Raw genomic sequence first — 115,343 nt, 5'->3', positions numbered from 1 at the left:
GTCAGACACTGTTCCATTCTCATTTGAAATCGTATGTGTTAATGGGGCAAGAACAAAACGATTTTTTAACGTACTTCCATTGGCAAGAGCAAGTGGTTGAAACAGCGGTTGAAATGCTTCTTTCATGTTGAACATCCTCCTAAAATCATACGGTTAAAAATTCTAATTTTTGTACAAAAAAACTAAAAATTTTATCTATCAATCTGATTCCTTATACTAAATCACCCCTCTTTTTAAATCAAGTTTTCTACTCATAGCACAAAATAAAAACAGCTACTAAGTAAATGAATTTACCTAGTAGCCGAATTTAAATATATCGTGATATTATGCATTATCTTCCATCATTTGTTTAATGCGTTTCGCTTCTTTTTCACGTTGTCCTTTGTTCAAGATTTTTTTTCTTAAACGCACATTTTCAGGTGTTACTTCCACTAATTCGTCATCATTGATAAACTCAAGCGCTTCTTCAAGTGACATAATACGTGGTTTTTTCATTGTTTCCGTTTGATCTTTCGTTGCTGAACGGACGTTGGTTTGATGCTTTACTTTTGTAATATTCACAGTTAAGTCATTTTCACGGTTATTTTGACCGACAATCATACCTTCATACACTTCTGTACCTGGTTCCATGAAGTTGATACCACGGTCTTCTAAACCTAAAATAGCATACTCACTTGCACTACCTTGATCCATTGACACAAGTACACCATTACGACGACCACCTAAACGTCCTTTAATACGTGGACGGAACTCATCAAATGTATGGTTAATAATACCATAACCACGTGTCATTGACATGAATTCAGTTGTGTAACCGATTAAGCCACGTGCAGGTACATTGAAAATTAAGCGTGTCAATCCATTATCAGTCGTTACCATATCGACCATTTCACCTTTACGTTGACCTAACGACTCAATAATCGCACCCGCATATTCTTCAGGTACTTCTGCTTGTACGCGTTCAAATGGTTCATGCAATTCGCCATCGATGTCTTTCAAAATAACTTGTGGTTTCGATACTTGTAATTCGAAACCTTCACGACGCATATTTTCAATTAAAATTGATAAATGTAATTCTCCACGCCCTGCCACTGTCCATGCATCTGGAGAGTCTGTCGGCGTTACTTTTAATGACACATCTGTCTCAAGTTGCGTATCCAAACGCTCTTGAATTTGACGTGCTGTTACGAACTGACCTTCACGACCTGCAAATGGTGAGTTATTGACACGGAACGTCATTTCTAATGTTGGTTCATCAATGCGTAATACTGGCAATGGCTCTTGAGTATCTTGTGGCGTGATTGTTTCACCAACGTTAATATCTTCCATACCAGATACTGCAATTAAGTCCCCTGCATACGCTTCTTGAATTTCTTCACGTTTTAAGCCGAAGAAACCAAAGATTTTCGTCACACGGAAGTTTTTCACAGAACCATCTAACTTCAATAATGATACACTATCACCGACTTTAATTGTACCGCGGAATACACGTCCAATACCAATACGCCCCACATAGTCATTATAGTCTAACAAAGCAGGTTGAAACTGTAATGGTTCGTCACGGTTGTCAATCGGTGCTGGTACATAGTCTAAAATTGTTTCGTATAAACATTGCATGTTCTCATCTTGTTTGTCTGAGTCAAGGCTTGCTGTACCATTAACAGCTGATGCATATACCACTGGGAACTCTAATTGTTCATCATTGGCATCTAACTCGATAAATAGGTCTAATACTTCATCGACCACACCTTCTGGGCGAGCTGATGGCTTATCAATTTTATTCACTACTACAACTGGTTTTAAATCCTGTTCTAATGCCTTCTTTAATACAAAACGTGTTTGTGGCATCGTACCTTCATATGCGTCTACAACGAGTACAACACCGTCTACCATTTTCATAATACGTTCTACTTCGCCACCAAAATCAGCGTGTCCTGGTGTATCCAAGATGTTAATACGTGTTCCTTTATAATTGATCGCAGTATTTTTCGCTAGGATCGTAATACCACGTTCTCTTTCAATATCATTCGAGTCCATTGCACGTTCTTCAACATGCTCGTTCTCACGGAAAATACCTGATTGTTTTAATAATTCATCGACCAATGTTGTTTTACCATGGTCTACGTGAGCAATAATCGCAATGTTGCGCACATCTTCTCTTCTACTTGTCATACTGTAATTCCTTTCATGAGTAAATTGCCACTTTCTTTTGTAACTTGTTTATTATATCATATATATGCACAGATGAAACAATGAGGTGGGGTTAAGCATGCAAAAATCTAAAACTATTTTTCTTGTTTTGGCGATTATTGCCGTTTTCTTTTTAACAATGTTTAGTTTTGCCATTGCTGCTGGAAGTCTTTTATGGATGATCATTACTTTCGTGTTAATGATGGCAACGTTCGGATATGGTTTTAGTTTAAAGAAGAAATATCGTGAGAACGACTGGTTATAACACCACGCACCATATAACAATCAAGAGAGAAGTATGACAGAGTAACATCGCTCATACTTCTCTCTTTTGCTTTTCGATCATGATTAACCTTGATAATGCTCATGCCAAGGTGCTAAAAAGTCCTCATGTGGTTTCATATATTCTTGTAATATGGTCTTATGAATCTCTTTGTTTCCTACAATAACCGAATCCGGATGCGTAATCGCTAATGGCTGCCCAACAAAGTTCGTAGCGATTCCCCCCACTTCCTCAAGAATAATCATCCCACCGGCAAAGTCCCATGGTTGTAAGCGGGGCGTGATGTATGCTCCTAATTGCCCCGTTGCCACATGTACAATTTCTAACGCTGCAGAGCCATATGCGCGCGAACTTCTTGAATCACGAATAATTGGCATTAATACAGGCGTTATTTTTTTACCTGCTAACCAATTCGCATTCATACCAACCAAACTCTGTGCCAGTTGCGTATCAGGAATACGTTCAAGCAATGTTTCATTCCGATATGCACCAAATCCAGCTTTCGCATGATATAGCGTATCAGCCATAACATCATAAACAAAACCTGCATACGGCTCACCATTTTTGAAAACACCTACCGAAATAGCAAAATTCGCACCTTGATGAACAAAGTTTAATGTTCCATCAATGGGATCAATAACCCAAGTAATACCTTCTAATGTTGTCAGATTGTGTCCGTGACCTTCTTCACCTATTATTTGATGTTGCGGATATGTTTCTTTAATTTGGTCAACTAAAAATTGTTCTACCGCTTTATCAACATTCGTCACGAGATCATTAGGATTAGATTTCGTTTCTATATCTATGGCTTCAGTCATCCACTGACGTAAATGATTGCCAGCTTCTAATACCAATCCTTTGGCATAATCATATAAATGCATCACACTCACTCCTATCGCCTATATTATACATCAAAATGGTGTAAGATGAATGTGACAGGCTTTGAGATATGCTACAATAAAATCATTCTAATATACATATTGGGAGGGAGCCCTTTTGGTACGTTATACATTCAATAAGCAAGCTTTTAAAGTTTTTGAAGTCGATGGTTTAGCAGAACGTATGGCAGCACTTGATGCACACATCCGTCCACAACTCCGTGCACTCGGTACATACTTTGCTGACTATTTAGAAACACTTACTGGTGATAAGTTCTATCCACATGTCGCCAAACATGCTCGACGCACGGTTAATCCGCCTAAAGATACTTGGGTCGCTATCGCAACGAATGCACGAGGATACAAAATGATACCGCACTTTCAAATCGGCTTGTTTGAAGATCATCTGTTCGTCATGTACGGTATGATGCACGAAGATTCAAACAAAGCAAAAGATGTTGAAGTATTTGAGAAACATATAGACACATTAATGACTTTACCTCCAGATTTCCAAATCTCACTCGACCACACGAAACCAGATAAGTCTAAAATTAGTCATTTGGCACAGGAAGAGGTTGAAAAAGGGATTGCTCGTACAAAAAATGTTAAGAAAGGCGAATTTTTCGTAGCCCGCTCGCTTACACCAGATGCAGAAGTATTAAAAGATGATGATGCATTTCTTGCTTATTTAGAGGAAACCTTTGATTATTTATTGAAGTTTTATCGCTAAAAATATAAAAAAGCGTTACACGTTTTCAATGTGTACCGCTTTTTTTATGACTATCTAAACTTCAGACAAAGTTATTTAGTCATTATAGTATATTCTGTATTTTTAGGTTTGCGCACAAATAGCATGATTGCCGCGATGAACCATAATAAACCTGCAAGAAAGCTACCACTTAAAAATACGCCTGACACAGCTGCTAAAATCAACAAAATACCTGCCAAGACATTTTTGTGGAATAAAAACACAGCAATCAATGCTAAAATGAATGGTATTACCGCCATAATGGCCGTCATAACAATTGCTGCACCACCATTAGCTAGTTGGTTCGGATCATAACCTTGCTCAGCCAGTGACTGTTGTATTTCATAGTTCTGTTCTGCTAGTTTTGGTAAAAATGTCCCGGCACCGATGAGTAAAAGTCCCCAAATAACATGTAATACAATCCCTATCCATGATAAAACCTTCTCACCTGTTCTTTTAAAAGGTTTCATCGGTTGTTGCTGCATGTTTGGTTCTTGATGTGATTGATATGTGTAATTATCTGACATGTTGCCTTCCTCCTTTAGATTATTTCAATTTTTATTAAAACATAAAATGTTAAAAATGGCTAATCGTATTGATATATATGAGCAACTAAAACATATAAGCTAGAAATACGATAGTATATCTATCAATCTCTAGCTCATAAATGCTTTTATTTATCATCTGTTGTATGCGTGTCTACTGATTTTGCTTGTTCTGTGCGTTCTTGGTTCATCTTCATGCGATTTTGATAGTTTTGACGACGTTGTAATGACGCACTCGGTCTATTTTTGCGCTGTTCCTTTTCATAAGCTTTCTTTGCTTTACGTTCCGCTTTTTGTTGCGCTTTCTCTTCTTTTTTTAATTGCTTTAATGTATCTTTCGTCTGCAAATCATTTGCTTCTTGTGTGTTATACGTATAGGCATAATCACTTGTTTGTGAGTTATCTGCTTGTGCTGTTTGTTGTTGTGCGTTATCAACCTCTTCATATCGTACACTATCATCTAAAGTCACTGCATCATCTTCTGCCTGAGATGTTATATTCTCTTGAGGACTTGTCTGCTTATGATGATACTTCGCCGAACGAGATAATACTGTCGGCTCATCAGCTGATTCTGAAACTTCATTTTGTACGTCATGATGACTTTCAACTGCTACTGGTTGTGTTCTCACAGACTCTGGCTCTGGTGAATGCGTCGGTTCATAAATGGGACCGCGCTGATACTCAAAACTATCATACACTGGTACTGTTTCAAGTCGTTCTCTACGTCCAAACATCATCAATGCGATGATAAAGAAGAAAATTGGCACTAACATAAAAATAAGTGGTAGCGTTAAAATCGCTACACCTAGAAACAACAACCCGGAAATGATGCGATGATTCATTGAGATTAACGCTAAAAATGAGATAAGCAAGCAAACAATTAGGTAAACGATAAACGCCCACACACCATTTTGTAACTGTATCACTAACTCAGTCGCTGTCATATTATAATTCGTTAATAAATCTTGAACTGTCGCATTATTTGCAAGTTCAGCTTCTAAACTTTGAATCGAACTCTCATTGCTAAACAGCACTAAACCAAAAAACATCGCCACAATGGTCGTTCCTAGTAAAAAAATCCAGCTCAACCAGCCTAGAATCTTTTCGGCAAGTCGATTAACAGGACGTCGAACTTGCGTATATACATCTCCTGTCATAGTGTCACTCCTCGTTCTATTTCCTTATATTATATCTTAATTGATACTAATAGATGAAGCTATAACCCCATCTTAAAGTTCAAAAATCGTTCATTGTATTCACTCAATACATCTGTTCCCAAATCTTGATAAACTTCTAATCGTTTTTGCGTCTCTTCAGTTGGATAGACACGCGTGTCATTTTTTATATCATTCGGTAACATTTCTCGTGCACTTTTATTTGGCGTTCCGTATGCTACCCACTCTGTGTTTTGACGATTCACTTCTGGATCAAGAAGAAAATTGATAAACGCATGCGCCCCTTTAACATTTTGTGCCGTTTTAGGAATAACCATATTATCAAACCATAAATTGGAACCGTCTTGAGGAACGACATACTCGAAACGTTCATCAAATTGGAATAACTGTGCTGCAGACCCACTCCACATCACTGCAACATTTGCTTCGTGCTGTTCGAGCATCATGGTTACTTCATCTCCAACAACTCCCCGTATATTCGGCGCAAAAGTTTTCAAGTGTGCTTCTGCTTCCTGCAAGTGTTGTGTATCCACATCATTTAAACTATACCCCAAACTATTCAAACCTAACCCTATCACTTCACGTGCACCATCCACCAATATAACATCACCCGCTAAGCGAGGATCCTTCAAATCTGACCAATGTTCAAATGTCATATCAGGATATTTCTCTCGATCATATAAAATTCCGACCGTACCGAAAAAATATGGTATGGAATAGACATTCCCGCGATCAAATGGTTGATTCATGTAGTGCTGATCCAAATGTTTCATATTGGGAATCTGCTGATGATCGAGCGGTATAAGCAGATTCGATTTTTTCATTTTCTCTATCGTATAGTCACTGGGAAATGCTACATCATAATGCGTTCCACCATTTCTTATTTTAGCTTCCATCGCCTCATTAGAATCAAATGTCTCGTAAACGACCTTAATACCTGTTTGACGTTCAAACTGTTGAATCAGCGCTGGGTTGATATACTCGCCCCAGTTATAGACATAAAGCGTATCACGCTGTTCATCAACTCGATCATGTGTCACCCAATAACCAAGGGCAAGACTGATAAATCCTAGAAGCAAAGCACCACCAATTAATTGAACAAATTGCTTCATTACAACACCCCCTGCTTCTTAACTTGCTGTTTTCGCTGATAACGTTGTAGCAGTTGGTAACCAATCAAGCCAATCATAATTACCATAAAAAGCAATGTCGATATCGCATTGATTTCCATACTTACGCCGCGTCGTGCCATAGAATAGACTTCTACTGATAAAACACTGAAGCCATTACCCGTGACAAAAAAGCTCACGGTAAAGTCGTCTAATGAGTATGTCAAAGCCATAAAAAAACCACCCACAATACCTGGCATCAATTGTGGTATTAAAATTTTAGTTAACAACTGCCATTCCGTGGCACCCAAATCTCGTCCTGCTTGAATAATCGACTGATTCATCTCATATAACTTAGGTAAAATTACGATAACGACAATTGGAATACAAAAAGCAATATGCGATATCAAAACAGAAGTAAAGCCTAAGCTGAATCCCGTATAATGTCCAATAGCTGTAAACATGATGAGAAACGATGCGCCAATCACCACATCAGAAGATACCATTAATACATTGTTCAGCGTAAGCAGCGATACTTTAAGCATTTGCTGGCGTATTTGATATAGAACAAGTGCACCAAACAAGCCAATGACCGTTGAAATCGCTGCCGCAATTAACGCAACAGCAATCGTATTAAAGACAACTTGCAACAAACGTTTATTGGCAAATAACGCTTCATAATGTTCTAACGTAAAACCTTCAAAATGAATCATATTGCCTGCGCGATTAAAAGAATAGAGCATCAGGAAGAAAATCGGCACATATAAAACGATGAGCAAGCCATACAAATAAGCTTTTCCATACCACTTCATCGAGATGTCCCTCCTTGTTTTTTAGTGCGTGTCAAAATCAAAGTCAGCATCATAAACAATACTAGGAATAACGCAATGGTTGCACCCATACCGAAATTCTGAATCACTAAAAACTGTTCTTCAATCGCTGTTCCTATATTGATGACTTTGTTACCCGCAATTAAGCGCGTAATCATAAATAGGGACAAAGCTGGTATAAACGTCACTTGTATGCCTGTTTTGACGCCTTCAATCGTCAAAGGAAATAGCACCTTGTTCACCATTGTTAAAGTATCAGCTCCCAAATCACGTGCTGCAAAAAACATCTGATCTGGAATATCCTTCATACTGTTATAGATAGGCAGTAGCATAAATGGTAAATAAATATATGCCGCCACTGCTACAAACGCAGGCCCCGTAAATAAAAGCGACTGTGAGGGGATATGCAACAAGTTCAAAAATTGGTTGATAATACCATCATGACTGAAAATGCCAATAAATGCATATGTCTTAAGTAGTAGATTCATCCATGTAGGAATAATCATCACCAACAACCAAGTAGCCCCATGACTCGACTGGCGGATAAAAAAAGCGGCAGGATAGCTCACTAACAGACACACTACCGTAATAATCACTGCATAGACAATCGATTCAAATAACATACGCATATAACGCCATGTTAAAAACTGTGTGTAATTCGTCAGTGAAAAATGCCCTTGCATATCAGTGAATGAAAAATAAATAAGCAATGCAACTGGAATAATAATAAAACCTATCATCCACAGCCAATAAGGAATCGCTAACCATCGATTAAGATGTTTCATCATAACCATCTCCATATCCTTCAATACGTGCATCGAACTCTTCTTCTGTTTCGCCTGGTACCATTATATGGATGGCCTCAGGTTCAAAATCAAGCCCTACACGTGAACCAATCTCTGCATTCTTTGTAGATTGAATCGTCCATTCATAACCTTTATGATCCTCACAAATAATTTCGTAGTGAACCCCACGGAACAAAGTGGAAATTACAGTTGCTTGAAATAATCCTTTTTCTGTAGGCACAAGTGATATATCTTCTGGTCTAATCACCACGTCAACTGGCGTATTCGGGGCAATCGCCTGATCTACACAATCAAAGTCTTGACCATAGATATTAACGACAAAATCTTCAATCATTGTCCCTTCGATAATATTCGACTCCCCGATAAAATCTGCCACATAACGGTTGACTGGCTCATCATAAATGTCTAGTGGCGTACCAAACTGTTCGACCTTCCCTTTGCGCATAACAAAGATATAATCACTCAGTGCTAACGCCTCTTCCTGATCATGTGTTACAAATATGAAAGTAATGCCGAGTCTTGATTGTATTTCTCGCAACTCATACTGCATCTCTGTTCGCAGCTTAAGATCGAGTGCCGATAATGATTCATCTAACAACAAAATTTCAGGTTCGTTTACAATTGCACGTGCTATCGCAATACGTTGTTTCTGACCACCACTTAATGCTTGAATAGGACTGTTAATATATTGTTCCAGCTTGACCAACTTCAATGCTTCTTTGACCTTATCGTCAATTTTTTGTTTGTTAAGCTTTTTCAGTTTAAGCCCGAAAGCCACATTGTCATAAACATTGAGATGTGGAAATAATGCATAATCCTGAAATACTGTATTCACCTGTCGCTTATTCGCTGGTAACTGATTGATTGTTTCACCAAGATATACAATGTTACCCGCATCTGGTGTCTCAAACCCTGCAATCAACTTAAGTATCGTCGTTTTCCCACAACCAGATGGTCCTAGAATCGTATAAAAATAACCCGATTCAATCTCTATATCAATCCCGTCGAGTATCACCGTCCCATCAAAGGTTTTAGTCACTTGTTGAAATGTTAATAAAGGTGCCACATGTATACCTCCTATAAATAAGATGATGTTGCGACAAGCATCATGCGTGCTTCAACATCTCCATTATTTGATAATCTATGTTCTCTCGTAGCTTTAAAATACAAAGCATCCCCTTGCTGAGCATCAAATACTTCATCACCTAAAGTCAATGTAATCGTCCCTTCCAAACAATAAATAAATGTATCTGATGTGGAAGGTTCAAATGTTTTGTATGTTGATTTTGGCTGTAATGTTAACAGCAAAGGTTCCATCTCGAATTCATTAGATGTTTTAACAGGCCATTGTAAAAAATAGCCCTTGTCGTACTCATCATAAGTCAGTTGCTCTTCACAGGGGTAATGCACCTTTGTCACTTGCTGTTGTTCAAAAAAATCACGTGGCGATGTCCCAAGCACTTCTAGTATGTTCAGAAAAGTTTCCATGCTTGGCGAAGTTTTATTACTCTCAATTTGTGAGATGTATCCCTTAGATAAGTCCGTTCGTTCTCCCAACTCTTCTTGCGTCAGATTCTTAAGTTGCCTTAAATTCTTTATTTTTTGTCCTATTTCCATTGTCTCACCTTCATATGTACTTCAATAAAATACAAAAAAGCTGCATTAAGTTTACTTTTACTAAACATTTTGTTTAACGCTTAATAAAAATAACAAAATACAGCTTCAATTACAACCATTTTTTAAGGTTTTTTACTCACAACTCAATATTTTTTGTTCAGGTGCTTGTTTGGCTTGTTTCATGACTTGATAACTATCATAGCCACTCGCTTTTTTGAAGTCGTCAAATATATGCTTTTCATCTGCCTTTCCCGGTACGACACGTTTAAATGCACGATATTGGGTCATCAATGTGTCGCGCGCTACTGATGATTCATAATACGCCTCAATCGCATTAAAAAATGCAATCACATCAATCATTTCATCGTTTGACCAGTCTACATCAATGGGATATTGATATTCCATAGCATTACCTCCTTTATCATGTCTTATTGAAAGAGAAAAAGAGACCAAGCACAAGGGCTCAGTCTCTTGATATATCAACACATATTATTACATTGTGTGAATTGGTAAACCGATTGCTTTTTCAGCAGCTTCCATGCTCATTTCACCTAAAGTTGGGTGAGCGTGAACAGTTAATGCGATATCTTCTGCGTTCATGCCTGCTTCAATCGCAAGACCTAATTCAGAGATAACGTCTGAAGCACTTGTACCAACCACTTGTGCACCGATTAACGTATCGTCTTCTTTAAGGGTGATTAACTTAACGAAACCATCTGTATCGTTTAATGACAATGCACGACCGTTTGCTTGGTAAGGGAATTTAGAAGCTTTGTAAGCAATACCTTCTTCTTTTGCTTGTGCTTCAGTGTAACCCACTTGTGCAAGTTCAGGTTCTGTGAAACATACAGCAGGCATACCGATGTAATCAACCTCAGCATTTTGTCCTGCAATAGCTTCAGCAGCAACTTTTGCTTCGTAGCTTGCTTTATGTGCTAATGGAAGACCCGGAACAATGTCACCAATTGCAAAGATACTGTTAACTGAAGAGCGACCTTGTTTGTCAACTTCAACTAAACCACGATCTGTAAGTTTAACACCTGCTTCTGATAAACCTAATTCATCAGTATTTGGACGACGACCTACAGTAACTAATACGTAGTCAGCTTCGATTGTTTTTTCTTCGCCTTTAACTTCATACGTAACTTTTACGCCATTTTCTGTTTCTTCAGCTGATTTTGCTAAAGCTTCTGTTTCGATTGTCATGCCTTTAGCTTTCATTTTCTTCTTAACAGGTGCAACCATTTGTTTTTCAAATCCACCAAGAATTTCTTTTGCACCTTCAAGAATAGTCACTTCAGTACCAAAGTTTGCATACGCTGTACCTAATTCAGAACCGATGTAACCGCCACCGACAACAACTAATTTTTTAGGTACTTCTTGCAAGTTCAACGCACCAGTTGAATCTAATACACGACCGCCGAATTTGAAGTTAGGAATTTCGATTGGACGAGAACCAGTCGCAACAATTGCATTTTTGAAATTATAAGTTTGCGCGCTTGTTTCATCCATAACACGTAAACTATTACCATCAACAAAGTATGCTTCACCTTTGACGATTTCAACTTTGTTACCTTTAAGTAACGCTTCAACACCGCCTGTTAATTTGTTTACAACAGAACCTTTGAAGTCTTGTACTTTACCAAAGTCTAATGTTACGTTTTCAGCTTTAACACCTAGTTCTTCGCCGTGTTGTGCATGATCGTAACGGTGTGACACATTTAAAAGTGCTTTTGATGGAATACAACCAACGTTAAGACATACACCACCAAGGTTACCTTTCTCAACGATTGTTACTTTTTGACCTAGTTGTGCTGCACGAATTGCTGCAACATATCCACCAGGACCTGCACCTACGACAATAGTATCTGTTTCAATTGGAAAATCTCCGACTACCATATTTTACCCCTCCATTAATAATAGTTCTGGATTGTTTAATAAACGCTTGATATGGTTCATAGCGTTTTGACCAGTCGCACCATCAATTTGTCTGTGGTCAAAGCTTAATGATAATGATAATACTGGTGCTGCTATGATTTCACCATCTTTAACGATAGGTTTTTGAGCAATACGACCAATACCTAAGATTGCAACTTCTGGGTGGTTGATAACTGGCGTGAACCATTGACCACCAGCAGAACCGATGTTACTAATTGTACATGTTGCACCTTTCATTTCATCAGAAGTTAATTTACCATCACGTGCTTTAACAGCAAGTTCATTGATTTCGTCTGAAATTTGGAACATAGACTTGCGATCTGCATGTTTCACTACAGGTACTAAAAGACCTCTCTCTGTATCTGCAGCAATACCAATGTTCCAGTAATGTTTGTGTACCACTTCGCCTGCTTCTTCATTGAATGAAGTATTAAGCGCTGGGTATTTTTTCAATGCAGAAACTAATGCTTTTACAACGTATGGTAAGAATGTAAGCTTCGTACCTTGCTCAGCAGCAATCTCTTTGAATTTTTTACGGTGATCCCATAATGCTTGAACATCAATTTCATCCATTAATGTTACGTGAGGCGCAGTATGTTTAGAGTTAACCATTGCTTTCGCAATCGCCTTACGCATTGCAGGAATTTTTTCAGTTGTTTCAGGGAATTCACCTTCAACAGAAGCTGCTGGAGCCGCTGGTGCTGCTGATTCAGTAGTAGATTCAGCTGATACTGTTTCTGTTGCAGCTGCTTGACCGCCACCATTTAAGAATGCATCAACGTCCTCTTTTGTAATTCTACCATTTTTACCTGTACCATTAACAGCTTTAATATTCACATTGTTGTCACGTGCATATTTACGCACTGATGGCATTGCTTTAATCATACGGTTTTCGTCTACTTCTACATCTGCTTGAGGGGCTGCAGCAGGTGCAGTTGTTTCTTCTTTTACTTCTTCTTTTGGTGCTTCTTCTTTTGGCTCATCACCGTGATCACCTTTGAATTGAATGTCGCCTGCATCTGGTGCATCGATTTTTACAATTGTGTCACCAACAACAGCAACTGTACCTTCTTCTACTACAACTTCTTCAATTGTTCCTGTTACAGGAGATGGAATTTCAACTACTGATTTGTCGTTTTGCACTTCACATAGAATATCATCTTCTTCAATCGAGTCTCCAGCTTTAATGAACCATTTTACAATTTCACCTTCGTGGATACCTTCACCAATATCTGGTAATTTAAATTCAAATGCCACGTCGTTTCCTCCTAATTTAAATCAATATTTTTCTGTGCGTCTTCTTAGAAGTTGCTTACTTACTATAGAAAATCTTAAAAGCAGCTCGCTAAAAGTAAATCCCTCAACAACAGTGAATGGTTTTACACAGCGAGCTTACTTTTATGCATCATTACTCAAAAAGAGACAACTTACATAACAATCAATCTGTTATTAGAATTCTAATGTTTCTTTTACTTTTTCAATGATATCATTTTTATTTGGTAACCAAACATTCTCAGCTTGAGTGAATGGATAGATTGTATCAGGTGCTGCAACACGTCCGATTGGTGCTTCTAATGAAAGAATCGCACGCTCTGATAATTCAGCAACAACGTTTGCACCTACACCTGCTTGTTTTTGAGCTTCTTGAACAACAACAACACGTCCAGTTTTTTCTGTAGAAGCAACAAGTGTGTCAACATCTAAAGGTTGAACAGTACGTAAGTCAATCACTTCAATTGAGTGACCGTCTTTTTCAAGTTCTTCAGCAGCTTTCATTGCTTCTTGTACCATTGCACCGTATGTGATGATTGTTAAGTCAGTACCTTCACGTTTAACGTTCGCTTTACCGATTTCGATTGTGTACTCTTCTTCAGGTACTTCTTCACGGAATGAACGATACAATTTCATATGTTCAAGGTATGCAACTGGATCGTTGCTACGGATACTTTCAATTAATAAACCTTTTGCATCATAAGGGCCTGATGGAATAACCACTTTAAGACCTGGAGATTGCGCAAGGATACCTTCTAAGTTGTCAGCGTGAAGTTCTGGTGTGTGCACCCCACCACCAAAAGGTGTACGGATTGTTACAGGTGCAGCTTTTGAGTTACCAGTACGGAAACGATGACGTGCGATTTGACCCGCTACAGAGTCAAATACTTCAAATACGAAACCTAAGAATTGTACTTCCATGATTGGGCGGTAACCTTGAGTTGTAAGACCTAAGGCTAAACCACCAATACCAGACTCAGCTAAAGGTGTGTCGAATACTCGGTCTTCACCGAATTCTTTTTGTAAACCTTCAGTTACACGGAATACACCACCGTTAACACCAACGTCTTCACCAAAAATCAAAGTGTTTTCGTCGTTTTTAAGTTCAGTTGCTAGCGCATTGTTAATCGCTTGAACCATTGTCATTTGTGCCATGGCTTACTTCGACTCCTTCTCTTTGTAAATTTCATATTGCTCTGCAAGGTTTTGTGGCATGTCTTCATACATGATTTCCATTAATGAAGTCACTGTTTGTTTTGGCGTATTATCAGCTTCTTTGATTGCAGCTTTGATTTCTTCTTTAGCTTGATCAATCACTTCATTTTCTTTTTCTTCAGACCATAAACCTTTGTTTTCTAAGAACTTTCTGAAACGTACGAGTGGGTCTTTTTTCTCCCATTCTGCATCTTCATCAGAAGTTCTATAACGCGTTGGGTCGTCACCAGCCATAGTATGAGGTCCATAACGATAAGTCATTGTTTCAATCAATGTTGGACCTTCACCAGCGATTGCACGATCACGGGCTTCTTTTGTTGCTTGGTATACAGCCAACGCATCCATACCGTCAACTTGAATACCAGGAATACCTACAGATACCGCTTTTTGCGCTAATGTTTGCGCTGCAGTTTGTTTAGAACGCGGTGTAGAAATTGCGTAATTATTATTTTGGATTACAAAGATAGCTGGTACTTTGTAAGCTGAAGCGAAGTTAATACCTTCATAGAAGTCACCTTGTGATGAACCACCATCACCAGTGTAAGTAATTGCAACAGCTTTTTTACCACGTTTTTTAAGTCCAAATGCAACACCTGCTGTTTGAATGTATTGCGCACCAATAATAATTTGTGGGCTCAATGCATTTACATCGTCCATTTGGTTACCTACGAAATGTCCGCGTGAGAATAAGAAAGCTTTCGTTAATGGTAAGCCATGCCAGATTAATTGTGGTACATCACGATAACCCGGAAGAATAAAGTCTTCTTTTTCTAATGCAAATTGTGATGCAAGTTGTGATGCTTCTTGACCTGCTGTTGGCGCGTAGAAACCTAAGCGTCCTTGTCTATTTAAAGAAATTGAACGTTGGTCTAAAATACGCGTCCAAACCATTCTTCTCATTAATTCAACTAATTCTTCATCTGATAAATCTGGAAGCAAATCTTCGTTAATTACATTACCATCTGTATCTAAGATTTGAACCATTTCAAACTTCGATTCAGTATCTTTCAATACTTGTTCTGCATCGAATTGGGCTTTTAACTTAGCAGCCATGCAATTCACCATACCTTTCCCGTTGTATATATATTTCATCCTTATTAATTGTAACATACAACTGTGTAATTATTAAGTAGTTTGATGCAAGTTCTGTCATAGTTGATAACATTACAGTTGAGCGAACTGTTATAGTTTTTGTTTTAAACTGTTATAGTCTATTTATTAATAATTGGTTCGACGTCTGCGCGTTCTGTTTGTGCTTTGCGAATTGATTTAGAATACGCTTTCACTTTATCGCTCATTTCTTTTTGTGCAGATTGCAATGCTTTTGATCGTTCATCTACACCTTCTTGGCTACCTGATGCATCTTGGAAATAACTGAATAAGTCTTTTTCCTTAGCAATCACATCTTTATAACCTTTAATGAAAGCTTCGTGCTTAGCATATTTATCTTCTAATGCTTTGTTCAATTCATCCAATTCTTTTTTATCATCTTTGTCTTCTACTTTTGCTGCAGATTGTTGCAATGTTTCAAATGCTTTTTTAGATTTGGTCATTGCCTCTTCTTCTTTTTTAAGTTGTTCTTCACGCTTTTGTGCATTATCTAGAAATGATTTAACTTTATCTTGTACAGTGGATATGTCTTTACCACTTACTTCTTTAGAAAGACTTTCTTTTTCTTTTTCTAGTTTGTTCATTTCTTTATTCACTTGTTGGATGGGTGCCTCTGCTTTTTGAAGCTTTGTTAATCCATCACTATACTTCTCGAATTGTTCGTTGTCTTTGTTACACCCTGCAAGTAATACGGTTGCTGCCAATGCTAGACCTACTGTTTTTTTCATTTTCATAAAATTTTTAGCCTCCTTTACTGTCACTCGTCATTTTAGTGAAAAGCGCACAATAAAGCAAACAATATTCTATTGTGCACCAGAGATATAGTCGCAAATGATGAAGTAATAATCCTATTCCATTCGCCTAATTTTTGATATATTGATAATTAAGGAAGGTGTCAATATGTTAACAATGAAAGATATTATTCGTGACGGGCATCCAACGCTTCGCCAAAAAGCTGAAACGTTGACATTCCCTCTCACAGATGAAGAAAGACAAACTTTATTGGATATGCAAGAATTCTTGCATAATAGCCAAGACCCTGAAATTGCTGAGAAATACCAACTTAGAAGTGGTGTGGGTTTAGCCGCTCCACAAATCAACGTACCTAAGCGCATGTTTGCTGTTTATCTTCCGGATGATGGTAACGGCAAATCCTATGACCTTGCTATCGTTAACCCAAAAATCGTGAGCCATAGTGTTCAAGATGCTTATTTACCAATGGGTGAAGGGTGTCTAAGCGTCGATGAAGACATTCCAGGATTAGTACACCGTCATCATCGCGTAACAATTAAAGGGTTCGACATTGATGGTAATGAAGTGAGTTATCGCCTTAAAGGATATGCTGCAATTGTCTTTCAACATGAACTTGATCATCTCAATGGTGTGATGTTCTATGATCATATAGACAAAGACAATCCACTTACACCTAAAAATGGTGCGATTGAATTGTAATCAAATATTCATATGTTTTTCGAACCATCAGAAACTGTTATTTCTGGTGGTTTTTTGTTTGCACTAGTTTTGTATTTTTAATAATCCTTTATTAAATTTATGCAGTTGTTCAAAAACTTCCTTCCCCCCTTTTTGGGTATAAAATTAGCGTTTCTTTCACTATCACTTCCTATTTATCACATTCCGCTTTATTTATTAGTTAAGTTCATGTAAAATATACATACCTGAGTTCGAGTAAAATGATAAACTATTGGGATTTAGAGAAACTGTTTATCAACTTCTCAGCAGCGCTTTATTTTAGATGACACATATCATTATACTGGGCACCTCAAGTTCCAGATATTTGTGTCCCATTCTCGAACATCAAGTACGGAATTGAACTATCGACACCATACTATAACTGTATGATTTCAGAAGATGAATTGAATTCTGTTAAACACCTGTTTGACATTCATTCGATTCATATTTTTATTTATAGTCTATACAAGTAGATATTGCGCAGTATAACGTGGTTGTCACAAATATAAACAAGGTAATTTATTTAGGAGGCATTTATTAATGGCAATTTTTAAAGTATTTTATCAACATAACCGCGATGAAGTAATCGTTCGTGAAAATACACAATCTACTTATGTTGAAGCACAAACAGAAGAACAAGTACGCCGTTTCTTAAAAGAGCGTAACTACAACATTGAATTCATAACTAAATTAGAGGGCGCACATTTAGAATATGAACAACAATCAGAACACTTTAGTGTGGAGCGCGCAGAATAATGAAACAACTTCAAAAAAATGAGGTTGGCGTATATGCGCTTGGCGGTCTAGGTGAAGTCGGTAAAAACACTTACGCCGTTGAATATAAAGATGAAATTCTAATTATTGACGCAGGTATTAAGTTCCCTGATGATAATCTACTCGGTATTGACTATGTCATTCCAGATTATACGTATCTTGAACAGAATCAAGATAAAATCGTGGGACTCGTTATCACGCATGGTCACGAAGATCATATCGGTGGTGTGCCCTACCTGTTAAAAAAGATTAACGTTCCAATCTATAGCGGTCCATTAGCTTTAGGATTGATTCGTAATAAATTAGAAGAACATAAATTATTGCGCACAGCTTCATTGAATGAAATTACAGAAGACAGCGTCATCGAGTCGAAACACTTCAAAGTCAGCTTCTACTTAACCACACACAGTATTCCTGAAGCATACGGTGTCGTGGTCGATACACCTGAAGGTAAAATCGTGCATACAGGTGATTTTAAGTTCGACTTCACACCTGTTGGCGCACCAGCAAACATGGCACGCATGGCTCAACTTGGTGATGAAGGTGTTCTGTGCTTATTATCAGATTCGACAAATGCACTCGTTCCCGATTTCACACTGAGTGAACGTGAAGTAGGACAGAACGTGGACAAAATCTTTCGTAACTGTACAGGACGTATTATTTTTGCGACATTTGCGTCTAATATTTATCGTGTACAACAAGCTGTTGAAGCAGCAGTCAAATATAATCGTAAAATTGTAACATTCGGTCGTTCAATGGAGAACAATATCAAGATTGGTACAGAGCTCGGTTATATTAAAGCCCCACCTGAAACATTTGTTGAACCTAGCAAAATCAATAGTATTCCAAAACATGAATTGTTGATTTTATGTACAGGCTCGCAAGGTGAACCGATGGCAGCACTATCTCGTATCGCAAATGGTACACACAAACAAATTAAAATCATCCCTGAAGATACAGTTGTATTTAGTTCGTCACCGATTCCGGGTAACACGAAAAGTATTAACCGTACAATTAATGCACTGTATCAAGCAGGTGCTGAAGTCATTCACAGCAAAATTTCAAATATCCATACATCTGGACACGGTTCTCAAGGCGATCAACAATTAATGTTGCGTTTAATTCGTCCAAAATTCTTCTTACCAATCCACGGTGAGTATCGTATGCTCGTTGCACATGGTCAAACAGGTGTTGATTGTGGTGTGAAAGAAGAAAACGTCTTTATCCATGATATTGGTGATGTACTCGCATTAACGCGTGATTCTGCACGCACTGCTGGTCGCATTCCATCAGGTAATGTATTAGTCGATGGTAGTGGTATTGGCGATATCGGTAATGTCGTCATTCGTGACCGTAAACTCCTTTCTGAAGAAGGCTTAGTTATTGTCGTTGTGAGTATCGACTTCAATACGAATAAGCTATTATCAGGTCCAGACATTATTTCACGTGGCTTTGTGTACATGCGTGAATCAGGTCAATTGATTTATGATGCACAGAAGAAAATTAAGCAAGAAGTCATTCAGAAGTTGAACAATCAACCTCAAATTCAATGGCATCAAGTAAAATCTTCAATCATTGAAACGTTGCAACCTTATTTATATGAACAAACAGCACGTAAACCAATGATTTTACCTGTGATTATGAAAGTTAACGAAAAAAATTAACAATAAATGAACGAGGTCATGCCCCCTATTTTGGGAACATGACCTCGTTTTAGTCTATTTTGTTTTTATTATTCATGCGCAATCTTCTTCTCATAGCGCGTTAAATCATTGTCATGCCCTATCATGATTAAAATGTCATCAAACTCCAATGCCATATCTGGAGCTGGTGACACGATAATTTCTTTACGGCGTTTAATCGCAATAATATTAATTCCAAATTGTGCACGAATATCTAAATCAATCAATGTCTGACCTGCCATGGCTTCTGTCGCTTTCATTTCAACAATTGAATGCTCATCAGAAAGCTCTAAATAGTCCAATACTGTTGCACTTGCTACATTATGTGCAATACGGCGTCCCATATCACGCTCTGGATGTACAACTGTATCAGCACCAATTTTATTCAGTATTTTGGCGTGATAGTCATTTTGTGCTTTAGCTGTTACCTTTTTTACACCTAACTCTTTTAAAATAAGTGTTGTCAATGTACTCGCTTGAATATTTTCACCAATTGAGACGATAACGTGATCAAAGTTACGAATGCCAAGGCTTTTCATAACCGCTTCATCTGTTGTATCCGCTACAACGGCATGCGTTGCAATATCACTATATTCATCTACACGATGTTCATCCTTATCAATAGCCATAACATCCATATCCAATGCATTCAGTTCGCGTACAATACTTCCACCAAAGCGCCCTAAACCGATGACTACATATTCCTTATCCATATTTGAACCTCCACAATCATTTGCGCTTTCATTTATAAGTGACTATTCAAATGATGACAGCCCCAATGTCGCGCGAGTCTTATAGAACATACTTATTTTCTACCTTGAATGGCTTCTTGTCAAATAGATGTGTGTACTTTGAACTACTATTATTGACGTTATTTTACTTGTTATGTTAAATTAACATCATTATTTTATGATGAAATGAGGCATATCATGACACAAGTAACCATTTATACACAAAATAATTGTCCTCCGTGTACATTTGTTAAAAATTATTTAACAGCCCATCACATTGCGTTTGAAGAACGCAATATTGCAAATCCAACATACCGTAATGAAATGATTGCACATGATGCATTTGCAACCCCATTTATTTTGTTAAATGATGAACCGATGTATCAAGTCGATATGGACAAACTCAATCAAACACTTGGTTTATAACGAAAAACCTGAGGCGCAATGTCTCAGGTTTTTGTATACTTTATGATAAAGTTTTTGAAGTTGCATCTTTAACGAGTGCTACGACTTCATCAACAGTCGCAAAGTTCATCGCACGATCAGCCAACTGTGTCATTTCAGTTGTGCTTAATCCTTTGATTTGACGACGTGCTTTTAAGATAGATGTCGCACTCATTGAGAATTCATCTAATCCTAAACCAAGTAATAATGGAATTGCTGTTTCGTCTCCGGCCATTTCTCCACACATACCTGTCCATTTACCTTCTTTGTGAGACGCATCAATGACTTGTTTCACTAAGCGTAAAATAGCTGGGTTATATGGTTGGTAAAGATATGATACACGCTCAGACATACGGTCAGCCGCCATTGTGTATTGGATTAAGTCGTTCGTACCGATACTGAAGAAATCAACTTCTTTCGCAAATACGTCAGCTAATGCCGCTGTTGATGGAATTTCCACCATAATACCTAATTCGATATCATCGCTTACTTCCACGCCTTCGTTCTTTAAGCTTTCTTTTTCTTCAAGTAACAATGCTTTGGCATCACGGAACTCTTGTACCGTTGCAACCATTGGGAACATGATATTTAATTTACCGTATACAGATGCGCGTAACAACGCACGCAATTGCGGACGGAAAATCTCAGGTTGGTCTAAGCATAAACGAATTGCACGGTAACCTAAGAACGGGTTCATTTCTTCAGGTAGATTTAAGTATGGCAACTCTTTATCTCCACCGATATCAAGCGTACGTACAACCACACGCTTGCCGTCCATTTCTTCCAATACTTTTTTGTATGCTTCAAATTGTTCATCTTCTGAAGGCATATTATCGCGACCCATGTACAAGAATTCTGTACGATAAAGACCGATACCTTCTGCACCATTGTTTTTAACACCTTCTAAGTCGTTAGGTGTACCAATGTTCGCAGCTAACTCAACATGTTTGCCATCGATTGTCGTTGTTGCTTCATCACGTAATTGTTTTAAAGCTTCACGATCTTCAAAGAACATGTCACGTTTTTGTTGATACGCACGCACTTCATCTTGTGACGGATTGATAATGACATCACCTGTCAAACCATCGACAATAATCATATCGCCGTTTTGAACAGATTCTGTCACAGCTTTTGTACCAACTACTGCTGGAATTTCTAAAGAACGACTCATGATTGCAGAATGCGATGTACGACCACCGATGTTCGTTACGAAACCTTGAACATATTGTTTGTTCAATTGTGCCGTATCAGATGGTGTTAAATCGTGTGCAACGATAATCACACTCTCATCAACAATACTTGGGTTCGGTAACTCAACGCCTAAAATATGTGCAAGCACACGTTTAGATACGTCACGAATATCTGCCGCACGTTCTTTCATATATTCGTTATCCATAGATTCGAAAATCGTAATGAAATTTTGTGTGACTTCTGTTAATGCATGTGGTGCACTCGCACGATCGTCTTTAATCATGCTTTCAATCGGATTGATTAATTCAGGATCATCAAGCACAAGTAAATGTGCATCAAAAATAGCTGCTTTATCAGGTCCCAATTGTTCTTCAGCATTATTTCTAATCTTTGTTAATTCGATCTTCGCATTGTTCAAAGCATCATTGAACTTTTGAACTTCAGTTGCTGGATCTTCTGTTGTCTTATGACTATAACTTAAATCGGGTTCTACGAGCATATACGCTTTGGCAATAGCAACACCATCAGATGCTGCAATGCCTTTAATCATTGTTGACATTATTTTGTCAAACCTTCTTTAGATAATACTTCAGTGATTGCTTGAATCGCTTCTTTTTCGTCACTACCATCTGCATAGATTGTAATTTCAGCGTCTTTACCAACACCTAAGCTCATAACACCCATAATTGATTTTAAGTTTACTTTTTTCGCATTGTATTCTAACTGTACATCTGATTCAAATTTTGAAGCTGTTTGCACTAACATTGTTGCTGGGCGTGCATGAATCCCTGTTTCGTCAATAATTACATATGATTGTTGTTCCATCTTACATCTTACTCCTTCTATTCTATAATTTTTAGCATAAGCTAGTTCACTTCGCTACATGCCTTAACATTACCAAAATTATAGGTCAAATTCAATTGTGAAACCATTATCAAGACGCTTGTTTGCCCTTTTTTTACAAATTATCGAACAAATTATAAAAGTGACTTGACAACATTCTCACATTTTTGAATATGTTCCTTGCCTACTTTTGTCATAAAGTAATAACTTAGAGAGGCTGAAACGGCTTGCCCTACAATTGGGAACCAACGCGTTTGTTTCGCTGCAGTACGTTTCGCTACGTCGCGCACAAATATTTTTAACAATCCACTTGATACCTTTTTACCAATTAGTTGTGTGCCTTGAATCCCCGCAGCCATTACAATACGATTGCGCATGTCATCGCTCATTTTATTCACTTGGTTATGATCTAATCCATACACTTTATTAATATCTTCAATGACGTCTTTCATCAATTTCATATCCACGCCAAAATCAAACCCTGGCAATGGCACAATCGTAGCACCAGAAGATAATAAAGCCTTTTTCTTCACAATTGTCTCAGCTTGTTGACGTCTCTCTTCAACTTCTGTAGTACTTTGTGGTAACACATGTTTATTCGCTACCTTTTCAATCTTTAACACTTTATTTTCAACGATATCTGATAATTTTTTAGGAATTCTCATCATGCAGCCACCTTTCATTTAAATAACGCTATCATATACCCTATTTTTAAAGAATTAATCTAACAAAGTCACAAAAACAACTTTTAAATACTTAGATGGCTTATAATGTGGATGTGTTTTGAAATCTTTCGGTAAGCCCATCACCTCATCAATGCGATAAGCCATGCCCAACTCAGACAGTGTTTCTTTAATCATCTTTTTAAATGCTTTCAATGGATACATACTATGATTCGTACTTAAAACAAGTGTCCCTTTAGCATTTAACAAAGGCAACGCCCCTTCAATAAGCTTGTCATAGTCTTTTGTTACTGAAAACGTTTTTTTCTTATTGCGAGCAAAGCTTGGTGGATCAATCACAATCGTATCATATGTCAAATTGTGGCGCTGTGCGTATTTGAAATAATCAAATGTATCCATCACAAACAATGCCTGTGTTTTAGGATCAATCGCGTTCAATCCAAAATTTTCTTCCGTCATCGGTCGCGAACGATTCGCCAAATCTACACTGGTTGTTTGTGTCGCTTCATGCGCTGCAATAACTGAGAAAGCGCCCGTATAACTAAATAAGTTTAATACACGGCGTTCCGAGCTATAATAATCACGAATCTTTTTGCGCACTTCTTTCTGGTCTAGGAAAATACCTGTCATCGGTCCATCATCCAAGTGTACATTATAAAAGGTAAAGTTCTCTTCAATGACGATTGGGAATTCTGGTGCTTCACCTGTTACAAAACCACCATCAATATCTGAATCTTTGAAGCGCATTTTTTCATAAATTGACGTATAATCAAAGACTTTCATGATTGCTGCCAAGATATCATTCCTAAATGTATAAATCCCCTCAGAATACCATTGAATCAACAAATGATTGTTATAATTATCAATGGTTAAACCACCTATACCATCTCCCTCACCGTTAAACAAACGAAAAGCGTTTGTACCATCAATATGGTAATAATAGTCTCTTTCTTGACGAGCTGACATTAGCAACGATTCAAAAAATGCTTCATCAATTTCTGTTGTTTCGTCATAAGACAGTACCCAACCAATCCCTTTATGCTGAAAACCAACATATCCTGTTGCAACATATGCGCCTTGTGCTGTTTTTAAATGAAATATATCACCACTTTGTAAAGCGCCTTGTTGAAATATATCCGCTTCTTCAATCAACGGATAACCATTAAGGTATTTTGTTTCTTTGCCTTTATTTAAAATTGCTGTTTTCATCGTATCAGCCTTTCCTCTCTTCATTCTTATCTATCTTAACACGAAATGTGCTATTTACTGCCTTATTTCTTTTAGAACGAAACTGCGATATTAATAGCAAGTGCCAAGCCAAAATAAGGTTATCGCTCATCTTCTAACAACTAAATAAAAAGAGCGAGAGACATTGCTCCCACTCTGACTATTCATTATTGGTAACGTCTGGTTGACGTAACTGCAACACAAACGCAATAATCGCTGGTATTAACATCAAGACTAGAATCGGCGTGATAAAAATGGATAATAGTAGTCCATGGAACAATATCACAATGTATTCTGTCAATAACTTAAAGAATAAGATACTAATCATAAATAATTGTAAATAGTAATGTCGTCCTTTAAGCATAAACGTAATTGATGTGAAGATATATGCGATTGTAACAAAGAGTAATAACAGCAAACTAATCCACTCGTAAACATACTGTGTTTGTGATAGTTGCCAATCTCCTGATGCAAATAATGCATTTCGGTTATTAAACTCTAATAAAATAAAAAACAACAAGATAACACCACAAGCTATATTGATATAAGAGCCTTTAAACCATTTCGGACGTCGACGTAAAAAGGATGGCAAATCCTCTTCCTCTAACTTCGCCCAACCAAACCAGTGTTCCTTAATATAATCACGTTTTGCACGTATTTTTTCAATGTTAATACTACGGCGCGTACGATGTGTAATGTCATGCGTAATTTCAGTTGTACGACTTTGAATATCTTTGAAATGTACTTTGGATTGGTCATTAAACTGATATTTTTTACTGCGCAAATACTGGCTCGTTTCTTCATCAAGTGCTTCATGCAATACAGGTAATGAACGACGCAAAAACAAGAAATTCCATATCGCCATTTGTCCAATCAGCCACAACACTACAAAAAATGTGTTAATACTCAAGACATCAATCGGCTCAATTTCTCGACCTTCCAAACGTGAATAAAGCGCCAGTTGTGTAAACATGTAACTGATACCATAACCCAAGATTAACCATAAATAATGCTGCTTACGATGCAATGGATTGAGCTCATCTTTAAACGTAATATACCCAATATGAATTAAAAATGGGATAACAAAAATAAATGCCAAAATGCCATAGACTTGTGACATAAAGATTAGAGTTAACACGAAAAAGATGATACCAATCAGTAAAAAGAAAATTGAAATATCATAATCAAATCGTGTGGTATTCGTTAACACCCTTGCAATGATCACCATGAGTATACCGAAAGCTAAGATAATTAAACCACTCACTAACGGAAAATCACCAATATATTTACTCATAACACGAATGATTTCATTAAAAAATGCCATGATAAAATCCCATATACTATCGATTCGAGGGACATGGTGTTTGCCGCTCTTCAATTGCTGAATGAGTGGAATATTAACAAATATAACGATACTCAGTATTATGGATAACGCCCCTATTATATAGGAATAGATTACTTCGGTGTACTTATTAAAAAAGGACATCCTCTCACCTCACAATTATTATATATGAACAATTGTCTGCTGTCTTGATAATTGACCAATTTCGGTCTTTAGTAGGATAAATTTTATACTGATAGTTGGCGAATCGCACTGTTTAAAAGTTTCAATCATTGAATAACCTCATATATTGCTTGCGAGCCAAGATGCATACACGTATGAATACTCAGCACATTACTCGAATCAGGGTAAGCTTCTAAAAAATGCGGACTCAAACTTGTTCTGGTGAAGTAATCCTCGCCTTATTCAAGGTCAAAGTTCCTCTCATTTTATAACTACTTATTGCACAATCTCGATTCAACATATCTCCAAACAATCATTACTTAATGTACTATACAACATAACAAAAAATACGTATGAAATAAATGTTTTTTACAAAATGACGTTTAATCATAAAACATATCGGATATAGTTGAATATCAAACATAATAAAGGAGTGCTCAAGTATGTCAGAAAAAGATGTAAAAAAAGCAGCAGAACAAGCTAAAGAACAAGAAGAAACATTGAAAGATAAAGCTAAAGATGTAAAAGATGGCATCGAAAAAACAAAAGACGACATTCAAAGCACTTTGGATTAGTCGTTGCGTTTGTTAAGTCAAGAGTCATGGGCTCTTGACTTTTTATTTTAACACGTGTACATTGAGTTGTAGTAACTAAATACGCACGCACTAGGGGTGTGAGAACTGAGATGAGGAAATTCCTCGAACCCTTTGAACCTGAACTAGATGATGCTAGCGGAGGAAAGTGTACGTTGTTTATAAATGTTATATGCGGCAATGAATAGCACGCTTTTTTGCGTTGCCCATGTTGTACTTATAGATAATCTCACATGATGACGCACATCTCTTGTTTAGGGATGTGTGTTTTTTATTTCTTAGGAGGTTCTATGTAATGAAAAAAGGATTAACATTATCAGATATACTCGTCACTGTACTTGTGTCTGTTATCTTTGCAGTGATTTATAATCTATGGTGGGTCGTTACGAAAACGATTCAGCCACTTGGCTTACAACTAGATCAATTAATGTATGGTGTGTGGTTTTCTGCTGCAGTTGTTGCTTATTTAATCATTCCAAAAATGGGCATCGCACTGCTTGCCGAATTCGCAGCTGGTGCTGGTGAAACGATTATGATGGGCCGTTTTGACATCCCAACGATTATCTATGCATTGCTTCAAGGTCTTGCTTGTGAACTTGTATTCGCACTTTTCCGCTATCATTCACGTACATTTATGGTTGCAGTACTCGCTGGAATTGCTGCTGCGGTAATCAGTTTACCTATCGATTGGTATTATGGCTACCTTAGTGAAGTCGCACAATGGAACTTAATACTACTCATCGTATTCCGTATTATTAGTGGTGCTGCTTTAGCGGGTATCTTCCCATATTACCTCGTGAAAGCACTTGATCAGACAGGTGTCACAAAGCTATTTCGCCCTGCTTCTAAAGATGACTATGATGCACTATAAGGAGAGAGTTTATCGTGCTAAAAGCCAAAAATTTGCGCTTAAAATATCCAAGTACAACACATAAAATTTTCGATGGACTTGATATCGAGATTCATGACAAAGAGAAAGTCCTGTTACTCGGCCCTTCAGGCTCTGGTAAAAGTACCTTATTAAATGTATTGAGTGGCATTGTACCGGATCTTATTGACTTACCAATGAAATACGATGCTTTAGAAGTTGCTCACAATGTAGGTGTTATTTTTCAAGATCCAGATTCGCAATTCTGTATGCCACAAGTAAATGAAGAGCTCGCTTTTATTTTGGAAAATCAACAGATACCACGTGAGGAGATGGACAGTCTTATCGCTGAAGCGTTGCACAAAGTCAATCTCGATGTTAACCCACAACAAGCTATCAACCAATTGAGTGGTGGCATGAAGCAAAAGTTAGCGATTGCGGGGACATTATTAATGCAAACAGATACGCTCTTCTTAGATGAACCGACAGCTATGTTAGATATCGAAGCCACTCAAAACTTATGGGACTTACTCAAAGACTTATGGGCAGATCAAACAGTGTTAATTGTTGAACACAAAGTGGCACATGTTTGGGATTATGTTGATCGTGTTATCTTGATGAATCATCAAGGTCAAATTATTCAACAAGGAACACCAGACATGATTTTGGCACATTATGAAGATACATTAACAGAATATGGTGTCTGGCATCCAAATGCATGGCGCTCTGCCCCCACATCAATGCATGAAGTTAGCGCTGCACATTCTGACTTTCAATTCGACTACCACAATGGTGTCATCCAAAGAGGCAAACGACAACTCTATCGTGTCTCATCATTGGAAATACATCCTGGTGAATGGCTGATGATTACAGGGAAAAATGGGACAGGCAAAACAACTTTGTTAGAGTCTATGATGCAATTGATTCCTTATCAAGGCACTATGCACTGGAATGGACAAAAACTAAAGAAAGTACGCGATGCAGCCAGTCATATGTATCTCGTCTATCAGAACCCAGAACTACAGTTTATACAAAATAGTGTTTACGATGAAATCTATGTTAATTACGAATATATGGATCCTGACCACGCAACAGAGAAGACGCGAGCGATGCTTGAATTACTAGATCTCACGCACGTTGCTAAACAACACCCTTTTGAACTATCGATGGGTCAAAAGAGACGTCTTAGTGTCGCAACTGCCTTGAGTACGAATGCAGATATTATCTTATTAGATGAGCCCACATTTGGCTTGGATAGCCACAATACATTCAAATTAATACAACTCTTCCAGAAGCGGGTTGCTAAAGGGCAAACCATTGTCATGATTACACATGATCCCCATATGATTGAACGCTATCCTACCAGACTTTTTGAAATCCTGGACGATGTATTGCACGAAGTTGAGGTGTTAGAACATGATTGAAGCTTGGAAAACACGGCGCACATTTATGGATAATGTGAACATCATTACTAAGTTATTTCTCGGTATTGCACTCTTTTTCTTTATCATCTTTATCCATAACTTTGATTTTATGCTGTATCTTGCTTGCTTGATGCTCATATTCTTACTTTGTGTAGCGGGAACCAAATGGCAAGTTGTCGCAACATTTGTGAGCATGGCGACATTCTTTGCGCTGACCTCCTCCCTTTTTATGATTTTTTATGGAGATGGTCAACATGTTTTACTGACGTTCGGCTTCGTTAGTATTAGTGTTGAAAGTCTTGTAAGAGGATTACATTTATCTTTGAGAACTATGGTCATCAGTTATTTTGGTATTGCAATTGCCTTTACGTCTCAAGTTATCATGATTTTTTATAGTTTGATGCAACATCTTAAAGTCAAACCTAAAATTGCTTATGCGTTTATGGCGGCTTTTCGCATGATTCCACTAATGATTGAATCCGTCTTCCAGTTGCGCAATGCCCTTAAAATGCGTTATCAAATGATCAGCAACAAAAATTATAGTGGTATCAAGCGACTGAAACATCTGTTAATTCCACTGCTCAGCCAGAATATACGCAAAGCCCATCGCCTCTCTGTCGCAATGGAGAAAAAAGGCTTTCATGATGGTGAAAGAACTTATTATTATCATGTGCCATTTAGCTATCGCGATCCGCTATTGCTTGTCTTGATGATTGTATTAATTATCATTGCATTTATGTGCGCACATTATTTACCGATTACTGGTATTCTCGATGCACGCTAACACATAGTAATAGCTTTGCGTTTTCATGATCTCGATGATATGAAAAGGCAATATATCGTTCTATCATTTTCCCGTTTATCCAAATAAGAAAGAACCTGGAAATTTACCATCTCCAGGTTCTTCTTTATTTTAATGCTTTGTATGCAATGTCTTTGCGATAGAAGAGATTATCACTTTGTATTGCCTCAACACGCTGATATGCTGCTTGTTGAGCTTCTGCAATGGTTTGTCCTTCACCAATCGCAAGGATGACACGACCACCTGTATTCACATAATGGTCTCCCTCAAGCTTCAATCCACTCACGTAATAATGTTCACGGTCAGATTCAAATCCAGTCACACGATACCCTTTTTCATAATTAGCTGGATAACCTTTAGACGCTAACATGACACCTACAACTGCTTCATCTTTCCATTTCATTTCAATGGGTTCACGCGCTTCTAATTGTAATATATGTGCCATCAAGTCACTTTCCATACGAGTGAGTAACACTTGTGCCTCTGGATCACCGAAACGTGCGTTGAACTCGATGACTTTTGGACCTTCATCTGTCAAAATAGCCCCGATATATAATAAGCCAAAGAAATCATATCCTTCTTGTTGAAGTGCCTTTGCAATTGGTTGTGCAATGCGTTCATTCGTTGCATCAAGTACTTCTTGTCCAATATGTGGTACTGGACAATATGCGCCCATGCCACCTGTATTAGGCCCTTGATCACGATCATATGCGCGCTTATGGTCTTGCGCTATCGTATCAAATGGTACTGCATAATCACCATTCACAAATGTCATCAAAGAGAACTCTTCCCCTTGCAAAAATTGCTCAAATACTACTTTACTGTGTTGCTCAGGGTAAAGCACCTCAACCGCTTCTTTTGCTTCTTCTCGTGTTTCGGCAATAATAACCCCTTTGCCAGCTGCCAAACCGTCTTTTTTTAACACAACTGGCAACTCACAATGTTCTACATAAGCCAATGCAGCATCTTTTGTATTGATTTCTTGATAATCTGCTGTTGGAATATGGTACTTCGCCATCAATTGTTTAGCAAATGCTTTAGAACCTTCAATTTGCGCGGCTGCTTTACTTGGACCAAAAACTTTAATGCCTTCTTCACGCAACTGATCTGCTAAACCTTCTGTCAGTGGCTGTTCAGGTCCTATTACTGTCCATTCTACGCCCTGCTTCTTCGCAAAATCGATAATTTGCGCATGGTCTGCTTCAGCGATTTCTGGATGGATTTCAGCAACGTGTTTCATCGCATCATTGCCTGGGATTACATAGACACGTTCAACAAGTGATGAGTCATGGAGCTTACTAGCGAGGACGTGTTCACGTCCACCGCCTCCAATTACTAATACATTCATCTCTTTTCTCTCCCTCTGTTAGTGTTTAAAGTGACGCATGCCTGTTGTCACCATTGCAATGCCATATTTGTTCGCCATATCAATTGAATCTTGGTCTTTAATAGAACCACCTGGTTGAATAATTGCTTTAATGCCTGCTTTAGCCGCCGTTTCGACCGTATCATCCATAGGGAAAAAGCCATCTGATGCAAGCACAACGTTATCATTCATCTCAATGGCACGTTCGATCGCAATTTCAGCAGAACCTACACGATTCATTTGACCAGCACCTACACCAACCGTTTGTTTTTGATTCGCTAATACAATCGCATTACTTTTAACTGCTTTAACTACTTTCCAACCTAAAAGCAACGCTTCCCATTGTGCATCAGTCGGTGCAACATCAGTCACGACTTTCATTTCATCTTTTGGAACATCAAACGTATCTTTATCTTGCACAAGGTAACCGCCAGAAACCGAAACAAACTCCTGCTCATCCGTATCACGAGACATCTCAACTTCCAACAGACGTATATTTTTCTTTTGTTGTAAGACTTCCAATGCTTCTGCTTCAAACATCGGTGCAATAATCACTTCTAAGAAAATACTATGCAAGTCTTCTGCCAATGCTTTTGTCACAGGACGGTTCAATGCTACGATACCACCAAAAATAGACTGGCTATCAGCTTCGTAAGCATTTAAATAAGCTGCTTGTATCGTATCACCAATTCCGACACCACAAGGGTTCATATGTTTTACTGCAACCGCTGCAGGCACATCGAACTGTTTCACAAGGGCTAAAGCTGCATCGGCATCCTTAATATTATTAAAGCTCAATTGCTTACCATGATGTTGTTTAGCTCCTGCAAGTGTATTCGGTGCATGTGATGTGCGTATAAATGACGCTGCTTGTTGAGGATTTTCGCCATAACGTAGTGTTTCTTGATTGTCACTGAAATAGTTCGTAATCGCTTGATCATATTCAAATGTATGTTGGAATACTTTGACCATTAATGCTTTGCGATATGCTTCATCTAGTGTATTCTGTTGCAATCTTGTAATCACATGATCATAATCAGCTGGATCAACAATTGTTACAACATGTTTGAAGTTTTTCGCCGCTGCGCGTAACATAGTAGGTCCACCAATATCAATATTTTCAATCGCATCCATCTCTGTGACATCTGCTTTCTTTACGGTTTCTTGAAATGGATATAAATTTACAACAACCATATCAATCAAGTCGATATTTTGAGCTGCCAACTGTTCAAGGTGTTCTGGTTTGTCACGGTCTGCCAATATACCTCCATGGACTGCAGGATGCAAAGTTTTAACACGACCATCCATAATCTCATCGAACTGAGTTAACTCAGAAACCGACGCGACAGGAACCCCCGCTTCTTCAATTGCGCGGAATGTGCCTCCCGTTGAATATAACGCGTACCCGGCTGCAACTAAATTTTTGGCAAAAGTTGCAATGCCTGTTTTATCAGAAACACTTAAGATTGCTTTTTTCATCCTACTTCAAACTCCTTATTGAATAATCTCTTGAATCACTTCTGGATACAGTTCATACTCTAGTGCTTTTATACGATTTTCTAGTGTTGCTTTTGTGTCATCTTGATAGATTGGACATGTGCGCTGCGCGATTATCTGTCCAGTGTCCATACCAGCATCAACATAGTGTACCGTTGATCCTGTTTCATTCTCCCCATTGTTTAACGCCTGTCCAACTGCATCGATACCTTTATATTTTGGTAAGAGTGATGGATGAATATTCAATATCTTCCCTTCATATGCATCCAATAAAGTCTGACCAATTAAGCGCATGTATCCAGCAAGGACAATCCATTCAACCTGTTCATCTTGTAGCTTAGCTAACACATCCAATTCATACGCTTCTTTACTGTGATATGATTTAGGTGTAAATGTGTGAACAGTGATATGGTGTTCATGTCCTAATGTGACACATGGTGCAGTCGGTTGATCCGTATACAGTGCTGTTACTTCAATATGCGCCAATTCACCTTTAGCAATACGACGCATAATATTGTCAAAGTTCGTTCCTGAACCCGATGCAAAAATTGCTATTTTAACCACGATTACGCCTCCACTAAACGAATAGCAGCTGCTTCTTCGGTGATTGAACCAATTGTATAGGCATCTACATTCATCGTTTTTAATATTTCGTGTGTGCGTGCTTCATCTTCAGGGCGTACGACTAGCGTATAACCGATACCCATATTAAAAATATGATACATTTCATCTAAATCAATTTGACCTGTTTCTTGAAGCCAATCAAAAACTTTAGGTGTTGGAAATGCATTTGTATCAATCACTGCTGTTTTACCTTCTGGCAGTGCACGTGGAATATTTTCATAGAAACCACCACCAGTGATATGTGTCATCGCCTTAATCTTTACTTGTTCCTTAACCGCTAACACCGGTTTCACATACAGTGCTGTTGGCGTTAAAAATGTCTCTAAATACGTCTTGTCTCCCTCAAATTGCTCATGTACATCAATACCTGACTGTTGAATCAGTCGACGTACAAGGCTGAAACCGTTCGAGTGAATACCATGAGATGCCAAACCAATCACTACATCTCCTGCTTCAACATCTGACCCGTCAATATAATCTGCTTTTTCAACAGCACCTACTGCAAAGCCAGCTACATCATACTCACCTTCATGATACATCTCACCCATTTCAGCTGTTTCGCCACCGATGAGCGCTGTATTCGTTTCGACACAGCCATCACTAATACCTTTGACAATTTGTGCGATGACTTCTGGCACTACTTTGTTCGTTGCGATGTAATCCAAGAAGTAAAGGGGCTCTGCACCCGTTGTCAAAATATCATTCACACACATCGCAACTGCATCAATACCAATTGTGTCATGTTTATCATGATCAATCGCAAGCTTTAACTTAGTTCCAACGCCATCTGTTCCTGATACAAGAACAGGTGCCGTCATATTAAGTTGAGATAAATCAAAAGTCGCACCGAATCCACCTAGTCCGCCTAATACTTCTTTACGCATTGTGCGTTCAACATGGCGCGACATTTGTTTTACAGCTTCATACCCCGCTTCGATATCAACACCTGCTTGTTTATATGACTCAGCCATTGCCTACACTCCTCTTCTTTTCATCTCTTTGACTTCTGGTAATAAATGATCAACAATTTCGATTGGATAATGTCCTGTGAAGCAAGCGTTACATTCTCCTTTTGAACCGTATGCTTTAAATACATCGTGCATACCTTCTACAGACAAGTACGTTAAAGTATCTGCACCAATCATCTCTCGAATCGTCTCAACACTGTGCTGTGCAGCCATCAATTCAGCATGGGTTGAGACATCAATACCGTAATAACATGGATTTTTCAATGGTGGTGATGAGATACCCATATGTACTTCTCGAGCACCTGCTGATTTTAATGCTTTGACGATGTATTTACTTGTTGTACCGCGTACGATGGAATCATCAATAACAACAACACGCTTTCCTTCAACAACATCACGAATTGGCGAATGTTTCATGCGTACTTGTCGCTCTCTCACACTTTGATCTGGCGTGATGAATGTTCGGCCAATATAACGATTTTTTAATAGGCCTTGTTCATTTGGAATACCCGTCTGTTCAGAAAAACCTTTTGCTGCTTGCAATGAAGAATCCGGTACACCAATTACGATATCCGCATCGACACCCATTTCTTTTGCCAATTGACACCCTAATGCTTTACGAATTTGATAAATTGAGTGTTTCTGGAACTCGGAATCCGGACGTGCAAAGTAAATGTATTCCATCGCACACATATGTTGACGAATATCTGGTGTATAAGTATCATACTCCACATCATTATCACCAGAGAACGTAATCAATTCTCCTGGCTCAATATCACGAATGTATTCTGCACCAATTGCCGTAAATGCACATGTTTCACTTGCCACACAATATGCACCATCTACTTTACCTAGCATAAGTGGACGCACACCACAGTTATCACGTGTTGCTGTCAGTTGTCGTTCATTCAAGATGACACAACTGAAAGCCCCTTTCACTTGGTTTAACGCCGCTTTTTGATTCGCTTTGATACTCTTCGCTTTTCCTTTAATAAGCAAATGTGCTAGCACTTCCGAATCACTTGTCGTTTGGAAAATACCACCTTCTGATTCGATAGCACGGCGAATTTGGTGCGCATTGGTTAAGTTACCATTATGCGCCAATCCTAAATCCCCTTTAGAATGCTTGAAAAGAAATGGTTGCACATTGGAAATTTCACTAGCTCCTGTCGTTGCATAACGTACATGACCAATCGCACTTTGATAGCCTTCTAATGACTTCAATTGTTCATCAGAAATCGCTTCAGTTAACAACCCCATACCACGTGCGCCAAAAAGTTGTTTACCGTTTGAACATACGATACCCGCACCTTCTTGACCACGATGTTGTAAACTGTGCAATGCCAAGTATGTTAAGTGTGCGGCATAGGGATGATTCCATATGCCAAACACACCACACTCTTCATTTAATCCACGGATGTCATACATGCTTCAATTGCCCCTTCCCACGCTACTTTCAAATCAGATGTACGACGTTGAATAGTTGTGTCTTGAGCAGTTACTTTGAATTCATCTGTTGCTGTGAATGTACCAATTTCGACAGCGTTATCTAATGTTAATGTTTGACCTTCCTTCACAGCGACAACATAACGACCTTGCGTTTCACTAAATAACTGTGCATTGGTTACATCAACTTTAGCATCCAAACCTAAGTTATAAAAAGCACTCATACGTGCAAGTGTGATTAACAAACCACCTTTACCAACAGTTTGAACGTGTGACAATACACCCTCTCGAACTGCTTGACGAATTGCTTCTCCTTTAGTTGCTTCTTGTGACAAGTCTACTTTTTCCGTTTCATGGTTCACATCACCATATAACAGCTTCTCAATCTGGCTACCGCCAAAGCTATCTGTTGTTTCACCTACTACATACAACTTATCGCCAGCTGTTGGTGTGAAATCACGCAGATAATCGATATCTTCAATTAAACCAACCATTCCGACAACTGGCGTTGGGAAGATTGAAGATGTACGTGTTTCGTTGTAAAGCGATACGTTCCCTGAGACAACCGGTGTTTCAAGAACCTCACACGCTTCAGCCATACCACGTGTTGAATCGATTAACTGTTGATAGATGTGTTTCTTCTCAGGAGAGCCATAGTTCAAGCAATCCGTCATAGCAAGTGGTTTTGCCCCCACTGCGATTAAGTTGCGATATGCTTCTGCAACAACCATTTTTCCCCCTTCATATGGGTCGTTAAATACGTATCGTGCCTCACCATCAATTGTTGACGCAACTGCTTTATTCGTGCCTTCAACACGAACGACTGATGCTTGCAGACCTGGTTTGACAACCGTATTCGCACCGACTTGTTGATCGTATTGGCTATATAAGTAGCGTTTTGAAGCAATCGTTGGATGTGTTAACAAACGATCAAACACATCTTCAACATCAATATCGTCATAATTGTTTGCTGGTTTATCGTGCTTCAAACTTTCCCCTTCAAGTACGTATACAGGTGCCTCGTGGTCTAATGGTTTGACAGGAATATCTGCAAAGACTTCTCCTTCATACGTTAAGACAAAGCGATCTGTATCTGTTACTTCTCCAATAACCGCACTATCCAATTCATGTTTATCGAATAAATCTAAAAACTTCTGTTCTGTTCCTTTTTTAACAACTAATAACATGCGCTCTTGCGTTTCTGATAGCATCATTTCATAAGGAGAAATGCCTTGTTCACGCACTGGTACTTTTTCAAGTTGTAAATGAATGCCACTACCACCTTTAGCTGCCATTTCTGATGATGAAGATGTTAAACCAGCAGCACCCATATCTTGAATACCGACAAGTTCGTCATACGTAATCGCTTCAAGTGTTGCTTCCATTAACTTTTTACCGACGAAAGGATCACCGATTTGTACAGATGGACGTTTACTTTCGCTTTCCTCTGTTAATTCCTCAGAGGCAAATGTTGCACCATGGATACCGTCACGACCTGTTTTAAGCCCTACATAAATAACTGAGTTACCTACTCCTTGCGCTAGACCTTTTTGAATCATGTCATGATCAATCACACCGACGCACATTGCATTAACTAAAGGATTGCCATCATAACGATCGTCAAATTCAATTTCTCCCGCAGTTGTAGGAATACCGATACAGTTACCATAACCACCAATACCTGCAACGACACCACGCAATAAGCGACGATTCGTTTTCTCAGTTAGCTCACCGAAGCGCAAACTATTCAACAAGTTAATTGGACGTGCTCCAATAGAGACGATGTCACGAATAATACCGCCTACACCTGTCGCAGCGCCTTGATAAGGTTCAATCGCTGAAGGGTGGTTGTGCGACTCTACTTTGAAGACTACAGCTTGATTGTCGCCAATATCCACAACACCTGCCCCTTCACCAGGTCCCATTAAAACATGTTCACCTGTCGTTGGAAATTGTTTCAAAAATGGCTTTGAATGTTTATAAGAGCAATGCTCACTCCACATTACAGAGAAAATACCTGTTTCTGTGTAATTTGGTTCTCTACCTAAAATCTCTTCTACTTTGTCAAACTCTGCATCGCTTAGTCCCATATCACGATATAGTTTACCTGCTTTAATTTCTTCAGCAGTTGGCTCTAAAAATTTAGGCATTTTGTTCCCTCCAACTTTTCACCATAGATTCAAATAACTTCACGCCACTATCTGTTCCTAATATTTGTTCCAAAGCACGTTCTGGATGCGGCATCATACCACACACATTACCCTGTTCATTGACAATGCCCGCAATATCGTCATGTGAACCATTAGGATTATCTTGATATTTCAATATAATTTGATTGTTTTTCACAAGGGCATCATAGATTTCGTCCGTACAATAATAATGACCTTCACCATGTGCCACCGGATAAACAACCGTCTCACCCTTGTCATATAGTTGTGTAAATGGTGTTTCATTGTTAACGATTGTCAACGATTCATTGCGACTTACAAAAAGATGTGAGTTATTATGCAAAAGTGCACCTGGCAACAAACCAATTTCTGTTAAAATTTGGAAGCCATTACAAACACCTAGTACAGGTTTGCCTTCATTTGCCAAACGCTTCACTTCATTGATGATTGGAGCAACGGCTGCAACAGCACCTGAACGTAAGTAGTCACCAAATGAAAAGCCACCTGGAATTAAAACACCGTCAAATCCAGCTAAAGACGTCTCACGATAATCAACATATTCTGCTTGTACTCCCGCTTTGATTGCTGCGTTAAACATATCTCTATCGCAGTTCGATCCCGGGAATCTTAGGACAGCGAATTTCATATTATCCATTCTCCTTTTCATCCAAAACATGATAGCTATATTCTTCAATAACTGTATTTGCAAACAATTTCTCACTTAACGTTGTAACAACATTGTGCACTGCTTCGTCTGTCGCTTCATCTACTGTCATGTATAATACTTTACCTACACGAATATCATTTACTTGCTCATACCCTAAATCATGCACTGCACGCGTTAATGCCTGTCCTTGTGTATCCAATACTTGTGGTTGTAATGTGATGTGTAATTCAATTGTTTTCATAATTTATAGTGCCTCCAGTTTTGTTAAAAATGCTTGATATGCTTCAATCAATGAACCTGTATCTTCACGGTAAACATCTTTGTCAAAGTTTTCTTGAGTTTCTTTATCCCAAATACGACATGTATCAGGTGAAATCTCATCTGCTAATAAAATAGTGCCCGTCGCATCTTTACCGAATTCAATTTTAAAATCGACAAGCGCTAAGCCCATTCGATCCATCAATTGAACCAATGCCGTATTCACTTGTAATGCTTGCTTTTTCAATTGTTGAATTTCATCTGCCGTTGCAATGTGTAAAAGTTGGATGTGGTCGTCTGTAATAAGTGGGTCATTCAAGTCGTCGTTTTTGTAGAAGAACTCGACAAGCGGCTGATCAAACTGATGCCCTTTCTCAAAGCCGAGTCGTTTCGTAATAGAGCCTGCTGCAATGTTACGCACAACGACTTCTAGAGGAATAATATCGACAGTTTTAACAAGTTGTTCTGTTTCTGAAAGTTGGCGTACAAAGTGACTTGCTACACCTTGTTCATGTAAAATATCAAAGATTCGTGCTGTAATTTGGTTATTGAGGCGACCTTTACCAGCCATTTTATCTTTTTTTGCACCATTTCCAGCAGTTACTTCATCTTTGTATTCAATGCGTACAATACCTTCTTCATCCGTATCATAAATACGTTTCGCTTTGCCTTCATATAAAAGACTCATCTTAAATGTCTCTCCCTTCAAATAATGCCACCATTGCTTGTTCCGTTTCGTTAATATCTTCTGTTAATAATGTCATATGTCCCATCTTACGCGCAGGTTTGCGTACCTCTTTGCCATATATATGCACATGCCATTCAGGATGTTTACTAAACTTATCTTCTAATAAGTCTAAATCTTTGCCGAGTAGATTCATCATTACAGCAGGCTTTAATAGCGTAATCTTAGACGGTAAATCATGTCCTGCCACTGCTAAGATATGCGTATCAAATTGTGAATAGTCACATGCCTCAATTGAATAGTGTCCGGAGTTGTGAGGTCTTGGGGCAATCTCATTGACATACAATTCACCTGACTGATCGATAAAAAACTCAACCGTGAATGTTCCGATAAAATGAATCGCTTGCGTAATCTTCTGTACTTCTTGTCTCGCAGCTGTTGTTCGATCAACACGTGCAGGTACGACAGTTTTAAAAAGTATTTGGTCTCGGTGTTCATTCTCTTGAAGTGGAAAATACACGAGCTGTCCATTTTGACCAACAGTCGCAGTTAATGACACTTCACGTTCCAATGTTAAAAACTGTTCTGCTACACATTCTTGTACGGTTACAAGTGATCGTGCTTCCTCCAAATCTTGCTGAGATTGCACGAGTATTTGTCCTTTACCATCATAACCACCGTACCTTGTTTTCAACATAAATGGATAACCTAAGTTCTGAATGACGTCATCAAGTTGTTCAACGGTAGATACTTGTTGAAATGGTACGACTTGCACCCCCGCTTGTTGAAGCGTTTCTTTTTCTGTCAAACGGTCTTGAAGCAATGTAATCGCTTGGTCTCCTTGAGGAACATTGTATGCTTCCGTCAATAATTTCAACTGTTGTGCATCAATATTTTCAAACTCATAAGTGATTACATCTGTTTGCTTACCAAGTTGATTTAAAGCTTCCATATCATCATATGCTGCGTGAATAAATTCATGTGCAACATATTGACATGGACATGTTTCATCTGGATCGAGAACAATGACGCGATAACCCATCTTTTGTGCGGATTGCGCCATCATCTTGCCAAGTTGTCCGCCACCGATAATACCAATCGTCTGACCGATACGTAACTTAGCGTAAGTCATCTTGCATCTCCTCAACTTTCTCTACTAATGACACTTCATATGCTTTCAATTGCTGTTGTACATCTTGATCTGTCATTCCAATCATACGTGCAGCAAGTATTCCAGCATTTTTAGCACCTGCTTTGCCAATTGCAGTTGTTGCAACTGGTATACCACCTGGCATTTGAACAATTGATAACAATGAGTCAAGCCCTTTTAGACTTTTGGACTCAATAGGTACACCGATGACCGGCAATGTTGTCATAGATGCCACCATTCCTGGTAAATGCGCAGCCCCTCCTGCACCAGCAATTATAGCCGAATAGCCATTGTCACGTGCACGCGTCGCAAAGTCCACCATCATATGTGGTGTACGATGAGCAGAAACGACTTGCTTATCGTATGGAATCTTAAACGCATCTAACATGGCACAGGCTTCTTTCATAATATGCCAATCTGAAGAACTTCCCATTATGACAGCTACTTTCAATATGAACACCCTTTCAAAAATTTGAAATATCAATCGTATTAGTTGTATATTACAGGTATAGCATAACAATAGTAGATGCTTTTTTCAATGCAAAAATCGAACTTTATATATAATTTATGAAACATATTTCGTGTTTTGTTCGTTTATTTAGCGACAAAACGCTAAAATAGAGTTATAAAGTTCGAATTATTCAAAGGAGGCTTTTTTTGTCATGAGTACAAAAATTTTAGATGGGAAACAAATTGCGAAAGATTATCGCCAAGGACTACAAGATGAGGTTGAAGCTTTAAAAGAAAAAGGGTTTACACCGAAATTGTCTGTAATTTTAGTCGGTAATGATGGCGCAAGTCAAAGTTACGTCCGTTCTAAGAAAAAAGCAGCAGAGAAAATTGGCATGATTTCAGAAGTCATTCACCTAGATGAATCAACGTCTGAAGAAGAAGTATTAAAAGAATTAGACCGTTTAAACAACGATGAAAGTGTCAGTGGTATTTTGGTTCAAGTACCTCTACCAAAACAAGTCAACGAACAAAAGGTATTAGATGCCATCGATCCAGCAAAGGATGTAGACGGCTTCCATCCAATCAATATTGGACGTCTGTATTTAGACGAAGCAAAACTTATCCCTTGTACACCACTTGGCGTTATGGAGCTCTTAAAACACGCTGAAATCAATCTAGAAGGAAAAAATGCAGTAGTCATTGGGCGCAGTCATATTGTTGGACAACCTGTTGCCAAACTATTAACACAGCAAAATGCAACAGTGACCGTGTTGCACTCACGCAGTCAAAATATCCATGACCACTTGATAAATGCGGATGTCATCGTCAGTGCTGTTGGACGCCCAGGTATGGTAACAAAAGATGATGTGAAAGAAGGCGCTGTTGTCATTGATGTTGGGAATACCCCAGATGAGAACGGTAAATTAAAAGGTGACGTCGATTACGAAGCAGTTAAAGAAATTGCCGGTGCCATTACACCTGTTCCTGGCGGTGTGGGACCAATGACAATTACAATGGTACTCAACAACACATTAATTGCTGAAAAAATGCGCCGTGGATTAGAATAATTCACATTAAAGTATGACAACTGGGAATGATATAGATTGCTCATTTTTTAAAGATTTCTATATCCCTGTTCGTTTGATCAGCTTAATTTTATTATTAATCTCTTTAATACCCCCTTTGCTAAACTGGGGGTATTAATTGTTGAACGAATAAACGAATAATGGATTTGCATGGTTATAGAATCGAACGATGACTAATATGTTTTCTCACTACAGTGTTTCTTTGAAGCATTATCAATCATATTGCTCAACACTTCTCTAACGCTTGGACAAGCATATAGACGTTATAAAGCTTCTCATCAACTATTTTATAAAATATAGTTAGTGTAAATAACTATAAAAACTGACCGTGGACTTCTACATCTGCCATTTACAACATTTTCTTACTTTGGATAGCATTTTCTGTTAATGTCCTAGCCCCAACCACAAAATAGAAAAAGGCACATACGCGACGCGTATGTGCCTTTTCGTTGCTGGTACCAATCTTTTTTAGATGTGGTGACCGTGTGCACCTTGCATAACCCAGTATGAACCGATAACTGTAGCAAGTGTAATAATAATGGCGAAAGTAACTTTTGCAAGTTGTAATCGACCATCTTTACCTTCAGTTAAGTGCATGAACATAAGGAGTTGTAAAAATGCTTGGATAAATGCAAAACCGAAAATAATTGTGATTTTAGCATTTAACGCTAACGATGTGTAAAGTGTTACGAAAACTGCAAGTAAAGTTAATATAATTGAGGCGATAAAGCCTATTGTATGTTTTACTAAAGTACTCATCCGCTATACACCATCCCTATCATATATACGGCAGTGAAGATGAAGACCCATACAACATCTAAGAAGTGCCAGTATAAACTTGAAATAAATAACTTCGGTGCATTGTATTTATTCAATCCACGTTTTGCTACTTGGATTAATAAACCAGAGATCCAAACGATACCTAATGATACGTGAAGACCGTGTGTTCCAAGTAAGATAAAGAAACTTGACCAGTATGATCCGATAGTTGGATTCGCACCTTCATGCGCATAATGCGTGAATTCGAAAATCTCGAATCCAACGAATCCAATACCTAATAATACTGTAATTGCCATCCAGATCAGAAGTAAATTTTTCTTTTCTTGACGCATATAATAAATCGCAATACCACAAGTATAAGAACTTGCTAAAAGTAAAAATGTCATAACTAATACAAGTGGTAAATCAAACAATTCAGTTGTCATCATACCAGCATAGCTACCACCGTGTTGCAAGATTAAAAGCGTTGCGAATAGCGTACCGAAAAGCGCAAATTCAGCTGTAAGGAAGATCCAGAAACCTAGCTTATTTAAATTTCCTTCATGCGTACGTGAATCAATTGTAGTGCCTGTATGATTACTCATGACTCATAGCCTCCCTTTCTTCCTGACGTGCTTTTCTTAAGCGTGCTTCATTTTCAGCAACTTCGCTAGCAGGAATGTAGTAACCATGGTCTTCTTGGAAACTTCTCCAAATCATTAATCCACAGATGCCTACTAATGATAGAATTGCTGGAAGGATTGTTTCAAATACTAAGAAGAATCCTCCAATGAAGAAGAATATACCCATCCAGAAACCGATATGTGTATTATTCGGCATATGAATATCCGTATAATTGTGGTTGTCTAGATAATGTCTACCATGTTGTTTCATATCAACAAATGTGTCAATATCATCCCAATCAGGTGTAATTGCAAAGTTGTACTTAGGTGGGATTGCAGATGCCGTAGACCATTCTAAGCCACGACCTAAACCGTCCCAGTTATCACCAGTTGCTTCACGTGGCGCTTTGATATGACTGTAGACAATGTTTCCTACGAAGATAAGGAACGCAATTGACATTAGTGCTGCACCAACTGTTGAAATAACGTTCAACAAGAACCAACCATCTTCTGGCATGTATCTGTATAAACGACGTGGCATACCATCAAGTCCTAAGATGAACTGTGGTAAGAATGTCACATTGAAACCAATCAAGAAAATCCAGAAGAACCATTTGTTAGGTTTCTCGAATAATTTGTATCCCATTGCTTTTGGATACCAGAAAATCATGGCAGCGAAACATGCGAAAACAACACCTGCTACGATTGTATAGTGGAAGTGTCCCACTAAGAAATACGTATTATGGTATTGGAAGTCCGTAGATGCCATTGATAACATAACACCTGTTACCCCACCGACTACGAAGTTCGGAATAAACGCAAGTGAGAATAACATTGGTGATTCAAATGAAATACGACCTTTGTGTAGCGTGAACAACCAGTTAAAGATTTTCACACCTGTTGGCACAGAGATTAACGCTGTACTAATAGAGAAGAATGAGTTAACTAATGCACCATTACCCATTGTAAAGAAATGGTGAACCCAAACTAAGAAACTTAAGAACGCGATACCGCCAGTTGCCCACACCATACTTTGGTGACCAAATAATCGTTTGCGCGCAAATGTCGGAATGATTTCTGAGTAGATACCGAATGCTGGAAGAAGAAGAATGTAAACCTCAGGGTGCCCCCATACCCAGAAGAAGTTCGCCCAAAGCATTGGCATACCACCATTGGCTACTGTAAAGAATGCAGTGTCGAAAATTCTATCAGTAGTCATTAAAGCAAGTGCTACAGTAAGCACTGGGAATGCTAATAAGATAATCAGCATTGTAATAAATGTAGTTACAACAAACATTGGCATTTGCATAAATGTCATGCTTGGTGTTTTTAATCTCATAATTGTTACAAAGAAGTTGATACCAGAAGCAAGTGTACCGATACCTGCAATTTGGATTGCGATAAGATAATAGTTAACACCTGGTCCTGGGCTAAACTCACCAGCTAATGGTGCGTAGTTTGTCCAACCTGCAGCAGGTGATCCACCAATAATGAATGAAAGGTTGAATAACAACATCCCTGCTACGAATAACCAGAAACTAATATTGTTTAGTACTGGGAATGCAACGTCACGTGCACCAATTTGTAATGGAATAATAATGTTCATTAAACCAATTACAAGTGGCATTGCCATGAAGATAATCATGATAATCGCGTGCGTTGTAAAGATTTCGTTATAGTGATTTGATTCTAAGAATGGGTTGTCCGGTACTGTTAATTGGATACGTAATAGTATTGCATCAATACCACCACGTACAAACATTAACACGGCACAGATTAGGTACATTAAACCAATCTTCTTGTGGTCGACTGACATGAACCATTCCCTGTATAAATATCCCCAAAGCTTAAAGTACGTAATAGCTGCAATGACACCAATTACTAAGAACGGTGCACTGATTTGAGCTGCGGTAATCATCCAGTTACCTTTTACGATAAGCTCATCCCATGGAAAGTTCAACATTAATGTCCACCTCCACTTTTGTGATCTTTGTGTGCCTTAGCATTTTTGGCACCTTCATGCATTGATTCCATTTCGTTCATTGTATGTTCCTCTTCCTTCTTGAACTCGTTATTATACGGTTCATTATTTTTCAGGATAGCAGGTTGCATACCATGACGTGCGTAGTTTTCATTCGTAACCGTCACTTTACGTGCTGGTTTGTTTGGTTCGCTTAAAACGCCTTCTGCTGGATCATCATTGAAATTCATATCCTTTTGAACAAAGTTGAAGCGTTTGTAGGCATAGAATAAGTACTGCGGATCAGCAGCCGGATCTACGAATGCCATATGCGTACCACTGAATGTTAACGCTTTGTTTTCCGTGATAGGTAAAAGTTGTTTGTCGAAAGTATCTTGATCAAGTACTTTCTGTGATTGCGCTTTTTTCACCCATTCATCGTACTTTTCTTGACTTACAGCATGAACTTGGAAAGTATGGCGCCAGAACCCTTCACCGTTGAAGTTAGAGTTACGTCCACGATATGTTCCTTCCTTATCAGCTTGTAAAGTCCACTCCATCGTCATAGCAGTCATCGCATATTTTTGACCGCCAAGTTGAGGAATCCAAAAACTTGTCATTGTGTCCATAGCTTGTAGCTTGAACGTAATTGGACGGTTTGTTGGAATTGTTAAATGGTTCACCGTTTCAATTTTTTCTTCAGGATAAGCGAAGAACCATTTATAACCACCACTCACTGCATAGATAACAATTGGGTCATCTTCAGCCTTAGGTGGCTCTTCAAATTTGTAGAGTGATTTAACAGTCGGAATCATTAATGCAATCAAGATGAGCACAGGAACGATAAACCAAACTGTTTCAAGAATTGGATTGTGATGTACTTTACCAGATTCAGTTGTTTTCGTATAACGATATTTCCAAGTGAAAATAGCAAAAAGTATTGACACAACCGCAATAATGCCAACCATGAAGATAATTGAGTAGATAATCAAAAATCTCAAATCACTTGCCATTGGCCCTTTTGGGTTTAAGACTTCCACATTAGAGCAGCCTGCAAGTAAAAATAGACTGCAAAACGCTAGAAGCAAAGACTTTAAATTTGACACTTTTTTAACCTCCTAATACTACAAATGTAGGGCTTACACTAATTTTAAAATAATATGTAATATTTACAAGAGGGTTTTTGTTATTTTAATAAATAAAATTTGACAAAAATGTTGCAATTCAAGGCGTGGCACGGGTTTAACAACACTTAAAAAATATGTGTACATTTTGTGAAATCCATCAGAACAGATGAATCATAGCAAACTTACGAAAATCTTAAGCGTAGTATGCGATGGAAACGTTTCCGTAATTTTCTACAATTGAAAATAATTATCAATAAAACAGGGAGGATGATAAATAGATATAGGGAATTTGCTAATAGAGATACATGTTATGAGCTTGTAAAATAATATAGTAGATAAAAAGATAAAGTTATCACAAAAAAAGACTGATTGTCGCATGCAGATTATCTAATCGCCTACGCATCAGTCTTGAGAACTTACATTATTTTGGTGCATCAACCACTTTGATGACACGTGAAGATGTTTCGATGGCACCATCAGAGTCAATCACTTGGTATTCCAGTTGATATGTACCTTTTTTAGACGTATCAAAATGACCATTGACCTTTATTTTATCTGTCAAATCGCCGTCTTCTTTGTCATATGCAGTAACACCAGCCAATGGGTTATAGGTTTTGCCCACTTCAACAATAGCGTCTTCTGTTCCTTTAATAGATGGCACTGTATTGGATGTTGCTTCCACACTGAGGTTTGGCGAAACCAAAGTTGCCGAGACACCAATAGCTGATAACGATTGAAGCAATTTATTCATATGTGTGGTCCTCCATTCTGAATGTACTGTCATACTTATTATACATTTTTTTGCTTTAGTTGGAATCATACTATGGACTTATATCTATTTTATTTTTGTGCTTGTTATCTCACTTGTCATGATACAACATGCTATAGTTTGCTTATATCATGAATAAGTGAATAATATAGAGTAAATACCTTTAAGGAGTGATTGTTGTGTTAACACAAGAAGAAAAAGGGATTATTTTGGAGACAGTTCCCGTACTAAAAGAAAAAGGAACAGAAATCACATCACGATTTTACAATAGAATGTTCATGCAACACCCTGAATTACGCAATATGTTCAATCAAACAAATCAGAAAAAAGGTTTTCAATCCACTGCATTAGCCCAATCGGTATTAGCTGCAGCGATGAACATTGAAGACTTCACACCTATCGTACCTATTGTTAAAGAAATCGGGTACAAACACTGTGCATTAGATGTACGTGAAGAACATTACCCTATCGTTGGTGAAAACTTATTAGCTGCTATTCAAGACGTTGTCGGTATAGATGAAAATCACCCAATCATTAAAGCTTGGGCAAAAGCATACGGTGTTATTGCAGATGCATTCATCTCTATTGAAAAAGAAATCTATGCTGGTATGGCTTGGGAAGGATTCAAACCTTTCAAAATTGATAAAATTGAAGAAGTGACACACAACATCAAAGCATTCACTGTTGTATCAGATGACCAAGATTTAAGCCAGTTCGTACCAGGTCAATACATTACAGTAGATGTAGAAAGCGACAAATTACCATACCGTGCAAAACGTCACTACTCAATCGTTGACGGTGGTAAAGATTTCATCACATTCGGTGTACGCCGCGAAGCAAGTGAAAGTCATAAAGGTGAAGTTTCAACAATCTTGCACGATGAATTTAAAGAAGGCGATATGATTAACTTATCAGCGCCAGTTGGTGGATTCCAAGTATACAATCCAGAAAAACCACAATTATTCTTAGGTTCTGGCGTTGGTGTAACACCTTTAGTCTCTATGTATCGTCATGCAGCACAAGCCGGTTCAAATGTTAAATTTATTAATGTTGCTGCAACAGAAAAAGACATTGCCTTTAAAGCCGAGCTTGATAAAATCACTGCAGAAACAACAGACGCAACATTGCACACGCACTTACGTGATCAAGAAGGCTACCTCAAAGCTGAAGAGTTAAAAGACTACTTAGCTGACAACACAGAAGTATATATTTGTGGTGGAACACCATTCTTACAATCAATGATTCAAGAATTATCTCAACTTGGTGTCGACGAAAACCGCATTCACTTCGAAACATTCGTACCGCGTCTAAGCGTTGCAGTCTAATTATTGTTTACTCAATTAGACTGGGGAGTGAAACAGGAATCTCATTTTCTAAAAAGGTTCCTGTCTTGCTCCCCCTTTTTTGTGCTATAAAAACTAAAAAGGCGGAACAGCTTCATACCGTCCCACCTTAATATATCACGAACCAATTATTGATCTGTTCCCATCACTTTACCTGTTTTAGCGTCAACAATTATTTCAGTATCTTTGTTTTGATCCATTAATTCCACTTCATAGACAAGTTTGCCGTTATCATGATTTAATTTCCATTGTTTTAAATCACCATTCATCTCTTTTTGAGCCGTTTCTACAGCTTCTTTGTAAGAAACAACATTGTCTAAATCAATTACTTTTTGTGTTTGATTGTCACTTTCTACTTCTTCTTCAGATGCCAATACTTTATTATCTTGATCTGATACTTTCACTTCTGCTTCATTGTTACCATTCACAAGATCAATTTTATAGATCCATTGACCATTGTCTTGTTTATATTCAATCTTTTTCACTTGACCATCAAATGATTGTTGTGCGGTTTTAATTGCTTCTTCAGGCTGTGTTTTGATCTCATTCAAATCAACAGTTGTCTTAGTCGATTGTTGAGTACTTGATTGATTATCACTCGTATTCGTATCATCTTGATTTGTGTTATTATCGCTCTTCGTTGTAGTTTGTGATGATGACTGATTGTTCGCTTGTTGATTGTCGCTTTGGTTATCATCGTCGTTACCACATGCCGCTAAAACAATACCTGCCGAAAGTAATAAAGTTAAAATCTTAAATTTCATAATTAATTGCCTCCAAATTTTCTCTATTTGCTAAAGTTATACCCCCTTTTCAAAAATTAACGCCTATTTTTTTTAATATCAGTCTAAAGTATGAGCCTATATCTTTATATTCACACCACACTTTATTTAAAATGTTGGAATTGATTTTAAATAATTGAAACTCATCTACAATATGGATTACAATAAAATATGATTTTTAAGTACATTATTTTAGGAGCAATGCCGATGAACCGAGGACTCAAAACTTTATTAATCTTGTTAGCGTTAATGCTCGTGATTGTTCCTACAATTTTTGGTTATATGATATTTCATTCGTCTAAAGGGGCTTTTAGTAATTCTTACTCTGAATCTGATGCACGCCAATCAAAGTTAAGAACGTCTGGCGTCAATGCCTCATCCGACCCTGTTTCCATTTTATTTCTTGGTATTGATGATAGTAGCTCTCGACGTGAAAATGGTCAAAGTACCGAGCAATCACGGACAGACGCAATCATTTTGTCAACATTGAATCCAGACACCAAAAAAATACGCTTACTCAGCATTCCAAGGGACACACTTAGTTATATACCAGAGGTCGGTTATTATGATAAAATCACACACGCACATGCATATGGAGGCCCTGAAGCAACAATGGAAGCTGTGGAGTCAACGCTTAATGTGCCTGTTGACTACTACATTCGTATTAATATGGAAGCTTTTGTAAAAACAGTCGATGAATTGGACGGCATCGAATACAATGTACCGTATGATATTGATGAACCGAATACAACAGATGAAGGACGTATAAAAATCAAAAAAGGCAAACAAGTGCTCAATGGGGATCAAGCACTTGCAATTACGCGAACAAGAAAACAAGATTCTGACTTAAAACGTGGCGAACGTCAAATGGAAGTCTTAAAGATTCTATTTCAAAAAGCACAAGACACCAAATCACTACATAAATTAGATGACATCATTGAAATTGTAGGTAAAAACTCCAAACATAACTTATCATATGATGAAATCCGCTCTCTTGCCGCAACTTACCTAACTGGTGATGCAACAATTAAATCTTCACAATTGCAAGGTGAGAATGAACTAATCAATGATATCTACTATATCAATCCTGAAGAAAGTGATTTGATTAAGACTGGTAATTTATTAAGAAAAGATTTAGGATTAACATCATTAGACGAAGATGATTTCTTAATACATCGCGTCTTGATGCAATATGGCGGTATACCACCACTTGCTGAAATCGATACTTCACTTATAGATGAAGCTTTTCGTACCGATGATGAGGAAACAACAGATGATAGTTATCAATCATCAGACTATAATTCAACCGATCAAACCCCTTACTCTGACAGTACGGACGAAGAACAGTATGACCCAAACACATATTTTTAAGTTGATAGGAGGCTAAGCATGTCACGCCATACACATGAAAAAATTAATCAAATCAATAGCATGTTCAATATGTTAGAACAACAAATTATTCATGGCAAAGACTGGGCACATTTTCGTAATGAGTTATTTTTTGTCAATCATGCACATCGTGAAAATTACGAAGCTTTGCTACTTTATTACAGCGATAGCGAAACAAACCCAATCATCAACGGGGCATGCTATATTGTTGCACTGCCTGAGATTTTCGATGCAATCGACGTGTTCAATGCCCCACTTCCATTCTCGTGGGTTTATAACGAGCAAGGCTTAACGCCTGAAATGACTAACTTGAGTGTCCCAATACAATATCTTGTGGCGGCCGCACTGGAAGTAACCGATGTACAAGTTTTCAAGCCATCTGGTTACACGATGGGCTTGAACAACTGGAACCTTGTACAGATGCGTATTTTCTGGCAATATACAGCATTAGTAAGACTTAACGCACAAGAATATCAATACTGAAAAGTGAAAGCGAGATAGGAAAATTCCCAACTTAATGTTGTGATTTCTATCTCGCTTTTTGTTTTTTCTCTTTTTAATATTGCAACATAAGAAAAAATTCTATAGTATGAAAACATTCCATGAAAAAGGGTGTGTTAATTTGTTTAAAGAAGTCAAGACAGCGCAAGAATACCAAGATGTCCTGCTCATTAGAGAAACTGTTTTTATTGAAGAACAAGGCGTTTCACGAGAAGAAGAACTCGATGAATATGAGCACACTGCACACTATATCATTGGCTATGATGAAGAAGGACAACCCATCGCAACTGCACGATACCGCGGGATAGATGACACCGCAAAAATTGAGCGTGTTGCTGTAATGAAAGCATATCGTGGTAAAGGCATGGGAAAAAAAGTCATCGTTGCAATCGAACAAATGGCAATCAAACATGGATATCGCCATTTTAAGCTAGGCGCTCAAACACATGCTATTCCTTTTTATGAATCGTTAGGTTATCAAGCATATGGACAAGTTTTTATGGATGCTGGAATCCCTCACCGCCATATGGAAAAATATATTACAGACACTGAGCAACTCTAATATACCTTTGAGCACATAACAGATGAAAACATTCATGTCACTTTCATTATTATTACATCTAAGAATATTAAAGTTAAATTACAATCTAATTAAAAAAACCAATTTATGTGTTTAAAGTCATATAATATAGACAATCATCTTATATATTAGAGACTCACAAATTCAAAGGAGAAATGAAATGGTTAAAAAATTTGGGTATAAGACATCATCTATGCTTGCATTAACGATTGCTGGTACAGCATTTACAGCGCACCAAGTTGACGCTGCTGAAAATGCAAACGCACAAAAAGAACCAGTTAATGTATTGAACGACCAAGTTACAAAGCAACAAGGGGAAGTTGCAAAACAACAGACGACTGAGAACGATACGCAAATTGCTGGTACACAAACATACCAAGATCCATCTCAAATTCAAATCGATAATTCAAATGTAACAACTGCTAATAACATTGAACAGGTGACATCTGAAGAAACAACACCGCCTGTAACAAGTAGTACAACATCTGAAGAAAATGCTGAAACATTAGCGCAAGCAACTGAAGCACCATTAAGTGCAGAAGAAGCACCTATTGACGAAGCGGATATTGATTTGCATGCTGAAGCTGAAACTAATACGGCAGTCCAATCAGAAATGAACGCAACAATGACTAGCCCAGAAACAACTGTTGCATCGACACAACCAGTTGATGCAGCTGCAACAAATACACCTGAAGAAACAGCAGACATTGTAACAGCTGATGTCCCAGCTACAACAAATTATGTAGCAGAACAAGGCGCTACAAATACTACAACTGAAACAGCTAATACAAACCCCGACGGTCCAACACCTCCTCGTATAGGTGGTAAAGGCGGACCTGCAACAACTGCAACAGCTTTCCGTTCAGCATTTACACCACGACAAGCAACAGCGGTAACTTATAAACCAGCAGTTAATTCTTCTATCAACACATACATTCGTAATAAAAATTTCACAGTACCTAGATATGAAGAAGATTATTCAAGCCACATTCCGCGTTACGCATACCGCAATGGTGTAGGAAAACCTGAAGGCATTGTGATTCATGATACAGCGAACGACTCATCAACAATAGACGGTGAAATTGCTTACATGAAACGTAATTACAATAGTGCATTCGTACATGGCTTTATTGACGGAAATCGCATTGTTGAAACACAACCAACAGACTACCTTGCATGGGGTGCTGGTTACCAAGCAAACCAACGCTTTATTCATATGGAATTAGTACATGTTCATGATTATGATTCGTTTGCACGTCAAATGAATAACATGGCTGATTATGTAGCAACGAACCTTGTATATTATGGCTTACAACCTGATAGTGCTGAATATGATGGCGTAGGTACCGTTTGGACACACCTTGCTGTTTCAAGACACTTAGGTGGAACAGATCATGTTGACCCTCACGGTTACTTGAATGCACATGGCTATAGCTATGCTGAATTATATGATCTCATCCAAGAAAAATATCAAACGAAAATGGGGATTACAGCCCCTGCTGTTACACCACAACCAACGACAAAACCTACAACAACGAAACCTACAACAACGAAGCCTACAACTTCTGTATCACAAAATAATTTAACCGTTGCGAACAATCTTGGTTATGGTCGTATTAATACTAAAAATAATGGTCTTTATACAACGGTATACGATCAAAACGGCAAAGTAACAAATCAAGTAAACCGTACTTTAAAAGTAACAAAAACAGCCAATCTGAATGGTAACCAATTCTACTTAATGACCGATGCAAAATCTAATGCGCTATTAGGATGGGTAAAAAAAGGCGATGTGCAGTATCAAGCCGCTCAAGCTGAACAAGCATTAAGTAAACAATACACAGTTAAACCAGGTACGACTGTTTATACTGTGCCTTGGGGTACAACAGCACAAGTTGCAGGCACAACTTCTAAAACAGCAAGCCAATCATTCACTTCACAAAAGCAACAAAAGATTGGTAGCACACAATGGTTATACGGTACAGTCAATCAGTTAACAGGTTGGATCAACTCAAATAGTATTGTTGCTACACCAAATGCGACAAAGCCAACACCATCTAAGCCTGCAACGACACCAGCATCAGGTCTAACAGTGACAAATGATCAAGGTATGGGACGTATCAATACTTCAAATAATGGATTGTTTGTCTCTGTCTATGATAAATATGGTAAAAAGACGACAGCGACTGATCAAACAATGCGTGTATCGAAAAAAGCTTCATTAAATGGACAAGATTACTACTTGGTAACTGATTACTTATCTGGTACACATCTTGGCTGGGTGAAAAAGCAAGATGTTGACTATCGCACAAGTGAATATGCGCAAGTCATCAACCAACACTATACAATCAATGCAGGTACACAATTATTTGCGACGCCATGGGGTTCTAGCAAACAAGTCGTTGGAACAGTTTCAGGTAAAGGTTCACAAGCTTTCCAAGCTATCAGACAACAAAAAGTCGCAAATAATGTTTATGTATACGGTATTGTGAACAATCTGCAAGGATGGGTAAACAAAAATGTCCTTGCCCTACCGAAAGCGACTACAAATGTAACTTCAAATGTATCAAAAATTGGACGTTTGAAAACAACAAATGATGGTCTTAAAGCAACTATTTATGACAAAACATCTAAGAATGCAGCAGCGTATGCAGATAAAACGTATAAAATTACGAAAACAGCAACTGCAAACAATCAAAATTACGTGCTACTTCAAAATACAAATGGTAATACACCACTTGGCTGGGTCAAAACAGATGATGTATTCAGTCAGTCACTTAGCGCTACAAAGCCAGTAAAAGCATCGTACACAGTCAACAAAAACACAGCTGGTTTATATTCTGTACCTTGGGGCACAACAAAACAACGCATTGACACTTTGAAGCAGCTTGCAGACCGTACATTTAATGCAACGAAATCTGTAGTTATAGGTAAAGATACTTTCCTATATGGTAATGTTAACCGTAAAACTGGATGGATCCACCAAAATGACTTAACAGCAATTAAACCTGCTGTCGTTAAAACAACTGTAACACGCCCTGCTACAAAGCCTGTGGTATCACAAACACTCAACCAATCTAACCACTACTTTGTTAACAACCAAAATGGTTACTATTATGACACTGCAGGTGCTCAAACAGCAGCTGGTAAGTTAAGCAATTACTATGAAGCGCTATTCAAAGTCAACCAATCAACTATTGTAAATGGTGTAACATGGTACTATGGTTCATTCCAAGATGGCAAAAAAGCTTGGGTAAAAGCAGCTGACTTACGTTCACAACTTGTAAAGTATTACAGATCATCTTATACACTTGATCAAGCAGTTAATAAACAACAAGCTCTAACATACAAACCTCAAGTGCAACGTGTCGCTGGCAGATGGCAAGATGCCACTCGTGAAGAAACACGTCGTGCAATGGATACACAGCGCATTGCACAAGATCCAGCAGGTATGTATCAATTCTTGAAGTTAGACCAATATCAAGGATTGGAAGCAAGTGATTTAGATAAATTATTAAAAGGCAAAGGCATCCTAAACGGTCAAGGGCAAGCCTTTAAAGAAGCCGCTATCACACACAACATTAATGAAAATTATCTCATCTCACATGCCCTATTAGAAACAGGCAATGGAACATCAACACTTTCAAATGGTGGTTATGTTGATAGCAAAAACCAAGTTATCACAAACCAAGACAAAAAATATTACAACATGTTTGGCGTTGGTGCATTCGACCATGATGCTGTACGCAATGGTTTCAAAACAGCTGAAAATAACGGCTGGGATACAGTTAGAAAATCAATTGTTGGTGGTGCGAAGTTTATTAAAGATAAATATATTGGCACTGGTCAAAACACGTTGTATCGCATGCGTTGGAACCCACATAATCCAGCTGTACATCAATATGCAACAGATATCACTTGGGCAGACCATAACGCAAAACGTATGAAAAACTTCTATGATCAAATCGGTGAAGTTGGTAAATACTTTGACATTGACACGTATAAAACAAAATAATAGTTATATTAAAAAGCAGTTGCATTTTTGTGCAGCTGCTTTTTATATGATCTTTATACTTAATCGGATAGATAGTATATAGAAACTAACAACCATACCTTCAATCAAACAAGCTTGTCCATCGCTCTGTTTAATCTTCACAATCGCTCTATCCTCTTCTGATACTAGCTCATAAAATACACCCTCTTTCTACCTTAAGCACTTTATTGTACATAAAAATGCCTCCCCTTCATGTAAACACATTGAAAAGAAGGCATTTCATATATTTATTCATTTGTTTGATTTTCTTTAATTCGATTGTCCAGTTCTTCCACTAGCTTTTGAATACCTGGATGTTCCAAGTGGATGCCGTCGTAAGCAAAGAACTCTGTATGCCCCACACCCACTGAGTACCAGTCTACTAACGTCACATGCTTATACTTTTTCGCTGTTTCCTTTAACAACTGATTCACATGATCCCGGTAATCTCTAGGTACCGTAGTATTAATCAAATACACATCTGCTTTATCAAAGTATTTGATCATTTCTTCAATCTGACCTTTGTCAAAGTCGCCATTCGTTCCTATTTGTATAACAACTACTTGATCTGGCTTATTATACGCTGCATAGCTTGGCGCAACAGCCAATGCTTCCCCCATAGAACGCCCTACTTGTGCATCAATCGTTGGCGTCGTATAATGTTCATCTAAATAATAACCCATACCTACCGTTAAAGAGTCACCGATAAACAATGGGGACAGTTTTTTAGCATCGAATGTTTCTTTCGTTGCTACCGGTGTTTCTTGTAGCTTCTCTGGTTGTTTATCAATCGCTTTCTTTTCCGTTTTATACGCCGTCATCTTTTGTTCCTGCTTAGCAAAGCTGTCGAAGTGACCTGCAAGCACTAGCGCGACCATCACAACCGCTGCCAAAATCAATGGTGTTCGTATTATTGATGTTACACGCGCCTCTTTCAAATAAAAAGCACGTAACCCATGTCTTCTAAATGGTGTTTCAACCAAACGATATGAGATTTCAGCCATTAAAAACGTCAATGCAATATCTAATAAATAGACATAAAATGGATACTGACCTGCCACAAAATGCTTATGCAAAAATATAACAACAACAAAGTGCCATAGATATAGACTATATGAACGTTTTCCAATATATAGGAATAACGGGTTGCCCATCATCTTTGCCAATAGCCCCTGAGGTTGAACAACACTAGCAATAATCAATAGCGTTAACAAAGAAATAGCATAGAAACCACCACTATATAACCAAAATTGTTGTTCATTGACCATAATGAATAATGATAGCAAAGCAATTAAAGCAACTGACCCTAGTACATCAATCGTGATGCGACTTGATTTAGCTGGATTGGCTTTTAATTTGAATGCTGGCCATATAAAAGCAAACACAGCTCCTAATAATAGTGTCTGCAAGCGCGTATCAGTACCAAAATATGTACGCGCATTATTGGCATCAGGTGCTGATAAATAAAACATCCAAAATGCTGAGAATATTGAAATAATAAAAAATGTGGCAACAACCCATTTTTTATGTTTTAACACTTTAAGAACTACCCATAACACTATTGGATAGAATATATAAAATTGTTCTTCTACTGCCAATGACCATAAATGCTTCAGTGGCATAGGTTTGAACTGATCGAAATAATCAATATCTTGAAAAATATACCACCAGTTAGATACATATATGAGTGCTGCAACCGCATCTCCTTTAATTGCTTTTAATATTTCTGGTTCCCAAAACACAACATAAATAACTGTGAATAATACAACGAATAACATAGCCGGTATTAAACGTTTAAATCGTTTAATCCAGAAAGTCACCAAGTCGATGCGACCATAATTCTCATATTCGAATAACAATAATGATGTGATTAAATAACCTGAAATAACAAAAAAAGTATCTACACCTAGAAAACCACCGGATAACCATTGAGCATTTAGATGATAAATAATAATGCCAATGACAGAAATAGCACGTAAACCATCTAATCCAGGCAAATATCTAGGGGGATGTTGTAGCCGCCTCAACTCTGAAAAATTTATATCAGCCATAACGATGTATCTCCTACTCTTATTTTTTAGTTCTTATTTTTGTCGTATAAAATATTCATACGCTCTTCAATTTATCACATCTCGTTATCTATGAAAACTATTTTTCCAAGAAGCACATATTCTATATATTGAATGTGTAAAATGATGCGTATCTATATATCTTTAACTTGCTAGAATGCTTTTCGAGAATAGGGTAAGACTCTTACTTTACCTCGTATTTTCTATTAGTATTTCACCCTCACTCAACGCTTCAAAATTTTATAGCGTGTTTGCATTCTCCTTTACCATATCATATACGTTTTTTTATTGCATTGATTAATTGGTTTGTAATGCAATATGTATAATATTGTTATATAAAAAAATACAATATGCAAAAAATTCACGAACGAGATACTTTTTAGGGAATGGGACAAGAATCTCATTTTTCTAAAAAGAATTTGTTATGTCGGTTATTGATTAAATTTATACACCGTACATACAAGGTAAATATGGTATGATTAAACACAACTTCTTTTTTCAGGACGTGATATTTATGAAACTTGAACTCAATACATTTAGCCAATATTTGAAAGCACCGAGTATTCGTCAATTCTCAAGCAAGATTGCAAGTATGACAAATGTAGTGAACTTAACGGTTGGTCAACCTGACTTCCCAATGCCAACCATCGTTAAATCAGCGTATCAACAAGCCATTGCTGATAACCAAACGACTTATTCGCATAACAAAGGTCTATTAGAGACTCGGCAAGCTGTCTCAGATTACTATCAGACACGTTTTAAAGTTAGCTATGACCCTGAAGCCATTATCATTACGAATGGGGCTTCTGAAGCATTAGACACATCTTTGCGCTGTATTATCAATCCAGGTGATGAAATTCTGCTTCCTGGTCCTGTGTATGCAGGTTATATTCCACTTATTCAATCACTTGGTGGTGTCCCTATTTTTATCGATACACGTGACAGTGACTTGAAAATAACACCTGAATTAATTCAACAACATTTATCAGAGCGGACACGCGCGATTATTTTGAACTATCCATCGAATCCAACAGGTATGACATTATCAGAATCTGAAGTGACTGCATTGGTTGATTTATTACAAACACTGCCTATTTTTGTAATCAGTGATGAAATCTACGCAGAAAATACATTCAATGGTACACATACATCATTTGCACGCTTTCCTGCTATTCACGATCAATTATTGCTCATTAATGGCTTGAGTAAATCACATTCTGCTACAGGTATTCGTATTGGCTTTTTGGCAGGACCACAATATTTAATCGAGAAGTTAACATTTATGCATGCATACAACTGTATTTGTGCAAATGTCCCTGCTCAAGTGGCAACGATTGCAGCTCTCGACCAAGCTATTGACGCACCAAAAACGATGAATCAGGCATATATTGAACGACGTGATTACCTCGTCTCTGAATTGACTGATATGGGCTTTTCACTTGCTGCGGTACCACAAGGCGCATTCTACATTTTTCCAAATATCCAAAAATTCACGGATGATGATATGCAATTTTGTATAGATGTTCTAGAAAAAGCACATGTCGCAATGGTACCTGGTTCTGCCTTTACAGATTGTGGACGTGGTCATATTCGTATTTCTTATGCCTATGATATGGCACAGCTCCAAGAAGGTATGCGCCGACTGCGTACATACTTAAAAGAAACATATCCAGATAAATGATAATAACGAAAAGACGATACACCATGTGTTCATTTCACATCGCATATCGTCTTTTTAATTACTTCTTATGGGAATTTAGGGAATTGATCGAAGTCTGGATTACGTTTTTCTTTAAATGCATCGCGGCCTTCTTTCGCTTCATCTGTCGTATAGTAAAGCAATGTTGCATCACCAGCAAACTGTTGTAAACCAGCCAATCCGTCTGTATCTGCGTTCATTGCTGCTTTTAAGAAACGCAATGCTGTTGGTGAATGGCGTAAAATCTCTTTACACCATTGGACTGTTTCATCTTCTACTTTATCGAGTGGTACAACCGTATTTGCCATGCCCATCTCTAACGCTTGTTGTGCATCATATTGACGACATAAGTACCAGATTTCACGTGCTTTTTTGTGTCCGACGATACGCGCGAGATAACCTGAGCCATATCCTGCATCAAATGAACCTACTTTGGGTCCTGTTTGACCGAACTTCGCATTATCTGCCGCAATTGTTAAGTCACATACAACTTGTAAGACATTACCGCCACCGATTGCATAACCTTTAACCATCGCAACAACTGGTTTTGGAATTACACGAATTAAACGTTGTAAGTCTAATACGTTCAAGCGTGGAATTTGGTCATCTCCAACGTAACCACCGTGACCACGTACTTTTTGGTCACCGCCTGAACAGAACGCTTGGTCTCCTTCACCTGTTAAGATGATAACACCGATACGCTCATCGTCTCTTGCGCGTGTAAATGCATCGATCATCTCTTGAACTGTATTAGGTGTAAACGCATTATGAACATGCGGACGGTTAATCGTTACCTTCGCAATACCTTCAAAAAATTCATATTTAATCTCTTTATATTCCTTTAGTGTTTCCCATTGTCTCAACTGGGTCAACCTCCTCTAGTTAAGCTAAAATAAAAGCTAATAATATTGTATCAAATTTAGCACATTCTTCCACATGAACCGTATGTCCCACTTCAGTAACAACATGTACTTCCACTTGTGCGAACTGTGGCGCCATCTTATACGCAATGCGCACAAACTTTTCATCCCATTCTCCAACAATCAACCTGACAGGACACGTTACATGTGTAAGTTTTTGCCACAGGTTAGGCATATGACCTGTTCCATAGTCTATCAACGCTTTCGCCAGACGTTCGGACTGTTGTGATAACCGCATCTGTCGAATACGTTGTTGTTCGCTTGAAGATAAAAAGCGCTGTGATTGGAACAATGGCAACTGCTCCCAATCATTGACGAACACCTCAATATCCGCAAGTTGTAACACGTGCGCACGTGCCTGATCTACTTGTTGACGCTCAAGCCTTGACACATCATCTTGAATACCTGCCGTGCCACTTTCTAAAATCAAACCTGATAGCATATCACTGTGTGCGATAGCATATGCAAGTGCGACTCTTGCTCCCATAGAATAACCATGCAAATATAATTCGTGTGCTTTAAAGTGCAACAACAATGCATGTAATTGTGTCACAATCCAATCGAAATCCCATTGTATCGTCATGGGCGATGTATCTTTTCCATGACCGGGCAAATCTATTAGCAACAAGTTCACTTCCTTAGTCAACGGTTCAATATGTGCATGAAATGTCGTTTGATCACTAATAAAACCATGTAACATGACCAATGTGCGCTGTGTTTTATGTTGTGATGGATACCAATTATGATGTAACATTGGTCACCTCACGCAAGCGATGATATAGCAATTGGTGCGCATCATAATTCGACACCCTATCAGTCATAATTTCAATTAGATGTGATGACATCGTCGGTAAATCTGTATATGAGAACGTTTCTAAGTCAGTTATTTGCTGATAACCTAAATCATAAAGCATTGCAACTTGTTCAAAGTCTAAGCCTGTCGGTGTACCAAATAAGCGTTCAAAATGTTGGGGCGCCTGTTGTTTTTGTGGTAAGTATGAAAAAATACCCCCACCATCATTATTCAACAGCACAATATTCATATGAATGTCATTAAGTTTTGACATTAATAAGCCATTCATATCATGATAAAATGCCAAATCACCAATCAACAAAGTAACGGAACGATGTACTGCCATACCTAATGCAGTTGACACAACGCCATCTATACCGTTCGCTCCCCGATTTGCATAAATTCGTGCTTCATTATCAAAGTACAAATTATCAATATCTCGAATTGGCATACTGTTGCTGACAAACAAACAATCACCTTGCCCAAGCTTTTCCAATAAACGACTGACATATGCTGCTTCACCCGTTGCTGCTTTTTGATAAGATGACACTTCTCTACGTGCTTTGGACTCCAATTGTTGCCAATCCTTTAACCATTTTTTACGATAAACTGTCGGTGCTGACTCCAAAGACCTGAAAAAATCATTGGCTGACATCTCAAAGAAATAATCCGGTTTTTTCGGAAACGCATCACGATCTGCGCTGTTTTGAACAAGGATTTGTTCAGCTGATGTTTGCTTTAACCATTGATTTAGTTTTTTGGATATCACCGGTTTACCAACACGAATCACAAAATCCGCTTCTATCTCTAGACCTGACCGTAACAACAAATCATATGTCGCAATCACATTAGGATGTTGCGTACTACGAATACCATTCAATGGATCCGCAAATATAGGCAAATCATACACCGTCGAAAACGTTAAAATTTGTGAGATATCTTGATGTTGCATATCTCCCACAATAATAAGTCCTTTAGATTGTCTAAGTACCTTTTCCATAACTGCTGGATTCATCGTCTTTTGATACTGCGTCTGTGTATATGTATGTGAAGTTAACAAATCTTCACGTGACAAGTCAGGCGTCAATGGCTCATCAAAAGGCAAGTTAAAATGTACAGGCCCTTGCTGTGGACCATAAAAATATTGACTCGCACGCTCTAATTGATAATGATTCGTTTCAAGACACTGCATCGTACCATCTGCAAGTGGTAAATCAAACTGATAGCGCACAAAGTTTTGAAACATGTTAACCTGGTTAATCGCTTGAGGCGCACCAATACCACGCAACGTATGTGGTCGATCACTCGTCAATACTACAAGGGGGAGGCGACTTATATCACATTCTGCAACAGCTGGTACATAGTTTGCACTGGCCGTTCCAGACGTACAAAGCACTGCAACAGGTCGTTCGCTACCTTTAATCAATCCGAGCGCAAAAAAGGCTGCACTGCGCTCATCTAAATGCACCCATGTTTTAATGTGCGGATGGCTTTCAAAAGCGAGTGCAAGCGGTGTAGAACGAGAACCAGGACTAATAACAACTTCTCGAACACCATGTGCATATAATTCAGAAGCAAAGTGAAAGACCTGTTCCGTGAGATTTTGTTGATGCTTAGTCACATTCTGTCACTCCTAATGCGTCCATCATCGGACTGAATTTCAAGGCTGTTTCCGCAACCTCTGATGCTGGGTCTGAATCTTTTACAATACCTGCACCCGCATATAATAACGCTTCATTCGCATTCATAAGCATTGAGCGAATCGCAACGATGAATTCACAATCATCATAAATGTCAATCATACCTACTGGTGCACCATACAGTCCGCGTGCTGCAAATTCATGTGTATCAATATATGTCGTCGCCATGTCTTTAGGATAACCACCTAGCGCAGGCGTTGGGTGAAACACCTCAATCATTGCGAGATGAGATTCGCCATCAAGCACACCACTTATTTCAGTATAAAGATGATAAAGGTGATCATTTTTTAATATTTTAGGCTTTTCATCGTACGTTACATTGTGTACAAATGGTTTAACATCTTCAAGAATACTGTTAACCACAATCTGATGTTCAACTAAGTTTTTCTCATCATGTAAAAATGCCGTGAGATGTTCTGCGTCCTGTATCTCATCTTTCGCTCGAGGAATTGTTCCTGCAACTGCTTTCGTATACAGCTTGCCATCAGTCACATGAAACAACTGTTCAGGCGTTTGTGATATAAAAGTATGCGTATCAGACTCTAACACAAATAAATAACTATTTTTCTCATTATGTAAAGCATTTTGTAAAACCGCACCGATTGGTATATCCGACTCGAATTCAATTTTTCGTTGGCGTGCTAACACAATTTTTTCATCATGCGCTAAATGTGCTACCGTCCGCTCAACTAATGTCTGCCATGCCTGTTGCTGAATGTTTTCGATATGTACAACCCCTGGCATTTCAATTGTCTGAGTAATATGAGGCATCGTCTCAAAATAAGTCACCCATTTTTGTAACACGTCCGTTGAAAACTTAGAGCGCGCAACCGTATAAGTCAAGAATACCTCATCATCGATTTGTGTAATGAGCATTTCAGGAATAATAAAATGGTTGCGTCCAAATGACTGCCATTGTTCGTCCGTTCGCTGCGTTGAAAATTGGAAACCACCACACAATCGCAAATGATGTCGCTCACAATCTGGATGCACACATAAAATGGATTGTTTCAAAGTTTGCCACTTTTCAAATAGCACACGTTTATTCGGATGATTGTTTTTAATCTGTATCGCTACGCCACATCCGAAATATGATCTTCTATTATCATTAGAGCGGAAATAAAATCGATTACCTGCCGCTTCTTTCGTTGCATCAAACAAAGTAACTGGATCAATAGTATGCGATAACTTAACCTCTACAGATACCCATTGTTGATCCGCTTGTCTTAATGCTTCGTTGATTGCCTGTTCACGTACGTCAACAGTCATCTTTTTCTCACTTCTTTCATCGTTATCATCTAATTTTTTTCATTATTTTATTTTAACACTTTTATGAGTGATTGTGTGGAGAAGAACCTTATCACAAAAGTTGTCATTGATTTAAAGCGTAATCTTTTCTATACTAATGCTGTATTATAAATATTAACAATCGAGGTTTAATCTTTATGGAAACCCAATTTCAACAACATTCATCATTACGTAAATATTGGTTATTGATGCGTCCACATACACTAACCGCTTCCGTTGTCCCTGTTTTAGTCGGAACAGCAACGGCTAAGCTTTTCATGTTAGGCAGTGAAGATCATCTATCTCTCGGGCGTTTCATCGCTATGTTACTAGCTTGTTTACTTATCCAAGCAGCAACAAATATGTTCAATGAATATTATGATTATAAAAAAGGCTTAGATGACCATGAATCTGTGGGAATCGGTGGTGCTATTGTTCGATACGGTATGACACCACAATCTGTATTCAACTTAGCCATTGCTTTCTATGTTATTGCAGCACTATTAGGACTTTTTCTTGCTGCACAAACATCCTTTTGGCTCATTCCGGTTGGTGTCTTATGTATGGCAATAGGTTACCTTTATACTGGCGGACCTTTCCCGATTTCATGGACACCATTAGGCGAGCTATTTTCAGGATTATTTATGGGGACGTTTATTATCGTTATTGCATTTTTTATCCAAACTGGCAATGTTCAAGGTTATACGATTTGGCTTAGCATTCCGATTGTCATTACGATTGGATTAATCAATATGGCAAATAATATCCGCGACCGTATTAAAGATCAACAAAACGGAAGACGTACATTGCCTATCTTATTAGGCAAACAAGGCTCATTGTACTTTTTAGCAGCACTTTATATCATCGCTTATGTATTTGTCATTTTTACAGTCTTTTTCAAAGATGGCGGCTCAATTTTTTATTTACTTGTCTTATTGAGCTTTCCAATGCCAGTAAAAGTGTATAGACGATTCAAGAAGAATGATACGCCACAAACAATGATGCCAGCAATGGTAGCGGCCGGCAAGACTAATACAATGTTCGGTTTATTGTATGCACTAGGTATTTATATCAGTGCCCTGCTCGGTGGCATTTAATAACAATAAAAAGCTAGTACCTACGTTGATGGGTGCTAGCTTTCTTTATTATCCTTATTTAAGTCGAATTAATTGATGGCGATAATTGAAAAATTGACGGTAACTAAGATATGTACTGACAAAAGCACAAATAATAGTGGCTGTTGTATGGATAAAAACAACCATCAATTGAAACTTAATCGCTTCTAATGGTGGAACACCTGCAATAATTAAGCCCGTCATCATACCTGGTATAGAGACGAGGCCATAAGTTTTAACAGAATCAATCGTTGGCACAATGGCTACTTTAATACTTTCTCGAATAGCGTCTTTAGCAGCGAGAGATGGTGCTGCACCTAGTGACAACTTCGCTTCAATAGAAGATATCTCTTTCGTAAAAATACGATCCAAGTTTTGATAACTTAGATTAATTGCAATCATGCCATTGCTCCCGACCATTCCAGCAATTGGAATCAACTCGTTGGGTTTCATACTGATTGCACCCGTGAGTAACACACCACCTAATGATATAACTGCCCCTGACATAGTAGCAGCGAAAGATATCCAGAATACATGTCTCATAATAGATGATGCCCGTTTGCGTGTATTTGCTGCTGCATTCATCATAATAATGACAATTAATGTCAGCACAATCCATGTTGTCTCAAGCTGAAAAACAAACTCCAATAAATAACCAATAATAATCAGTTGAATGACTGCTCGTATCGCAGCAACAAACAAATCTTTCGCAATAAATAAACGCTCTTTGTATGAAATGAGCATAGGAACCAACAATAGCAATGCAGTTAATAATAACGACGTCGTACTCATCATGACTTGTCACACTCCTCGACGAGTCTGCCATTTTTTATAACAATACGACGATCAAAATAGCGATGACTCTGTGCATCATTATGCGTAATCCATAAAACTGCAGTCCCTTTTTTCACAATATCAAAAATAATCTTTTCAATACGTACACTATTCTCATCATCTAAAGCACTTGTCGCCTCATCTAACAATAGAACGTCTGGACGATACATCAACTGTCTCGCAATTGTCACGCGTTGTTTCTCTCCTCCAGACATTCGATGTATAGAATCTGATAAATGATATTGATGCAAACCAACTTTCGCCATGAGCGTCTTTGCCTGTTCTTGATTAAAAGTATCTTTTCTCACAATCGATGGAAAAGCAAGATTATCAGCAATTGTTTCACCAAAAAGCTCTATGCTTTGTGATAAATAACTGACTTGTAAGCGAAGTGCTTCTGGCTTATAAGCATCGTAACGTTTGCCTTTAAAATAAATCTCTCCCTCTGTCGGGCTAATCAAATCTCCAATCATACGTAACAAAGTGCTTTTCCCACTGCCGGACGGGCCTGTAACTGCAATCGCTTCTCCACGTGCCACTGATAAAGAAATAGCATCGATAACCCGTTTATCATCGATACAATAACCTACATTTTTAAGTTCTAACATTTAATTCGTCACACCCGTATGCGTCATATAATAATAATCATGGTTATACAACTTTTTCTCTTTTTTTACTTCAAATCCTAATTTTCGATATAAATATAAAGCTCCTTCATTTTCAAAATCACAATTCAAACTCAAAGTCGTCTCAGAATAATTCAAAATCAAATATTGAAGTAGTTGGCTCGCTACACCTCTTCCTCTATATTCTGGAAACGTCGCAACTGACTCAATATAAGTATCAGATACATCCGATTCCATCACTGGTAATGGCGTATCAGTCGTGATTGGTAGCACTTCTGCCATAGGTAACGATGACCATGCTGACTCATATAATTGTTCTTGAGCGCCCGGATATGCAACAATCATCCCTGCCACTTCGCCATCTATCTCATAAACATGCACGTGACTTAAATGATTGCGATAATGTACTGCTGTCGTACTCTGTTCAATCGCTGCAATTACTTGTGCTTTCGGATAGCGTGTTACAATTTCCAATTCCATATCTTGCCAAATCATGTACGTCAATGCCGCTATCGCTTGCACATCTTGTTCTTCTGCTTGCCTAATCACTATTAACTACTCCTCCTTATTACAATTTATCTATATTGTAGCCCATATTTTTATTTTTAGAAAGCAACCTCATACGCATTACAGAACGTACGTTCCGAAACACCTATAAAGTGATTACAAATGAAAAGTGTAAGATGACCTATTCATTACTAACTCAAGGTCGATTATCAAAAATGAACCTCCCACATTTCATTATTAGTATGAGGATATAATGTAGTCTGTAAATAGTTATATCTTAAGTATTGATATACAACATCAAATGCTTCAACAACGAACATATGAAGTTGTCCTATCGCTCTCTATACTTTGCGTAATCAATTCCTCAAACAACGAAAGCGTATAAATACTTGAACGTCAACATACATCAAGCATTTATACGCTTTAAAAGTCAGATAAAGTTATGATTCGGTGCCAATCACTGATAAACTGTGTGCCTATTCTCTTTACAACCATACCTTCTTAATAGTTAGTGAGCCTCACATTACCCAAACTATCCATTAAATATTAATAAAATAACGACCGCTACAATTTGAGCAACTGTTGTCGTCGCAATACGTCGTGTATAAGCATAGCTCACGCCTAAAACCAATTGACATACAAATATAAATGCAACAATCCACCAACGATCTAAGTAGATGAAGAACGTACTTGATACAATTGCACAGATAACTATACTTTGCCATGTATGCTTCAATCTTACATCTAATTCTTTATGCAGAATTGCACGTAAATACAACTCATGACATGGCATCACAAATAACAGTGTAATCAACATTTGCCATTTGAAGTAAACACCTGTTCGTGACAATTGTTTGATTAGTGATAAGTACGTTAAATCTTTTGTCATCAATGAGAAAATCGTTTGAACCAGCACAAGTACAATACCTGCTATCATTCCAATCCCAATCGATGTAAGTAATCGTTTGGATGCAATGTCTCGTTGATAAAAGACATAACTAATAGCCGCAATAAGCATAATGCCTGTATATAATTGCCAGTAAACATTATGCTTACCCCACATCAACATCAAAATTATGTGAAATATAATGAAACTTGAAATAAACCATAGTAGCGGCTTGCTAATATTTTTCATAGTACCTTATCCTTTTTGATCTACAATTTTATAACGTTTGTGATTAATGACTGTTTTTTCAGGTAAGTCAAGTGTCACAAAGTTGTCCATGATTGTTAAATCAACGATAACAGAATTGTCATTGATTTTTTCTACCTTTCCTCTTAAACCATCATGGAATTCTACAATATCGCCTACTTCTGCAATTGTCATCACATTCGCCCCCCTTAAAAATTAACTAGCCTATATTGTACTAAAGTTCGCACTTTAAATAAACTATTTCTATCATATTTTGGTATTTGTTCATATTATTTTGTCTATATCAATTTCAATTATTGGAAAAAAATCATAAAATGGTTCATAAATATAATCAAGGGCATATTTGGGTATAAAGGAGAGAACAAGCAATGAAATTCATTAGTAACAACAATCATACCGACCCAACACTAAACTTAGCAATGGAGGAATATGTGCTAAAAACCGTACCAATGGACGAAGATGAAAGTTACTTTTTATTCTATGTCAATAGACCGTCTATTATTGTCGGCAAAAATCAGAATACGATTGAAGAAGTACACCAATCTTATATTGAAGAACATAACATTGATGTTGTCCGTCGTATATCAGGAGGCGGTGCTGTCTACCATGATTTTGGTAATTTAAATTTTAGCTTTATTACAAAAGATGACGGTCAGAGCTTCCACAACTTCAAAAAGTTCACACAACCTATTGTTGATGCATTAAACAATATGGGGGTCGATGCTGAAATGACGGGACGTAATGATATTCAAGTCGGGTCAGCAAAAATTTCAGGCAATGCAATGGTAAAAGTAAAAGACCGTATGTTTAGTCATGGAACACTTATGTTAAACAGCGAGCTAGATGAAGTACAAAACGCTTTAAAAGTTAATCCCGCTAAAATCCAGTCAAAAGGTGTTAAATCCGTTCGAAAACGTGTTGCGAATATCGTAGAATTTTTAGATGAACCCATCGACATTGATACATTCAAGTCTATTATTCTAAAGCAACTATTTGGTGATGAAGACGTTGAAACTTATCATTTAACAGATGAGGATTGGCGTAACATTGAACAACTCGCTAATGAAAAATATCGCACGTGGGATTGGAACTATGGTAAAAATCCAAAATATAACTTTGAACGTGAACATAAATTTGAAAAAGGCTTTGTTCAAATAAAGTTAGATGTGAAAAAAGGACAAATTGCGTATGCCAAAATTTTTGGTGACTTCTTTGGAGAAGGAAATATTGAAGAGTTAGAGCACGCATTAGAAGGTGTCACACATCAAAAGTCAGCAATTCAAGTAGCTTTACAAGATTATGATATACATCATTACTTTGATGCTATTCCAAAAGATGAATTAATCGATTTAATGGTGTAAACAATAATAAAAAGGACTATTCGTTAATACTCAGTGAATAGCCCTTTTTATTTTGTTATGGAATGACCCGAGGAATTAGACAATGTTTTCCGCCTCCAACTCATTATATTCTTCAGTATACTTAAAGAAATCCTCTTTGTTTTTGTTCATCAACGCTTCGTCTATTAGTTGTGCTAATTGCGCTTTTCTATGACTTTTTAGCGCTGCCTCAATCACCAATTCTGCACCCAATCGATTGACTGCTTGCATAGGATTGACGGGGACATGTTGTTTCACATCAATTTTATGTTTCATGATGTTTCCTCCTCTGAGTGTTGTTTTATTTTTGATAATACACAGTATACCTAATCACCTAACAAATTGCAATCAATTTTCTGAATTTTTTCAAGTTTTGAAACAATAAAAACAACACGATTATATACATAATATTCAGAATTCATAGTTGACAATATTTAGATGCGTTTTATAATTAAGTTTATAAATAGAGATAAATAATTTGAAAGGATGCTGCTTATGCCCCAACAAATTAATACGCAACATATCATTGATGCCAATGTCATGCTCATCAAGCCAATCGCTGGCCCTGATGGTGTGAACACACGAACAGAACTGCTCTATAACAATGGCAAAAGAAAGACCAAAAACATGCGCCCCTTAAGATTTATCGAATATGCATGTCGCCATCGTTACAACACCTATCCACATATCAAAGCAGAAGTAAAAACGCTCATTGATGTCTCCAGTAAACCCCCCTTCTTCCTACCAGATCCGCAATCCCTTGCCTTTTTCTCAACACATTCAGATCGAGTTCCTGAAAATTGCTGGATTAATGTTCGTTATGTCCAAAAGATAGAACATTACAAAACAAGTAAATCAAAAGTTTATCTTTATGGAGGTCATACGCTCATTGTCAATGTTTCTGAATACACATTGCGCCATCAATATCAGAATGGTTTGCATTTAGCCTACACACTTATCCGTCAAAAAATAGAATCCGGTGAGCTTATTAGAAAATATGACCAAACACAGCATGATGAACTTGTTAGTGTCATACGAGACTTTATCAGTATTTTTAAAGAAATACGTCTCGCTTTAATGAACGAACATCGATATTATCACCCCAAAATAGCCGAAGACCCTCCTTATAAAAATTACTAGCTACTCAGTATATTTCATAAGCACTGCGATACTTCATTCTCTTAACCACCATTTTTTACCTATTCACACACTTATTATGATGTAACAAAATACATGATATTCCTTGAAGACCCTTCATCATATTATTTTTATATGGTTATCCAAAAATAATGTAGACATCAGTAACGTTAACAGAACATCTACTTTGATGGTGTAAATGTTCTGTTAACTTTTTTTATTAATCACTTGATTTATCTCTCGATATTGATATAATAATATTTGTGTTAAGAAAGAACAACATTATTCCACAGTAGCTCAGTGGTAGAGCTATCGGCTGTTAACCGATCGGTCGTAGGTTCGAGTCCTACCTGTGGAGCCATGGAAACGTACTCAAGTTGGCTGAAGAGGCGCCCCTGCTAAGGGTGTAGGTCGCGAGAGCGGCGCGAGGGTTCAAATCCCTCCGTTTCCGTTAATTGCTTATATTTCGTTAATCCACCGTTATATCTCGTGAACACAAACGTTGATATAACGGTGTTTTGTTGTATTTCGTTAAAACTCGTTGAATGTCGTATTTCGTGCTAAACGTCCCCATAACGTCCCCGTAACGTCGAAAAGTTAAAAAAACGTCCCCGTAACGTCGAAAAGTTAAAAAACGTCCCCGAGATGTTCCCAAGTTTTTTATTCTTAAAACCCCACCTATTCTCCAGGTGGGGTTGTGTTTTGTTCGAGTTGCCGTTGGTAGTTGTACAGTTTTTCAGCAGTATCTAAAGATATACCACCAAGTTGTCTAATGCCTCTTCTCAAATCTGATATGCGTGCCTGCGATATGCCGGTGTCTTTATGAATTTGATAGCCTGATACATTACTATCTAGTAGTTTTTGAATGGTTAATTTAAATTCAGTCATTTCTATCCACATTCTTTCTATCTAAATAATAAAAGTGTATTTTTCTTCCAATAAACAATAATAATGGTAGGCTTAATATAAATAATGATAAATACATTTGTCCCGTCATATTTGAAAACCTCCAAAAATTATTATATACTTCAAGTGTAGGAGGAGCCCGAAGGCTCCGTTAGATTACTTTTCTTGGTTATCTTGTTTCGTCGCCAGATAACCTAGATGCCAAATTCTTAGTTGTTTTAATAGCGCTGGAAGAACTAGTATCAACAATGATAATGGTTGTTCTAGCGCTTTTTCTATCAAGTAAACCAAGGTTTTATCCTCCTTTCACTTGAAGTGTGTAAGTAATTAACCAACTTACATATATAATTATACTACCCAACCGGAATTCAACCAATCCTTTTTTACTATATTTTTCTATATTTCACTATCTTTTTCTATATTTCACTATCTTTTTCTATAATTTTTTCATTAGTGTCGCATAAGTAGATACTGAATATTCTGAAATAAAGTTGGTTCTATTAAAGTCAAAAAAGGAAAACACTTGAATAATTTTGACGTATTCGGTTTCTCTTGGCATGATCGACAAATAGAACATATTATCAAGGTATTGTCCCACTGATTCTTCTAATCCAGTAATGTGGTTGTTCCCATATTTTCGCTTTGAGTAGTCGAGTGATTTGCAGGAGTTTCTTCTTACTATTGGTTTTGAGCTTAATTAAGACATTCAGAGAGTATACAATCATAGCGATATATACTTGATTGGTTACGGCTGTTTGAGAATGTCCATAAAACTTTTTAATATTCATATGTTGCTTGACCCACTTAAAGAAAAGTTCAATTGACCAACGTGATTTATAAATATCTGCCACTTCATCAGGTGTTAAATCAAATCGATTTGTGATAATCAAAAACGGTCTACCACTGTTAATAAGCGATAGGGATTTTTTGAACGATTTTGTGGAGTACCTATATAGACCATTTAATCAGAAACGACATTGTTGCTTTCAGCTATGTCAAAGTTTTCAATAACACGATAAACAGCGTTTTTTCTTAATTTTGATACGAAGTGATAACCGTCATCTGTCATACAATCAAAGCGTTCATAGTTTATATATCCACGGTCGAAAACATACGTACATGCCTTGGCATCTATCAATACATCTAGATTGTTTTGGTCACTTTCACAAGCATTCGTTAAATAAAATTGATCAGGATATGCATCTTTATCAGGCATATATATCAGTCTCATATGGAGCTTAACACCTGACTTCATAGACCTAAATTCTGCCCATTGATGTTTGTGTAGACTCAATGGGAGCGTGCTAGAATCAATGATTTTCAATGGCGTTGATGTCTTAAATTTGTGTTCATAGTTATGGTGTTGATGTATCTGATTGACTAAGTCATTAAAAATAAGTTGGAATACATCTGTTGGCACCTTTGATAGTTTTCTACCGATATTTTTAGTAAATCTGGACGGAAGCTACTGAGTCTGTTTACTAATGGAGAAATTATTGAGAACAATCTGTCATTAAATGTATGCACGGAAGAATGCGAGCAACACCTACAGAAATTGTAGAAGCAATGGAAGGTAAGTTATCAGTTCAGGATGCGTGGTTACTTAGAGAATCCTTTGAAGAATTAACATTTTATGAAGAAAAGCTTTTGAGAATTTCTCGAGAGATTGACCAATATATAGAACATCATTTTAAAGAAATGAATGAAAAGTTACAAAGTATCCCAGGTGTAAGCAAAGAAGTAAGTGACGTTGTTTTAGGAGAAATTGGTCCAACTGTAGAAGCCTTTAAAACATCTGCTCACTTAGCTTCGTGGGCTAGTTTAGCACCTGGTTCTTATGAAAGTGCAGGTAAAAGTAAATCTTCTCATATCACTCAGGGTAATAAGTATTTAAAGACGGCTTTAGTCATTGCAGGTGGGATAGCGGGAAAATCACATGATGAAGCATTCAATAATCTGTACACGAGAGTGTCTTCTAAAGGTTCAAAGATGAAAGCTATTATAGCTTGTGCTCATAAGATATTGAGAATTATATTCAAAATCGAAACAGACCAAGTTTTTTATGAAACAAAAAGAGCACTTGGACTGCGTCAACAGTACAAGTGCCAAACCAATTAAATTAAAATTATATTGTCTATATTATAACACAGTGCTCTCTTTTTTTTGTCTTTTTTCAAATAAATAACCGCACCAGCTATGGTACGGCTTAAATTACTATTCAATTTTATTTTCTATTCTTTCCAGTTCCTTCTCATATCGAACAAGCTTCTCACCCGTTTCAATTGTTAAATTCTTAATGGGACGCTTGCCATTACGTAGTTTACTTATAATGGCTTGCGACACCCCTGTATGTGTCGCAATGCTGTTACTAGAAATGTTTCGTTTTAGTAAAGCCTCAATGTGCTTTCTCATTATGCTCCCCCTACTCAAAAACCAACTCTTCAACTTCAACAGTTTCCGTTAATTACTTATATTTCGTTAATCCACCGTTATATTTCGTGAACACAACGTCGATATAACGATGTTTTATGTATTTCATTAAAAAGGCTATTCAGCTTTTGTAATGGAAAGATAATGATAAGTACCTAGTTTTTGTTTACAATATTGCTCCAGCTAAATTATAATAGCTGTCTTCATTTTAGCGTACAGTCGCGCGCTTAAGGTACTTATCAAGTATTTAATCCTAACCTTTTACATACACGTGAAAAACCAGAAAAATATTTCTTTTAATTTATTGATATGATATATATCCGTCCTCCTCCAAAGCCTTTAAAACATTTATAACTGCTGGAGCCATTATTCCTTTATCATAGATTGAGAAAAAATTTGCATCGGTAATCTCATGATTAATTTTATAATCAAAAGATTTACCGGAGAAAAGAAAGCAATTTAACAACACAGTCTCTTCCGTATTAGGATAAGCCGGACCTTCTATTGATTTCCAAAACGCTATTTCACTTTTCTTAATACTTAAAGAAAGTTCTTCTTTTAATTCTCTTATTAGCGTTTCATCAAAAGTTTCTTTATCTTCAATTTTTCCTCCTGGTAGATAATATTGATTATTATCATAAGTTCTCACTAAAAAAATACTTTTATCTTTAATGTTTACTAAACACGCACAGTTATAATGTACCAAGTCAATTCCTCACTTTCGATTATTTTCTCTTTGTCATAACTTAAATAATGATTCGCTCCTATTCTCATAGGGGCACTCGCATGAGAAGATTCATAAGTTATGCCAACTAATATTTAATCGTTTTGTTCTAGACTCTAATGTACTTAGATTGAATTTTACACACGCTTTTAATAGAGGCGCATTTTCATTTTTTATAATGCTTTGTGTAGGCGTTGATAATGTTGCCCCTGCTGCTAACTTTTGTAATGTCATAAATCAATTCCTACGTCCAACTTTTGGGATATAGTTTTCTCCCTTTGTAAAATCCATTTTATTCTAGTACAAAAACATGTCACCATTACAATCACCCTCGTTTAAGGGTGTTGCACTCAACAACATTTTAGCTTCTGGCATAACAATCTCATGTTACTCTTCCGCTGTACCCTATATTCAGTCCCTTTAAATATTCTTCTTATATCGCACATTTATAAACCTATAATTGTCATATTATCTTTCTCTACTGTAATCGGTGCTCCTTGATGTAAACGCTCTAAAATGAGTTCCGGCATTGTAATGACGTAACGTTCATGTATAACTGCTTGAGACAATAGATGGCGATAGTGTCTATAACAATAATCAGTCATCACAACACGATAAGTATCCGTTTCATGCAATTCAAAATCTACAACACGCTTATATTTGGGTTGTGACATATCGAGTGTATAATTAAACCCTGACCAAAATTGAAACAGCGTTGGGTCTTGTGTTTCGTCAAATATAACTTGCTGGTCCTTTACAATTAACTGTGCAGCAGCGGATTCAATTAAGCGTTTTATATCTGCACCTGTTAATTCAATATCTAATGGTTTATCAGGATGCGGATAGGCATGATAAATATCTTCGTTACGCAAACAATCTTGAAGCCCTGTTGATGTAGGTAATGGTATGTGGACACATGTAATATCACATAACACCACTTGCTTGATAACATCACTTAACAATTGAATAAATGGATGGCGTCGCTGTAAAAGGACAGATACTGACTCAAACTCTAAATTTGTCGTTTGCTGATGAATCTGCTCATTTTGCCAATTACGCACTGCTTTGCGATCATAGTGCGTTAATTCAAGCAATGCAGGACTTTCTTCATATGACTCTAAATGAATAACCTCAGTTGTAACAGCTAGCAATTCATTCGTATTACGGCGTTTTCTAAACTTTACATCAACATGAATAAGCTTTTCTGCGTTTTGTCCAGCTTGAACAAAGGCGGTGCGCCCTTGATACCCCACTTTTGTTTCATAGGCATGTCCTGTTATCATCAAGTCAACAATACCCGCTTCTGTCATAATCTTCTGCGCTTGATTTTCAGTATCCATATTGCTTGTATATCTATCTCTCAAACAGTTCCCATGATACAGCACAATTAAAAAATCGGGTTCAGCTACTTCATGAATATAACGAATCCATCGTTTAGCTGCTGTTGTAGCATGTTCTACGGCAATATCATGCTCCATCTCAATATTTTCATTGTGCACCAAGTCATCTGATGTCAAACCTACTACTGCTATACGCACACCATCAAATGATTTTAATAGATACGGTGTCGAAAAATAAGGTTCTTTCGTCATGGCATACGTGATATTGGCAGAGAGCCATGGGAAGCGTGCCAGTGCGACTGAACGATTGAGAAAATCTAATCCAAACTTGAAACCATTGGCACTCATCCCACTTGCATCATAGTTCATTGCATTCATCAGTTTAATCATCGGATGACGTTTATACGGTGCAACAATGGCATAATAAAATGAAGCAATACTTCCTGCCAAACTCCCACCGTTATCCAATAACATGACATTTTTATACTGCTCACGTACGCGCTCAATATATGTTCCAGCACGATAAATATGAGATTCTAGATCTCCATCTAAAATACGGCTATGCATATCAGAAGTTGCCAATATTTGAACACGCACTTCATCATTTTGACGCATGACTCATCTCCCTACCTTTATACATCATTATTTATCTTTCATTTTAACACAGCCTTATTGGACAAACAGTCAAAAAAATAAACATACTGCCATATGGATGCAGTATGTCTATCTCATTATCTAATTGCTATTATAGACAGCTCATTGCATTAGCCGATTTGAATGCGCTCTTTTGGATAATGATATTTTACACCTTCTCGGTTACCACTAATCATAATAATGAATGAAATTAAGCCTACCCGACCAACGAACATCAATATCATTAAAACAACTTTTGATATATTACCTAATTCAGATGTAATACCTGTTGATAAGCCACATGTTCCAAAGGCTGACATGATTTCAAAATAAATTTGTATAAAATCAACTTGACCGCCTTCATTCAGCATAATGATAAACGTCCCAGTAAATGTAAATAATATAGCGATAATAAATACCGCAAAAGAACGTTGTATGTCTTGTACATGAATCTCTCTGTTAAATGCTTTAATGGCTGATTTCTCCGCATTCGGTTTATAGTTTAAAATAAAGAGAATTAAAATGGCAAAAGTCGTCGTTCGAATACCGCCACCAACCGAGCTTGGAGAGGAACCAATAAACATGAGTCCACCCATTAGTAAATTCGTGGCATCTGAAAACTGTGCAACATCGAATGTTTGAAGTCCCGCACTTCTAGTAGTTACCGATTGAAACAATGCATAGAAGAAAGTTTTATGCCATGATTCACCATTAAATACCCCTTTGGCTTCAATAAATAAAATACCAAGTGTCCCTAAGACAAGGATAATAAGATATGTGGCTGTTGTAACTTTAGTAAATAATGAAAAGCGAAAGTTAGGAATTCGATTTTTGATATAGGCTTTGATTTCCAATAACACTGGAAAACCAATGGACCCTAGAACAATTAAAAACATGACAATCGTTTGAACGAAATAATCATTGGCATAAGGTATCAGTGAATCGCCGGTAATATCCAAGCCACCATTCGTAGTTGCCGATATGGAAACAAAGACACCTTGCATAATTGCTTCTTTTAAATTATGCAAATCCCGATAAAAATAAAATGTCAGAAGTGTTGCACCGACAAATTCGATAGCTAAAATGGCTCTTACAATGTCAAGAATTAATCGCACAGTGCCACTCATCGAATCTTTGTTATTATCTAACATAATCAACTGACGTTCTCGTATCCCGATATGTTTTCCTAAAACAACCCATAGTAAAGTACCGATAGCCATAACACCAATACCGCCTGTATTTAGAATAAACAACAAGACGACATAGCCGAACGCCGAATATGTTTCAGAAATATTGACAGGCGTCAGCCCAGTCACACTCACGCCAGATACAGCAACAAAAAGTGTGTCTATAGGGGCTACTTTAACACCTGGTTTATGCACTCCTGGCAAGTTCAACAGCAAAAATGCGCCAATAATTGCAAAAAGATAATACATCACAATGCCTTGTTGAGGACTGGACTTTTTAAACAATTGTCTAACGATTGACACGGTCATTCACTCCAACATTTACAGATCAAATGAGATAGCCTTTACCTCACCTTCACGCAATACTTTTAATTTGATTGGTTTATCCCTATCTATATGATGAAACAATTGCTGACGATATACAAGTCTATCTTTGATTGGTTTACCATCAACTGATGTAATCACATCTCCTTTTTTCAAACCAGAATTACGTGCCGGGCTATCTTTGGCGACATCTTCCACTACAACACCCTCTGTTATCTTATCATTAATGCCATATGCTTCACGTTCACTTTCTGAAATAGCCGCAACATCCTTTAGACTAATCTTAGTATTAGGATGCTCAATTTTGCCATCTTTTTCTAATATTTTAGCAATTTTCTCAGCGTCATTGATTGGAATAGCAAAGGCCATCCCTTCTACATTAGGCATACTAATCTTCAATGATGCAATACCAATTAGTTTCCCATCTTGATCCACCACTGCGCCACCTGAATCACCTGGATTGATAGGTGCATCGACTTGAAAAGCATGAACTAACATATCGTATTCATTATCTTTGTCCACATCAATCGGTACATTGCGATCCAATCCCGAAACAATGCCTTCTCCAACAGTATTTCTAAAGTCTAAACCTAATGGATTGCCAACCACAAGCACGGGTTCACCTAAAACAAGCTGATTTGCATCGCCAAGTTTAATCGGCTGTAACGCTTTATCTTGTACATCAGATGCTTTGACAGTCATAACAGCAATGTCAGACCACTTATCTTTTCCTATTACTGTTCCCTTGACTGTCTTATTATCAGCATACGTCAAATCATGTTGTTTTTTTTCACCAACAACATGTGCGTTCGTTAAAATATAAAGTAGGCCGTCTACTTCTTTATAGACGACACCTGAGCCACTTTCATTTTGTGTTTGCGCTTGTTGTTCAGCATCTTGTACTGTTTCTGGTGTGACTTCTTGATTATTTTCGATAGCCACAACAGATTTCGTTGCTGCGTTTGCATGAACCATTGTCTGTGTAATATGCTTATTGTCTTTGCCTGTTGATGTTTGGATATCTTCTCTTGCACTATCATTGCTATCATTCATACCTTTGAAAATTGCAAATAGTAATATCAGAATCAACAAAGCGCCAAGCACAACCAAAATCTTAGCCCACTCTCGTGTCACGAACTGCGTCACTTTTTCAGTCCAATCTTTATTCAACGTGTAACGATGACGTTGTTGCTGTTGATTGGCTTCCTTAGATACAGTAGCCGTTTCTTCCGTTGTTTTTTTGTTTGCTTGCTCTGTCTTCTCACGTTGAATACCATCAGCCTGTTGCTTATACATACTTTGCTGGATACGCATCTGTTCTGTTGATACGAGCTGTTCTTGGCTTCCAGATGCAACATCCTTGGCATCAGCAGTCTGTGCGCTAGATTGTTCGGAGCTCGTCTTATCTTGCTTCATTTCATCGCGCGTCAACTTTTCAATACGTGCTTTCCGCAAATTGTCTTTCACACGTTCTTCATTGTTTTTAACCTGTGCCCTTTCCTTCTCGGCCTTTAATGCCTCTGTCTTCTGTTGCTCTTTAATCCGTGCTTCGCGCTCTTCGTTATGAAAAAATTCACGACGCTTGCGCCTATATGAACGTCGTGGGATCACTTGCTTTTTATCTTGATCCATTGCGCATCCTCCTTCAATACCTTTGTTACTATTATGCCATATTCGACTATGAAATTCCGTAATATTTTCTTGAGAAGCTGCAAAAATAATTTCATTTATCATTAAATTAAGTACTCGACAAAAATCAAACATCTTAGCTACATAAAATGCAGTCAGGAAGTAATAGCCACACAAGAAACAAAATAGCTTCTCAAAATTTATCAACTTACCTCTGTCAAACACCACATCAATTAGAAATGAATTACGCTCATTATAAATATCTACTCATTCGGCATATTTTTTAAGATGTTGCCCATTTACTCGAATGTCCCACACATCGATAAATAGAAGCATAAAAACACACGTATCGCATACAACTGCAAATACGTGTGTCCATGTACTATATTATGACTGATTATGTTTTTTATTATTCACGGCTGATGTGAGCCAACCGATAACGACAAGTCCAATCATCACTACCCAGAAAATAATCTGCCATGTTGCTGAATGTGGGAAGTCATGTGGCAGAACGCCGATATCATCATGTGCCAACACAAGGATGACTAACTTAATACCCACCCAACCTACAATGGCAAATGCTGCGCCTTCTAAACCAGGATATTTGTTTAAGAATTCCACAAAAAGTGTCGCTGCAAAACGCATTAAGATAACACCGATTAATCCACCTGTCAGCATCACACCAAATTGTCCAGCATCCATACCACCAAAGTGAATACCAACCTTAGGAAGTGTTACTGCAATTGCAAGCGCAGCAAGCATTGAATCGATTGCAAAGGCGATGTCTGCAATTTCAACTTTAGCTACTGTCGCCCAGAATTCTTTTGCACTCACTTCTTTTTCATTATCGCCTTCATTATCAATGGTTTCTTCTGAATGTTCTGGGGCTTTCTTAGTAAAGAATTCATATAGATTTTTAGCTGACATAAAGAGTAAGTATGCCGCACCAATCGCTTGAATCCACCAGAAATTCGCCAAAATACTAATGAGGAATAAGGCGGTAAAACGAAATACAAAGGCACCTAATAAACCATAAAACAGTGCTTTTTTACGCTGTTTTGGTGGGAGATGTCTCACCATAACTGCCATGACGATGGCGTTGTCTGCTGCTAGTAAACCTTCTAAAAAGACTAGTACGAGGACAACCCATCCATACGATAATATTAAACTCGGATCCATAACGATCCCTCCTCTTCCAAACGTTCACATATAGAATCTTTTACAAAATTAAAGAGACCTACGCTAAATAAATAGCAAAGGTCTCACTTAGCATCTCTATATGCCCGCTTTACCGGAAGATCCTATCTTCGTAATGACGACAAAGCGCTGTTAACGTCTTCATACGCTAACCAAGTTACTCCCCTCTGACATAACTGTCATAGGTATTTAATTTATGCTTACGTATTATAACAGAGTTTTAAAATAAATAATAGCTAAATGCTTCAAATTACTATATTGTCATAAATTGATAACCTGTGTACTCAATATAAAAAATTACGAAACTATGTTATTACAACAAGCTATAGAGTTTGATGTTAGGAAATTTTTCTTCAAACCATCGTGTCGCAAAATCATTTTCAAATAAAAATACTTTATTATCAAAACGGTCTCTTACTAAAATAGAACGGCTTGAATTCATTTTGTCTTCTACATCTTCTTCATTTTCAATCCAACGTGCGATTTTCTTGCCGACTGGCTCCATAATGACATCCACATTGTACTCATTCTTCATACGATGTTCAAAGACTTCAAATTGTAACTGACCCACCGCTCCAAGAATAATTTGATTCGTGTGCAATGATTGGTAGTATTGAATTGCGCCTTCCTGTACTAACTGCTCAATCCCTTTATGGAAATGTTTCTGCTTCATGACGTTTTTCGGTGACACTTTCATAAATATTTCCGGTGTAAACTGTGGCAATGCTTTGAAATGGAACTTTTGATTACCACCAACCAATGTATCACCAATTTGGAAGTTACCCGTATCATACAAACCAATAATATCTCCAGCTACAGCATGATTTACTGTCTCTTTATCATCCGCCATAAAACTTGTTGAACGTGTAATTTTTGATTTCTTGCCTGTTCGTTGTAATTTCACGTCCATTCCGCGTTCAAAGGCACCACTTACAATACGCATAAATGCGATGCGGTCACGGTGTTTCGGATCCATATTTGCTTGAATCTTGAAAATAAATCCTGAAAATTGCTCATCAAACGGACTGACTTCTGTCTCTTCTTCCGTTTGACGTGAATGTGGCATCGGTGCATGATCCACGTATGCATTCAAGAAGTTTTGCACGCCGAAATTCGCCAATGCTGATCCGAAAAAGACAGGTGTTAAGTCACCACTTTTTAATGCTTCTTCATCAAATGACTCGCCCGCTTCATCAACAAGCATTAATTCTTCAATCGCTTGTGTAAAAGCACTATCATTCGCAATTGCATGAGATTCTTCCAACTCATAATCTTCATTGATATGCAAAATATTTTCTTCATCACGGAATGGTTCGATTGTACGCGCATGACGATCGATAATCCCGAAGAAGTTTTGACCCATACCAATTGGCCAGTTCATCGGATACGTTTCAATGCCCAATGTCGTTTCAATTTCATCCAACAATTCAAAAGGTTCCTTACCGACACGATCCAATTTATTAATAAATGTAAAAATGGGAATTCCACGCATTTTACAAACTTTGAACAACTTCAATGTTTGAGGCTCGATCCCTTTCGCACAGTCAATTACCATGACCGCACTGTCTACAGCCATTAATGTACGATATGTGTCTTCAGAAAAGTCTTCGTGCCCTGGTGTATCCAAAATATTAATTTTATAGTCATCATAATCGAATTGCATCACAGAACTTGTCACAGAAATTCCACGCTCTTGTTCGACTTTCATCCAGTCACTTGTCGCAAACTTACCTGTTTTCTTCCCTTTAACCGTCCCTGCTTCACGTATCGCTCCACTAAAGTACAATAGTTTCTCTGTCAAAGTCGTTTTCCCAGCATCCGGATGCGAAATAATCGCAAACGTCTTTCGTGCCGTTACTTCATCTTTAATACTCATCTCAAAACTCCTTCTAAATTCTATGTTTCTTGTACCCATTGCGTTATGCGCAACGCCAATACTTCTGCTTCTTCTTCATCTAAAACATTAAAAAGATGCATCATAATATGTTCTGTCAGTGCTTCACCATACAGTTCATCATCAATCATAATCGACCAATGTAAATCTGGGACAGCAACAACAAAATAATCTTCTTTTTTATTATCGTAAATAAATACTTTAGCTGTGTAATTCTCACTATGGCTCTCTCTAATTTTCATCAGGTTGACCTCCAAACTTCGCATAGGCAGCTTCTAAGCCAATCAAATCATCGCGGTGTGGTACTTTGACATGCCCTGCCATAATCTGAAATGGTTCACGTCCTTTAGAAGCTAAAACAACAGTATCTCCAGGTTCTGCCACATCAATCGCATGACGAATACCTTCTGCACGATCTGTAAATTCTACATAGTTGTCGTGTGTCATTCCTTTCGCTAACTCTGCCGTTAACATTTTAGGATCGTCATTGGCTGGGTTATCCGGCGTTAAAATCACATAATCCGCACGTGATGCGACACGTCCCATATCAGGTGTTTTCGTCAAGTCACGTTCCCCTGCCATACCGATTAAGAAAATTAACTTCTGCTTTACGAATGGTTGGACAGCATCAATTAGCTTCGTCATACCATCTGCCGTATGTGCATAGTCAATAATCAAATCAATTGGTAATGTCGGGTCTAACACTTCTAAGCGTCCTTCAACAGGTTCCAATGTTTCAACAACTTGCGTAACACGTTCTAAATCTTCACCTGTTACCCATACACCGAGCATTGCTGCCATTAAGTTCGCAATATTAAACGCACCCACATAAGGTGACTTCACTGGATACGTACCAAATGGGGTCACAAAGTCAAACGTCACGCCTTGCAACGTCGCTTCGATATTTTTCGCCATAAATTGTGCTTCTTGTTCAATACCATAAGTTAAAACTTCGTATGGCGTGACCGTCTTCAAATACTTAGAAAAAGCATCATCATTATTGACGATCGCATATTTTGGTTTTGAAACGTCTTGTCCGAGTTGGCTAAACAACAATGATTTAGCATGACCATACGCTTCCATTGTGCCATGAAAGTCTAAATGATCTTGCGTTAAATTTGAGAAAATCGCAACATCAAATGTGACACCGCTCAAACGCCCTAAGCTGAGACCGTGCGACGATACTTCTAACGTCATTGCTTGGGCTCCCGCTTCGACCGCTTCATGTAATTTTTTAGTCAATGATACTGTTTCAGGTGTTGTATTTTGACCTTTTGTGACATGCTCATTAATTTGAAAGCCATTCGTACCTAAATACGCACTTCCTTTATTAAGCTTGCGAAAAATATGATGAACCATCGTCGCAATTGATGTCTTACCATTCGTACCAGTCACACCAATCGTTGTTAACTTTTGACTTGGGAAGTTGAAAAGTCGATGTGCCAAATGACTTGCCACACGTAATGTATCCGGCACAATCACTTGTGTCACATCTCCTTCTAATGGCAATTCACGACTCACAACAACAATTTGACAGCCTTGTGCCACCACATCTTGTGCAAAGCGATGACTATCGACTGTATAGCCTTTCGATGCCACGAATATACTCCCTTGTCTTGCTGTGCGTGAATCTGTTGTAATATCATCTACTTCTCTATTAAGTGTTCCTATCACTTGTTTCATTAGTATATGTTGAAAAAGCTCTTGCGCATTCACACAAATCTCTCCTTTTTATTACACTCATTTATTATACACGTTTCATTATAAAATCATATAAGTTATACCATTTTTCTATCAAAATACATCACATAATTGCCGATAAAAACGCTTTGTATTGTAACATGAAGTGCAATATATTAAGATAGTAGAATGATTATGACGTGTGATACATAAGATGGGCAAAGTTGCTTGCATGCTTTCGGTTCGCTTCATCGACTCTGAATAGCATTCGTAAGCACTGATTAAATGATGCATAGCGCAGGGTAACAGGATATTCAACAATACCTAGGTTGAACATTAAGTCTCTGTCTCACATTCCCTCTTATATTTTCTTTCACAATTGTTTTAGGATACGGTAAACTATGGTTAAATGATTAGACTGTAGAATATGGTTTAAAGATTGTTCTTACATACGACGCATCTACATAACATAAGCCTTTTCTATCTTTACGTCTAAACTATATATGGAGGCCACTCATATGAGTACTCAAAAGAAAAAAATATTAATACTAACAGGGTCTTTTGGCAATGGTCATATTCAAGTGACGCATAGCATTGTATCAAGATTGCATGCGATGAATTTAGATGACTTAACTGTTATTGAACATGACTTATTTTTAGAAGCACACCCTATTTTAACGACCATTTGTAAACAATGGTATATCAACAGTTTTAAATATTTTCGACGTATGTATAAAGCATTCTATTACAGTCGTCCTGATGAATTGGACAAGTGCTTCTATAAATACTACGGCTTAAATAAGTTATTAAATCTACTATTAAAAGAGAAGCCAGACTTAATTTTATTGACATTTCCAACACCGGTAATGTCTGTGCTAACTCAGCAATTTAAAATGAACATTCCAATTGCGACTGTCCTAACAGACTACCGCATGCATAAAAACTGGATAACACCGAACTCCTCTCGTTATTACGTTGCAACAGAGGATCTTAAAACAGAGCTCGTAAATATCGGCATTCCAAGCCAAGATATGAAAGTTACAGGCATTCCGGTCTCAGCTGACTTTGAAATGCCGATTGACACGACACAATGGATGCAACAGCACAATTTAAATCCTGCTGCACCCACTATTTTGATGTCTGCAGGTGCTTTCGGTGTATCTAAAGGCTTTGAAGAGATGATTCAACAAATAATTGATCAAACACCAAGCGCACAAGTTGTGATGGTTTGCGGCCGTAACAAACAGCTCAAACATCAACTGACACAAGCTTTTGATACGACACCAAATGTCCGTATTCTTGGCTATACCAAACATATGAACGAATGGATGGCAGCAAGTCAACTCATGATAACCAAACCAGGTGGCATTACTATTTCTGAAGGTATTACACGTCAAATACCGATGATTTTCCTCAATCCTGCACCCGGACAAGAGTTGGAGAATGCTTACTATTTTGAAGATAAAGGTTTCGGAAAAATAGCGCACACACCGAGTGAAGCCATCGAGATTGTTACACATCTGTTACAGCATGCTGATATACGACAACAGATGGTTCAACGCATGACTGATGCACGTATAGCCGATGCAACACAAAGAATTTGTGACGACTTACTTGAATTATTGCATGATGCGACAGCGTATCAGAATGTTTATGGAAAGGTTCCTTTATATGCAAAACTACTCGTTAAATAATCGACAATATCATATAAACTTTTCATTATTAATTGTCATCTTATTTCTTATGGAACTTGCACGTGGGATGTATGTTTTAAGCTATTTACCGCTTTTGCCAACAGCAACTTCCATCGCTGTTGGCATCACTTCAGCTGCCATCTCCGTGCACTTTGTTGCTGATGCTGTATCAAATTTTTTAGTTGGCTTTATATTAAAACGCTGGGGACCACGTATCGTACTAACACTCGGTTTCGTTTTAGCCCTTGCTAGTTTAGCACTGGTGATTGTAATGCCAACCTCACCTGTCGTTCTGATTGCTAGCGCTTTAATGTTAGGTATTGCAGTATGTCCAATATGGGTTGTCATGCTAGCCAATGTCAATGAAGCTTCCCGTGGAAAACAAATGGGATATGTCTATTTTGCATGGCTTGCTGGCTTATTAGTCGGCATGATAGGCATGAATCTTATCTTCAAAAGTCACCCTATTACATTTAACTTCTTAATGCCATTGATTGTAGCGGTTGCCTTTATCCTTTACTTCTTTGTCAAAGTACAGCTCACTGACTATCATACTAAGAATATTCGTCAACAACTCAAACAAATTGTCAGTGTGACTCAACGTCATCTACTTTTATTTCCAGGCATTTTGTTACAAGGTATTGCCATTAGCGCCCTGATTCCTGTCCTACCACAGTATGCTGTCAATATTGTTGGTGTCACAACTGTTGAATATACAGGTGCCATCGTAATAGGTGGTGTTGGCTGTACCATTTCAATGTTAGGTCTATCCAAATTGATTGATCGATATGCGCATCGTTTTATATATACAATGATATTTGGTGGCTTTTTATGTTACGGTATAGCGATGATCGCCTTTACTTTTGTAACCAATATCATCATCGTATGGATAATTGCTTTAATAGTTGGTCTCATATACGGACTACTTCTCCCTGCATGGAATACCTTTATGGCGGGTTTCATTCATCCAACTGAGCAAGAGGAGACGTGGGGTGTTATTAACAGTATCCAAGGCTTTGGTGCTATGGCTGGTCCGGTGATTGGTGGCCCATTATCACAGTTTTTAGGCAGTCCACTTTACACTTTTTATTTTTCTGGTGCCTTGATCTTATTTTTAGCATGTTTTTATGGTATCTATTTTTTCAAACAAATACGCACATAAAAACGCCCGAGAGCTTTCTCAGGCGTTTTTATATTTCTTATCTATCCTAATGGGTATGTTTCAATCTCTTTCCATTTATCAGCTGCTTCATCATATTGCAGTAATGATAGCTGATTAATTGTTTCTTTGTGATCTACCCCAGCAAGTCGAACTTGACCATAAATATCTTCAAACTCTTGACTTGTAAGACCTTGTGCAATTGTAAAATGAGGAATAAATGGGTGCTCCGCTTCACCATAAAAATCTTCTCCATCAAAGCGTGCAAACAAGTCATCAAGTGCTTCCGTTTTTTCAACCTTGAAATAAATGACATTCGTTGTTGGCGCAAAATTAGAAGCCTTCGTTGCGTGTACCTCTGCTGGTTGTGCCCCTTGTATGCGTTTCTCAATCTCAGCTTTTACTTGCTCAAGTTCATCGTCATTCACTTCAAACTGACTCTTAATGGTAATATGAGGTTGTATTCGAACATATTGCTTATCATAACGTTTACGATAAGCATTAACCTCATCTTGAAAACTTTTTGATGGAATTAGCGCTAATCCTAAAATCATGGAAATTCCTCCTTTGTTTATGTTTGATTCCATTATAGCAAAATTTCAGATTATTGGTTACTCAAAAAGTATTTTAATAATTGCGGTAGAACCGTTCGCCATGTTTTCCAGTTATGACCTCCATCCAACTCTTCATAAAAGTATTGCCCGCCAGTTGCTTGAATCTTATCATGCAGTGCACGATTAGGTGTCAAAAAGTCGGCACGCTTCCCACTTGTCGGCAATTGAAAGTCACACTCTTCCTTACCGATGACATGCCAAATATTGAGCATCTCTTGAAATTGGCAACGCTGAAACAATTGTTCAACTACATCGTCACTATGTGGACTGAGCACACCCACTTGATTAACGATACGAGGATAAGAAAATGCTGTTAATAGTGCAATGCTGCCCGCCAAACTATCCCCTAAAAGTATACGACCTTCAGCGACATCAGACGTGGCAAAAGTCTTTTCTACCCATGGTAAAATCTCTTGAACCACCGCTTGAACAGTTGCTGCAGCCTTCTCCCCTTGTGGATGAAACTCAATACGACGCTTTGTTACACTTTCATAATGAAATCCAACAAAGATGGCACGTGTAACCTCTCCCTGTTGGCGTAAACGTTCATACACACGATGAATTTGTCCAAATCTCAAAAAGTCTCTACCATCGAAACAAAAAATGATTTTTGCATTGTCAAATACTGAATAGTCTTCAGGTAAGTAGATAGACAATGTAACATCACGTTCCAAGTGTTGACTTGTAAACTGTGTCTTGTTGACAATACCTACTTGGTAATCTGTCATAAAAAAGCGCCCCCTCATACGAATTATCACTATTGTATCAGGAGACGCTTTATATATTCACTTTTAACGCTTACAATTTTTATTTCTGCGACAATTCGATTCCCTCTTCACGCAATCGCTTTGGATAATCTTCTAACCAGAATGTCGCATTCGGCACATCCTTGGCACTCGGTTGATAGATTGCTGTCTTGCCAGTACCGTTTTGTTTCTTTTGTGCCTCAAAGTCTTTCAAGGAATGCAGCGCTGGCTTAATTAACAACCAAATAGCGATGAGGTTAAGCCATGCCATCATACCAACGCCTAAGTCACCCAATGCCCATGCTACATCTGCCGTTTTAATCGCACCATAACCTGTCGCACCAATTAATACCAAACGTGTGATATTTCGCCACAGTTTATTTTGACTCTTTGCTAAACGGTTAGTAATGAAGCTCACATTCGTTTCAGCGATATAGTAATATGCTAAAATAGTCGTAAATGCAAAGAAGAATAATGCAATTGCGATAAAGTACGAGCCGAAACCAGAGAACGTTGGATCAAAATGATAATGTGATCCTTGCAATGCTTTGTCAATACCTGCCTGCGCATACATCGCAGTCCCAGAATAATCCTTTGTACCATCAGCATTCTGAACATATACACCTGCATCATGAATGAGTTGCTGTCCACCATCTGCTGTTGTTTCTCCATTCGTTGTATTATAAGTACCTGATATTAAGATGATCAATGCTGTCGCTGTACATACAAATAACGTATCAACATATACAGAAAATGCTTGAACAAGACCTTGTTTCGCTGGATGAGAAACTTCTGCAGCAGCTGCGGCATGTGGACCCGTCCCTTGACCAGCTTCATTTGAATACAGACCACGTTTTACACCGATTTCAATCATCGCACCAATAATACCACCGAATGCAGCTTCCATACCAAATGCCGACTTGAATATTAATGCAAAAAGACTTGGTACTTCTTGAATATTTAAAATAATGATAACAACTGCCATCAATATGTAGAGAATTGCCATTACTGGTACAACAGCTGTCGCAACCGTTGCAATCCATTTAACGCCCCCAAAAATAATCATTACTAAAATAATCATTAATGCAATTGCAATCACCCATGTTGGAATACCGAATGCATTATGCATAGAACTCGCAATGGCATTCGATTGTACGCCCGGTAACAATAAACCTACTGATACAATCGTTACAAGCGCAAATAGAATCGCATATGCCTTACCAAACTTACCACGAATTCCTTGTTCGATATAGTAAGCAGGCCCTCCACGATACTCCCCTTCTTCTTCACGCTTAAAGATTTGTCCAAGTGCTGACTCCACATAAGCTGTCCCAGCACCTAGAAATGCGGTAATCCACATCCAAAAAACCGCTCCAGGCCCCCCGATGAAAATGGCTGTTGATACACCGACAATATTCCCTGTTCCAACACGTCCCGCAAGTGATAATGCAATCGCTTGAAAACTGGAAATACCTGTTGGTGACTTCTCGCCTTGGAACATCAGTCGAACCATTTCTTTAAAGTGCCTCAGTTGCAAGAAACGCGTCATTAAACTAAATGCAACACCTGTAAATAACAATCCGAATACAAGTGGTTTACTCCACACAATTGTATTCAACCACCCCACAATTGTTTCAACCATAGACATACCCCCATTAATTTTTATGCATTCATCCTCAAAAATATTCTGATAAATCTGACACAAGTATACACGTAAAAAAAACGCTACGCAACTTAATTTTTAACAACTTTATCTTTACATCAATAAAATTCTGACTTTTTATAAGACTGCCTTCCTACATATAAGCAAAATATAGCCGAGTTCTTTTTAGGCGTCATCAAAAATGGGACGATATAATTATGTCGATACGCATTCAATGCATCGTATATACATTAAGGCAAGCGCTTTAAAATCTTATGCTAATTCAAGCTAACACTTCTACGTTATAACAAGCACCATACATTACAACACAATAACTGAGCTTTAAACTTTAAGAGGAATTGGAACAAGTAAATCATTTTTCTAAAAAAATATTTCAACGCCATCTCATGTCCAACTTCTTCCTCATTTTTGTCTACAAACGTATAATGGCATATGTATTCGATACTGTTATGTCTCATCAATCACTATATTATACGGATGAATATTTCTTCATTTTAACAGAACATATTCAGTGATTTATTTAATATTCATAGTGATTTATGACTAAAACTTTTACTTTTTATGGTGTATCACATCTTTTATGGTTGTTATTTTTAGATTATAATGTATGTTGAAGATTCAAAAAGGAGGTACAGTGATGACCAACAAGGTATGGTTTCGATCTGGTGTAGCTTTGTTGCTACTTTTTTTATTAATTAAGTTATTTATAGACGTTCATTTTATTTTCAAACCTATCGTAGTGATTATTCAATCAATCCTACTCCCCCTTTTATTAAGCGGGTTCTTGTTCTATATTTGTTTACCGTTTCAAAAGATGATGGAGAAAAGGCATGTGCCACGCTGGGCAAGTATTACAATTATTTTACTTGTACTCACAGCTATTGGTGGTGCAATTATTGGTGTCGTTGGCCCAGTCATTGCCACACAAATTGAAAACTTAATCCACCAACTTCCATATATTCAGCGTGAAACGCAAAATCTAATCAACTTTGCTTTAGATCAACGTGATAAATTACCAAGTGAAGTAACAAATAAAATTAACGAAATGATTTCTAAGTTTGGTACGATGACATCAGATATTTTATCTAACTCTTTAAATATTGTCACAAGCTTTATTTCAACATTATTCTTACTTGTATTAGTCCCATTCTTCTTAATCTATATGTTAAAAGATCACGAACGTTTTATCCCAGCTGTTGCACGCTTCTTTAATGGTGAGCGCAAGATTTTCGTTGTAAACTTATTAAAAGACTTAAACCAAACATTGATGTCTTACATTCAAGGTCAAGTAACAGTAAGCTTGATTTTAGGTGCCATCTTATATCTTGGTTATACAATTATCGGTCTTGACTACACATTATTACTTGTGTTGTTTGCCATTTTTGCCAATATGATTCCGTTCTTAGGTCCATGGATGGCATTCTTACCAGCAGGCATTTTAGGTATTATCCAAAGTCCTACAACTTTCATCTGGGTATGTATCGTAACGCTTGTTGCACAACAACTCGAGGGTAACGTTATCACTCCAAACGTTATGGGTAAATCACTCAACATTCATCCATTGACAATTATCGTAGTTATTTTAGCTTCAGGTAGTTTAGGGGGCTTTGTCCTCATTCTAGTAGCTGTACCATTGTATGCGGTATTGAAGACGATTGTTCGCAATGTCTTTAAATACCGTCATCAAATCATGCATAAAGCACATAGTACTGTCCATGATTGATATATCGTCCATTGAGCCATTGAACCTTAGCCGTTCAATGGCTTTTTGCGCGACATTTCTCAACTTTTATAGTTATTGATTGTAAAATTTTAGTACCAGATGATAAAATTGTATTATTAGACTGATATTCAGAAAAGGAGCATTACAACGGTGATGAATTTAGAAAATAAAACATTTGTAATTATGGGTATTGCAAACAAGCGTAGCATCGGTTTCGGTGTCGCAAAAGTGCTAGACCAATTAGGTGCAAAACTGGTTTTTACCTATCGTAAAGAAAGAAGTTTTAAAGAATTAGATAAACTGATCGACCAACTGAACCAATCTGAAAAACATTGCTATCAGATTGACGTTCAAAGCGATAGTGATATTGAAAACGGCTTTGAACAAATTGGCAAAGAAGTCGGCAAAATTGATGGTGTCTTCCACTCTATCGCTTTTGCGAACGTTGAAGACTTACGTGGACGTTATTCAGAGACTTCACGTGAGGGCTTTTTACTTGCACATGACATCAGTGCTTACTCATTAACAATCGTTGCACGTGAAGCACGTAAAATTATGAATGACTCAGGTAGTATTGTCACATCAAGTTATATTGGCGGTGAATTTGCCGTGCCAAACTACAATGTGATGGGTATTGCCAAAGCGAGCTTAGAAGCTTCTGTTAAATATTTAGCTGCTGACTTAGGTCAAGATAATATTCGTGTGAATGCCATCTCAGCAGGCCCTATTCGTACATTAAGTGCACGTGGTGTCGGTAACTTCACAACTATCTTAAAAGAAATTGAAGAACGTGCACCATTAAAACGTAACGTAGACCAAGAAGAAGTCGGCAAAACAGCTGCATACTTACTCAGTGACTTCTCATCAGGTGTCACAGGTGAAAATATTCACGTAGATGCTGGATTCCATGCAGTAAGATAACCAAATAAATCGTAATCCAACTCTGCAAGTTCGACTAAAGGTATTAGTCACCACTTGTAGAGTTGTTTTTATCTGAATAAGGGTGAAAACAGCTGGTAAAAGCGTATTTTCATGCCCGTCAACTACTACCGTTAACATAAAATCTCAAACTTAAATTGAATGTTTCTATTAATACCCCGCTCTCTTTCTTAAATACTAAAAAAGGCAGAATGACTCATCATGCCATTCCGCCATAAAAGTAGTGAAGCTACCTACCGACGTAGATTGCTTCACTACCCATTTTAATGTATTTTACTAAAACATTTCTAATTCAATTTTCAGTTGATCCACATATTCCTTCGTACCTGTCACAATGAGACGATCACCATATTGTAAGTATGTATCACCGTGTGGCACGATAGACTCGTTATTGCGAATAATACGTACAAAAATGATATCTCCACCAAATGGGAAATTACGCAATTGCATTTGGTCGAATGCATAATTGTACATACCGATTTCATACAAGGATGTTTCTACGTTACTCAATAAGTTCAGCATATTCGGTGTTTCAATCATACCTTTTAATAAAATCTGATTGCTTTGGAAGTTACTGAACAATTCAATATTGTTATTGTGCAATACTTGATCTGAATCGTTCGTTTCTAAGCGACAGATAACACGTTCTACCCCATGATCTTTCGCCATAAGTGCTACTTTGCAGTTAGTCTCATCGTCATTCGTTGAACATACAACAATGTCACTGTCAAATAACCCTAGACGCTCTAATATTTCAGACTCATAATCAGCAATTTCTACCATCGTAATATCGTTTGATAATGTACGGTGATCTGATAAGTCTTTACGATAATACAACGTAACATCATACAATTGTGAACTTAAATTTTGCGCAATTGGAATGGATAGTTGGTTCTTCCCAATCATTGCCACTTTAATCGTACGCTGCATTTCATCAGGTATTGGGATAAGCTTTTTGAATACAATCGGCACAAACACACATGTAATGACTGCACTTAAAATCATAATACCGGAAATTTCTTCACGAATCGTTCCCAAACTTTCAGCTATCTTAGCAGCTGCGATAACTAGCGATAACGTTGAAGTCAATAAAAAACCTGCTGCCACTGTCGTTTTCATGTCGAACCAACGTCTAATGACCATAACCGGAATCAGTTTAGAAATAATAAAAGTTGCAATCAATACTGGAATGATTGCTAGTAACATCGGTTCTTTAATCAAGGACGGAATGTCTAAATCGACACCTACCATAATAAAGAAGATAGGAATAAAGAACCCATAACCGAACGAATCAAGTTTTTCTACTAAGTCTTGATCTGGACCTAATAACGACACAACAACACCTGCTAGAAAGGCACCCAAAATATTTTCGGCACCAACACCTTCTGCCAATGCAACTAACAGGATGATCAGCGCAAAAATCGCACGAATACCAATCTGTGTTGTACCATCCATCAATTTGCTAATAAGTGGCGCACTTTTGAACAAGCCGCCGAGGAAATAGAACAGAATCGTAAAGCCTACGAGAATCCCAATCAACCATATTGTGCCACCACCAGATGCATTAATAGCACCATATACTGTCAACAACAACATTGTGATAAGGTCGGCAAGCACAGCAACGAGAAGAATGAACTGTCCAATCGTCGTACGCATCATATTCATTTCTTTTAATGTTGGTACAACAACACCTAATGAAATGGTTGAAATAATAATAACCATTAATAACACATCATCAATTAAGCCAATCCACTTCAAGCCATATGCTAAACCGATAGATACAATCATGATTAACATAAAAACATACATGGCTAACTTCAGGTGACTGGGTTCTGTGTTCTCTTTGTCTTTTTTCGACTTATCTCTCTTAAAAGCGTTAAAATCAATCTCCAGACCGCTCAAAAACATTAAGAAAATAAAGCCCAATGTAGATAATATATTGAGCACATCATCACGATGTACCAAGTTTAAAAATGAATTTCCAATCACAATTCCCATCAATATTTCAGCTACAACAACGGGCAAGAATGTGACCTTCAACTTGCTAATAATAATCGGCGTTAGTAATGCTGCGACAATGACGACGACCAGCGACACAAATTCCATAAGTGACCTCCTTAAATGAGATAGTTCATAAATGATGTTGCCAAACCGAAGTAGATTAACATGCTGACAATATCATTGATTGTTGTAATAAATGGTCCACTTGCAACAGCCGGATCAATACCCAACTTGTTCATAAAAAGTGGTATAACTGAACCAATCGTCGTACCAACTGTCATCGCAATTGTTAAGCTTGTGCCTACAATTAACGCTAAAAATGGCTGATGATAAATCACGATAATAATCAAACATAAGGCAACTGCACACGTAATTCCTGTTAAAAAACCACTGCCTGATTCACGCAACGCGAGTTTAAACTTACTTTTCTCGTTAATTTCACCTGTTGAGATGTTACGCACTGATACGGCAAGTGATTGCGTTCCAGAATTCCCTGACATCCCACTAATGATTGGAATAAATGCCGCAAGTAGCGCAACCTTTTCCAATGTTGATTCAAAAGAGCCTAAAATCGATGCAGTAATCATGCCGAGCACTGTCAAAATCAACAGCCACGGTAAGCGTTTCAATGCCGTTTGAAAGATAGTATCATCGGTCGAATCGATATCCGATACACCGGCTAAGCGAGAGTAGTCTTCGCTCGCTTCTTCATCGATAACGTCGACGATATCATCGATTGTGATAATACCGAGCAAATGATTTTGATAATCAACTACCGGCATCGCGATAAAGTCATAGTCTCTCATCGTTTGTGCAACGTCTTCTTGGTCATCTGCAACGTTCGCACTGATGATACGCTCACTCATAATATCTTCTATATACGTATCATTTTCCGCAATGATAAGATCTCTAAGTGATAAGACACCGACTAACTTTTTCTGCTCATCTACCACAAAAATAATATAAATTGTCTCCGCATCTGGCGCTTGTTCTTTGACACGCATCAATGCTTCATGAACTGGCGTATTAACAGTCAACGAAATATACTCCGTTGTCATAATACCGCCGGCTGTATCTTCGTCGTAATGTAATAACGCTTTGATTTCTTGTGCTTCATCACGATCCATCAGCATTAAGAGACTTGCAACTTTACGCTTCGATAGTTCGTTTAAAATATCTACAGCGTTATCATATGACATATTTTCTAATACATGACTCGCATATGTCGCATTCATCTCTTCAAATAAGTCTTCATAATCTGATTCATCTATCTCCAAATGTTCAAAGAAATCCGCGACTTCTTCAGGCGATAAATACTGATACATTTTTTGACGTGTATCTGCGTCACTTTCTTCAAAATATTCACTCTGATCATAAGCGTGCATCGATAGAAATTCTTCTCGAAAGCCATCGATGTCCTCTTTTTGTATTAAGTCATCTAAGAGTGGTTTGTTGAATTTTTCTTCATCATCTTGTATTAACATTTCATTTTCTACTGACATATGCGTCACCTCCAATATTTATAACTTATTAAGCCATTCTCCAAAATCTGGCATATCACACATCACCCGCACACGCTTTTCAGTCATTGGATGGGCAAACTGAACTTCTGCACATTTCAACAGTTGTGTTTGAAAATGCGCATGTCGTGTACCATACAGGCTATCACCAACAATACTATGTCCGATATGTTGAAAATGCACACGTATTTGGTGCGTCCGTCCTGTCAACAATTGAACACGGCACCAACTATATTTGTCTGTTACCCGTATCGGTTGATAGATTGTTTTCGCATGCTTTCCTTCTGGCGTCACAACACGATTAATAATACTATCAGACGCTCGACCAATTGGCGCTTCTATCACACCTGCCCCTTCAATCCGTCCACAACACAGACATTCATATATTTTATCAATTGATGTCTCTGCCATTAAATGATGGATATGGCGCGACTTCGCTATCACTACAATTCCCATTGTGTGACGATCTAAACGTGTCACAATATGTGGAATGCCTCGTTCATGTTGCTTTTGCATGTGCGCAAGTGCTTGTTCAACGAGACTTTCATGCGGATGTTCTCGTGACGGCGCACTATTTTGATGTGCAGGTTTCGCTACAATTAGCAACCACGCATCTTCGTATAGAACATCAAGCGGTTGATCATAAGGAATCAACGCCGCACTTGGTTGTTCTATTGGCAGACTCACAACCACCACATCTCCTGGTTCTAATACATGTCTCACCGTGCGAGGCATGCCGTTAATGAGTAAAGCGCCATCTTGTTTAATGGCGCTGATTGTCTTTTTCGAAAAACGTTGTTCATATAAAAATGTTTTGAGCGTCTGTCTTTCTGTTACAGTGTATTTAAATATCATGCTTCGTCTCCATTGGAAATAAACGAATCGTGCACGCGCTTCCAGAACGGAAATGGACGAAATCGGGCAAAACGAATTTTTTCGTTTGCAACACGATATTGGATAGCATTGACATTCTTATGCTTGACGCTGATATGATCAATCGTTGTTAATATCACATCATGGTTAACAGGCTTAATATGACAAGTGTGATGTTTCGGCAATACGAGTGAAGAACCCACCGTTCTGAACACTCGGTTGTTAATAGAGGCAATCTCTGTAATTTGAATTGCTTCTAACGATGGATGTATCAATGCGCCCCCTAATGCCTTATTATAAGCTGTTGACCCAGATGGTGTAGAGATACAAAGGCCGTCGCCACGAAAACGCTCAAAATGCTGTCCACGAATGTCCAAGTCAACAACCAATGTCGTGCCATTCTCCGTCTTCATCGTTGCTTCGTTTAATGCTAGATAGCGCGTTTCATAACCATCATCATTATAGCGCACAATTATTTCTAATAATGGATATTCTATCACTTGAAACTCTGAATTGTGAATATCGATAATCAGTTTTTCAACTTCGTGTGGTAGCCAATCAGCATAAAATCCTAGATGACCTGTATGTATCCCCACAAATGCACAACGTGATAACATATGACTATATTGATGGAATGCCTGTAATAACGTGCCATCCCCTCCGACAGATATGACAATTTCAGGATTTTCCTTGTCTTCTACCATCTTGAAATCCTGCATATGTCGCATCATCTTATATTTCAGCGCTTCTGACTTCGCATCTCCTTTTGATAAGATGACATAGCGCATAGCTACACCTCACTGTCTTCATGCTTATGTGCACGTTTTTTAGAATAATATTTCTGTGCCTCTTGAATTTCATCTCTGATTTCTGACATTTCTTCATCTAACAAAAATGCCGCTTCAGCTGCTCGTTCAAGACGATTTTGAATTTCTGGTGGGTAATCACCATCATATTTATAACGCAATGTATGTTCAATCGTCGCCCAGAAATTCATCGCAAGTGTTCGAATTTGAATTTCTGCGAGTACCGTTGTTTTACCATTCAACGTCTCGATTGGGTAAGCGATAATCACATGATATGAGCGATAGCCACTTTGTTTCGTATTGCTAATATAATCACGTTCCTCAACCACTTTAAAGTCTTCACGCTGACGTAACAGTGCTACGACTTTGTCAATATCTTCTACAAATTGACACATCATGCGCAGACCAGCGATATCATACATCTCTTCTGCCAAATGGTCGAATGGAATGCCCCTTTTGTTTGCCTTATCAATAATACTCGTAATCGGTTTGACACGTCCAGTCACGAACTCAATGGGTGAATGATGTTCTGTGACTTCGTATTGTTTACGCAATCCTTTAAGTTTAATCTTCAACTCATCAATTGCTTGGCGATAAGGTGCTAGAAAAATATCCCATTGATTCATAGTTCTTCACTCCGCTTCATACTAGTTCAAACGTTTGTTCTACGGCTTCTACAAATGGTTTACCATAATTTGAATTCCCTTCAATGTTATCCAATAAATAATCTAACTCTGATTTGAAATGTGTCAATTCCAATGAGTCGTTTATAATAACCTTTTTATCACGATGTTCATGCAACATTGACCATGTCTCTTGAACAAAGATCAAATACGAAAACGCCGAGCCATCATCTAAAAGGTAAACAAATGCATAGTTATCACTATCAACAATCATCTGCCCTGCTTCCGTAAATCCTTCTGTTGATGCTTCCGTATAACATAAAATACGATCATCTTTGATTTTAATCTCATTGACATAAATACGCATAGGTACTCCTCCTTATCATGTTATAGTTTAACACAATTTCAACGTCGGCTCATCGTTCAATTACGCTTACTGTAAAATCCTTTTCTTGGTCATCTATGTATTGCATAATAAGAATTAAAGGAGTGACCGACATGGCTTTAGAACGAGAAATTGAATTCAAACAACTACTAGATAGAAAGACATATACTAAAATCCAAACAACATACTTCCCCAACGTCCAACCTTTCACACAAACGAACTACTACATCGATACACCTGACTTCCAGATTATACAGCACAAAATGGCATTACGCATTCGTATACGAGAAGATAAAACACATGAGATAACATTGAAAGTTCCCGCTGAAGTCGGGCTTATAGAATATAATCATTCGACATCATATCAACCTCTTCAAGATACATTATTACCAGCAGCATTGTTACCAAATGATATTACAGACGTATTGCACAGTCACGACATTGATATATCTCAACTCACGGTGCTTGGGAGTTTAACAACACATCGCTTAGAATATCATCATACATCTGGACTACTCGTCTTAGATCATAGTGAGTACTTAGGAACAGAAGACTTTGAATTAGAATTTGAAGTATCAGATGCTAAGGCTGGTTATGAAGCATTCCAAAAAATCTTAGCAACCTATCAACTCACACATCAACCACCCTTTAATAAAGTACAACGTTTTTTCAACGAACGACAAAAAATGAAAGAATGTTGAGTTTGTACAAAACCAAACGATGACTTAGGTGGCAAAGCAATGCCTCATTTTCTAACAAGATTCCGTTAATCTGCATGCATGAAATAATAAAAAGAACCATTAGCACTTGTAATGATATTGCTAAAGACGTAGACATATTTAATTTGCGCACCGGGAAACTGATAAACGATGTTTCCCTCTTTGCCAAGTTAAGATAGCGGTTTCTATTGATATTCAAATGTCCGAATGAATCTCTAGCATATCGTTCATCTAAGTATTATAAAGATCGATTGGTACCGATATAAGTGTTTTTACTTTGAAATGGAAAAATTCATGTTATATTTATATATATAATGAAATATAAAGGTGATACGCATGACACAAACGCCTTATGAAATAATCGGTCAAGATGCTTTGTACCGTATGATAGATTATTTTTATACGTTGGTTGAACAAGATACACGCATTAATCATTTATTCCCCGGTGACTTTGCAGAAACAGCACGTAAGCAAAAACAATTTTTAACGCAATTCTTAGGTGGTCCAGACCTCTATACACAAGAGCATGGTCATCCAATGTTAAAAAAACGCCATATGCCCTTTGTCATTGATCATGATGCTAAAGATGCGTGGCTAGAAAACATGCACACTGCCATCCAGACAGCACAGTTCCCAAATGGTGTAGGTGATTATCTGTACGAAAGACTGCGGTTGACTGCTAACTATATGGTCAACACAGAAAACTAATTGAAGGTGAAGCGCAATGACGGAAGAATTGAAGGTTATAGCGAGTAGTTTTCATAATAATTCAGACCTTTCGCCTGTAAGCAAAGTCGAGATTTATTCATTTTTTGATCCATTTTGCAAAGACAGCTTTAAGCTATCCGCTATTTTATCTAAGTTAAGAATTGAATATCAACAATATATCTCTATTCGTCATATTCTGAACCCATCTCTGCGTGTTCTTACTAAGTGCCAAGCGCAAAGTACATCTGATCGTGACAATATCGCACTTGTGTTCAAAGCGGCCGAATTGCAAGGACGCTCGCGTGCTCATCGCTTTATGCATTTGTTGCAAAATGAGATTATTCCCAAATGCGATATTATTACTGAACAAATGATTGCGAAATGTATTATGAATGCAGGGCTTGATTTGAACGTCTTTCAAGAAGATATTCAGAACAGTAAACTGCGTGATAGTTTAAAGATTGACTTGCATATTGCGCGTGAGATGGATATTGAAAAGGCACCATCACTCGTCTTTTTTAACGAAGATGTACAAGAAGAAGGTTTGAAGGTAGAAGGTCTCTACCCTTATCATATCTATACGTATATTATTAATGAGATGATTGGTATGCCGATAGAGAAGAACTTACCTCCTACCCTTGCTGACTATATTCAGCAAAAGCAATTAGTAACAGAAGAAGAATTACTCACAATATATGAATGGCCTGAACGAACGTTACACAAAGAATTAAAAAAACTTGCCTTACAGCGCAAAGTTGAAAGGCTTTCTTATGCTGATGGAGAATATTGGAAATCACGCATATAATACTTATGGTAAATAGAACGTTGGGCAACGAGCTTTATTCCTACATGCTCTATGTTCATTTAGCGCACAATCGGCTTATACTGATCGTGCGCTTTTTGTCCATCAAAGATTGTAATTTCTATAAGATTTTTTCACCTAACCCATTTACATACTTCTATATCTCCTTCTTCTTGCCTTTTAGAAAGATTTCCTTTTATATTTCATCGCATATTGTCTCATTATGGTCTATATAATAGATTTCAACAATAACATATTTTTGACAAAACACATGCTTTAATATATAAAATTAAACTATGACTAAACATAATGTGCACAATATTTTTACTTAATAATTAAAAATATAAATACGACATATTTTTTTCAATATTTGTTCTATGCAAGGGGGTTTTTCTATGTTTCCAAAAATTTATTATTTATCCGAACCAATGACACAGCCTCTGCGCTGTTTTGACAGTGTTATTCTGGTGCTTTCATTAGAGGGTGAGATTACCATAAAAAAAGATGGAACTCTGTATAGTGACGATTCGCTGTACTTGATAAACGAATCCGAACTTTATGAAATTCAGTCAAGATCTGCACTTTTATTTTACATGCCAAGTGAACTATTCAGAGCACAAAAAATTGATATTTTTGACCAACATTTTATCATGCAACAACCAGATATTATTGAGACCAACCTTATTATGTTATTCAACTTTTATCAAAATCAAGAACACACCTCAGAACCCGCTCAAAAGTTATTAGCACATATTCTACAAGATATCACACGTGCTAAATCACCGATTAGTCAAACTTCATCAGATATTTTAGATGGCATGATTGAGTTCATACACCAAAATATTCAACAACGTGTCACACTTGAAATGTTATCAAAAAGATTTTATGTCTCTACATCTCATATTTCAATGTTGTTTAAAAAACGTTTGAATATTAGCTTTCATGAATATACCTCATCGTTAAGAATTGCCAAGTCTATGAAAGAAGTCTCAACGTATGACAAGAAAATCAAAACAATCTCCAATGTTTGGAACTATCCAAACTCAACAAATTATATTATTCACTTTAAAAAGTATCTCGGTGTAACGCCTAAAAAGTATAAAAGTCTGTCTATCAAAGCGAAAAATATTCCATTAAAGACGCTTGTATCAGACTATGACACACTCAAACAAATTAAATTTGAATCGTTTGAAAAGAAAAAAGATATCTATGTTATGATTGATGACTCGATCATTACAGATCGCCCGTTCTCATACTTCAATCTCATTGATATCGGTCCATATGACAATCTTGAGATGATTATCAATGAACCAATTTTTAGTTACAAAAACTTCTCAAACTATAAACTCACATCGTATATATATATCAGTGAATCGTTTGAACATGTGATGGATGATTATAAACATGAAGGCATTACAAAACTGAGAAAGCTCTTAAAAACACATGCGATTGCGCTAAAACTTTCGAATATTGAAAGCTATCACTTTATCGAAAATATTATTGAAGAGTTGCATTTTTTAGAGAGCGAACATCTACCAACATCTAACAAAAAAGGACAACTTTTATTGTTGCTAGATATAGATACAATCTCACTCACAGACATGAAGTGCATAAAAAAGGTAAATTATGATACAAAAATCTTAAAAGCTGTCGATATTACAGACTTTTTCATTCATAAAAAAATGCTGAATGAAGCAATTTTGCATTTAAATCCTGACTTTTACACAATCGACTTTAAAAAGATCAAACAATACTATCAAAATAAACAACATCACTTATCATATAGTAAGATACAAGCATCACTCTTTGATTTCATGTCACAAAACAAAGTAGGCCAAAAAATAATCTTTGTTAATTATGATGAGTTTTATACACCTACCACTCTGAGCAATAAAGGGCTCTTTTTAGAACAATCATTGAAAAGTCGAGATTTTCTTGCTGGTGCAACTATTCATTTTATGCAACCTTTCAATGCAAAACAAAATATCTCAATTTTTGATAACATCGAAAATAAAACAACCTTTTTCTTTTTAGGTATTATGCTATTGAACTTTTCGAAATATGCTTGCTACTATGGTGATCAATACGTTATTACACGCACATTGCATGGTTATAATATACTTGCCTATAATACAGCAGACTATACACGTAACTTTCATATTAAGATACCTAATAATGTACAGCAAACAAACTTACTTATTTCAATAGAGATTCTAAACAATGAATACGGCGATGTCGACAGCATGATCGATCATACTGTCACAAATAAACGGCACTTCCCTGACTCTTTGAAGTTCAAGTTAAGTCAATATAATAGTCCACATATCACTGTCCAACAACACGACTTTGATCAAGGCTCTTTTACTGCAACTGTACCACCAAAATCTATCGCATTAATCACTATTTACACATGAGATTCACCTTTTATTTCAGAACATACTCAGACTTTCCTTTTCAAATCTGAGTGTGTTCTTTTTATATTTTTAAGTTAAAACAATATTTTTTCACCCCTACCCCCATTTAAATAAATACAGAAACTATGTACACGATATTATTTCAAAAAAAAAAAAAAACAATGTACATTTAATATTTTATTTATAGTTAAATGAAATTAGCAAATCAATACTTAATAACTAAGGGAAAGGAAAGAAATTATGAAAAACTTCCAACAATACAAAAAGTATGACCACAGAAAACAAATTTTTGGTATTCGTAAATTTTCTTATGGTGCTGGATCGGCAGTTTTGACAACATTGTTATTTTTAGGTGCCGCACATAGTGCACAAGCTGCTGAAACTACTGAATCTGAAGCAACTTCTACATCTACAGAAGAAATATCAGCACAAGCACAAGAAACTTCAACACAAGAAGCTTCAACTTCAGAACCAGATACACAAGTTGAAACTCCAAAAAGTGAAGAAGAAACAACTGAGGCAGATACTCCTACACCAGAAAGTACGGAATCGGTACAAGAAAACACTGAAGAAGTCTCTGAACCAGAAGAGGATATAACATATGTACCAGCAGAACCAGGAGAAGATAGAGGTGGTTTAGCAGATAATGTTGCGACAATTGGTGGTGGTGGCGTCAACGTAACACCAGGATGTGCTAAAATTCAAAAAGATGGACGTGTGAAATATGACTATGAAGTATCATTAAACCCTGTATTATCAAGTGATCATATTCAAACAGGTAGTACGTTTAACATCACGATTCCTAAGTTTGCAGAAAATGTAAAATTCACATTAATTGGGACACGTGAATCCGAGACAAGTATACCTCACGATGTCAATATGGAATTAGGTCAAATGACCTACGAAGAATATGAAGATGGTTATGATAAAGTAAAAGGTGAAAATCCTAATTTTCATAATATCCCAACATACGAAGAATATTTAAAATTAAAAGAACAAGGCAAAACACCCGTTTCAGTTGTAGAAGCTGATATCTACAAAGACGAAGATGGCTATATCATACCATCATCTGGTCAAAAACTTGCTGGATTAGTTCGTTCATTTGCGGTTAATACATTAGTTCGAGGACCTATTGGCTTGAAAGTAGAGTTTGATATTTCAAAAGAACAATATGAAAAAACACCTTACTTACCATTGGATGCGCGCTTAATGTGGAGATCATTTTCTGAAATAAATGGTATTAACCATTATGATACAGGTTCACAAAGTCTGGATGATTATAGACCTTCAAGCTCACTGACATCTGAAAATGATGGTCCTCAATCTACATCATATTACTATGTTGAAAACCCTGAAAAAATTCAGCTCGGTGATTTTGATGAGCATGGCTTTTATGGTCAACCAGGAATAGGCGTTACACGCAATATGGGACACTGGAGCAAAATTGGTTCTGACATTAGCTTTTCAAGTTTTAATTATGTAGATAAATTTAACCTTCATGGTAGTCCTGCAATAGAATTTTGGGCTCCATCAGACGAAGATTTAGCTGATATCGCTGTTGTAACACTTTGTGAATTAGAACCAGGTCATGAGGGTGACGGTGACGCTGATTCTGACGCTGATAGCGACTCGGATTCTGATAGCGATTCTGACTCGGATAGTGATTCAGATTCTGATAGTGACTCGGATTCTGATAGCGATTCTGACTCTGATAGCGATTCTGACTCTGATAGCGATTCTGACTCTGATAGCGATTCTGACTCTGATAGCGATTCGGATTCTGATAGTGACTCGGATTCTGACAGCGATTCTGACTCTGATAGTGACTCGGATTCTGATAGCGATTCGGATTCTGATAGTGATTCAGACTCGGACAGTGACTCGGATTCTGATAGTGATTCTGACTCGGACAGTGACTCGGATTCTGATAGTGATTCTGACTCGGATAGCGACTCAGATTCTGATAGTGATTCTGACTCGGATAGCGACTCAGATTCTAAAAGTGATTCAGGTACTGGCTCAGACAAAGATGGGCAACCTGGTAAAGGCTTACCAGATACAGGTAATACTTCAAACGGCACTTTAATCGGTTCATTATTTGCGGCACTTGGTTCATTGTTCTTAGTTGGACAACGTCGTAAAAAACATAGTGAAAAATAAGAAATATAAAGAAAAGAGGCGTCATTTAGTTGATCGCCTCTTTTCTTTATAATATGAATAATTTAAGTTCTTTACCTTTTGACAATGAAAATGGCACATACATTTCACCTCAGCCAACACACTTTCTCCATTATTTTCTCATTTTTACTATTAATAGCCTATTTTTCTTTTTTCACATATCACACACATCCCTTTATCTTAGGTTATTCAGTTTCTGTTATAGTGATATATACCTAGTTTTATTTATAATATAGTTACATTGTAAGTTGAAATAGCTGTCTTCGTTGAACATATGCCCCATGATGATTGTCACTTTTGGCATACTAAAAAAGGCGAATGACTTATCAAGCCATCACACCACAAAGATGTAGAACCTTATCTTAATATATGCTGTAAAACCCAAAAACGACAAAAAAACGCCGTGCTCTAACACGGCGCTAAACAAAGGGGATGGGAGAAATTTTTCACTTCAAACAAAGGGGTATGTTTGTTATGTGATTAATTTCATGCTCATAATATATCATGCTGAACTCTATGTTTCAACCTTTTAACTTGTAAAAATTAAACTTTTCACAAATTAGACATATTGGAAACGAATTCATTTTATAAAGTGTCCATAAGCGCTTCGAATGCTTCTAACTTTTGTTCAAATACATGCAGTGCATCTTCAATTGGTTGTGGTGTTGTCATATCTACACCCGCATTTTTTAATAACTCAATTGGATAGTTTGAACTACCTTTTTTCAAGAATTCATTAATATATCGTTCAACAGCTGGTTTACCTTCTGTTAAAATTTGATGGCTCAAGCTTTGTGCTGCACTGTAGCCTGTCGCATATTGATAAACATAATAATTCATATAGAAGTGTGGAATGCGTGACCATTCTTTACTAATGTGTTCATCTGTTTCAACAACATCACCAAAATATTGACGGTTCAACTGTGCATATTCTTGATTCATGCGCTGTGCTGTTAATGGCTCACCCGCTTCTTCAATTTCATGAATTTTGTGTTCGAACTCCGCAAACATTGTCTGACGGAAAAGTGTCGCTCTAAAACGCTCTAATTCTTGGTTCAGCAACAATAGACGACGTTTATCATCTAGATTCTGTTCCATATAATGGCTCAATAATGCTTCATTACAAGTTGATGCAACTTCCGCAACAAAAATTGAATAACCACTATACGTTGATGATTGGTTTTGTCTACTGAAATAGCTATGTGCTGAATGGCCAAATTCATGTACAAGCGTATATAAATCTGAAACTGTGTCTGACCAATTCAACAAAATAAATGGATTTGTTTGATGTGAACCTGATGAATAGGCACCTGAACGCTTACCTTTATTCTCATAAACATCCACCCAGCCATTATTCAAGCCTTCTTTCAGCACATTCAAGTACGTCTCGCCCATTGGTGCCAAGCCGTTTAGCATCCACTCTACCGCCTCTTCATAAGGCATCTCGAACTTAATATCTTTCACAAGTGGCGTATACATATCGTACATTTTCAAATCATCAATACCTAATAACTTTTTACGAAGTTCTGTATATCTGTGCAACAATGGTAAATATTTGTGTACCGTTTTTACTAGATTATCATACACAGCTTCAGGGATATAGTTGTTGCTCAACGCTTGTTCACGTGCTGTTTGATAATTGTGTGAACGTGCATTGAAAACATGTTTCTTCACTTCCCCTGCCAACGTCGCACTTAATGTATTGTTATAAGCACCGTAAGCTTTATAGACATTTTCATATGCAGATTGACGCAATTGTCGATCATCTGACTCTAAATATTTGATAAATGTCCCTTGCGTCAATGGATGCTTATTGCCATCCTTATCCGTTACATCTTCAAATGTTAAGTCTGCATTATCAAACATGCTGAACACATTGCTTGGCGTTGACAATGCATCTTGTGCTTCTGTCAACAACTTCTCTTTGTCCGCATCTAACACGTGTGGACGTTTACGATTAATCATCTCTAAAGCAAATGCATAGTGCTTCAATCCTTCATGCTCATCTAAAAATGACTGAATCGTCGCCTCCTCAATCTGTAACAATTCTGGCACTAAAAAGCTCCACGCCGAGCTATATCGGATAATTAATTGATGTGCACGTGATTCCAGACCTGTGTAATAATCATTACCTGTATCTTGATCTTGCTTCAAGTGCGCATAGACGTATACCGATTCTAAATCTGCTTCAATCTCATCTTGCAATTGTAATGCAGCGTATAATGTTTCTGCACTATCGCCTAAATGCCCTTTATATTGGGCTTCTTCACCAATACGACTTGCTATCTTATCATATGCCGCTTCCCATGCCGCATCATCTTTGAAAATAGTTGTCAAATCCCATGTGTAGTCCGGAAACTTTTGTTCTAGTTCTTCTCTTGTCTTTTGATTTGCCATACTTTTCCTCCTCAAATTGTGAGATAATTAGTATTATTTTCTCATTTTTAAGCTAAAAAAGCACACGATAGCCTTATAATTTTAAAATTTTTTTGTAACGTTCAATTAAATGGGCAGTCAATTCGCGTTGTGATACATTACCTATCGCAAACTGGCGGAACTTAAGACACTGTCGCATAACTTCATATGGATTGCCTTGCTGACTTAGTGCTTCTAACACTTTTAGTTGCCACAGTACAGGGTGTGTGTAAATATACAACTGTTCAGGAAAAATAAAACCTGTCAGTTGCACCACTTGTTCATCACTTAGCTGCATGCGATACATCGCTGACAATGTAGGTTCGTGTACGCTATCTTTACGTCGACAATACATTAAATATCGCAAAATGCGCACCGTCGCTAGCTTACGAACAGTCATCATTTCAGACAAGTCAGCGATAACTTCCTCTACTAACTGCGCATAACTAGCTTCCTCACAATCCGCCACAAATTGACGAGCTGTAATACTCATGAGATTACGTAAGCGATAGAGCTGATAGGTTGTTGGATGAATCCCATACATCATATGCCTCTTAGGATGAATACATGCTTGCTGCAATTGGTTAAATACATACACACCTTGACGATATCTCGGTAACATAGTAAGCCATATGACATGATAACCTGCACGCACTAAGCATTCTGTTCGTTGACGCATCTGTTCAACTGGAATCACACTGAGTTGAATCTCCAGCGCCGTATTGTTCACAACAATGTCCGGTATTTGTTGTATCTCTGACAAATAAGGTTCTAGTTGCACATGATGATATTTACGTGATAATACATGATAAATATGCGCTTTCAACTTACAATGCAACGCTGTCTCTCCAGTGCCTTGATGGTGACACTGATGGCTGTGCGCAAAGTGGGCAATATTTTTTCGACCTTGCTTTAACACCATCTGTTCTTCACATACTGGACAAAAATAACACATATCTTTTTGGGCATGTTGTGCTAAAATCCGCTCCTTATGTTCGTTATAAGCTGTTAACATCGCAATCACCTCACCCTATAACACGCATACATATCACAATTTACTAATAAAAAGACACATAACAGACTTCGCTTAGTCTATCATGCGCCTTAATCTTATCATTCAATTATAATGTAAAATAACGTTTCACCTGTTCCACTACGTTATAACCCATCACAATCTTACCATAGTCATCAAGATACACTTCCGTTTTATCACTCAATGACGCAAACTCTAACATTTGGCTATAAAAGTCGTGTATCTCATCTTCTGTGACACGTGTATCAAAATGAACGACATAATAATATTGTTGATCTAGCATATAAAGCAAATCTTCAAAATTCGTCAGCTGTTGATTGTTACGATGTGCATACGCAATCACTGACTCTAAGTCTTCAAACTTAAAAATAGCTGTATGCGTCAACGACATATGACCCGTTGATGCGCTTTTACGTGTTGCTTTCGCTTGTTTTGATGTATCTATCTCTTCAGATTCTTCTTGTTCCTTGAATGATTGTGATAATAAGTCACTTAAATGTTTATCTATTTCTTCAAAAGTACTCACATCATCAGACATATCCATATCTGCTTCATTTTTAGATTTAGAAATCGTAACTTCTACACCTTTTTCAAATGCATGCACTTGAATCCATAGAGGTCCTTCTACAACGAAGTCTTCTTCTTCATTCACTTCTTCCATCACAGACCAGAAAAATTCTTCACCGCGTTTACGATTTGTCCATAAATCTTCACGTCTGAAGCCACGTTCCTCGATATCTGTGTAAGTAATAAAAAGTTTCACCGTCATATCATCAATACGCTCTATTCTCATATCATCACACTCCCTTACAGTTGATGAATAGTAACCCTATTGTATTCAATCATCTTCCAAAATACAATTTTTTTGTCTCTACTATACGATTGCTAACTTTCTCACCCTCATTATAACATACTGTCAGAGTAACCAAATGAAAATGTCTAGAATATACGGTGTGAGGAAAGCGCCTAATATCAAATAAATCATCCTCAATATCTGAACTGTTAAACGTAATAGTTTATCCCCAAAATCTTTTCATTTAAGCTAACAGCACGCATGTAGACTTCATCATTCCTATCTTTCAGCACACAAAAAACAGCACGCATGCGACGCACTGTTTCGGGTCTATCCACGGACGCAATCTACCATGAATAGTGGAGTATGTTAATAAAAAAGTGTCTTAAAAATTAAGTTAATCTACCATACGTTGTGCTTCAAGTAATTGGAACGTACGCACTTTGCGTGGTAGGAAACGGCGAATCTCATCTTCGTTATAACCAACTTGTAATCTTTTCTCGTCTAGGATGATTGGACGACGTAAGATTCCAGGGTTATCTTGGATGATTGTGTATAAATCTTGAAGTGGTAAGGAATCGATATCAACGTTCAACTTTTGATATGTTTTTGAACGTGTTGAGATAATCTCATCAGTTCCATCTTCAGTCATTTTTAGTATCTCTTTGATTTCATCTAAAGTTAAATGCTCAGAGAAAATATTTCGCTCCGTATACGGAATGTCATGTTCTTGTAACCATGCTTTCGCTTTACGGCAAGATGTGCAACTTGGTGAAGTAAATAATGTTACCATACATCTCACTCTCCTAGTTAATGAATTAAATTCATTTAGTTTTAACGCTTCATTATTGACTGCACAATATAGGTCAAAACGTTATAAAATCTTTAGCCCTTGTCTTCTAACGTTATGATTATATTATATGTCCTCAACATTAAAATTAAATGAGAAAACAACAATTAAAATTTTTTATTCAAATAATCAGCCTTTAGTCGTATGACGAGCCTAACTAAATGCTACTTATACCTTATCACAAATTACAAACAATTAAAATACCACAAATTTTAAGTTTAAGTTAACCACTTAGTAACTATCGAGGTCCCTATAAATTTTGGCTGTCGAATCTGTTAAAGATTGATTAATTTCAGTTCATCTAGCTTTAACAGATTACCCAAGCTAAGCGTATATCCTTTTGTTTTGAATTTATAATTATGGAAAGAATGTGTTTTCATAACTTGTATATGATACATGAGAATAGAATTGTTTGGGAGTCAACTGTTTTGCGAAAGTGACTAACTAAATTATCTTCTATTCATTACTTATTTATACGAGGTCGATTTTTCACTGCGACGACACGCACTCTAAAGTTACAATTCATCTTCCTAAGCTTCTTGTATGAAACCTAAACGCTTTAAATATTGGAAAGAAATCTTATTTACACCGCTTAATTCATGAAATTGTTACTAAATACATTAAATCATCCTATATACTGACACTTCTTTACGTCTAATCTATAAGCTTTATTCATAGGAAGCAAACAGAACAAATGTGTTTATCCTATACTTTTTAATTATATTGATATTTTCCAACCCCTATTCCCATTTAAATAAATACAGAAACTATGTACACGATATTATTTCAAAAAAAAAAAAAAAAAAAACAATGTACATTTAATATTTTATTTATAGTTAAATGAAATTAGCAAATCAATACTTAATAACTAAGGGAAAGGAAAGAAATTATGAAAAACTTCCAACAATACAAAAAGTATGACCACAGAAAACAAATTTTTGGTATCCGCAAATTTTCTTATGGTGCTGGATCGGCAGTGTTGACAACATTATTATTTTTAGGCGCAGCACATAGTGCACAAGCTGCTGAAACTACGGAACCTGAAGCAACTTCTACATCTACAGAAGAATCGTCAACACAAGAAACTTCAGAACCAGATACACAACCTGAAACTCCAAAAAGTGAAGAAACAACAACTGAGGCAGATGGCCCTACAACAGAAAATACTGAATCGGTACAAGAAAACACTGAAGAAGTCTCTGAACCAGAAGAGGATATAACATATGTACCAGCAGAACCAGGAGAAGATAGAGAAAAGTTATCAGAAAATGTTTCGACAATTGGTGGTGGTGGCGTCAATGTAACACCAGGATGTGCTAAAATTCAAAAAGATGGACGTGTGAAATATGACTATGAGGTATCTTTAAGTCCCATTTTATCAAGTGATCACGTTCAAACAGGTAGTACTTTTAACATCACGATTCCTAAGTTTGCAGAAAATGTGAAATTCACATTAATTGGGACACGTGAATCCGAGACAAGTATACCTCACGATGTCAATATGGAATTAGATCAAATGACCTATGAAGAATATGAAGATGGTTATGATGAAGTAAAAAATGAAAACCCTAATTTTCATAATATCCCCACATATGAAGAGTATTTAAAATTAAAAGAACAAGGCAAAACACCTGTTTCAGTTGTAGAAGATGATATCTACAAAGACGAAGATGGTAATATTATATCATTATCTGGTCAAAAGCTTGCTGGATTAGTTCATTCATTTGCGATCAATACATTAGTTCGAGGACCTATTGGCTTGAAAGTAGAGTTTGATATTTCAAAAGAGCAATATGAAAAAACACCTTATTTACCATTAGATGCACGCTTAATGTGGAGATCATTTTCTGAAATAAATGGTATTAACGATTATGATACAGGTTCACAAAGTCTGGATGGTTATAGACCTTCAAGCTCACTGACGTCTGAAAATGGTATTTCTCAAGATACATCATATTACTATGTTGAAAACCCTGAAAAAATTCACCTCGGTGATTTTGATGAGCATGGCTTTTATGGTCAACCAGGAGTAGCAGTAACACGTAATATGGGACATTGGAGCAAAATTGGTTCCGATATTGGTCCCTCAGGTTTTAATTATGTAGATACTTTCAATCTTCATGCTAATCCTTCAATATCATTCTTAGTTCCAACAAACGAAGATTTAGCTGATATCGCTGTTGTAACACTTTGTGAATTAGAACCAGGTCATGAGGGTGACGGTGACGCTGATTCTGATTCTGATAGTGATTCGGATTCTGATAGTGACTCGGATTCTGATAGCGATTCCGACTCTGATAGCGATTCTGATTCTGATAGCGATTCTGACTCTGACAGCGATTCTGATTCTGATAGTGATTCAGATTCTGATAGTGATTCCGACTCTGATAGCGACTCTGATTCTGATAGTGATTCCGACTCTGATAGTGACTCGGATTCTGATAGCGATTCAGACTCTGATAGTGACTCGGATTCTGACAGTGACTCGGATTCTGATAGTGATTCTGATAGTGATTCTGATAGTGATTCTGATTCTGATAGCGATTCTGACTCTGATAGCGATTCTGACTCTGATAGCGACTCGGATTCTGACAGCGATTCTGACTCTGACAGTGATTCTGATAGTGACTCGGATTCTGATAGTGATTCCGACTCTGATAGCGACTCGGATTCTGACAGCGATTCTGACTCTGACAGTGATTCTGATAGTGACTCAGATTCTGATAGTGATTCCGACTCTGACAGTGACTCGGATTCTGATAGTGACTCGGATTCTGATAGTGATTCCGACTCTGATAGTGACTCGGATTCTGATAGTGATTCGGATTCTGACAGCGATTCCGACTCTGATAGCGATTCCGACTCTGACAGCGATTCAGGTACTGATGGGCAACCTGGTAAAGGCTTACCAGATACAGGTAATACATCAAACGGTACTTTAATCGGTTCATTATTTGCGGCACTTGGTTCATTGTTCTTAGTTAGACAACGTCGTAAAAAGCATCAAGAAAAGTAATTGAAATTAAAGAGATAAAAGGGGCAGTCTTTATTGGCTGCCCCTTTTATCTCTTTAATTTCCTATGCTATTTAAATAGGAATATACAGAACAAAACATATTTATCTTATACTTTTTAATCATATTGATATTTCCTAACCCCTACCCCCACTTAAATAAATACATAAACTATGTACACGATATTATTTCAAAAAAAAAAAAAAAAAAAACAATGTACATTTAATATTTTATTTATAGTTAAATGAAATTAGCAAATCAATACTTAATAACTAAGGGAAAGGAAAGAAATTATGAAAAACTTCCAACAATACAAAAAGTATG

Annotated in this window: 107 protein-coding genes, 2 tRNA genes, 1 pseudogene and 1 riboswitch (1 of these 111 running past the window's edge); of the genes and pseudogenes, 33 read left to right on the top strand and 77 right to left on the bottom strand. The window is 37.5% G+C overall.

What is annotated here, in order from left to right; all coding sequences use genetic code 11:
• Positions 1 to 126 carry the 5' end (the start) of an NADH-dependent flavin oxidoreductase gene (locus NXS11_RS07400; RefSeq protein ID WP_259200236.1) on the bottom strand. Its footprint begins 999 nt before the window's first position, so only the first 126 of its 1,125 coding nucleotides appear in the window; the start codon lies at positions 124 to 126; its stop codon lies off the left edge, out of view.
• A 198-nt stretch (positions 127 to 324) separates the two neighbouring features.
• Positions 325 to 2,172 carry a translational GTPase TypA gene (typA, locus tag NXS11_RS07395; RefSeq protein WP_259200235.1) on the bottom strand — a complete coding sequence of 616 codons (1,848 nt, stop codon included), beginning with the start codon at positions 2,170 to 2,172 and terminating at the stop codon, positions 325 to 327.
• Positions 2,173 to 2,269: 97 nt separating this feature from the next.
• On the opposite strand from typA, the gene NXS11_RS07390 reads away from it, so the two are divergent.
• A complete protein-coding gene (locus NXS11_RS07390; RefSeq protein ID WP_259200234.1) occupies positions 2,270 to 2,455 on the top strand; it encodes a DUF5325 family protein in 186 nt (61 codons plus the stop codon).
• A gap of 83 nt (positions 2,456 to 2,538) precedes the next feature.
• On the opposite strand, the gene NXS11_RS07385 is transcribed toward NXS11_RS07390, so the two are convergent.
• Entirely contained in the window at positions 2,539 to 3,354 is an 816-nt protein-coding gene (locus NXS11_RS07385) for an inositol monophosphatase family protein (RefSeq protein WP_259200233.1), read from the bottom strand.
• A gap of 115 nt (positions 3,355 to 3,469) precedes the next feature.
• Here NXS11_RS07385 and NXS11_RS07380 point away from each other — a divergent pair, with 115 nt between their 5' ends.
• Positions 3,470 to 4,081: a YktB family protein gene (locus NXS11_RS07380; RefSeq protein WP_259200232.1), complete on the top strand. Its 612-nt coding sequence runs from the start codon at positions 3,470 to 3,472 to the stop codon at positions 4,079 to 4,081.
• Between the two features lie 71 nt (positions 4,082 to 4,152).
• Here the strand turns inward: NXS11_RS07380 and NXS11_RS07375 are convergent, their stop codons facing one another.
• The 13 genes from NXS11_RS07375 to NXS11_RS07315 all read right to left on the bottom strand — a co-directional run bounded on the left by NXS11_RS07375 (position 4,153) and on the right by NXS11_RS07315 (position 16,450).
• Positions 4,153 to 4,626 carry a DUF4064 domain-containing protein gene (locus NXS11_RS07375; protein ID WP_259200230.1) on the bottom strand — a complete coding sequence of 158 codons (474 nt, stop codon included), beginning with the start codon at positions 4,624 to 4,626 and terminating at the stop codon, positions 4,153 to 4,155.
• 146 nt (positions 4,627 to 4,772) lie between these two features.
• Positions 4,773 to 5,801 (bottom strand): lipoteichoic acid stability factor AuxB, encoded by a 1,029-nt coding sequence (gene auxB / locus NXS11_RS07370; RefSeq protein ID WP_259200229.1) that lies wholly within the window; start codon positions 5,799 to 5,801, stop codon positions 4,773 to 4,775.
• A gap of 59 nt (positions 5,802 to 5,860) precedes the next feature.
• Positions 5,861 to 6,931: an ABC transporter substrate-binding protein gene (locus NXS11_RS07365; protein ID WP_259200228.1), complete on the bottom strand. Its 1,071-nt coding sequence runs from the start codon at positions 6,929 to 6,931 to the stop codon at positions 5,861 to 5,863.
• Complete coding sequence (locus tag NXS11_RS07360) at positions 6,931 to 7,740, bottom strand: ABC transporter permease (protein WP_259200227.1); 810 nt, start codon at positions 7,738 to 7,740, stop codon at positions 6,931 to 6,933. The genes NXS11_RS07365 and NXS11_RS07360 overlap by 1 nt, the downstream gene beginning before the upstream one ends.
• A complete protein-coding gene (locus tag NXS11_RS07355) occupies positions 7,737 to 8,543 on the bottom strand; it encodes an ABC transporter permease (RefSeq protein WP_259200225.1) in 807 nt (268 codons plus the stop codon). The genes NXS11_RS07360 and NXS11_RS07355 overlap by 4 nt, the downstream gene beginning before the upstream one ends.
• Positions 8,530 to 9,630 (bottom strand): ABC transporter ATP-binding protein, encoded by a 1,101-nt coding sequence (locus tag NXS11_RS07350; protein WP_259200223.1) that lies wholly within the window; start codon positions 9,628 to 9,630, stop codon positions 8,530 to 8,532. The genes NXS11_RS07355 and NXS11_RS07350 overlap by 14 nt, the downstream gene beginning before the upstream one ends.
• A gap of 11 nt (positions 9,631 to 9,641) precedes the next feature.
• The gene (locus NXS11_RS07345) at positions 9,642 to 10,181 is read right to left on the bottom strand and encodes a helix-turn-helix domain-containing protein (RefSeq protein ID WP_259200222.1); all 540 of its coding nucleotides are present in this window, start codon (positions 10,179 to 10,181) and stop codon (positions 9,642 to 9,644) included.
• A gap of 132 nt (positions 10,182 to 10,313) precedes the next feature.
• The gene (locus tag NXS11_RS07340; protein ID WP_259200220.1) at positions 10,314 to 10,586 is read right to left on the bottom strand and encodes a UPF0223 family protein; all 273 of its coding nucleotides are present in this window, start codon (positions 10,584 to 10,586) and stop codon (positions 10,314 to 10,316) included.
• 87 nt (positions 10,587 to 10,673) lie between these two features.
• Positions 10,674 to 12,080 (bottom strand): dihydrolipoyl dehydrogenase, encoded by a 1,407-nt coding sequence (lpdA, locus tag NXS11_RS07335; RefSeq protein WP_259200218.1) that lies wholly within the window; start codon positions 12,078 to 12,080, stop codon positions 10,674 to 10,676.
• 3 nt (positions 12,081 to 12,083) lie between these two features.
• Positions 12,084 to 13,376, bottom strand: a complete 1,293-nt coding sequence (locus NXS11_RS07330; protein WP_259200215.1) for a dihydrolipoamide acetyltransferase family protein — start codon at positions 13,374 to 13,376, stop codon at positions 12,084 to 12,086.
• A gap of 192 nt (positions 13,377 to 13,568) precedes the next feature.
• Positions 13,569 to 14,546: an alpha-ketoacid dehydrogenase subunit beta gene (locus NXS11_RS07325; protein WP_259200214.1), complete on the bottom strand. Its 978-nt coding sequence runs from the start codon at positions 14,544 to 14,546 to the stop codon at positions 13,569 to 13,571.
• A gap of 3 nt (positions 14,547 to 14,549) precedes the next feature.
• Complete coding sequence (gene pdhA, locus NXS11_RS07320; protein ID WP_259200210.1) at positions 14,550 to 15,659, bottom strand: pyruvate dehydrogenase (acetyl-transferring) E1 component subunit alpha; 1,110 nt, start codon at positions 15,657 to 15,659, stop codon at positions 14,550 to 14,552.
• Between the two features lie 158 nt (positions 15,660 to 15,817).
• Positions 15,818 to 16,450, bottom strand: coding sequence for a YkyA family protein (locus NXS11_RS07315; protein ID WP_259200208.1), 633 nt, complete (start codon positions 16,448 to 16,450; stop codon positions 15,818 to 15,820).
• Positions 16,451 to 16,616: 166 nt separating this feature from the next.
• On the opposite strand from NXS11_RS07315, the gene def reads away from it, so the two are divergent.
• The 3 genes from def (at position 16,617) to rnjA (ending at position 19,624) form a co-directional block, all read left to right on the top strand.
• Positions 16,617 to 17,168, top strand: coding sequence for a peptide deformylase (gene def / locus NXS11_RS07310; RefSeq protein WP_259200207.1), 552 nt, complete (start codon positions 16,617 to 16,619; stop codon positions 17,166 to 17,168).
• Between the two features lie 558 nt (positions 17,169 to 17,726).
• Entirely contained in the window at positions 17,727 to 17,942 is a 216-nt protein-coding gene (locus tag NXS11_RS07305) for a DNA-dependent RNA polymerase subunit epsilon (RefSeq protein WP_259200206.1), read from the top strand.
• Positions 17,942 to 19,624, top strand: coding sequence for a ribonuclease J1 (gene rnjA / locus NXS11_RS07300; RefSeq protein WP_259200203.1), 1,683 nt, complete (start codon positions 17,942 to 17,944; stop codon positions 19,622 to 19,624). The genes NXS11_RS07305 and rnjA overlap by 1 nt, the downstream gene beginning before the upstream one ends.
• A gap of 68 nt (positions 19,625 to 19,692) precedes the next feature.
• On the opposite strand, the gene NXS11_RS07295 is transcribed toward rnjA, so the two are convergent.
• Positions 19,693 to 20,355: a potassium channel family protein gene (locus NXS11_RS07295; protein WP_259200201.1), complete on the bottom strand. Its 663-nt coding sequence runs from the start codon at positions 20,353 to 20,355 to the stop codon at positions 19,693 to 19,695.
• Between the two features lie 216 nt (positions 20,356 to 20,571).
• Here NXS11_RS07295 and NXS11_RS07290 point away from each other — a divergent pair, with 216 nt between their 5' ends.
• Complete coding sequence (locus NXS11_RS07290) at positions 20,572 to 20,799, top strand: glutaredoxin family protein (RefSeq protein ID WP_259200199.1); 228 nt, start codon at positions 20,572 to 20,574, stop codon at positions 20,797 to 20,799.
• A gap of 40 nt (positions 20,800 to 20,839) precedes the next feature.
• Here NXS11_RS07290 and ptsP read toward each other — a convergent pair whose 3' ends face one another.
• The 5 genes from ptsP to auxA form a co-directional block, all read right to left on the bottom strand.
• Positions 20,840 to 22,567 (bottom strand): phosphoenolpyruvate--protein phosphotransferase, encoded by a 1,728-nt coding sequence (gene ptsP, locus NXS11_RS07285; RefSeq protein WP_259200196.1) that lies wholly within the window; start codon positions 22,565 to 22,567, stop codon positions 20,840 to 20,842.
• Positions 22,567 to 22,833, bottom strand: coding sequence for a phosphocarrier protein HPr (locus NXS11_RS07280; RefSeq protein ID WP_044361372.1), 267 nt, complete (start codon positions 22,831 to 22,833; stop codon positions 22,567 to 22,569). The genes ptsP and NXS11_RS07280 overlap by 1 nt, the downstream gene beginning before the upstream one ends.
• Before the next feature lie 152 nt (positions 22,834 to 22,985).
• The gene (locus NXS11_RS07275) at positions 22,986 to 23,534 is read right to left on the bottom strand and encodes a DUF697 domain-containing protein (RefSeq protein WP_373319389.1); all 549 of its coding nucleotides are present in this window, start codon (positions 23,532 to 23,534) and stop codon (positions 22,986 to 22,988) included.
• Between the two features lie 36 nt (positions 23,535 to 23,570).
• Positions 23,571 to 24,743 carry a class I SAM-dependent rRNA methyltransferase gene (locus NXS11_RS07270; RefSeq protein ID WP_259200193.1) on the bottom strand — a complete coding sequence of 391 codons (1,173 nt, stop codon included), beginning with the start codon at positions 24,741 to 24,743 and terminating at the stop codon, positions 23,571 to 23,573.
• A 178-nt stretch (positions 24,744 to 24,921) separates the two neighbouring features.
• Positions 24,922 to 26,247: a lipoteichoic acid stability factor AuxA gene (gene auxA / locus NXS11_RS07265; protein ID WP_259200191.1), complete on the bottom strand. Its 1,326-nt coding sequence runs from the start codon at positions 26,245 to 26,247 to the stop codon at positions 24,922 to 24,924.
• A gap of 461 nt (positions 26,248 to 26,708) precedes the next feature.
• On the opposite strand from auxA, the gene graF reads away from it, so the two are divergent.
• The 4 genes from graF to NXS11_RS07245 all read left to right on the top strand — a co-directional run bounded on the left by graF (position 26,709) and on the right by NXS11_RS07245 (position 29,934).
• Positions 26,709 to 26,840: a glycopeptide resistance-associated protein GraF gene (gene graF / locus NXS11_RS07260; RefSeq protein WP_259200189.1), complete on the top strand. Its 132-nt coding sequence runs from the start codon at positions 26,709 to 26,711 to the stop codon at positions 26,838 to 26,840.
• Positions 26,841 to 26,922: 82 nt separating this feature from the next.
• Positions 26,923 to 27,022: riboswitch (TPP riboswitch) on the top strand.
• Between the two features lie 131 nt (positions 27,023 to 27,153).
• Positions 27,154 to 27,729, top strand: a complete 576-nt coding sequence (locus NXS11_RS07255; protein WP_259200188.1) for an ECF transporter S component — start codon at positions 27,154 to 27,156, stop codon at positions 27,727 to 27,729.
• Between the two features lie 14 nt (positions 27,730 to 27,743).
• Positions 27,744 to 29,150 carry an ABC transporter ATP-binding protein gene (locus tag NXS11_RS07250; RefSeq protein WP_259200186.1) on the top strand — a complete coding sequence of 469 codons (1,407 nt, stop codon included), beginning with the start codon at positions 27,744 to 27,746 and terminating at the stop codon, positions 29,148 to 29,150.
• Positions 29,143 to 29,934: an energy-coupling factor transporter transmembrane component T family protein gene (locus NXS11_RS07245; RefSeq protein ID WP_259200184.1), complete on the top strand. Its 792-nt coding sequence runs from the start codon at positions 29,143 to 29,145 to the stop codon at positions 29,932 to 29,934. The genes NXS11_RS07250 and NXS11_RS07245 overlap by 8 nt, the downstream gene beginning before the upstream one ends.
• Positions 29,935 to 30,058: 124 nt before the next feature.
• Here NXS11_RS07245 and purD read toward each other — a convergent pair whose 3' ends face one another.
• From purD to purE, 11 genes are read right to left on the bottom strand one after another with little or no spacing between them, the layout of a single operon-like run.
• On the bottom strand, positions 30,059 to 31,300 hold the full coding sequence (purD, locus tag NXS11_RS07240) for a phosphoribosylamine--glycine ligase (protein WP_259200182.1): 1,242 nt from the start codon (positions 31,298 to 31,300) through the stop codon (positions 30,059 to 30,061).
• Positions 31,301 to 31,318: 18 nt separating this feature from the next.
• Entirely contained in the window at positions 31,319 to 32,797 is a 1,479-nt protein-coding gene (gene purH, locus NXS11_RS07235) for a bifunctional phosphoribosylaminoimidazolecarboxamide formyltransferase/IMP cyclohydrolase (protein ID WP_259200180.1), read from the bottom strand.
• A gap of 15 nt (positions 32,798 to 32,812) precedes the next feature.
• Positions 32,813 to 33,379, bottom strand: a complete 567-nt coding sequence (gene purN / locus NXS11_RS07230) for a phosphoribosylglycinamide formyltransferase (RefSeq protein WP_259200177.1) — start codon at positions 33,377 to 33,379, stop codon at positions 32,813 to 32,815.
• Positions 33,380 to 33,381: 2 nt separating this feature from the next.
• A complete protein-coding gene (gene purM, locus NXS11_RS07225; protein WP_259200176.1) occupies positions 33,382 to 34,410 on the bottom strand; it encodes a phosphoribosylformylglycinamidine cyclo-ligase in 1,029 nt (342 codons plus the stop codon).
• Between the two features lie 3 nt (positions 34,411 to 34,413).
• A complete protein-coding gene (gene purF, locus NXS11_RS07220) occupies positions 34,414 to 35,835 on the bottom strand; it encodes an amidophosphoribosyltransferase (protein WP_259200175.1) in 1,422 nt (473 codons plus the stop codon).
• Complete coding sequence (gene purL, locus NXS11_RS07215; RefSeq protein ID WP_259200173.1) at positions 35,814 to 38,003, bottom strand: phosphoribosylformylglycinamidine synthase subunit PurL; 2,190 nt, start codon at positions 38,001 to 38,003, stop codon at positions 35,814 to 35,816. Before purL ends, purF begins: the two co-directional genes overlap by 22 nt.
• Positions 37,996 to 38,667 (bottom strand): phosphoribosylformylglycinamidine synthase subunit PurQ, encoded by a 672-nt coding sequence (gene purQ / locus NXS11_RS07210; RefSeq protein ID WP_259200171.1) that lies wholly within the window; start codon positions 38,665 to 38,667, stop codon positions 37,996 to 37,998. The genes purL and purQ overlap by 8 nt, the downstream gene beginning before the upstream one ends.
• Position 38,668: 1 nt before the next feature.
• The gene (gene purS, locus NXS11_RS07205) at positions 38,669 to 38,929 is read right to left on the bottom strand and encodes a phosphoribosylformylglycinamidine synthase subunit PurS (RefSeq protein WP_259200170.1); all 261 of its coding nucleotides are present in this window, start codon (positions 38,927 to 38,929) and stop codon (positions 38,669 to 38,671) included.
• Between the two features lie 3 nt (positions 38,930 to 38,932).
• Positions 38,933 to 39,634, bottom strand: coding sequence for a phosphoribosylaminoimidazolesuccinocarboxamide synthase (purC, locus tag NXS11_RS07200; protein WP_259200168.1), 702 nt, complete (start codon positions 39,632 to 39,634; stop codon positions 38,933 to 38,935).
• Between the two features lies 1 nt (position 39,635).
• On the bottom strand, positions 39,636 to 40,763 hold the full coding sequence (purK, locus tag NXS11_RS07195) for a 5-(carboxyamino)imidazole ribonucleotide synthase (RefSeq protein ID WP_259200167.1): 1,128 nt from the start codon (positions 40,761 to 40,763) through the stop codon (positions 39,636 to 39,638).
• Positions 40,750 to 41,232 carry a 5-(carboxyamino)imidazole ribonucleotide mutase gene (gene purE / locus NXS11_RS07190; protein WP_259200166.1) on the bottom strand — a complete coding sequence of 161 codons (483 nt, stop codon included), beginning with the start codon at positions 41,230 to 41,232 and terminating at the stop codon, positions 40,750 to 40,752. Before purE ends, purK begins: the two co-directional genes overlap by 14 nt.
• Positions 41,233 to 41,443: 211 nt before the next feature.
• On the opposite strand from purE, the gene folD reads away from it, so the two are divergent.
• A complete protein-coding gene (gene folD / locus NXS11_RS07185; RefSeq protein WP_259200164.1) occupies positions 41,444 to 42,301 on the top strand; it encodes a bifunctional methylenetetrahydrofolate dehydrogenase/methenyltetrahydrofolate cyclohydrolase FolD in 858 nt (285 codons plus the stop codon).
• 486 nt (positions 42,302 to 42,787) lie between these two features.
• Here folD and qoxD read toward each other — a convergent pair whose 3' ends face one another.
• The 5 genes from qoxD to NXS11_RS07160 form a co-directional block, all read right to left on the bottom strand.
• Positions 42,788 to 43,078, bottom strand: coding sequence for a cytochrome aa3 quinol oxidase subunit IV (gene qoxD / locus NXS11_RS07180; protein ID WP_259200163.1), 291 nt, complete (start codon positions 43,076 to 43,078; stop codon positions 42,788 to 42,790).
• A complete protein-coding gene (gene qoxC / locus NXS11_RS07175; protein WP_259200161.1) occupies positions 43,075 to 43,683 on the bottom strand; it encodes a cytochrome aa3 quinol oxidase subunit III in 609 nt (202 codons plus the stop codon). Before qoxC ends, qoxD begins: the two co-directional genes overlap by 4 nt.
• Positions 43,676 to 45,661, bottom strand: coding sequence for a cytochrome aa3 quinol oxidase subunit I (gene qoxB / locus NXS11_RS07170; RefSeq protein WP_259200313.1), 1,986 nt, complete (start codon positions 45,659 to 45,661; stop codon positions 43,676 to 43,678). Before qoxB ends, qoxC begins: the two co-directional genes overlap by 8 nt.
• Positions 45,662 to 45,663: 2 nt before the next feature.
• A complete protein-coding gene (qoxA, locus tag NXS11_RS07165) occupies positions 45,664 to 46,767 on the bottom strand; it encodes a cytochrome aa3 quinol oxidase subunit II (protein WP_259200160.1) in 1,104 nt (367 codons plus the stop codon).
• Positions 46,768 to 47,209: 442 nt separating this feature from the next.
• The gene (locus NXS11_RS07160; protein ID WP_259200159.1) at positions 47,210 to 47,539 is read right to left on the bottom strand and encodes an immunoglobulin-like domain-containing protein; all 330 of its coding nucleotides are present in this window, start codon (positions 47,537 to 47,539) and stop codon (positions 47,210 to 47,212) included.
• A 197-nt stretch (positions 47,540 to 47,736) separates the two neighbouring features.
• Here NXS11_RS07160 and NXS11_RS07155 point away from each other — a divergent pair, with 197 nt between their 5' ends.
• Positions 47,737 to 48,882, top strand: a complete 1,146-nt coding sequence (locus tag NXS11_RS07155) for a globin domain-containing protein (RefSeq protein WP_259200158.1) — start codon at positions 47,737 to 47,739, stop codon at positions 48,880 to 48,882.
• 146 nt (positions 48,883 to 49,028) lie between these two features.
• Here NXS11_RS07155 and NXS11_RS07150 read toward each other — a convergent pair whose 3' ends face one another.
• Positions 49,029 to 49,664 carry a PepSY domain-containing protein gene (locus NXS11_RS07150; protein WP_259200157.1) on the bottom strand — a complete coding sequence of 212 codons (636 nt, stop codon included), beginning with the start codon at positions 49,662 to 49,664 and terminating at the stop codon, positions 49,029 to 49,031.
• Between the two features lie 225 nt (positions 49,665 to 49,889).
• Here NXS11_RS07150 and NXS11_RS07145 point away from each other — a divergent pair, with 225 nt between their 5' ends.
• The 4 genes from NXS11_RS07145 to NXS11_RS07130 all read left to right on the top strand — a co-directional run bounded on the left by NXS11_RS07145 (position 49,890) and on the right by NXS11_RS07130 (position 56,167).
• A complete protein-coding gene (locus NXS11_RS07145) occupies positions 49,890 to 51,053 on the top strand; it encodes an LCP family protein (RefSeq protein ID WP_259200155.1) in 1,164 nt (387 codons plus the stop codon).
• A gap of 18 nt (positions 51,054 to 51,071) precedes the next feature.
• Positions 51,072 to 51,554, top strand: a complete 483-nt coding sequence (locus tag NXS11_RS07140) for a DUF2538 family protein (RefSeq protein WP_259200153.1) — start codon at positions 51,072 to 51,074, stop codon at positions 51,552 to 51,554.
• Positions 51,555 to 51,693: 139 nt separating this feature from the next.
• Positions 51,694 to 52,134, top strand: a complete 441-nt coding sequence (locus NXS11_RS07135) for a GNAT family N-acetyltransferase (RefSeq protein WP_259200312.1) — start codon at positions 51,694 to 51,696, stop codon at positions 52,132 to 52,134.
• A gap of 178 nt (positions 52,135 to 52,312) precedes the next feature.
• Entirely contained in the window at positions 52,313 to 56,167 is a 3,855-nt protein-coding gene (locus NXS11_RS07130; protein ID WP_259200152.1) for a GW dipeptide domain-containing protein, read from the top strand.
• A gap of 266 nt (positions 56,168 to 56,433) precedes the next feature.
• On the opposite strand, the gene NXS11_RS07125 is transcribed toward NXS11_RS07130, so the two are convergent.
• Positions 56,434 to 58,236, bottom strand: a complete 1,803-nt coding sequence (locus NXS11_RS07125; RefSeq protein ID WP_259200150.1) for an acyltransferase family protein — start codon at positions 58,234 to 58,236, stop codon at positions 56,434 to 56,436.
• Between the two features lie 532 nt (positions 58,237 to 58,768).
• On the opposite strand from NXS11_RS07125, the gene NXS11_RS07120 reads away from it, so the two are divergent.
• Positions 58,769 to 59,935, top strand: coding sequence for an aminotransferase class I/II-fold pyridoxal phosphate-dependent enzyme (locus tag NXS11_RS07120; RefSeq protein ID WP_259200147.1), 1,167 nt, complete (start codon positions 58,769 to 58,771; stop codon positions 59,933 to 59,935).
• 65 nt (positions 59,936 to 60,000) lie between these two features.
• Here the strand turns inward: NXS11_RS07120 and menB are convergent, their stop codons facing one another.
• The 4 genes from menB to NXS11_RS07100 are packed head-to-tail and all read right to left on the bottom strand — an operon-like array spanning position 60,001 to position 64,635.
• The gene (gene menB, locus NXS11_RS07115; RefSeq protein ID WP_373319388.1) at positions 60,001 to 60,816 is read right to left on the bottom strand and encodes a 1,4-dihydroxy-2-naphthoyl-CoA synthase; all 816 of its coding nucleotides are present in this window, start codon (positions 60,814 to 60,816) and stop codon (positions 60,001 to 60,003) included.
• A 19-nt stretch (positions 60,817 to 60,835) separates the two neighbouring features.
• Positions 60,836 to 61,627, bottom strand: a complete 792-nt coding sequence (gene menH / locus NXS11_RS07110) for a 2-succinyl-6-hydroxy-2,4-cyclohexadiene-1-carboxylate synthase (RefSeq protein WP_259200142.1) — start codon at positions 61,625 to 61,627, stop codon at positions 60,836 to 60,838.
• Complete coding sequence (gene menD, locus NXS11_RS07105; protein ID WP_259200140.1) at positions 61,614 to 63,287, bottom strand: 2-succinyl-5-enolpyruvyl-6-hydroxy-3-cyclohexene-1-carboxylic-acid synthase; 1,674 nt, start codon at positions 63,285 to 63,287, stop codon at positions 61,614 to 61,616. The genes menH and menD overlap by 14 nt, the downstream gene beginning before the upstream one ends.
• On the bottom strand, positions 63,280 to 64,635 hold the full coding sequence (locus NXS11_RS07100) for an isochorismate synthase (RefSeq protein WP_259200139.1): 1,356 nt from the start codon (positions 64,633 to 64,635) through the stop codon (positions 63,280 to 63,282). The genes menD and NXS11_RS07100 overlap by 8 nt, the downstream gene beginning before the upstream one ends.
• Before the next feature lie 176 nt (positions 64,636 to 64,811).
• Between NXS11_RS07100 and NXS11_RS07095 the strand changes: the two genes are divergently transcribed.
• A complete protein-coding gene (locus tag NXS11_RS07095; RefSeq protein WP_259200138.1) occupies positions 64,812 to 65,750 on the top strand; it encodes a 1,4-dihydroxy-2-naphthoate polyprenyltransferase in 939 nt (312 codons plus the stop codon).
• A gap of 54 nt (positions 65,751 to 65,804) precedes the next feature.
• Here NXS11_RS07095 and NXS11_RS07090 read toward each other — a convergent pair whose 3' ends face one another.
• From NXS11_RS07090 to NXS11_RS07070, 5 genes are all read right to left on the bottom strand, one after another.
• On the bottom strand, positions 65,805 to 66,563 hold the full coding sequence (locus NXS11_RS07090) for an ABC transporter permease (RefSeq protein ID WP_259200136.1): 759 nt from the start codon (positions 66,561 to 66,563) through the stop codon (positions 65,805 to 65,807).
• Entirely contained in the window at positions 66,560 to 67,210 is a 651-nt protein-coding gene (locus tag NXS11_RS07085) for an ABC transporter ATP-binding protein (protein WP_259200135.1), read from the bottom strand. Before NXS11_RS07085 ends, NXS11_RS07090 begins: the two co-directional genes overlap by 4 nt.
• Positions 67,211 to 67,777, bottom strand: coding sequence for a GNAT family N-acetyltransferase (locus NXS11_RS07080; protein ID WP_259200134.1), 567 nt, complete (start codon positions 67,775 to 67,777; stop codon positions 67,211 to 67,213).
• A 490-nt stretch (positions 67,778 to 68,267) separates the two neighbouring features.
• Positions 68,268 to 68,870, bottom strand: coding sequence for a CPBP family glutamic-type intramembrane protease (locus tag NXS11_RS07075; protein ID WP_259200132.1), 603 nt, complete (start codon positions 68,868 to 68,870; stop codon positions 68,268 to 68,270).
• A 6-nt stretch (positions 68,871 to 68,876) separates the two neighbouring features.
• The gene (locus NXS11_RS07070; protein WP_259200130.1) at positions 68,877 to 69,062 is read right to left on the bottom strand and encodes a YkvS family protein; all 186 of its coding nucleotides are present in this window, start codon (positions 69,060 to 69,062) and stop codon (positions 68,877 to 68,879) included.
• 194 nt (positions 69,063 to 69,256) lie between these two features.
• Here NXS11_RS07070 and lplA point away from each other — a divergent pair, with 194 nt between their 5' ends.
• Positions 69,257 to 70,249 (top strand): lipoate--protein ligase, encoded by a 993-nt coding sequence (gene lplA, locus NXS11_RS07065; RefSeq protein WP_259200129.1) that lies wholly within the window; start codon positions 69,257 to 69,259, stop codon positions 70,247 to 70,249.
• Between the two features lie 75 nt (positions 70,250 to 70,324).
• Here the strand turns inward: lplA and NXS11_RS07060 are convergent, their stop codons facing one another.
• Positions 70,325 to 70,543, bottom strand: a complete 219-nt coding sequence (locus tag NXS11_RS07060) for an IDEAL domain-containing protein (protein WP_259200128.1) — start codon at positions 70,541 to 70,543, stop codon at positions 70,325 to 70,327.
• Between the two features lie 219 nt (positions 70,544 to 70,762).
• On the opposite strand from NXS11_RS07060, the gene NXS11_RS07055 reads away from it, so the two are divergent.
• The 3 genes from NXS11_RS07055 to NXS11_RS07045 all read left to right on the top strand — a co-directional run bounded on the left by NXS11_RS07055 (position 70,763) and on the right by NXS11_RS07045 (position 71,855).
• Entirely contained in the window at positions 70,763 to 71,407 is a 645-nt protein-coding gene (locus NXS11_RS07055) for a competence protein ComK (RefSeq protein WP_259200126.1), read from the top strand.
• 283 nt (positions 71,408 to 71,690) lie between these two features.
• A tRNA-Asn gene (locus tag NXS11_RS07050) sits at positions 71,691 to 71,765 on the top strand.
• 1 nt (position 71,766) lies between these two features.
• Positions 71,767 to 71,855 (top strand) — tRNA-Ser (locus tag NXS11_RS07045).
• Between the two features lie 227 nt (positions 71,856 to 72,082).
• On the opposite strand, the gene NXS11_RS07040 is transcribed toward NXS11_RS07045, so the two are convergent.
• The 4 genes and pseudogenes from NXS11_RS07040 to NXS11_RS07025 all read right to left on the bottom strand — a co-directional run.
• On the bottom strand, positions 72,083 to 72,292 hold the full coding sequence (locus NXS11_RS07040; RefSeq protein ID WP_259200124.1) for a helix-turn-helix domain-containing protein: 210 nt from the start codon (positions 72,290 to 72,292) through the stop codon (positions 72,083 to 72,085).
• The gene (locus NXS11_RS07035; protein WP_259200122.1) at positions 72,285 to 72,401 is read right to left on the bottom strand and encodes a hypothetical protein; all 117 of its coding nucleotides are present in this window, start codon (positions 72,399 to 72,401) and stop codon (positions 72,285 to 72,287) included. Before NXS11_RS07035 ends, NXS11_RS07040 begins: the two co-directional genes overlap by 8 nt.
• Before the next feature lie 65 nt (positions 72,402 to 72,466).
• The gene (locus tag NXS11_RS07030) at positions 72,467 to 72,601 is read right to left on the bottom strand and encodes a hypothetical protein (RefSeq protein ID WP_259200120.1); all 135 of its coding nucleotides are present in this window, start codon (positions 72,599 to 72,601) and stop codon (positions 72,467 to 72,469) included.
• Between the two features lie 290 nt (positions 72,602 to 72,891).
• Positions 72,892 to 73,751 (bottom strand): annotated as a pseudogene (locus NXS11_RS07025) (IS4 family transposase); the annotation flags it as partial.
• Positions 73,752 to 73,843: 92 nt separating this feature from the next.
• On the opposite strand from NXS11_RS07025, the gene NXS11_RS07020 reads away from it, so the two are divergent.
• The gene (locus NXS11_RS07020; RefSeq protein ID WP_259200119.1) at positions 73,844 to 74,428 is read left to right on the top strand and encodes a transposase; all 585 of its coding nucleotides are present in this window, start codon (positions 73,844 to 73,846) and stop codon (positions 74,426 to 74,428) included.
• Positions 74,429 to 74,524: 96 nt separating this feature from the next.
• On the opposite strand, the gene NXS11_RS07015 is transcribed toward NXS11_RS07020, so the two are convergent.
• The 10 genes from NXS11_RS07015 to NXS11_RS06970 all read right to left on the bottom strand — a co-directional run bounded on the left by NXS11_RS07015 (position 74,525) and on the right by NXS11_RS06970 (position 85,384).
• A complete protein-coding gene (locus NXS11_RS07015; protein WP_259200117.1) occupies positions 74,525 to 74,722 on the bottom strand; it encodes a hypothetical protein in 198 nt (65 codons plus the stop codon).
• A 319-nt stretch (positions 74,723 to 75,041) separates the two neighbouring features.
• Positions 75,042 to 75,446, bottom strand: a complete 405-nt coding sequence (locus NXS11_RS07010; protein ID WP_259200116.1) for an NUDIX domain-containing protein — start codon at positions 75,444 to 75,446, stop codon at positions 75,042 to 75,044.
• 90 nt (positions 75,447 to 75,536) lie between these two features.
• On the bottom strand, positions 75,537 to 75,698 hold the full coding sequence (locus tag NXS11_RS07005; protein ID WP_259200115.1) for a hypothetical protein: 162 nt from the start codon (positions 75,696 to 75,698) through the stop codon (positions 75,537 to 75,539).
• A gap of 212 nt (positions 75,699 to 75,910) precedes the next feature.
• Positions 75,911 to 77,419 carry a bifunctional metallophosphatase/5'-nucleotidase gene (locus tag NXS11_RS07000; protein ID WP_259200113.1) on the bottom strand — a complete coding sequence of 503 codons (1,509 nt, stop codon included), beginning with the start codon at positions 77,417 to 77,419 and terminating at the stop codon, positions 75,911 to 75,913.
• A 149-nt stretch (positions 77,420 to 77,568) separates the two neighbouring features.
• Positions 77,569 to 78,927 (bottom strand): TrkH family potassium uptake protein, encoded by a 1,359-nt coding sequence (locus NXS11_RS06995; RefSeq protein WP_259200110.1) that lies wholly within the window; start codon positions 78,925 to 78,927, stop codon positions 77,569 to 77,571.
• 18 nt (positions 78,928 to 78,945) lie between these two features.
• Positions 78,946 to 80,580, bottom strand: a complete 1,635-nt coding sequence (locus NXS11_RS06990) for a S1C family serine protease (RefSeq protein ID WP_259200109.1) — start codon at positions 80,578 to 80,580, stop codon at positions 78,946 to 78,948.
• Positions 80,581 to 80,964: 384 nt separating this feature from the next.
• Positions 80,965 to 81,762 carry a TerC family protein gene (locus NXS11_RS06985; RefSeq protein WP_373319391.1) on the bottom strand — a complete coding sequence of 266 codons (798 nt, stop codon included), beginning with the start codon at positions 81,760 to 81,762 and terminating at the stop codon, positions 80,965 to 80,967.
• Between the two features lie 325 nt (positions 81,763 to 82,087).
• Positions 82,088 to 83,650, bottom strand: a complete 1,563-nt coding sequence (locus tag NXS11_RS06980) for a peptide chain release factor 3 (RefSeq protein WP_259200104.1) — start codon at positions 83,648 to 83,650, stop codon at positions 82,088 to 82,090.
• Between the two features lie 20 nt (positions 83,651 to 83,670).
• Positions 83,671 to 83,910 carry a YueH family protein gene (locus tag NXS11_RS06975; protein ID WP_259200102.1) on the bottom strand — a complete coding sequence of 80 codons (240 nt, stop codon included), beginning with the start codon at positions 83,908 to 83,910 and terminating at the stop codon, positions 83,671 to 83,673.
• A complete protein-coding gene (locus NXS11_RS06970) occupies positions 83,900 to 85,384 on the bottom strand; it encodes a UDP-N-acetylmuramoyl-L-alanyl-D-glutamate--L-lysine ligase (protein WP_259200100.1) in 1,485 nt (494 codons plus the stop codon). The genes NXS11_RS06975 and NXS11_RS06970 overlap by 11 nt, the downstream gene beginning before the upstream one ends.
• Positions 85,385 to 85,866: 482 nt before the next feature.
• Here NXS11_RS06970 and NXS11_RS06965 point away from each other — a divergent pair, with 482 nt between their 5' ends.
• Both NXS11_RS06965 and ltaA read left to right on the top strand, forming a co-directional pair.
• Positions 85,867 to 87,042: a diglucosyl diacylglycerol synthase gene (locus tag NXS11_RS06965; RefSeq protein ID WP_259200099.1), complete on the top strand. Its 1,176-nt coding sequence runs from the start codon at positions 85,867 to 85,869 to the stop codon at positions 87,040 to 87,042.
• Complete coding sequence (gene ltaA, locus NXS11_RS06960; RefSeq protein WP_259200097.1) at positions 87,020 to 88,204, top strand: lipoteichoic acid biosynthesis MFS flippase LtaA; 1,185 nt, start codon at positions 87,020 to 87,022, stop codon at positions 88,202 to 88,204. Before NXS11_RS06965 ends, ltaA begins: the two co-directional genes overlap by 23 nt.
• A gap of 41 nt (positions 88,205 to 88,245) precedes the next feature.
• Here the strand turns inward: ltaA and NXS11_RS06955 are convergent, their stop codons facing one another.
• The 3 genes from NXS11_RS06955 to NXS11_RS06945 form a co-directional block, all read right to left on the bottom strand.
• On the bottom strand, positions 88,246 to 88,755 hold the full coding sequence (locus NXS11_RS06955; RefSeq protein WP_259200096.1) for a 2'-5' RNA ligase family protein: 510 nt from the start codon (positions 88,753 to 88,755) through the stop codon (positions 88,246 to 88,248).
• A gap of 50 nt (positions 88,756 to 88,805) precedes the next feature.
• Positions 88,806 to 89,543, bottom strand: a complete 738-nt coding sequence (locus NXS11_RS06950) for an alpha/beta hydrolase-fold protein (RefSeq protein ID WP_259200094.1) — start codon at positions 89,541 to 89,543, stop codon at positions 88,806 to 88,808.
• 79 nt (positions 89,544 to 89,622) lie between these two features.
• Positions 89,623 to 91,203 (bottom strand): alanine/glycine:cation symporter family protein, encoded by a 1,581-nt coding sequence (locus NXS11_RS06945; protein ID WP_259200093.1) that lies wholly within the window; start codon positions 91,201 to 91,203, stop codon positions 89,623 to 89,625.
• A gap of 658 nt (positions 91,204 to 91,861) precedes the next feature.
• Here NXS11_RS06945 and cozEa point away from each other — a divergent pair.
• Both cozEa and fabI read left to right on the top strand, forming a co-directional pair.
• Positions 91,862 to 92,947, top strand: coding sequence for a lipoteichoic acid biosynthesis protein CozEa (gene cozEa / locus NXS11_RS06940; RefSeq protein WP_259200091.1), 1,086 nt, complete (start codon positions 91,862 to 91,864; stop codon positions 92,945 to 92,947).
• A 150-nt stretch (positions 92,948 to 93,097) separates the two neighbouring features.
• Complete coding sequence (fabI, locus tag NXS11_RS06935) at positions 93,098 to 93,868, top strand: enoyl-ACP reductase FabI (protein ID WP_259200089.1); 771 nt, start codon at positions 93,098 to 93,100, stop codon at positions 93,866 to 93,868.
• A 294-nt stretch (positions 93,869 to 94,162) separates the two neighbouring features.
• On the opposite strand, the gene NXS11_RS06930 is transcribed toward fabI, so the two are convergent.
• From NXS11_RS06930 to NXS11_RS06905, 6 genes are read right to left on the bottom strand one after another with little or no spacing between them, the layout of a single operon-like run.
• Positions 94,163 to 95,992 carry a monovalent cation:proton antiporter family protein gene (locus NXS11_RS06930; RefSeq protein WP_259200088.1) on the bottom strand — a complete coding sequence of 610 codons (1,830 nt, stop codon included), beginning with the start codon at positions 95,990 to 95,992 and terminating at the stop codon, positions 94,163 to 94,165.
• An 11-nt stretch (positions 95,993 to 96,003) separates the two neighbouring features.
• Positions 96,004 to 97,389 carry a magnesium transporter gene (gene mgtE / locus NXS11_RS06925; protein WP_259200087.1) on the bottom strand — a complete coding sequence of 462 codons (1,386 nt, stop codon included), beginning with the start codon at positions 97,387 to 97,389 and terminating at the stop codon, positions 96,004 to 96,006.
• 18 nt (positions 97,390 to 97,407) lie between these two features.
• A complete protein-coding gene (locus NXS11_RS06920) occupies positions 97,408 to 98,262 on the bottom strand; it encodes an RluA family pseudouridine synthase (RefSeq protein WP_259200086.1) in 855 nt (284 codons plus the stop codon).
• Entirely contained in the window at positions 98,259 to 99,068 is an 810-nt protein-coding gene (locus NXS11_RS06915) for an NAD kinase (protein WP_259200085.1), read from the bottom strand. The genes NXS11_RS06920 and NXS11_RS06915 overlap by 4 nt, the downstream gene beginning before the upstream one ends.
• 2 nt (positions 99,069 to 99,070) lie before the next feature.
• On the bottom strand, positions 99,071 to 99,712 hold the full coding sequence (yjbM, locus tag NXS11_RS06910) for a GTP diphosphokinase (protein WP_259200084.1): 642 nt from the start codon (positions 99,710 to 99,712) through the stop codon (positions 99,071 to 99,073).
• 16 nt (positions 99,713 to 99,728) lie between these two features.
• Positions 99,729 to 100,076 (bottom strand): UPF0738 family protein, encoded by a 348-nt coding sequence (locus NXS11_RS06905; RefSeq protein WP_259200083.1) that lies wholly within the window; start codon positions 100,074 to 100,076, stop codon positions 99,729 to 99,731.
• A 131-nt stretch (positions 100,077 to 100,207) separates the two neighbouring features.
• Between NXS11_RS06905 and NXS11_RS06900 the strand changes: the two genes are divergently transcribed.
• The 5 genes from NXS11_RS06900 to NXS11_RS11090 all read left to right on the top strand — a co-directional run bounded on the left by NXS11_RS06900 (position 100,208) and on the right by NXS11_RS11090 (position 106,897).
• Complete coding sequence (locus tag NXS11_RS06900) at positions 100,208 to 100,795, top strand: CYTH domain-containing protein (protein ID WP_259200082.1); 588 nt, start codon at positions 100,208 to 100,210, stop codon at positions 100,793 to 100,795.
• Positions 100,796 to 101,149: 354 nt separating this feature from the next.
• Positions 101,150 to 101,521 carry a truncated hemoglobin YjbI gene (locus tag NXS11_RS06895; RefSeq protein ID WP_259200080.1) on the top strand — a complete coding sequence of 124 codons (372 nt, stop codon included), beginning with the start codon at positions 101,150 to 101,152 and terminating at the stop codon, positions 101,519 to 101,521.
• A 16-nt stretch (positions 101,522 to 101,537) separates the two neighbouring features.
• Positions 101,538 to 102,326, top strand: coding sequence for a protease adaptor protein YjbH (yjbH, locus tag NXS11_RS06890; protein WP_259200079.1), 789 nt, complete (start codon positions 101,538 to 101,540; stop codon positions 102,324 to 102,326).
• 392 nt (positions 102,327 to 102,718) lie between these two features.
• The gene (locus NXS11_RS06885; RefSeq protein WP_259200078.1) at positions 102,719 to 104,737 is read left to right on the top strand and encodes a helix-turn-helix transcriptional regulator; all 2,019 of its coding nucleotides are present in this window, start codon (positions 102,719 to 102,721) and stop codon (positions 104,735 to 104,737) included.
• Between the two features lie 240 nt (positions 104,738 to 104,977).
• Positions 104,978 to 106,897 (top strand): YSIRK-type signal peptide-containing protein, encoded by a 1,920-nt coding sequence (locus NXS11_RS11090; RefSeq protein ID WP_444544737.1) that lies wholly within the window; start codon positions 104,978 to 104,980, stop codon positions 106,895 to 106,897.
• 603 nt (positions 106,898 to 107,500) lie between these two features.
• Here NXS11_RS11090 and pepF read toward each other — a convergent pair.
• The 4 genes from pepF to spxA form a co-directional block, all read right to left on the bottom strand.
• Entirely contained in the window at positions 107,501 to 109,312 is a 1,812-nt protein-coding gene (pepF, locus tag NXS11_RS06870; protein ID WP_259200077.1) for an oligoendopeptidase F, read from the bottom strand.
• Positions 109,313 to 109,385: 73 nt separating this feature from the next.
• Positions 109,386 to 110,345 (bottom strand): competence protein CoiA, encoded by a 960-nt coding sequence (locus tag NXS11_RS06865; protein WP_259200076.1) that lies wholly within the window; start codon positions 110,343 to 110,345, stop codon positions 109,386 to 109,388.
• A gap of 106 nt (positions 110,346 to 110,451) precedes the next feature.
• The gene (mecA, locus tag NXS11_RS06860) at positions 110,452 to 111,156 is read right to left on the bottom strand and encodes an adaptor protein MecA (protein WP_259200075.1); all 705 of its coding nucleotides are present in this window, start codon (positions 111,154 to 111,156) and stop codon (positions 110,452 to 110,454) included.
• A gap of 397 nt (positions 111,157 to 111,553) precedes the next feature.
• On the bottom strand, positions 111,554 to 111,949 hold the full coding sequence (gene spxA, locus NXS11_RS06855) for a transcriptional regulator SpxA (protein ID WP_044360477.1): 396 nt from the start codon (positions 111,947 to 111,949) through the stop codon (positions 111,554 to 111,556).
• Between the two features lie 946 nt (positions 111,950 to 112,895).
• Here spxA and NXS11_RS11085 point away from each other — a divergent pair.
• Complete coding sequence (locus NXS11_RS11085) at positions 112,896 to 115,022, top strand: YSIRK-type signal peptide-containing protein (RefSeq protein ID WP_373319387.1); 2,127 nt, start codon at positions 112,896 to 112,898, stop codon at positions 115,020 to 115,022.
• Positions 115,023 to 115,343 lie beyond the last annotated feature (321 nt).

The sequence above is a fragment of the Staphylococcus americanisciuri genome (assembly GCF_024814435.1).
Classification (GTDB): Bacteria; Bacillota; Bacilli; order Staphylococcales; family Staphylococcaceae; genus Staphylococcus; species Staphylococcus americanisciuri.
This window is presented reverse-complemented; position numbering and strand designations above follow the sequence as displayed.

What these genes read in the sequence shown, in the direction of transcription:
- typA (WP_259200235.1), bottom strand. Translation starts at nt 2,172, where the DNA reads ATGACAAGTAGAAGAGAAGATGTGCGCAACATTGCGATTATTGCTCAC.
- NXS11_RS07390 (WP_259200234.1), top strand. Translation starts at nt 2,270, where the DNA reads ATGCAAAAATCTAAAACTATTTTTCTTGTTTTGGCGATTATTGCCGTT.
- NXS11_RS07385 (WP_259200233.1), bottom strand. Translation starts at nt 3,354, where the DNA reads ATGCATTTATATGATTATGCCAAAGGATTGGTATTAGAAGCTGGCAAT.
- NXS11_RS07375 (WP_259200230.1), bottom strand. Translation starts at nt 4,626, where the DNA reads ATGTCAGATAATTACACATATCAATCACATCAAGAACCAAACATGCAG.
- auxB (WP_259200229.1), bottom strand. Translation starts at nt 5,801, where the DNA reads ATGACAGGAGATGTATATACGCAAGTTCGACGTCCTGTTAATCGACTT.
- NXS11_RS07365 (WP_259200228.1), bottom strand. Translation starts at nt 6,931, where the DNA reads ATGAAGCAATTTGTTCAATTAATTGGTGGTGCTTTGCTTCTAGGATTT.
- NXS11_RS07360 (WP_259200227.1), bottom strand. Translation starts at nt 7,740, where the DNA reads ATGAAGTGGTATGGAAAAGCTTATTTGTATGGCTTGCTCATCGTTTTA.
- NXS11_RS07355 (WP_259200225.1), bottom strand. Translation starts at nt 8,543, where the DNA reads ATGAAACATCTTAATCGATGGTTAGCGATTCCTTATTGGCTGTGGATG.
- NXS11_RS07345 (WP_259200222.1), bottom strand. Translation starts at nt 10,181, where the DNA reads ATGGAAATAGGACAAAAAATAAAGAATTTAAGGCAACTTAAGAATCTG.
- NXS11_RS07340 (WP_259200220.1), bottom strand. Translation starts at nt 10,586, where the DNA reads ATGGAATATCAATATCCCATTGATGTAGACTGGTCAAACGATGAAATG.
- lpdA (WP_259200218.1), bottom strand. Translation starts at nt 12,080, where the DNA reads ATGGTAGTCGGAGATTTTCCAATTGAAACAGATACTATTGTCGTAGGT.
- NXS11_RS07325 (WP_259200214.1), bottom strand. Translation starts at nt 14,546, where the DNA reads ATGGCACAAATGACAATGGTTCAAGCGATTAACAATGCGCTAGCAACT.
- pdhA (WP_259200210.1), bottom strand. Translation starts at nt 15,659, where the DNA reads ATGGCTGCTAAGTTAAAAGCCCAATTCGATGCAGAACAAGTATTGAAA.
- NXS11_RS07315 (WP_259200208.1), bottom strand. Translation starts at nt 16,450, where the DNA reads ATGAAAATGAAAAAAACAGTAGGTCTAGCATTGGCAGCAACCGTATTA.
- def (WP_259200207.1), top strand. Translation starts at nt 16,617, where the DNA reads ATGTTAACAATGAAAGATATTATTCGTGACGGGCATCCAACGCTTCGC.
- NXS11_RS07305 (WP_259200206.1), top strand. Translation starts at nt 17,727, where the DNA reads ATGGCAATTTTTAAAGTATTTTATCAACATAACCGCGATGAAGTAATC.
- rnjA (WP_259200203.1), top strand. Translation starts at nt 17,942, where the DNA reads ATGAAACAACTTCAAAAAAATGAGGTTGGCGTATATGCGCTTGGCGGT.
- NXS11_RS07295 (WP_259200201.1), bottom strand. Translation starts at nt 20,355, where the DNA reads ATGGATAAGGAATATGTAGTCATCGGTTTAGGGCGCTTTGGTGGAAGT.
- NXS11_RS07290 (WP_259200199.1), top strand. Translation starts at nt 20,572, where the DNA reads ATGACACAAGTAACCATTTATACACAAAATAATTGTCCTCCGTGTACA.
- ptsP (WP_259200196.1), bottom strand. Translation starts at nt 22,567, where the DNA reads ATGTCAACAATGATTAAAGGCATTGCAGCATCTGATGGTGTTGCTATT.
- NXS11_RS07280 (WP_044361372.1), bottom strand. Translation starts at nt 22,833, where the DNA reads ATGGAACAACAATCATATGTAATTATTGACGAAACAGGGATTCATGCA.
- NXS11_RS07275 (WP_373319389.1), bottom strand. Translation starts at nt 23,534, where the DNA reads ATGAAAGGTGGCTGCATGATGAGAATTCCTAAAAAATTATCAGATATC.
- NXS11_RS07270 (WP_259200193.1), bottom strand. Translation starts at nt 24,743, where the DNA reads ATGAAAACAGCAATTTTAAATAAAGGCAAAGAAACAAAATACCTTAAT.
- auxA (WP_259200191.1), bottom strand. Translation starts at nt 26,247, where the DNA reads ATGTCCTTTTTTAATAAGTACACCGAAGTAATCTATTCCTATATAATA.
- graF (WP_259200189.1), top strand. Translation starts at nt 26,709, where the DNA reads ATGTCAGAAAAAGATGTAAAAAAAGCAGCAGAACAAGCTAAAGAACAA.
- NXS11_RS07255 (WP_259200188.1), top strand. Translation starts at nt 27,154, where the DNA reads ATGAAAAAAGGATTAACATTATCAGATATACTCGTCACTGTACTTGTG.
- NXS11_RS07245 (WP_259200184.1), top strand. Translation starts at nt 29,143, where the DNA reads ATGATTGAAGCTTGGAAAACACGGCGCACATTTATGGATAATGTGAAC.
- purD (WP_259200182.1), bottom strand. Translation starts at nt 31,300, where the DNA reads ATGAATGTATTAGTAATTGGAGGCGGTGGACGTGAACACGTCCTCGCT.
- purH (WP_259200180.1), bottom strand. Translation starts at nt 32,797, where the DNA reads ATGAAAAAAGCAATCTTAAGTGTTTCTGATAAAACAGGCATTGCAACT.
- purM (WP_259200176.1), bottom strand. Translation starts at nt 34,410, where the DNA reads ATGGCTGAGTCATATAAACAAGCAGGTGTTGATATCGAAGCGGGGTAT.
- purF (WP_259200175.1), bottom strand. Translation starts at nt 35,835, where the DNA reads ATGTATGACATCCGTGGATTAAATGAAGAGTGTGGTGTGTTTGGCATA.
- purL (WP_259200173.1), bottom strand. Translation starts at nt 38,003, where the DNA reads ATGCCTAAATTTTTAGAGCCAACTGCTGAAGAAATTAAAGCAGGTAAA.
- purQ (WP_259200171.1), bottom strand. Translation starts at nt 38,667, where the DNA reads ATGAAATTCGCTGTCCTAAGATTCCCGGGATCGAACTGCGATAGAGAT.
- purS (WP_259200170.1), bottom strand. Translation starts at nt 38,929, where the DNA reads ATGAAAACAATTGAATTACACATCACATTACAACCACAAGTATTGGAT.
- purC (WP_259200168.1), bottom strand. Translation starts at nt 39,634, where the DNA reads ATGAGTCTTTTATATGAAGGCAAAGCGAAACGTATTTATGATACGGAT.
- purK (WP_259200167.1), bottom strand. Translation starts at nt 40,763, where the DNA reads ATGACTTACGCTAAGTTACGTATCGGTCAGACGATTGGTATTATCGGT.
- folD (WP_259200164.1), top strand. Translation starts at nt 41,444, where the DNA reads ATGAGTACAAAAATTTTAGATGGGAAACAAATTGCGAAAGATTATCGC.
- qoxD (WP_259200163.1), bottom strand. Translation starts at nt 43,078, where the DNA reads ATGAGTACTTTAGTAAAACATACAATAGGCTTTATCGCCTCAATTATA.
- qoxC (WP_259200161.1), bottom strand. Translation starts at nt 43,683, where the DNA reads ATGAGTAATCATACAGGCACTACAATTGATTCACGTACGCATGAAGGA.
- NXS11_RS07160 (WP_259200159.1), bottom strand. Translation starts at nt 47,539, where the DNA reads ATGAATAAATTGCTTCAATCGTTATCAGCTATTGGTGTCTCGGCAACT.
- NXS11_RS07150 (WP_259200157.1), bottom strand. Translation starts at nt 49,664, where the DNA reads ATGAAATTTAAGATTTTAACTTTATTACTTTCGGCAGGTATTGTTTTA.
- NXS11_RS07145 (WP_259200155.1), top strand. Translation starts at nt 49,890, where the DNA reads ATGAACCGAGGACTCAAAACTTTATTAATCTTGTTAGCGTTAATGCTC.
- NXS11_RS07140 (WP_259200153.1), top strand. Translation starts at nt 51,072, where the DNA reads ATGTCACGCCATACACATGAAAAAATTAATCAAATCAATAGCATGTTC.
- NXS11_RS07130 (WP_259200152.1), top strand. Translation starts at nt 52,313, where the DNA reads ATGGTTAAAAAATTTGGGTATAAGACATCATCTATGCTTGCATTAACG.
- NXS11_RS07125 (WP_259200150.1), bottom strand. Translation starts at nt 58,236, where the DNA reads ATGGCTGATATAAATTTTTCAGAGTTGAGGCGGCTACAACATCCCCCT.
- NXS11_RS07120 (WP_259200147.1), top strand. Translation starts at nt 58,769, where the DNA reads ATGAAACTTGAACTCAATACATTTAGCCAATATTTGAAAGCACCGAGT.
- menH (WP_259200142.1), bottom strand. Translation starts at nt 61,627, where the DNA reads ATGTTACATCATAATTGGTATCCATCACAACATAAAACACAGCGCACA.
- NXS11_RS07100 (WP_259200139.1), bottom strand. Translation starts at nt 64,635, where the DNA reads ATGACTGTTGACGTACGTGAACAGGCAATCAACGAAGCATTAAGACAA.
- NXS11_RS07095 (WP_259200138.1), top strand. Translation starts at nt 64,812, where the DNA reads ATGGAAACCCAATTTCAACAACATTCATCATTACGTAAATATTGGTTA.
- NXS11_RS07090 (WP_259200136.1), bottom strand. Translation starts at nt 66,563, where the DNA reads ATGATGAGTACGACGTCGTTATTATTAACTGCATTGCTATTGTTGGTT.
- NXS11_RS07085 (WP_259200135.1), bottom strand. Translation starts at nt 67,210, where the DNA reads ATGTTAGAACTTAAAAATGTAGGTTATTGTATCGATGATAAACGGGTT.
- NXS11_RS07075 (WP_259200132.1), bottom strand. Translation starts at nt 68,870, where the DNA reads ATGAAAAATATTAGCAAGCCGCTACTATGGTTTATTTCAAGTTTCATT.
- NXS11_RS07070 (WP_259200130.1), bottom strand. Translation starts at nt 69,062, where the DNA reads ATGACAATTGCAGAAGTAGGCGATATTGTAGAATTCCATGATGGTTTA.
- lplA (WP_259200129.1), top strand. Translation starts at nt 69,257, where the DNA reads ATGAAATTCATTAGTAACAACAATCATACCGACCCAACACTAAACTTA.
- NXS11_RS07060 (WP_259200128.1), bottom strand. Translation starts at nt 70,543, where the DNA reads ATGAAACATAAAATTGATGTGAAACAACATGTCCCCGTCAATCCTATG.
- NXS11_RS07055 (WP_259200126.1), top strand. Translation starts at nt 70,763, where the DNA reads ATGCCCCAACAAATTAATACGCAACATATCATTGATGCCAATGTCATG.
- NXS11_RS07040 (WP_259200124.1), bottom strand. Translation starts at nt 72,292, where the DNA reads ATGACTGAATTTAAATTAACCATTCAAAAACTACTAGATAGTAATGTA.
- NXS11_RS07035 (WP_259200122.1), bottom strand. Translation starts at nt 72,401, where the DNA reads ATGACGGGACAAATGTATTTATCATTATTTATATTAAGCCTACCATTA.
- NXS11_RS07020 (WP_259200119.1), top strand. Translation starts at nt 73,844, where the DNA reads ATGCGAGCAACACCTACAGAAATTGTAGAAGCAATGGAAGGTAAGTTA.
- NXS11_RS07015 (WP_259200117.1), bottom strand. Translation starts at nt 74,722, where the DNA reads ATGAGAAAGCACATTGAGGCTTTACTAAAACGAAACATTTCTAGTAAC.
- NXS11_RS07005 (WP_259200115.1), bottom strand. Translation starts at nt 75,698, where the DNA reads ATGACATTACAAAAGTTAGCAGCAGGGGCAACATTATCAACGCCTACA.
- NXS11_RS07000 (WP_259200113.1), bottom strand. Translation starts at nt 77,419, where the DNA reads ATGCGTCAAAATGATGAAGTGCGTGTTCAAATATTGGCAACTTCTGAT.
- NXS11_RS06990 (WP_259200109.1), bottom strand. Translation starts at nt 80,580, where the DNA reads ATGGATCAAGATAAAAAGCAAGTGATCCCACGACGTTCATATAGGCGC.
- NXS11_RS06980 (WP_259200104.1), bottom strand. Translation starts at nt 83,650, where the DNA reads ATGAGTATTAAAGATGAAGTAACGGCACGAAAGACGTTTGCGATTATT.
- NXS11_RS06975 (WP_259200102.1), bottom strand. Translation starts at nt 83,910, where the DNA reads ATGAAAATTAGAGAGAGCCATAGTGAGAATTACACAGCTAAAGTATTT.
- NXS11_RS06965 (WP_259200099.1), top strand. Translation starts at nt 85,867, where the DNA reads ATGAGTACTCAAAAGAAAAAAATATTAATACTAACAGGGTCTTTTGGC.
- ltaA (WP_259200097.1), top strand. Translation starts at nt 87,020, where the DNA reads ATGCAAAACTACTCGTTAAATAATCGACAATATCATATAAACTTTTCA.
- NXS11_RS06955 (WP_259200096.1), bottom strand. Translation starts at nt 88,755, where the DNA reads ATGATTTTAGGATTAGCGCTAATTCCATCAAAAAGTTTTCAAGATGAG.
- NXS11_RS06950 (WP_259200094.1), bottom strand. Translation starts at nt 89,543, where the DNA reads ATGACAGATTACCAAGTAGGTATTGTCAACAAGACACAGTTTACAAGT.
- NXS11_RS06945 (WP_259200093.1), bottom strand. Translation starts at nt 91,203, where the DNA reads ATGGTTGAAACAATTGTGGGGTGGTTGAATACAATTGTGTGGAGTAAA.
- cozEa (WP_259200091.1), top strand. Translation starts at nt 91,862, where the DNA reads ATGACCAACAAGGTATGGTTTCGATCTGGTGTAGCTTTGTTGCTACTT.
- NXS11_RS06930 (WP_259200088.1), bottom strand. Translation starts at nt 95,992, where the DNA reads ATGGAATTTGTGTCGCTGGTCGTCGTCATTGTCGCAGCATTACTAACG.
- mgtE (WP_259200087.1), bottom strand. Translation starts at nt 97,389, where the DNA reads ATGTCAGTAGAAAATGAAATGTTAATACAAGATGATGAAGAAAAATTC.
- NXS11_RS06920 (WP_259200086.1), bottom strand. Translation starts at nt 98,262, where the DNA reads ATGATATTTAAATACACTGTAACAGAAAGACAGACGCTCAAAACATTT.
- NXS11_RS06915 (WP_259200085.1), bottom strand. Translation starts at nt 99,068, where the DNA reads ATGCGCTATGTCATCTTATCAAAAGGAGATGCGAAGTCAGAAGCGCTG.
- yjbM (WP_259200084.1), bottom strand. Translation starts at nt 99,712, where the DNA reads ATGAATCAATGGGATATTTTTCTAGCACCTTATCGCCAAGCAATTGAT.
- NXS11_RS06905 (WP_259200083.1), bottom strand. Translation starts at nt 100,076, where the DNA reads ATGCGTATTTATGTCAATGAGATTAAAATCAAAGATGATCGTATTTTA.
- NXS11_RS06900 (WP_259200082.1), top strand. Translation starts at nt 100,208, where the DNA reads ATGGCTTTAGAACGAGAAATTGAATTCAAACAACTACTAGATAGAAAG.
- NXS11_RS06895 (WP_259200080.1), top strand. Translation starts at nt 101,150, where the DNA reads ATGACACAAACGCCTTATGAAATAATCGGTCAAGATGCTTTGTACCGT.
- yjbH (WP_259200079.1), top strand. Translation starts at nt 101,538, where the DNA reads ATGACGGAAGAATTGAAGGTTATAGCGAGTAGTTTTCATAATAATTCA.
- NXS11_RS06885 (WP_259200078.1), top strand. Translation starts at nt 102,719, where the DNA reads ATGTTTCCAAAAATTTATTATTTATCCGAACCAATGACACAGCCTCTG.
- NXS11_RS11090 (WP_444544737.1), top strand. Translation starts at nt 104,978, where the DNA reads ATGAAAAACTTCCAACAATACAAAAAGTATGACCACAGAAAACAAATT.
- pepF (WP_259200077.1), bottom strand. Translation starts at nt 109,312, where the DNA reads ATGGCAAATCAAAAGACAAGAGAAGAACTAGAACAAAAGTTTCCGGAC.
- NXS11_RS06865 (WP_259200076.1), bottom strand. Translation starts at nt 110,345, where the DNA reads ATGTTAACAGCTTATAACGAACATAAGGAGCGGATTTTAGCACAACAT.
- mecA (WP_259200075.1), bottom strand. Translation starts at nt 111,156, where the DNA reads ATGAGAATAGAGCGTATTGATGATATGACGGTGAAACTTTTTATTACT.
- spxA (WP_044360477.1), bottom strand. Translation starts at nt 111,949, where the DNA reads ATGGTAACATTATTTACTTCACCAAGTTGCACATCTTGCCGTAAAGCG.
- NXS11_RS11085 (WP_373319387.1), top strand. Translation starts at nt 112,896, where the DNA reads ATGAAAAACTTCCAACAATACAAAAAGTATGACCACAGAAAACAAATT.